This is a genomic window from Natrinema salinisoli (genome assembly GCF_020405205.1).
GTDB classification, from domain to species: domain Archaea; phylum Halobacteriota; class Halobacteria; order Halobacteriales; family Natrialbaceae; genus Natrinema; species Natrinema salinisoli.
Genome location: NZ_CP084469.1, coordinates 3,603,546 through 3,715,284, shown reverse-complemented (window position 1 = coordinate 3,715,284; position 111,739 = coordinate 3,603,546). Strand labels below are relative to the sequence as shown.

112 protein-coding genes and 2 pseudogenes (2 of these 114 only partly in view) are annotated in these 111,739 nt (G+C 65.9%); 59 read left to right on the top strand and 55 right to left on the bottom strand.

Annotated elements, in window-relative coordinates; all coding sequences use genetic code 11:
* Positions 1–483, top strand: partial view of a methyltransferase domain-containing protein gene (locus LDB05_RS18405; RefSeq protein ID WP_226005428.1) — the 3' portion only. 303 nt of this gene lie to the left of the window's left edge; the window shows 483 of its 786 coding nt (coding positions 304–786); its start codon lies off the left edge, out of view; its stop codon occupies positions 481–483.
* 374 nt (positions 484–857) lie between these two features.
* On the opposite strand, the gene LDB05_RS18400 is transcribed toward LDB05_RS18405, so the two are convergent.
* Both LDB05_RS18400 and LDB05_RS18395 read right to left on the bottom strand, forming a co-directional pair.
* Positions 858–1,166 (bottom strand): transcription factor S, encoded by a 309-nt coding sequence (locus tag LDB05_RS18400; RefSeq protein WP_226005427.1) that lies wholly within the window; start codon positions 1,164–1,166, stop codon positions 858–860.
* 87 nt (positions 1,167–1,253) lie between these two features.
* The gene (locus LDB05_RS18395) at positions 1,254–1,508 is read right to left on the bottom strand and encodes a DUF5789 family protein (RefSeq protein ID WP_226005426.1); all 255 of its coding nucleotides are present in this window, start codon (positions 1,506–1,508) and stop codon (positions 1,254–1,256) included.
* Positions 1,509–1,623: 115 nt separating this feature from the next.
* Here LDB05_RS18395 and LDB05_RS18390 point away from each other — a divergent pair, with 115 nt between their 5' ends.
* The 3 genes from LDB05_RS18390 to LDB05_RS18380 all read left to right on the top strand — a co-directional run bounded on the left by LDB05_RS18390 (position 1,624) and on the right by LDB05_RS18380 (position 4,762).
* Positions 1,624–2,913 carry an MFS transporter gene (locus LDB05_RS18390; protein ID WP_226005425.1) on the top strand — a complete coding sequence of 430 codons (1,290 nt, stop codon included), beginning with the start codon at positions 1,624–1,626 and terminating at the stop codon, positions 2,911–2,913.
* A gap of 104 nt (positions 2,914–3,017) precedes the next feature.
* Positions 3,018–4,184, top strand: coding sequence for an epoxide hydrolase family protein (locus tag LDB05_RS18385; protein WP_226005424.1), 1,167 nt, complete (start codon positions 3,018–3,020; stop codon positions 4,182–4,184).
* 74 nt (positions 4,185–4,258) lie between these two features.
* The gene (locus LDB05_RS18380; protein WP_226005423.1) at positions 4,259–4,762 is read left to right on the top strand and encodes a DUF5797 family protein; all 504 of its coding nucleotides are present in this window, start codon (positions 4,259–4,261) and stop codon (positions 4,760–4,762) included.
* Positions 4,763–4,909: 147 nt separating this feature from the next.
* Here the strand turns inward: LDB05_RS18380 and LDB05_RS18375 are convergent, their stop codons facing one another.
* From LDB05_RS18375 to LDB05_RS18365, 3 genes are all read right to left on the bottom strand, one after another.
* Positions 4,910–5,965: a DUF5787 family protein gene (locus tag LDB05_RS18375; protein WP_226005422.1), complete on the bottom strand. Its 1,056-nt coding sequence runs from the start codon at positions 5,963–5,965 to the stop codon at positions 4,910–4,912.
* Between the two features lie 129 nt (positions 5,966–6,094).
* Complete coding sequence (locus LDB05_RS18370) at positions 6,095–6,784, bottom strand: DUF4013 domain-containing protein (RefSeq protein ID WP_226005421.1); 690 nt, start codon at positions 6,782–6,784, stop codon at positions 6,095–6,097.
* A 284-nt stretch (positions 6,785–7,068) separates the two neighbouring features.
* The gene (locus tag LDB05_RS18365; RefSeq protein ID WP_226005420.1) at positions 7,069–7,509 is read right to left on the bottom strand and encodes a bis(5'-nucleosyl)-tetraphosphatase; all 441 of its coding nucleotides are present in this window, start codon (positions 7,507–7,509) and stop codon (positions 7,069–7,071) included.
* 187 nt (positions 7,510–7,696) lie between these two features.
* On the opposite strand from LDB05_RS18365, the gene LDB05_RS18360 reads away from it, so the two are divergent.
* The 3 genes from LDB05_RS18360 (at position 7,697) to LDB05_RS18350 (ending at position 11,163) form a co-directional block, all read left to right on the top strand.
* A complete protein-coding gene (locus LDB05_RS18360; RefSeq protein ID WP_226005419.1) occupies positions 7,697–8,032 on the top strand; it encodes an uS10/mL48 family ribosomal protein in 336 nt (111 codons plus the stop codon).
* A 224-nt stretch (positions 8,033–8,256) separates the two neighbouring features.
* Entirely contained in the window at positions 8,257–9,537 is a 1,281-nt protein-coding gene (locus tag LDB05_RS18355; protein WP_226005418.1) for an amidohydrolase, read from the top strand.
* Between the two features lie 180 nt (positions 9,538–9,717).
* The gene (locus tag LDB05_RS18350; protein ID WP_226005417.1) at positions 9,718–11,163 is read left to right on the top strand and encodes a M48 family metallopeptidase; all 1,446 of its coding nucleotides are present in this window, start codon (positions 9,718–9,720) and stop codon (positions 11,161–11,163) included.
* A gap of 12 nt (positions 11,164–11,175) precedes the next feature.
* On the opposite strand, the gene LDB05_RS18345 is transcribed toward LDB05_RS18350, so the two are convergent.
* The 3 genes from LDB05_RS18345 to LDB05_RS18335 all read right to left on the bottom strand — a co-directional run bounded on the left by LDB05_RS18345 (position 11,176) and on the right by LDB05_RS18335 (position 15,551).
* Positions 11,176–11,985 carry a DUF4397 domain-containing protein gene (locus LDB05_RS18345; RefSeq protein WP_226005416.1) on the bottom strand — a complete coding sequence of 270 codons (810 nt, stop codon included), beginning with the start codon at positions 11,983–11,985 and terminating at the stop codon, positions 11,176–11,178.
* Positions 11,986–12,301: 316 nt separating this feature from the next.
* Positions 12,302–13,708, bottom strand: a complete 1,407-nt coding sequence (locus LDB05_RS18340) for a geranylgeranyl reductase family protein (RefSeq protein WP_226005415.1) — start codon at positions 13,706–13,708, stop codon at positions 12,302–12,304.
* Positions 13,709–13,799: 91 nt separating this feature from the next.
* Positions 13,800–15,551 carry an alpha/beta hydrolase family protein gene (locus tag LDB05_RS18335; RefSeq protein ID WP_226005414.1) on the bottom strand — a complete coding sequence of 584 codons (1,752 nt, stop codon included), beginning with the start codon at positions 15,549–15,551 and terminating at the stop codon, positions 13,800–13,802.
* Between the two features lie 192 nt (positions 15,552–15,743).
* On the opposite strand from LDB05_RS18335, the gene LDB05_RS18330 reads away from it, so the two are divergent.
* Positions 15,744–16,076 (top strand): 2Fe-2S iron-sulfur cluster-binding protein, encoded by a 333-nt coding sequence (locus LDB05_RS18330; protein WP_226005413.1) that lies wholly within the window; start codon positions 15,744–15,746, stop codon positions 16,074–16,076.
* Positions 16,077–16,082: 6 nt separating this feature from the next.
* Here LDB05_RS18330 and LDB05_RS18325 read toward each other — a convergent pair whose 3' ends face one another.
* Positions 16,083–17,267, bottom strand: a complete 1,185-nt coding sequence (locus LDB05_RS18325; RefSeq protein ID WP_226005412.1) for an MBL fold metallo-hydrolase — start codon at positions 17,265–17,267, stop codon at positions 16,083–16,085.
* Positions 17,268–17,355: 88 nt separating this feature from the next.
* Between LDB05_RS18325 and LDB05_RS18320 the strand changes: the two genes are divergently transcribed.
* The gene (locus tag LDB05_RS18320) at positions 17,356–17,988 is read left to right on the top strand and encodes a rubrerythrin family protein (protein WP_226005411.1); all 633 of its coding nucleotides are present in this window, start codon (positions 17,356–17,358) and stop codon (positions 17,986–17,988) included.
* 142 nt (positions 17,989–18,130) lie between these two features.
* Here the strand turns inward: LDB05_RS18320 and ftsZ are convergent, their stop codons facing one another.
* Both ftsZ and LDB05_RS18310 read right to left on the bottom strand, forming a co-directional pair.
* On the bottom strand, positions 18,131–19,303 hold the full coding sequence (gene ftsZ / locus LDB05_RS18315; RefSeq protein ID WP_226005410.1) for a cell division protein FtsZ: 1,173 nt from the start codon (positions 19,301–19,303) through the stop codon (positions 18,131–18,133).
* Positions 19,304–19,461: 158 nt separating this feature from the next.
* Entirely contained in the window at positions 19,462–20,826 is a 1,365-nt protein-coding gene (locus LDB05_RS18310) for a D-aminoacyl-tRNA deacylase (RefSeq protein WP_226005409.1), read from the bottom strand.
* A 165-nt stretch (positions 20,827–20,991) separates the two neighbouring features.
* Between LDB05_RS18310 and LDB05_RS18305 the strand changes: the two genes are divergently transcribed.
* Positions 20,992–23,058, top strand: a complete 2,067-nt coding sequence (locus LDB05_RS18305; protein WP_226005408.1) for a bacterio-opsin activator domain-containing protein — start codon at positions 20,992–20,994, stop codon at positions 23,056–23,058.
* Between the two features lie 67 nt (positions 23,059–23,125).
* Positions 23,126–24,472, top strand: a complete 1,347-nt coding sequence (locus tag LDB05_RS18300; protein ID WP_226005407.1) for a DUF7344 domain-containing protein — start codon at positions 23,126–23,128, stop codon at positions 24,470–24,472.
* A gap of 34 nt (positions 24,473–24,506) precedes the next feature.
* Here the strand turns inward: LDB05_RS18300 and LDB05_RS18295 are convergent, their stop codons facing one another.
* Positions 24,507–25,451, bottom strand: a complete 945-nt coding sequence (locus LDB05_RS18295; protein ID WP_226005406.1) for a calcium/sodium antiporter — start codon at positions 25,449–25,451, stop codon at positions 24,507–24,509.
* A gap of 208 nt (positions 25,452–25,659) precedes the next feature.
* Between LDB05_RS18295 and LDB05_RS18290 the strand changes: the two genes are divergently transcribed.
* The 4 genes from LDB05_RS18290 (at position 25,660) to LDB05_RS18275 (ending at position 29,780) form a co-directional block, all read left to right on the top strand.
* Positions 25,660–26,463: a shikimate dehydrogenase gene (locus tag LDB05_RS18290; RefSeq protein WP_226007935.1), complete on the top strand. Its 804-nt coding sequence runs from the start codon at positions 25,660–25,662 to the stop codon at positions 26,461–26,463.
* Between the two features lie 79 nt (positions 26,464–26,542).
* Positions 26,543–27,292 (top strand): helix-hairpin-helix domain-containing protein, encoded by a 750-nt coding sequence (locus LDB05_RS18285; RefSeq protein WP_226005405.1) that lies wholly within the window; start codon positions 26,543–26,545, stop codon positions 27,290–27,292.
* 144 nt (positions 27,293–27,436) lie between these two features.
* A complete protein-coding gene (locus tag LDB05_RS18280; RefSeq protein WP_226005404.1) occupies positions 27,437–29,089 on the top strand; it encodes an anthranilate synthase component I family protein in 1,653 nt (550 codons plus the stop codon).
* Positions 29,082–29,780 carry an anthranilate synthase component II gene (locus LDB05_RS18275; RefSeq protein WP_226005403.1) on the top strand — a complete coding sequence of 233 codons (699 nt, stop codon included), beginning with the start codon at positions 29,082–29,084 and terminating at the stop codon, positions 29,778–29,780. The genes LDB05_RS18280 and LDB05_RS18275 overlap by 8 nt, the downstream gene beginning before the upstream one ends.
* A 45-nt stretch (positions 29,781–29,825) precedes the next feature.
* Here the strand turns inward: LDB05_RS18275 and LDB05_RS18270 are convergent, their stop codons facing one another.
* Complete coding sequence (locus LDB05_RS18270) at positions 29,826–30,044, bottom strand: HalOD1 output domain-containing protein (RefSeq protein WP_226005402.1); 219 nt, start codon at positions 30,042–30,044, stop codon at positions 29,826–29,828.
* A gap of 627 nt (positions 30,045–30,671) precedes the next feature.
* Positions 30,672–30,803: a hypothetical protein gene (locus LDB05_RS23730; protein WP_484549602.1), complete on the bottom strand. Its 132-nt coding sequence runs from the start codon at positions 30,801–30,803 to the stop codon at positions 30,672–30,674.
* A 101-nt stretch (positions 30,804–30,904) separates the two neighbouring features.
* On the opposite strand from LDB05_RS23730, the gene LDB05_RS18265 reads away from it, so the two are divergent.
* Complete coding sequence (locus LDB05_RS18265; RefSeq protein ID WP_226005401.1) at positions 30,905–31,777, top strand: aminotransferase class IV; 873 nt, start codon at positions 30,905–30,907, stop codon at positions 31,775–31,777.
* An 87-nt stretch (positions 31,778–31,864) separates the two neighbouring features.
* On the opposite strand, the gene LDB05_RS18260 is transcribed toward LDB05_RS18265, so the two are convergent.
* The 3 genes from LDB05_RS18260 to LDB05_RS18250 form a co-directional block, all read right to left on the bottom strand.
* On the bottom strand, positions 31,865–32,869 hold the full coding sequence (locus tag LDB05_RS18260; RefSeq protein WP_226005400.1) for a sensor histidine kinase: 1,005 nt from the start codon (positions 32,867–32,869) through the stop codon (positions 31,865–31,867).
* 9 nt (positions 32,870–32,878) lie between these two features.
* Positions 32,879–34,360, bottom strand: coding sequence for an ATPase domain-containing protein (locus LDB05_RS18255; RefSeq protein WP_226005399.1), 1,482 nt, complete (start codon positions 34,358–34,360; stop codon positions 32,879–32,881).
* Positions 34,361–34,608: 248 nt separating this feature from the next.
* A complete protein-coding gene (locus LDB05_RS18250; RefSeq protein ID WP_226005398.1) occupies positions 34,609–35,718 on the bottom strand; it encodes a saccharopine dehydrogenase family protein in 1,110 nt (369 codons plus the stop codon).
* 94 nt (positions 35,719–35,812) lie between these two features.
* Between LDB05_RS18250 and LDB05_RS18245 the strand changes: the two genes are divergently transcribed.
* Positions 35,813–36,280, top strand: a complete 468-nt coding sequence (locus tag LDB05_RS18245) for a Rieske (2Fe-2S) protein (RefSeq protein WP_226005397.1) — start codon at positions 35,813–35,815, stop codon at positions 36,278–36,280.
* On the opposite strand, the gene LDB05_RS18240 is transcribed toward LDB05_RS18245, so the two are convergent.
* Both LDB05_RS18240 and LDB05_RS18235 read right to left on the bottom strand, forming a co-directional pair.
* A complete protein-coding gene (locus tag LDB05_RS18240) occupies positions 36,277–36,645 on the bottom strand; it encodes a DUF7344 domain-containing protein (RefSeq protein ID WP_226005396.1) in 369 nt (122 codons plus the stop codon). The genes LDB05_RS18245 and LDB05_RS18240 overlap by 4 nt on opposite strands.
* A 195-nt stretch (positions 36,646–36,840) precedes the next feature.
* Positions 36,841–37,131, bottom strand: coding sequence for a transcriptional regulator (locus LDB05_RS18235; RefSeq protein ID WP_226005395.1), 291 nt, complete (start codon positions 37,129–37,131; stop codon positions 36,841–36,843).
* A 136-nt stretch (positions 37,132–37,267) separates the two neighbouring features.
* Here LDB05_RS18235 and LDB05_RS18230 point away from each other — a divergent pair, with 136 nt between their 5' ends.
* Positions 37,268–38,242 (top strand): nucleotidyltransferase family protein, encoded by a 975-nt coding sequence (locus tag LDB05_RS18230; RefSeq protein WP_226005394.1) that lies wholly within the window; start codon positions 37,268–37,270, stop codon positions 38,240–38,242.
* 145 nt (positions 38,243–38,387) lie between these two features.
* On the top strand, positions 38,388–39,128 hold the full coding sequence (locus tag LDB05_RS18225; protein ID WP_226005393.1) for a hypothetical protein: 741 nt from the start codon (positions 38,388–38,390) through the stop codon (positions 39,126–39,128).
* A 117-nt stretch (positions 39,129–39,245) separates the two neighbouring features.
* On the opposite strand, the pseudogene LDB05_RS18220 reads toward LDB05_RS18225, so the two are convergent.
* The 3 genes and pseudogenes from LDB05_RS18220 to LDB05_RS18210 all read right to left on the bottom strand — a co-directional run.
* Positions 39,246–39,362 (bottom strand): annotated as a pseudogene (locus LDB05_RS18220) (diphthine--ammonia ligase); the annotation flags it as partial.
* A 107-nt stretch (positions 39,363–39,469) separates the two neighbouring features.
* Positions 39,470–40,195 (bottom strand): diphthine--ammonia ligase, encoded by a 726-nt coding sequence (locus LDB05_RS18215; protein WP_226005392.1) that lies wholly within the window; start codon positions 40,193–40,195, stop codon positions 39,470–39,472.
* A gap of 49 nt (positions 40,196–40,244) precedes the next feature.
* On the bottom strand, positions 40,245–41,549 hold the full coding sequence (locus tag LDB05_RS18210) for a DUF373 family protein (protein ID WP_226005391.1): 1,305 nt from the start codon (positions 41,547–41,549) through the stop codon (positions 40,245–40,247).
* Positions 41,550–41,731: 182 nt separating this feature from the next.
* Between LDB05_RS18210 and LDB05_RS18205 the strand changes: the two genes are divergently transcribed.
* Positions 41,732–45,094: a hypothetical protein gene (locus LDB05_RS18205; RefSeq protein ID WP_226005390.1), complete on the top strand. Its 3,363-nt coding sequence runs from the start codon at positions 41,732–41,734 to the stop codon at positions 45,092–45,094.
* 171 nt (positions 45,095–45,265) lie between these two features.
* On the opposite strand, the gene sppA is transcribed toward LDB05_RS18205, so the two are convergent.
* The 5 genes from sppA to LDB05_RS18180 all read right to left on the bottom strand — a co-directional run bounded on the left by sppA (position 45,266) and on the right by LDB05_RS18180 (position 52,622).
* On the bottom strand, positions 45,266–46,261 hold the full coding sequence (gene sppA / locus LDB05_RS18200; protein WP_226005389.1) for a signal peptide peptidase SppA: 996 nt from the start codon (positions 46,259–46,261) through the stop codon (positions 45,266–45,268).
* Between the two features lie 119 nt (positions 46,262–46,380).
* Positions 46,381–47,736, bottom strand: a complete 1,356-nt coding sequence (locus LDB05_RS18195) for a carboxylate--amine ligase (RefSeq protein ID WP_226005388.1) — start codon at positions 47,734–47,736, stop codon at positions 46,381–46,383.
* Positions 47,737–48,358: 622 nt separating this feature from the next.
* The gene (locus tag LDB05_RS18190; RefSeq protein WP_226005387.1) at positions 48,359–49,240 is read right to left on the bottom strand and encodes a coiled-coil protein; all 882 of its coding nucleotides are present in this window, start codon (positions 49,238–49,240) and stop codon (positions 48,359–48,361) included.
* A gap of 311 nt (positions 49,241–49,551) precedes the next feature.
* On the bottom strand, positions 49,552–51,486 hold the full coding sequence (locus LDB05_RS18185; RefSeq protein WP_226005386.1) for a glycoside hydrolase family 2 protein: 1,935 nt from the start codon (positions 51,484–51,486) through the stop codon (positions 49,552–49,554).
* Between the two features lie 53 nt (positions 51,487–51,539).
* Complete coding sequence (locus LDB05_RS18180; protein WP_226005385.1) at positions 51,540–52,622, bottom strand: tubulin/FtsZ family protein; 1,083 nt, start codon at positions 52,620–52,622, stop codon at positions 51,540–51,542.
* Between the two features lie 168 nt (positions 52,623–52,790).
* Between LDB05_RS18180 and LDB05_RS18175 the strand changes: the two genes are divergently transcribed.
* The 3 genes from LDB05_RS18175 to LDB05_RS18165 all read left to right on the top strand — a co-directional run bounded on the left by LDB05_RS18175 (position 52,791) and on the right by LDB05_RS18165 (position 55,628).
* On the top strand, positions 52,791–53,216 hold the full coding sequence (locus tag LDB05_RS18175; protein ID WP_226005384.1) for a DUF5791 family protein: 426 nt from the start codon (positions 52,791–52,793) through the stop codon (positions 53,214–53,216).
* 173 nt (positions 53,217–53,389) lie between these two features.
* Positions 53,390–54,280 carry an SDR family oxidoreductase gene (locus LDB05_RS18170; protein ID WP_226005383.1) on the top strand — a complete coding sequence of 297 codons (891 nt, stop codon included), beginning with the start codon at positions 53,390–53,392 and terminating at the stop codon, positions 54,278–54,280.
* 157 nt (positions 54,281–54,437) lie between these two features.
* A complete protein-coding gene (locus LDB05_RS18165) occupies positions 54,438–55,628 on the top strand; it encodes a DHH family phosphoesterase (RefSeq protein ID WP_226005382.1) in 1,191 nt (396 codons plus the stop codon).
* 110 nt (positions 55,629–55,738) lie between these two features.
* On the opposite strand, the gene LDB05_RS18160 is transcribed toward LDB05_RS18165, so the two are convergent.
* The gene (locus tag LDB05_RS18160) at positions 55,739–55,909 is read right to left on the bottom strand and encodes an HVO_0758 family zinc finger protein (RefSeq protein WP_226005381.1); all 171 of its coding nucleotides are present in this window, start codon (positions 55,907–55,909) and stop codon (positions 55,739–55,741) included.
* A gap of 138 nt (positions 55,910–56,047) precedes the next feature.
* Between LDB05_RS18160 and LDB05_RS18155 the strand changes: the two genes are divergently transcribed.
* The 4 genes from LDB05_RS18155 to LDB05_RS18140 all read left to right on the top strand — a co-directional run bounded on the left by LDB05_RS18155 (position 56,048) and on the right by LDB05_RS18140 (position 59,645).
* A complete protein-coding gene (locus tag LDB05_RS18155; protein ID WP_226005380.1) occupies positions 56,048–57,268 on the top strand; it encodes an MFS transporter in 1,221 nt (406 codons plus the stop codon).
* A gap of 114 nt (positions 57,269–57,382) precedes the next feature.
* Positions 57,383–58,531: a glycosyltransferase family protein gene (locus LDB05_RS18150; protein ID WP_226005379.1), complete on the top strand. Its 1,149-nt coding sequence runs from the start codon at positions 57,383–57,385 to the stop codon at positions 58,529–58,531.
* A 26-nt stretch (positions 58,532–58,557) separates the two neighbouring features.
* Positions 58,558–59,055, top strand: a complete 498-nt coding sequence (locus LDB05_RS18145; protein ID WP_226005378.1) for a DUF7109 family protein — start codon at positions 58,558–58,560, stop codon at positions 59,053–59,055.
* Positions 59,052–59,645 carry an NUDIX hydrolase gene (locus LDB05_RS18140; protein ID WP_226005377.1) on the top strand — a complete coding sequence of 198 codons (594 nt, stop codon included), beginning with the start codon at positions 59,052–59,054 and terminating at the stop codon, positions 59,643–59,645. Before LDB05_RS18145 ends, LDB05_RS18140 begins: the two co-directional genes overlap by 4 nt.
* Before the next feature lie 304 nt (positions 59,646–59,949).
* On the opposite strand, the gene LDB05_RS18135 is transcribed toward LDB05_RS18140, so the two are convergent.
* Positions 59,950–60,420, bottom strand: a complete 471-nt coding sequence (locus LDB05_RS18135) for an MGMT family protein (protein WP_226005376.1) — start codon at positions 60,418–60,420, stop codon at positions 59,950–59,952.
* A gap of 123 nt (positions 60,421–60,543) precedes the next feature.
* Between LDB05_RS18135 and LDB05_RS18130 the strand changes: the two genes are divergently transcribed.
* From LDB05_RS18130 to LDB05_RS18095, 8 genes are all read left to right on the top strand, one after another.
* Positions 60,544–60,804 (top strand): PIN domain-containing protein, encoded by a 261-nt coding sequence (locus LDB05_RS18130; protein WP_484549601.1) that lies wholly within the window; start codon positions 60,544–60,546, stop codon positions 60,802–60,804.
* Positions 60,805–60,930: 126 nt separating this feature from the next.
* Positions 60,931–61,335, top strand: a complete 405-nt coding sequence (locus tag LDB05_RS18125) for a hypothetical protein (protein WP_226005374.1) — start codon at positions 60,931–60,933, stop codon at positions 61,333–61,335.
* A 122-nt stretch (positions 61,336–61,457) separates the two neighbouring features.
* The gene (trpC, locus tag LDB05_RS18120) at positions 61,458–62,267 is read left to right on the top strand and encodes an indole-3-glycerol phosphate synthase (RefSeq protein WP_226005373.1); all 810 of its coding nucleotides are present in this window, start codon (positions 61,458–61,460) and stop codon (positions 62,265–62,267) included.
* Complete coding sequence (gene trpB / locus LDB05_RS18115; RefSeq protein ID WP_226005372.1) at positions 62,264–63,529, top strand: tryptophan synthase subunit beta; 1,266 nt, start codon at positions 62,264–62,266, stop codon at positions 63,527–63,529. Before trpC ends, trpB begins: the two co-directional genes overlap by 4 nt.
* Positions 63,526–64,446: a tryptophan synthase subunit alpha gene (gene trpA / locus LDB05_RS18110; RefSeq protein WP_226005371.1), complete on the top strand. Its 921-nt coding sequence runs from the start codon at positions 63,526–63,528 to the stop codon at positions 64,444–64,446. The genes trpB and trpA overlap by 4 nt, the downstream gene beginning before the upstream one ends.
* A gap of 24 nt (positions 64,447–64,470) precedes the next feature.
* Positions 64,471–65,265, top strand: a complete 795-nt coding sequence (locus LDB05_RS18105; protein WP_226005370.1) for a 2-amino-3,7-dideoxy-D-threo-hept-6-ulosonate synthase — start codon at positions 64,471–64,473, stop codon at positions 65,263–65,265.
* Positions 65,266–65,381: 116 nt separating this feature from the next.
* Positions 65,382–65,954: a SprT family zinc-dependent metalloprotease gene (locus LDB05_RS18100; RefSeq protein WP_226005369.1), complete on the top strand. Its 573-nt coding sequence runs from the start codon at positions 65,382–65,384 to the stop codon at positions 65,952–65,954.
* 61 nt (positions 65,955–66,015) lie between these two features.
* A complete protein-coding gene (locus tag LDB05_RS18095; protein WP_226005368.1) occupies positions 66,016–66,552 on the top strand; it encodes a hypothetical protein in 537 nt (178 codons plus the stop codon).
* 13 nt (positions 66,553–66,565) lie between these two features.
* Here the strand turns inward: LDB05_RS18095 and LDB05_RS18090 are convergent, their stop codons facing one another.
* Positions 66,566–67,240, bottom strand: coding sequence for an HAD family hydrolase (locus tag LDB05_RS18090; RefSeq protein WP_226005367.1), 675 nt, complete (start codon positions 67,238–67,240; stop codon positions 66,566–66,568).
* A 318-nt stretch (positions 67,241–67,558) separates the two neighbouring features.
* On the opposite strand from LDB05_RS18090, the gene LDB05_RS18085 reads away from it, so the two are divergent.
* The gene (locus LDB05_RS18085; protein WP_226005366.1) at positions 67,559–68,416 is read left to right on the top strand and encodes an HFX_2341 family transcriptional regulator domain-containing protein; all 858 of its coding nucleotides are present in this window, start codon (positions 67,559–67,561) and stop codon (positions 68,414–68,416) included.
* A gap of 35 nt (positions 68,417–68,451) precedes the next feature.
* On the opposite strand, the gene LDB05_RS18080 is transcribed toward LDB05_RS18085, so the two are convergent.
* Entirely contained in the window at positions 68,452–69,036 is a 585-nt protein-coding gene (locus LDB05_RS18080) for a hypothetical protein (protein WP_226005365.1), read from the bottom strand.
* A gap of 296 nt (positions 69,037–69,332) precedes the next feature.
* On the opposite strand from LDB05_RS18080, the gene LDB05_RS18075 reads away from it, so the two are divergent.
* Positions 69,333–70,532: a 3-dehydroquinate synthase II gene (locus LDB05_RS18075; RefSeq protein ID WP_226005364.1), complete on the top strand. Its 1,200-nt coding sequence runs from the start codon at positions 69,333–69,335 to the stop codon at positions 70,530–70,532.
* Between the two features lie 217 nt (positions 70,533–70,749).
* Positions 70,750–72,006, top strand: a complete 1,257-nt coding sequence (locus LDB05_RS18070) for an NADH dehydrogenase subunit (RefSeq protein ID WP_226005363.1) — start codon at positions 70,750–70,752, stop codon at positions 72,004–72,006.
* 36 nt (positions 72,007–72,042) lie between these two features.
* Here LDB05_RS18070 and LDB05_RS18065 read toward each other — a convergent pair whose 3' ends face one another.
* The 4 genes from LDB05_RS18065 to LDB05_RS18050 form a co-directional block, all read right to left on the bottom strand.
* Positions 72,043–72,204, bottom strand: a complete 162-nt coding sequence (locus LDB05_RS18065) for a DUF7331 family protein (RefSeq protein ID WP_226005362.1) — start codon at positions 72,202–72,204, stop codon at positions 72,043–72,045.
* Between the two features lie 178 nt (positions 72,205–72,382).
* The gene (locus LDB05_RS18060) at positions 72,383–72,820 is read right to left on the bottom strand and encodes a zinc ribbon domain-containing protein (RefSeq protein ID WP_226005361.1); all 438 of its coding nucleotides are present in this window, start codon (positions 72,818–72,820) and stop codon (positions 72,383–72,385) included.
* Positions 72,821–72,918: 98 nt separating this feature from the next.
* A complete protein-coding gene (locus tag LDB05_RS18055; protein WP_226005360.1) occupies positions 72,919–73,362 on the bottom strand; it encodes a hypothetical protein in 444 nt (147 codons plus the stop codon).
* Positions 73,359–73,949, bottom strand: a complete 591-nt coding sequence (locus LDB05_RS18050) for a DUF7344 domain-containing protein (RefSeq protein WP_226005359.1) — start codon at positions 73,947–73,949, stop codon at positions 73,359–73,361. Before LDB05_RS18050 ends, LDB05_RS18055 begins: the two co-directional genes overlap by 4 nt.
* Before the next feature lie 296 nt (positions 73,950–74,245).
* On the opposite strand from LDB05_RS18050, the gene LDB05_RS18045 reads away from it, so the two are divergent.
* The 3 genes from LDB05_RS18045 (at position 74,246) to LDB05_RS18035 (ending at position 77,609) form a co-directional block, all read left to right on the top strand.
* Positions 74,246–75,409 carry a signal peptidase I gene (locus tag LDB05_RS18045; protein ID WP_226005358.1) on the top strand — a complete coding sequence of 388 codons (1,164 nt, stop codon included), beginning with the start codon at positions 74,246–74,248 and terminating at the stop codon, positions 75,407–75,409.
* A 43-nt stretch (positions 75,410–75,452) separates the two neighbouring features.
* The gene (locus LDB05_RS18040; RefSeq protein ID WP_226005357.1) at positions 75,453–76,607 is read left to right on the top strand and encodes a DUF5305 domain-containing protein; all 1,155 of its coding nucleotides are present in this window, start codon (positions 75,453–75,455) and stop codon (positions 76,605–76,607) included.
* Positions 76,608–77,060: 453 nt separating this feature from the next.
* The gene (locus LDB05_RS18035; protein WP_226005356.1) at positions 77,061–77,609 is read left to right on the top strand and encodes a DUF1102 domain-containing protein; all 549 of its coding nucleotides are present in this window, start codon (positions 77,061–77,063) and stop codon (positions 77,607–77,609) included.
* Positions 77,610–77,650: 41 nt separating this feature from the next.
* On the opposite strand, the gene LDB05_RS18030 is transcribed toward LDB05_RS18035, so the two are convergent.
* Together LDB05_RS18030 and LDB05_RS18025 are read right to left on the bottom strand one after the other, a co-directional pair.
* Positions 77,651–78,325 (bottom strand): type I 3-dehydroquinate dehydratase, encoded by a 675-nt coding sequence (locus tag LDB05_RS18030; RefSeq protein WP_226005355.1) that lies wholly within the window; start codon positions 78,323–78,325, stop codon positions 77,651–77,653.
* A gap of 57 nt (positions 78,326–78,382) precedes the next feature.
* The gene (locus LDB05_RS18025) at positions 78,383–79,363 is read right to left on the bottom strand and encodes a transcription initiation factor IIB (protein ID WP_226005354.1); all 981 of its coding nucleotides are present in this window, start codon (positions 79,361–79,363) and stop codon (positions 78,383–78,385) included.
* Between the two features lie 242 nt (positions 79,364–79,605).
* Between LDB05_RS18025 and yjjX the strand changes: the two genes are divergently transcribed.
* The 3 genes from yjjX (at position 79,606) to LDB05_RS18010 (ending at position 81,384) form a co-directional block, all read left to right on the top strand.
* Complete coding sequence (gene yjjX, locus LDB05_RS18020) at positions 79,606–80,130, top strand: inosine/xanthosine triphosphatase (protein WP_226005353.1); 525 nt, start codon at positions 79,606–79,608, stop codon at positions 80,128–80,130.
* A gap of 253 nt (positions 80,131–80,383) precedes the next feature.
* A complete protein-coding gene (locus tag LDB05_RS18015; RefSeq protein ID WP_226007934.1) occupies positions 80,384–80,605 on the top strand; it encodes a DUF7123 family protein in 222 nt (73 codons plus the stop codon).
* A gap of 116 nt (positions 80,606–80,721) precedes the next feature.
* Positions 80,722–81,384, top strand: a complete 663-nt coding sequence (locus LDB05_RS18010; RefSeq protein WP_226005352.1) for an HAD family hydrolase — start codon at positions 80,722–80,724, stop codon at positions 81,382–81,384.
* 25 nt (positions 81,385–81,409) lie between these two features.
* On the opposite strand, the gene LDB05_RS18005 is transcribed toward LDB05_RS18010, so the two are convergent.
* The 3 genes from LDB05_RS18005 to LDB05_RS17995 all read right to left on the bottom strand — a co-directional run bounded on the left by LDB05_RS18005 (position 81,410) and on the right by LDB05_RS17995 (position 84,049).
* Entirely contained in the window at positions 81,410–82,027 is a 618-nt protein-coding gene (locus LDB05_RS18005; protein WP_226005351.1) for a winged helix-turn-helix transcriptional regulator, read from the bottom strand.
* Positions 82,028–82,200: 173 nt separating this feature from the next.
* The gene (locus tag LDB05_RS18000) at positions 82,201–83,379 is read right to left on the bottom strand and encodes an SPFH domain-containing protein (protein WP_226005350.1); all 1,179 of its coding nucleotides are present in this window, start codon (positions 83,377–83,379) and stop codon (positions 82,201–82,203) included.
* A 70-nt stretch (positions 83,380–83,449) separates the two neighbouring features.
* Positions 83,450–84,049: an NfeD family protein gene (locus tag LDB05_RS17995; RefSeq protein ID WP_226005349.1), complete on the bottom strand. Its 600-nt coding sequence runs from the start codon at positions 84,047–84,049 to the stop codon at positions 83,450–83,452.
* 246 nt (positions 84,050–84,295) lie between these two features.
* Here LDB05_RS17995 and LDB05_RS17990 point away from each other — a divergent pair, with 246 nt between their 5' ends.
* From LDB05_RS17990 to LDB05_RS17970, 5 genes are read left to right on the top strand one after another with little or no spacing between them, the layout of a single operon-like run.
* Complete coding sequence (locus LDB05_RS17990) at positions 84,296–85,387, top strand: M48 family metallopeptidase (protein WP_226005348.1); 1,092 nt, start codon at positions 84,296–84,298, stop codon at positions 85,385–85,387.
* Positions 85,384–87,024, top strand: a complete 1,641-nt coding sequence (locus LDB05_RS17985; protein ID WP_226005347.1) for a DUF4129 domain-containing protein — start codon at positions 85,384–85,386, stop codon at positions 87,022–87,024. Before LDB05_RS17990 ends, LDB05_RS17985 begins: the two co-directional genes overlap by 4 nt.
* Positions 87,021–87,698 carry a DUF7269 family protein gene (locus LDB05_RS17980; protein ID WP_226005346.1) on the top strand — a complete coding sequence of 226 codons (678 nt, stop codon included), beginning with the start codon at positions 87,021–87,023 and terminating at the stop codon, positions 87,696–87,698. The genes LDB05_RS17985 and LDB05_RS17980 overlap by 4 nt, the downstream gene beginning before the upstream one ends.
* Positions 87,695–89,017: a DUF58 domain-containing protein gene (locus tag LDB05_RS17975; protein ID WP_226005345.1), complete on the top strand. Its 1,323-nt coding sequence runs from the start codon at positions 87,695–87,697 to the stop codon at positions 89,015–89,017. Before LDB05_RS17980 ends, LDB05_RS17975 begins: the two co-directional genes overlap by 4 nt.
* A complete protein-coding gene (locus LDB05_RS17970; protein ID WP_226005344.1) occupies positions 89,014–90,393 on the top strand; it encodes a hypothetical protein in 1,380 nt (459 codons plus the stop codon). Before LDB05_RS17975 ends, LDB05_RS17970 begins: the two co-directional genes overlap by 4 nt.
* Here LDB05_RS17970 and LDB05_RS17965 read toward each other — a convergent pair.
* Complete coding sequence (locus tag LDB05_RS17965) at positions 90,379–91,347, bottom strand: AAA family ATPase (protein ID WP_226005343.1); 969 nt, start codon at positions 91,345–91,347, stop codon at positions 90,379–90,381. The two genes, LDB05_RS17970 and LDB05_RS17965, sit on opposite strands and share 15 nt — an antisense overlap.
* Positions 91,348–91,492: 145 nt before the next feature.
* On the bottom strand, positions 91,493–91,840 hold the full coding sequence (locus tag LDB05_RS17960; protein WP_226005342.1) for a DUF7471 family protein: 348 nt from the start codon (positions 91,838–91,840) through the stop codon (positions 91,493–91,495).
* A gap of 213 nt (positions 91,841–92,053) precedes the next feature.
* Between LDB05_RS17960 and LDB05_RS17955 the strand changes: the two genes are divergently transcribed.
* From LDB05_RS17955 to LDB05_RS17945, 3 genes are read left to right on the top strand one after another with little or no spacing between them, the layout of a single operon-like run.
* The gene (locus LDB05_RS17955; RefSeq protein WP_226005341.1) at positions 92,054–92,485 is read left to right on the top strand and encodes an SPW repeat domain-containing protein; all 432 of its coding nucleotides are present in this window, start codon (positions 92,054–92,056) and stop codon (positions 92,483–92,485) included.
* 6 nt (positions 92,486–92,491) lie between these two features.
* Positions 92,492–92,797: a heavy metal-binding domain-containing protein gene (locus LDB05_RS17950; protein ID WP_343232919.1), complete on the top strand. Its 306-nt coding sequence runs from the start codon at positions 92,492–92,494 to the stop codon at positions 92,795–92,797.
* 52 nt (positions 92,798–92,849) lie between these two features.
* Positions 92,850–93,374: a winged helix-turn-helix transcriptional regulator gene (locus tag LDB05_RS17945; RefSeq protein WP_226005340.1), complete on the top strand. Its 525-nt coding sequence runs from the start codon at positions 92,850–92,852 to the stop codon at positions 93,372–93,374.
* A gap of 29 nt (positions 93,375–93,403) precedes the next feature.
* On the opposite strand, the gene LDB05_RS17940 is transcribed toward LDB05_RS17945, so the two are convergent.
* Positions 93,404–94,423, bottom strand: a complete 1,020-nt coding sequence (locus tag LDB05_RS17940; RefSeq protein ID WP_226005339.1) for an AI-2E family transporter — start codon at positions 94,421–94,423, stop codon at positions 93,404–93,406.
* 116 nt (positions 94,424–94,539) lie between these two features.
* Here LDB05_RS17940 and LDB05_RS17935 point away from each other — a divergent pair, with 116 nt between their 5' ends.
* Positions 94,540–95,277 (top strand): DUF547 domain-containing protein, encoded by a 738-nt coding sequence (locus LDB05_RS17935; protein ID WP_226005338.1) that lies wholly within the window; start codon positions 94,540–94,542, stop codon positions 95,275–95,277.
* 50 nt (positions 95,278–95,327) lie between these two features.
* On the opposite strand, the gene LDB05_RS17930 is transcribed toward LDB05_RS17935, so the two are convergent.
* Positions 95,328–96,017, bottom strand: coding sequence for an amphi-Trp domain-containing protein (locus tag LDB05_RS17930; RefSeq protein WP_226005337.1), 690 nt, complete (start codon positions 96,015–96,017; stop codon positions 95,328–95,330).
* A 115-nt stretch (positions 96,018–96,132) separates the two neighbouring features.
* Between LDB05_RS17930 and LDB05_RS17925 the strand changes: the two genes are divergently transcribed.
* Positions 96,133–96,939 (top strand): HNH endonuclease, encoded by an 807-nt coding sequence (locus LDB05_RS17925; protein ID WP_226005336.1) that lies wholly within the window; start codon positions 96,133–96,135, stop codon positions 96,937–96,939.
* 76 nt (positions 96,940–97,015) lie between these two features.
* Here the strand turns inward: LDB05_RS17925 and LDB05_RS17920 are convergent, their stop codons facing one another.
* A complete protein-coding gene (locus tag LDB05_RS17920) occupies positions 97,016–97,774 on the bottom strand; it encodes an Lrp/AsnC family transcriptional regulator (protein WP_226005335.1) in 759 nt (252 codons plus the stop codon).
* 188 nt (positions 97,775–97,962) lie between these two features.
* On the opposite strand from LDB05_RS17920, the pseudogene LDB05_RS17915 reads away from it, so the two are divergent.
* Positions 97,963–98,814 (top strand): annotated as a pseudogene (locus tag LDB05_RS17915) (universal stress protein); the annotation flags it as partial.
* Positions 98,815–98,870: 56 nt separating this feature from the next.
* Here LDB05_RS17915 and LDB05_RS17910 read toward each other — a convergent pair.
* The 9 genes from LDB05_RS17910 to LDB05_RS17870 form a co-directional block, all read right to left on the bottom strand.
* The gene (locus tag LDB05_RS17910) at positions 98,871–99,458 is read right to left on the bottom strand and encodes a DUF8173 domain-containing protein (RefSeq protein ID WP_484549596.1); all 588 of its coding nucleotides are present in this window, start codon (positions 99,456–99,458) and stop codon (positions 98,871–98,873) included.
* Positions 99,459–99,535: 77 nt separating this feature from the next.
* Positions 99,536–100,264 (bottom strand): guanosine phosphorylase, encoded by a 729-nt coding sequence (locus LDB05_RS17905; protein ID WP_226005333.1) that lies wholly within the window; start codon positions 100,262–100,264, stop codon positions 99,536–99,538.
* A 117-nt stretch (positions 100,265–100,381) separates the two neighbouring features.
* The gene (locus LDB05_RS17900; RefSeq protein ID WP_226005332.1) at positions 100,382–100,684 is read right to left on the bottom strand and encodes a HalOD1 output domain-containing protein; all 303 of its coding nucleotides are present in this window, start codon (positions 100,682–100,684) and stop codon (positions 100,382–100,384) included.
* Between the two features lie 139 nt (positions 100,685–100,823).
* Positions 100,824–101,711 carry an ATP-dependent ribose-1-phosphate kinase gene (locus tag LDB05_RS17895; RefSeq protein WP_226005331.1) on the bottom strand — a complete coding sequence of 296 codons (888 nt, stop codon included), beginning with the start codon at positions 101,709–101,711 and terminating at the stop codon, positions 100,824–100,826.
* A 118-nt stretch (positions 101,712–101,829) separates the two neighbouring features.
* Positions 101,830–102,651: a DUF63 family protein gene (locus tag LDB05_RS17890; protein WP_226005330.1), complete on the bottom strand. Its 822-nt coding sequence runs from the start codon at positions 102,649–102,651 to the stop codon at positions 101,830–101,832.
* A 110-nt stretch (positions 102,652–102,761) separates the two neighbouring features.
* Complete coding sequence (locus LDB05_RS17885; RefSeq protein ID WP_226005329.1) at positions 102,762–103,775, bottom strand: ribose 1,5-bisphosphate isomerase; 1,014 nt, start codon at positions 103,773–103,775, stop codon at positions 102,762–102,764.
* A 249-nt stretch (positions 103,776–104,024) separates the two neighbouring features.
* A complete protein-coding gene (locus LDB05_RS17880) occupies positions 104,025–105,320 on the bottom strand; it encodes an RICIN domain-containing protein (protein WP_226005328.1) in 1,296 nt (431 codons plus the stop codon).
* A gap of 359 nt (positions 105,321–105,679) precedes the next feature.
* Positions 105,680–106,564, bottom strand: coding sequence for a hypothetical protein (locus LDB05_RS17875; RefSeq protein WP_226005327.1), 885 nt, complete (start codon positions 106,562–106,564; stop codon positions 105,680–105,682).
* A 180-nt stretch (positions 106,565–106,744) separates the two neighbouring features.
* On the bottom strand, positions 106,745–107,593 hold the full coding sequence (locus LDB05_RS17870) for an RNA ligase family protein (protein WP_226005326.1): 849 nt from the start codon (positions 107,591–107,593) through the stop codon (positions 106,745–106,747).
* A gap of 134 nt (positions 107,594–107,727) precedes the next feature.
* On the opposite strand from LDB05_RS17870, the gene LDB05_RS17865 reads away from it, so the two are divergent.
* The 4 genes from LDB05_RS17865 (at position 107,728) to LDB05_RS17850 (ending at position 110,692) form a co-directional block, all read left to right on the top strand.
* The gene (locus LDB05_RS17865) at positions 107,728–107,979 is read left to right on the top strand and encodes an AbrB/MazE/SpoVT family DNA-binding domain-containing protein (protein ID WP_226005325.1); all 252 of its coding nucleotides are present in this window, start codon (positions 107,728–107,730) and stop codon (positions 107,977–107,979) included.
* Positions 107,980–108,414, top strand: a complete 435-nt coding sequence (locus LDB05_RS17860; RefSeq protein ID WP_226005324.1) for a PIN domain-containing protein — start codon at positions 107,980–107,982, stop codon at positions 108,412–108,414.
* A gap of 110 nt (positions 108,415–108,524) precedes the next feature.
* Entirely contained in the window at positions 108,525–109,160 is a 636-nt protein-coding gene (deoC, locus tag LDB05_RS17855) for a deoxyribose-phosphate aldolase (protein WP_226005323.1), read from the top strand.
* 107 nt (positions 109,161–109,267) lie between these two features.
* Positions 109,268–110,692 (top strand): universal stress protein, encoded by a 1,425-nt coding sequence (locus tag LDB05_RS17850; RefSeq protein ID WP_226005322.1) that lies wholly within the window; start codon positions 109,268–109,270, stop codon positions 110,690–110,692.
* Positions 110,693–111,098: 406 nt separating this feature from the next.
* Here LDB05_RS17850 and LDB05_RS17845 read toward each other — a convergent pair whose 3' ends face one another.
* Positions 111,099–111,739, bottom strand: partial view of an NAD-binding protein gene (locus LDB05_RS17845; protein ID WP_226005321.1) — the 3' portion only. 547 nt of this gene lie beyond the right edge of the window; 641 of the gene's 1,188 nt are visible here — the last part of the coding sequence; its start codon lies beyond the right edge, outside the window; it ends in the stop codon at positions 111,099–111,101.

Genomic DNA, 111,739 nt, shown 5'->3' with positions numbered 1-111,739 from the left:
GCCCGCGGCGACCGTGTACTCGACGCCGGAACCGGAACCGGCGTGCTCGCGGCCCTGATGGCTCGCGCCGGTGCCGACGTGGTGACCTACGAGCAGGACGCTGACTTCGCCGACGTCGCCCGCGAGAACATGGCACTCGGCGGCGTTTCGGAGTCGGTCGACGTTCGAACCGGTAACGTACTCGAGCAGCTCGACGACCTCGAGCCGTCGTCGTTCGACGTCCTCACGCTCGATACGGCCGACGCGCCCGCGATGGTCGAGCACGCACTGGACCTGCTCGTCGACGGCGGGTTCGTCGCGGTCTACAGCCCGTTCATCGAGTCGACTCGGGAGGTCTCGGAAACGGCCCGCGAGATCGGCCTCTCGAACGTGACGACTCGAGAGACGATTCAACGCGAGATGCAGTTCGACGAGCGCGGCTCGCGACCGTCGACCGCTCCCGTCGGCCACACCGGGTATCTGACCATCGCGCGCAACGAGTAGCGCGGGTTCCGTTTGCTCGAGTGCATCGACGCTCAACGAGACGATCTTTCAATCAGTTCTAGCTTGGCCAGTACCTCGAGAGAGCAGTGGCCGGGAGCGGGCTCCGAGCAGCTGCGAGGAGTCCGTGACTCGGGGGAGGGCAGGCGGTTACACAGTTATGACCGCGAGCGAACCCGTAGGGTGAGCGAGCGGGCCGACGACTGACCCGGAACGAGAGCGCGGCGCTTCGCGCCGCGGAGAAGCGAGCGGCGAAGCCGCGAGCCGAGTGGAGGGGAAGGAGGAGTGCTTTTGATCGAAATTTTGCCGAGGGACGTCGCGCTGTGCGGCAGCTACGCTGCCGTCAGCGCGATAGACCGCAGAGCAAAATTTCGGTTCTAGTTGTCGTCCTCGCGCCACTTGTGCTCGCACTCGGTACAGATGAAGAAGCGCGTCTCGGATTCGTCGGCCGAGCGGATCTGTTGCATGTACCAGTGGGCGCGGTCGTTGCCGCACTCGGGACAGATGGCGTCGGTCTCGGGAAGGGAGGTCTCGCCGGAGGACTCGATGATCTCGCCGGCCTCCTGATCGTCGGTGACGGTGTACTGGGCCGCGTCGCCTTTCGGCTCCGTGTAGCCGCAGCTGCCACACTCCCAGAGGCCGTCCTCGGCTTTCATCATCGAACCGCATTCGTCGCAGAATTCCATCGTTGTCCGGGCTACGGAGGTCGAGCGACTTAAGAGACCTGTTTAGGCTCGCCGAGCGGCCGCGGGATCGAATCCCTCTCGAGGGGACTATCCCTCGCCCTCCGACTGATACGGCTCGCCGACGGCTTCCCGCGGGAGGACGTTGTGGAGTTCCGCCCGGAGGTCGTCGATCGATTCGAAGCGATCGCGCCCGCTCTGTTCGACGAGCCGCCCCAGGTTTCGCTCGCCGTCGGCGAGGAGGAGCGTGACGTCCTCGAGTTCGGTGGCAGCGTCGTCCTGCGAGATCGGGTACTCGAGTTCTTCGAAGGCGGCGTCGATTCGGCTGAGTTTGATCTCGGACATGGATGGGTGGACGCAACGGATTGGCTTGTAGCTCTGCGACGGTCAGACGTACTGTCACGACGTCCGACATTTCGGTTCGAAACTATAATCGGCCGGGATAACACAAATAGGGTCGATGCGGGAAGTCCTCGACCGGGTCGTCGCGCCGTTCGCCGTCGATCGACGGGTACTCGCGCTGGCGGGAGCCCGGATGGCGGACGGAATCGGGAACTCGTTTCTGATCATCGTCATCCCGCTGTACGTGACCAGCGGCGTCGTGAGCGGAACGGCGTTCGGGCTGGGGGAATCGATGATCATCGGGCTCATTCTCTCCCTGTTCGGCTTCCTCAACAGCAGCGTGCAGCCGTTTACCGGCCGGCTGTCGGACCGGATGGGAAAGCGAAAGCCGTTCATTCTGATCGGGCTCGCCGGCCTCGCGGCGACGAACGTCGCCTACGTGTTCGCGGAGACGTACGTTTCCTTGCTCGTCATTCGCGGGCTCCAGGGCGTCAGCGTCGCCTTCATCATTCCGGCGTCGATCGCGCTCGTGAACGAACTCGCGACGACGGGCGATCGGGGCGGGAACATGGGTGTCTACAACACGTTCCGACTGATCGGGTTCGGGGCCGGTCCGGTGGTCGCCGGCGCGGTCGTGAGTCGCGGTCCGTATCCGCTCCCGAGCGGTATAACGGTCAGCGGTTTCGATGCGGCCTTCTCGATCGCGACGATCACGGCGGCGATCAGCTACGGGATGGTGACGGTGCTCGTCTCCGATCCCGAGTCGACGGTGGCGAACGCCGGCGCCGATCTCTCGATCCCGATCCGCGATCGAGCGGGACCGAACGCCCTCGATCCCGTCTTCACGCTCGGGCTCGCGTCGCTGTTCATGGCGACCGCGATCGCGCTGTTCGCGACGATCCAGCCGCAGGTCAACGCCCGCCTCGAGCAGGGGGCGACCTGGTTCGGGCTGCAGTTCGCGGCGTTCATCATCGCGCAGGTGGCGCTGCAGACGCCGATCGGGCGTGCGTGCGACCGGTACGGCCGTCGGCCGTTCATCGTCACCGGGATGGCGTTGCTGATCCCGACGACGCTCGTGCAGGGGTTCGTGCTGTCGTCAGAGCTGATGTTTCTCGCACGGTTGTGTCAGGGCATCGCGGCGGCGATGGTGTTCGCCCCGTCGCTCGCGCTCGCCGGTGATCTTGCAGGCGCGGGCGAGTCCGGATCGAAGCTGTCGGTGCTCACGATGGCCTTCGGCTACGGGATCGCCCTCGGGCCGCTCTCCTCGGGCCTGCTGGTGAGCTACGGCTTCAGGGTCCCGTTCGTTTTCGGGACGACCCTCGCAGCCCTCGGGACGATCCTCGTCTACACGCAGATCGAGGAGACGCTCGAGACGACGTCACCGGTGCCGGTCGTGGGAGACGATTGAGAGCGTGCGGGGCTTACTACTTTGTGATCCGGCCGAGTTGACGGACGCATGCAGTTCAGGTTCGACGGAGTCCGGGACGGTTATGCTGAAGACGGAGGCCGGTCATGACGACGGACCACGGCGACGGCTCGATTCGTCCGTTCGAGGTCGCGATCGATCGGGACGACGTGTCCGATCTTCGAACGCGGCTGGAGCGGACGCGCTGGCCGGATCAACTCCCCGACGCGGGCTGGGAGTACGGGGCCGAGTTGACCCATCTACGAGAGATCTGCGAGTACTGGCGCGAGGAGTTCGACTGGGGGGCGTTCGAGGATCGACTCAACGAATTCGAGCAGTACGTGACGGGGATCGACGGCCAGCGGCTCCACTTCTATCACGTGCGCTCGCCCGAGCCGGACGCGACGCCGCTCGTCCTGAGCCACGGCTGGCCGGGCTCTGTCGCGGAGTTTCTCGACGTTCTCGGCCCGCTCGCGGATCCGGCGGCCCACGGCGGCGATCCGGCGGACGCGTTCCACGTCGTCGCCCCGTCGCTCCCGGGATTCGGCTTCTCCGGCCCGACCAGCGAGCAAGGGTACGACGTGCCGCGCGTGGCCGACACCGTTGCCCAACTGATGGACCGACTCGGCTACGATCGGTACGTTGCACAGGGCGGCGACTGGGGCGCGCTGGTCACCGCCTTGTTGGGTGCAAACTACCCCGATCGCGTCGACGCGATCCACACGAACATGCTCTTCCTGAACCCCTCCTCGCTCGAGGCCGAGGACCCGACGGACCTCCTCGACGAACAGGGGTGGGCCGACTACGAGGCGACCGCCGAGTTCCGCGACGGGGAAACCGCGTACCACGAGATTCAGGCGACGAAACCGCAGAGCCTGGCGTACGGACTCACCGACTCGCCGGCCGGGCTCGCGGGGTGGATCCTCGAGAAGTTCCGGACCTGGAGCGACTGCGACGGCGATCTCGATGCCCACTTCGATCGCGACCGGTTGCTCGACAACCTCAGCGTCTACTGGCTCACGGGGACGATCAACGCCTCGATGCGGCTCTACTACGAAACCGACGTGGGAGCGGCGACGCCGGACGCCGTCGACGTGCCCACCGGCCACGCCCGCTATCCGGCGGAGGTTTACAAGACGCCTCGCGCCTGGGCGGAGGAGATCTACGATATCCGTCACTGGAACGAAATGCCGGCGGGCGGCCACTTCGCGGCGATGGAAGTGCCGGACCTGTTCGTCGACGACTTGCGGACGTTCGTCGGTGAATTCGGCTGAGGGGGCGGCCCGCCAGCGGCCGGTTCCGCACCGGGACGCAACGCAAAAGTACCGGATCCGCATACGGTTCGACGATGACGCTCTCGGAGGAGGCCCAGGACCGGTTGGCGGACGTGGTGGAGCTACAGCCGACGAAGAATTCCGAGCTCCAGGACCGATGGGAGATGGACAGCGGCAGCGAGGTCCACCAGTACCTCGAGAACGAACTCGGCGACTACTACTTCCGGGACGACAACAGCCTGATCCGGGCGACCGCGGAGGCGGCCGACCTGGTCGACGTCGAGCCGGGGCTCGTCAGCGATCCCGACGACGACGGCGCGCCCTCGAAGATTCGGGTCCCCGAATTACAGGCGCAGATCGTCGCGGTGCTGGCCGGTCCCGACGACAAATCCGAGAGCGTCGTCTCGGTGCTGCACAAGCTCCGAGACGAGTACGACGCCGATCCCGAGGCCGAGGACGTCCGCTCGGGCCTCCAGAGCCTGCGCCGCAAGGGCGTCGTCGAGGTCGAGTACCGCACCGTCCCGACGTTCCGACTGACCGTCGAGCGCGACGACCTCGAGGTCGCCGTCTCCGACTGACTACCGAAGTTTTTCCGCGCCGGGTTCACCTGCGGCGAACCACTCGCGGAAAACGCCGATGAAAACGGCCGACGGCTCGGCCTTCGGCCCCGCCGTCGGTGAACCGCTCGCTTCGCTCGCGGATGCTTGTCGCGAGCTACTGACGCGCTATACCCCCGGTCGCCGTCGCCGCCGGCGCTCCTCGAGAATCCGCTGCACCCGTTTTCCGGGACCACCCTCGATCGGCCAGCCGCGGGTGCGCCAGGCCGGCGGCTCGGGTTCGAACTCGCCACAGGAGCCGGCACACTCGGCCGCCGTCTGGCAGCGTCCCTTCGCGGCGCAGTAGGGCACCGCCTGACTCGCGTCGCGGGCGCGCAACTCGAAGCCCCGACAGTCGGGGCGCATCGTCTCGACGAACGAGCGCCAGCCGCGTTCGTAGGCGCGCTCGGCGATCGCGAGTCGCCTGTCGGCTTTCCAGTCGGGATCGACGTATTCGAATTGCGCGGCGGAACTGTCCCTGGCTCCGCCGTCGGGCCGCTCGAGGATCCGCGTCCCCGGCTCGTCGACCGCGAGCGTGCGGGGGTGCCACGCGACGTCGGCGGTCAGGGCCGCGGGCTCGAGCGCGAGGATCCCCGCCTCTACCGGCAGGTCCTCGAAGAGGGCGGGTGCGACGCGGTCGCCGGTTTTCCGGGTCGCGACCCAGACCTCGTCGGCCAAGCCCATCGCGACGTCGTACTCGAGTTGCGAGGCGAGCGCGCGGGCCGCGCTGGCGTCGAGGTCCGGTTTGTTCTCGATCGCGACGATCCGCTCGAGCCAGTCGGGATAGGGCCATTTCCGACGGATTTCGATGCGATTGCCGTTCTTTCGGGTCTCGAGGATTCCCCGGTCGTCGGCGCGGTGGATCGCCTCGCGGACGTACCGCCATGGGTAGCCCGGATGCGGCAGGGCGTCGCGGTAGTAGCTCCACTCTGCGGGGGCGTTGCGGACGACGTGAAGGAGGTCGCCGTCGAGCCGTTCGAGGCCGAAGTTCGCGCGTCGGCGGAGGGCTTCGGGGTCGCACTCGAGGACGATGGTGTCCCAGCGGCGGCGCTTCGTGCCGAGCTGGCGGGCGACGACGATCGCGGTGTCGTCGCTCGTGGGATCGCCGGCCGGGGGCCACTCGAGTTCGGCCCACCGGCAAGTCCGGAGCTCGAACTCGAATTCGGTCTCGAGGTCCCGCGTCACTGTCCTCCGTAGGGACACGGACGATATGTGTGTGACGGTGTGGGCGTCCGTTTCCGACGGTCGCCACTGAGCGTATCGGGATCGGGTATCGGTAACAGCAAAAAATGAGTTCGGCTGTTTCAGTCGGGTTCAGACGGACGCGGACGCCGTGGCCGACTGCGACGTAGCGGTCGCACTGACTTTGGCGAACGCGTTGCCGAACATGCGGAAGATCGCGACGTTCGCGTAGAACCCGACGAACGGCACGAGTACCACGCCGATAACGGTGGCCGCCAGAATCGAATTGACGATCGTGAGGGCGAGGGCAACTCCCATCGGGAAGAGCGTCGCCAGCAGATAGTCGACGCTCAGCAGGACGGGCTTGATCGCGCCGATGTCGAACGCCGCGCCGATCGTGCCCTCGCGGGCGTAGTTAGTCAGTGCCGCGGGAACGATATAGTAGATCAGCAGCACGAGGGGAATGCTCGCGAATATCGTCACGAACCCGAGACCAGCGAGGAGACCGCCACCGTCCCCGCCGATTCCGATACCGACGCCGATCAACCCGAACACGACGACGGAATAGACGATCGTCGGAACGATCGCGTACGCCAGTCCGATCACCGTCCCGATCACTCCCTTCACGAAGAGGTCTCCCCACTCGTCGAACTCCGGTGGTTCGTCGTCTCCCGCAACCGTCTTCTCGAGCACTCGTACCCAGTATCCCATCAGGAGGAATACGGGGAACAGCAGAACGGAGAGGAATCCGAGCACGCCACCGATGAGTATTCGTCCGACCCAGTCGCCTCGAACCGGATACGACAGTCCGTCTTCTAACATATTAGTTCCACCACACGCCGAGAACTCAGTCGAGGATATAAGTTCTTGTGTCTGACAAATCATATTTTTGTTAATATAACGTTCGATACTGTTCTGATTACGGCTACCAACTGCGTATTTTACAGCAGTGTGAGGAACGGTCACGAGTCCTGATCCGAAGTCGGTTCACGGACGGGACCTGCCACGAGAGTCGTCACTGGAGGAACAACCGATGAACAGCAGCTAGCGACGGTCGTCAGAGAGAACGCGCCGCCGCTGATCGCTTCGGGAGGTATGTGAGGGGACTATTCCTCGTCTTCTTCCTCCTCGCGTTCGTCTAAGAACTCGTGGGCGTCCTCGAGGATCTCTCGGGGGCCGTCCTGCGTGACGGTGTTGATCGCCTGCTCGTAATCGCGCCACTGGAGGTCGCGATGCTCGTTGGACAGTTCCGCGCTGGCCTCGAACGACTTCGCGATGAAGAGGTGAACGGTCTTGTGGATCGTCTTGCCGTTCGCCTCGAAGACGTAGTCGTAGTCCTTGCGGAAGCCGTCGAGTAGTCTGAACTGTTCGATACCTGCCTCTTCCGTTACTTCGCGGATCGCCGTCTGTTGTAGCTCTTCATCTCCTTCGACACCGCCCTTGGGAAACTCCCAATCGCCTGGGCGGCTCTTGAGTAGAAGATACTCGCGCCGGCCCCGCGTATCGCGGAAGAGGATCGCGCCTGCGCTCGTAGCTTCGACTGCCATTAAGTGGACTAATAGATGCGACGTTAAGAGAATATCGGACTGTTCGTCCAACGTACACTGATTCCGACTCCGGTTTTCGCGCTGTCGTCGGCCAATCGGCTGCAGTCGTTTACTGACAGTGAGAGGTATCGGCGTATCTCAGCAGGCTTTTACGCGCACACCGTGGACGTATTCGACACCACCAGCCATGACCTTCGTCACCCGTCTCACGCTCCAGAGCGGCGATCGCGCCGCGCTCGATGGTATCGTCGAGGACATCAAAGCCAACGCCGAACGAAAGGGGGCAGCGCTGAAAGGGCCCCACTCTCACCCGCCGGAGAAGCTCTCCGTCCCCCAGCGCTGTCGACTCCACGCCGACGACGACCGACAGTTCTCCTCGTGGGAGTACACCGTCTTCACCCGCGAACTCGAGATTCACGGCCACGACAGCCTCGCGCGCAACATCGCCTCGCAGAGTTTCCCCGACTCGGTCCACATCGAGGCCGAAGTCGAACAGATCCACGGCGCGGGTCGCGGGAACTGAGGCCGGCTCAAGGACGCAGTTCCGATTGCGGATCTCTGTCGCGATCTCTCTTCGTCGTCTCCGAGGGCAAGCCCGTGACCACGATCGACAGTAGTATCGACGAGTTCGTCGACGCGATCGCCGGCGAGGAATAGCCACACGACGACACCGACGACCCGGGTCGGCGGTCCGTTTCACCTGAAATCAGCAGCAGGGCTTTTTACCGTTCCCGCTGAGGACAAAATATGACTGCAGACGACCTCGTTTCGTTGCGCCGAGATCTCCATCGAAAACCGGAACCGGCCTGGCGCGAATTCTACACGACCGCACGGATCGTCGACGAACTCGAGTCCCGACTCGGCGACGACCTCGCAGCCCTCCACGTCGGTCCGGACGCCATCGCGGGCGACCACCGAATGGCAGTTCCCGACGACACGGACCTCACTCACTGGTACGAACGAGCACGGAACGCGGGCGTCGACGAGGACGTGCTCGAGCGACTCGAGGGCGGCTACACGGGCGCGGTCGCCGTCCTCGAGCGCGGCGAGGGACCCACGGTCGGCCTCCGAGTCGACATCGACGCCCTGCCACGAAAGGAATCCGACGATGCCTCCCACCAGCCCGTCGCCGAGGGCTTTCGGTCCGAACACGACGGTGCGATGCACGCCTGCGGCCACGACGCCCACGCGACGATCGGGATCGGCGTGCTCGAGCGAATCGCCGAGAGCGACTTCTCGGGCACGCTGAAGGTGTTCTTCCAGCCCGCCGAGGAGGTCGTCGGCGGCGGGAAGTCGATGGCCGAGAGCGAACACATCCGGGACGTCGACGCCCTGCTCGCGGTCCACATCGGTCTCGACCACCCGACCGGCGAGATCGTTGCGGGGATCGACGGCTTTCTGGCGGTGTCGCACCTCGAGGCGGAGTTCACGGGCGAATCGGCCCACGCGGGCGGACACCCCGAACAGGGGCGAAATGCAGTTCAGGCGATGGCGACGGCCGTCCAGAACCTCTACGGAATCCCCCGCCACAACGACGGTGCGACGCGAGTCAATGCGGGCGTCGTCGAGGGCGGCAGCGCGGCGAACGTGATCCCCGACGAAGCCAGAATCGTGGCTGAGGTTCGAGGCGAGACGACCGAGCTGATGGAGTACATGAAGCGACGGACCCGTCAGGTCCTCCGGAGCGCCGCCGAGATGCACGACTGCGAGGTATCGATCGAAACCGGAGCCGAGGCACCCAGTGCGACCAGCGACGGGGAACTCGTCTCGATCGTGGCCGACGTGGCGGGCGACACCGCGGGCGTCGAACGCGTCCTCGAGCGCGACGAACTCGGCGGTAGCGAGGACGCGACGTTCCTGATGAAGGAAGTACAGGAACACGGTGGGACGGCCTGCTACGTCGGTGTCGGCACCGACCACCCGGGCGGCCACCACACCGCGACGTTCGACGTCGACGAGGCGAGCATCGGTCACGGGATCGACGTGCTGGCGGGTTCGATCGAGCGACTGGGACGGACCGCGGATTGACCGGGCGGGTTCCGGGAATCCAAACTGTGTTACTAATCGAACCGAAACCAGTGTCACGATGTCCGGTCGATTGTCGGGAGTGGATCGTCGACTCGACGTGTGCTGGCGGAGACAAGGGTCACGTCTCGAGGTGGTCCGGCCGTGAGAATAACCCGCATTCGGGCCGCACTCTGGAGTCGCATGGCACTCTCGGTGGTACTCCTCGCGCTCGCGATGGGGCTCCTCGTCGCGGTCGAAGTCGTGTTGATCGGCCTCGCCTCCGGGATGGCGGCGATCGCTCCGTACGGCCTTTTCGCGATCGCACTCGAGAGTTCCCCGCTCGCCCTGATCCCCACCGCGGCAATCTATAGTGGGCTGGTGTTCACGGCGTGGTCTGCCGTTCGCGTGATGCGAACGGAACCGAACCCCTCGGAGACGACCGAGGAAGTCGTCGCGGTAACCTATCTGCTGGTACTCGTATCGTCGCTCGTCGCAACTGGCTACCTTCTCGTTTCCGTCCTCGAGTTCCCGGTCAAAGCGGCGATACTCGTCTGCGGGATTCTCGTCGCCACCGCAGTCGTCGGCTGGCTCCTCTACGCGGCGCTCGACTGGTCGAACCGGGACGAAGCGGACCGGTCAGAAGATTGGGGCGTCGATACCGATGATGCCATAGACACCGCGGCAAGCGACGATTCCGTCGGGATCACGACCGAAATGCGCCGGGTGCTCGAGTCGGTCGGAAATCTGACGGCCAGGCCGGTGTACGGCTATCTCGGCGTCGCACTCGCAGCGATTATCGTCCTCGGATCGCTCTACACGGCCGCGACAGTCCTTCCGATCGAGTACCATCTGCCAGGTCTAGCGGCGGTCGGCAGCGTCTGCATCGTCGGGTTACACGTCGGGAGCACAGTTCGATCCGAGTTCACCGGTGAGCCCGCAGTACTCCGCCACCTCGAGCAAACCGAGCGCGTGGAGTCGCGGGCCGCGACGGACGAGCGAGAACTGACGACGCTGCGAGCGACGGTCGGTCGCCTCGCGGCACAAGCCGACGTTCCCTCGCCCGCGATTCGGCTCGCCTCGAGCGCCACCCCGCGGGCCGTCACCGCCGGCTATCGGCCCGCGACGTCGACGATCGTCGTCTCCCGCGGGCTGATCGAGACGCTCGACGATCCGGAACTCGAGGCGGTGCTGGCACATGAAGTCGCACACATCGCGAACCGGGACGCGGCCGTGATGACGTTCCTCGCCGTCCCCGCGGCCAGCGCGAGTGCAACGGTCGATCGTCACGTCGCGAACCCGGTTCTCGCCGTTCCCGCGGCCGTCGCGTACGCGGTGAGTCGCTGGTGCGTCGCGCTCGTCTCGAGCTATCGGGAGTACGTCGCCGACGACGGTGCCGTCGCGATCACGGGCGACCCCGCCGCCCTCGCGAGCGCCCTCGAGACGCTCGATCGCGACCTCGAGCGGCGGCCCGCGACCGATCTGCGCGACCACCGCTCCGCGGCGGCGTTTTCGATCGTCCCGCCGCCGTGGGAGGAGCACCGCTTCTTCGATCGGACTCGGCGGATCGTCGCTCGGAAGCTGTTCGGGACGCATCCCGATACGGAAAAACGAATCGAGCGGCTCGGGGCTGCCGTCGAGCGATCGTGATCGACCGCCCGATCAGGCGTCCGTCACGACCTCGAGGTCGAAAGCCTCGTCGGCCGGAGCCGAAGAGGGCTCGAGGTAGCCGACGGCAAAGGCCGTGTAGACGCTTCCGCCCTCGGGTGCGACGTCGAACGTGCCGACGACGTCGCCGTCGTTGTTCTCAGTTGCGGGCCGGACCTCGAGGGTGTACTCGCCGCCCGGGACCTCGGTCGTCGCCGCGTCGCCGAACTCGGCGCCCTCGAACAGCACCGTCTCGCCGTCGCCGACCGTCACGTCGACCGCTGGGGCGTCCGGCGACGCGTGGACCAGCCGCACTCGCGCGTTGTCGCCGGGATCGCTGACGTCGTCCTCGAAGACCGACGGCGCGAAGGGCTGGTTCTCGTCGGCCAGTTCGCCTAGCGCGGCGATGGTGAACTCGCCCGCCGCGATCTCGAGTTCGTCGTCGTAGACGACGGTATCGGCGTCGCCCGCCGCCGTGATCATCACCTCGTACGTGTCGGGCGCGAGCTCGAGGTAGTCGCTGACCGCGCGGTAGGGCACGTCCTCGAGGACGGGATCGCCGCCGACGTAGACGTCGACGTTCGGCGCGTCCGGGGAGAGGTGAGCGACGCGGACGTTCGCCATCGACTCGTCCGTCTCGTCCTCGGTTTCGTCGTCGTCCATCCCACCGTCGTCCATCTCTCCATCACCCATTCCGTCGCCCGACTGGTTGTTCGTCTCGTTGCCGTCGCCGCCGTTACCGCCACCCGTACAGCCGGCGAGTGCGATACCGCCCGCGGTCCCGATCACTGCGAGTGCGCGTCGTCGTGTGTGGTCTTGTGCCATCATATCCCGTTATTTGACGGACAGGAAAATCGAAATTCCCTAACGACGTAGGGGTGTAATCACGAGAATTGGTATGTTAGATTAGACTAGATCGATTCTGTAATCGTCTGGTAATCGGTTTCTCGAGGGGATTGACCGAACGCTAACCGGCCGGGAGCGGGCTCCGAGCATCGCGAGGAGTCCGCGACTCGGGGGAGGGCAGGCCCTTATCAGATCACCGACCGCGAGCGAACGGAGTGAGCGAGCGGCCTTTTTTGGTCGAGATTTTCTGCGCGAGAGGTGAACGCAGTGAACCCGAGCGGAAAAAAGGTCGGTTCTAGTACTTGGGATCCGCCCCGGTCGTCTCGTAGACCTTCTCCATCAGTTCGTCGCGGCGGTCCTGCCAGCCCGCGAGGCCCTCGGGACTCGTCGGGTAGTTTTCGTAGTGGGCGAGCAATTCGTCAGCCCGGCGCTTGGTCTTGTAGAGATTCCAGATGGTGCCCCAGTGGCCGCGGCTCTTGACCAGCGCCTCGAGTTTGAGCTTGAGTCCGATGTCCGTACTGCCGGAGTACAGCGCCTCGGCGAGCTTGTCGCCGGGCATCGCGGCGAGCAAGCCCATCAGGTCGTCGACGTCGACGGCCGTCGAGAGGATGTTGTAGACGTCCAGCGCGGCGTAACGCGCGCCGAAGTGGTCCATCACCTTCTCGTTGTACTCCCAGAGGGTCGCCTCGCCGTAGTCGCCGGTCTCGAGGGCCTCGATGGCGCGCTCGGCGGCGTACTTGCCGCCGTAGGCGGCGCCGGCGATGCCGCCGCCGGTCGTGGGGTTGACGTGGCCCGCGGCGTCGCCGATGGCCATGTAGCCCGGATGGACGGCGGAGTCGTAGGGTCGCCGGGTCGGCAGCGCAGCGCCGAGTTTGTCCTCGACCTCCGCGCCCTCGAACTCGGGGCGGTTCTCGAGGTCGCGCTTGAGGTCGTCGACGAGCTGCATCGGCTCTTCGGTCATCTGGAAGCCCAGCCCGGCGTTGATCTCGGTGTCGGTCCGCGGGAAGTACCAGAGGTAGCCCGCGGCTCGCTCGGTGGGTTTGAAGACGAGCGCGTCGTCCCATTCGACCGGCTCCTCGACGTGGACGATCTCGCGGTAGGCCGAACAGAAGTGGCTGTAGTCGACGTTCGTGTCGAAGGTCGACGCCGAGAAGTCGACGTTGTCCTGCAGGACGGAGAGCGAGCCCGCGGCGTCGATGACGATGTCGGCCTCGTAGGTCAGCGCGTCGCCCTTCCGGATGGCCTCGACGCCCGTGACGCGGCCATCGTCGGCCTGGACGACGTTTTTGACGACCGTATCGTAGTGGAACTCGACGCCGACGTCCTCGGCGCCGTCGATGATTCGGCGGCCGTACTCCCAGCGGTCGATGACGGCGAGCTCGCCCGGGACCGGAATCTCGAGGACGGTATCTTCTTGTGGAATCTCGAATCGACCGTGATCGACGCCGGTGTTGGTAAAGGCCGGCTCGAGTTTGGACTTCGGAATCGCCTCGGGGAAGGCGTCGGCACCTTTCAGCGCGTCACCACAGGCGATGTGGCCCGCCTCGTCCTCGTCTTTCCGCTCGAGGACGACGACGTCGTACCCCTCTCGGGCGATGGTCGCTGCGGCGTAGCACCCTGACGTTCCGGCGCCGACGACGACTGCGTCCGGCGACTGCGTCGTCGCGGCCGCGGTGGTAGCCGACTGCTCCTGCGTACTCATACCAACACTGTGGACACCGCGGTAAGAAAACGTTTTATGGTCGTTCGTTGCCCGGACGAAGCCGAAACCGCGCGTCAGAACGGGGCTTCGGCTAGAACGGGTAGTGAGTCGCCTGCGAGGCGACGATCAGCCACGTAATCAGGAGGGCGTTGACGAACGCACCCGTCCAGATCCGTCCGGTGCGGTGGAAGAAGTACGTCGAGACCACCGCGATGACCGGCAGCAGGCCGAGGAACTGCAGCGCGATGATCGTCTGCAACGCCGTGATCGGGATCGCGAGCGCGCCGGTGGCGAACAGGACGCCGTACTGAACGACGAGCAAGAGTGCGAACCCGCCGGTCAGGACGACCGCGTTCGTCGCCATCGCCCGTGGGAGGGACTCGGTCGTCTCCGGCGTTCGAAGCCGACCGTGCAACAGGACCTCGAGCGCGAGGAAGAAGGCGAGGAAGGCCGGCAGGTAGGTTACGAAGATCCGGGCGTGGACGGCGGACATGAGTTTCAGTCCGAGGACCCAGACGCGGAAGTCGGTCATGAACAGCGTGTCGACGACCCACAGCAGGAGGTAGAGGCCGCCGACGGTGGCGACCGCGACCGCGAGTGACTTCGCGATCGTCGCGGCGCCGTCGCCGACGTCGAGCCCGTACCGTTCGTCGAGCGGCGATCGGCCGGTGTTGCGGTGCCACAGCCCGACGAGGCCCACGATGACGAGGACGTTCGCGAGCGCCCAGAGGACGATGCCGTTCGTCTCGCCCTGTGGTGTGACCCCCGTCACCGGCATCCGCTGGCTGCCAAGGAGCATCGTCGGGTAATAGAGGACGACCGGAATCAGGGCCGCAAGCAGGGCCGAGACGTACCAGCCCCGATCGTGCTCGGTGACTGCGTCGGGCACCGACCGCGTCGCGTCGGCGAGCGGTTCCGGACGGCTCAGGACGGAGCCGGCGGGCAACAGGAAGAGGAACCCGCCGAACAGCGCGAGTGCCGTGCCGATCTTCTTCCAGTACCAGATGTGATCGTCCGGTCCCTCGTCGCCGCCATCGAGGGTCATCTGCGTCCAGCCGACGGCATCGGAGACCGCAGCTGTCGAGTGGGTCGCGCCGGGATGTGTCGTCGTCGGCGTGTACAGCGCTCTCGCGGTCCCCTCGCTGGCGCTTCCGTAGACGGTTCCCTCTTCGATGTCCTCGTCGGTGCCGACGACCGACCGCAGTTTCTCGCTTTCCGGCGTTGCCGTCGCAGTCGGGGACTCCCACATCAGCCAGTGGAATTCGTCGTAGTCGGCGAAGACGACCCCGAGGTTGCGCGGGAACGTCTCGTTGCCCTCGGGCGCACCGGCCGACCCCGTCGACGAGCCCACGAGAACGATCGATTCGTAGCTGTTCGGGTGTTCAGCAGCGGCCGAGACTGCCGACCAGCCGCCCATCGAGTGCCCCTCGAGTCCGACGTTGTCCTCGTCGACGAGTTCGTGGTTCGCGAGGTACTCGAGCGCCGGCGGGCCGCCCCAGCCGTTTGCAAACGCCGGTGGATCGGAGTAGCCGTGGCCGGGTTGGTCGATTGCGAGGACGACGTGGCCCCGGCGGGCGTACTCGATCGCGAAACTCGACTGGGTTTCCTTGGAGTTGATGTAGCCGTGAATCGCGAGGACGCCGGGTGCGGGGTCGTCGGCGCTGACCCCCTCCGGAACGTAGAGATAGCCGTCGATGGTTCCCCCGTCGTCGGTTTCTATTTCGACCTGTCGAACGTCGATCTCTCCCCCCGCCGTCTGCCCCCAGTGGGCGAGCGCGCTCCCGCTGAAGACGAGCAGCAACGAGAGCGCGAACAGCCCCACCTGTTTGCGTCGCAGTGACATCGCTACGATAATCGTCAGTATTGGCGAAAAATAAAAACTCCGATGATTAATAACAATAGTCTGTGGCACAATCGGTCACGATAATCGAAGCGGAAAGTAACGACTCATCGCGGCCAGTACGCCGGTTTCCGTCGGAACAGTCACGACAGGTAGGAATAAAGAGTTTTAGTGAGGTCGTCCGTATCTGCCCGTATGACAGAGTACACCATCGAGTTCGTCGGGACGGGTGAGACGATCACCTGTACCGACAAAGAGACGATCCTGAGCCGGTGTCTCGAGGAGGGCATCGCCCAGGAGTACTCCTGCCGAGTCGGGATGTGCCTGGCGTGTTCGGCCGAGATCGTCGCGGGTGAGGTCACCCAGCCCGCCGCTCGCGGACTGACGGACGAAGAGGCCGAAAACTACGCGCTGACCTGCATGGCGCGACCCCAGTCGGACCTGAAACTCGACCGCGGGAAGTACCCGCCGAGCATCGAAGGCGACCTGACCGGAGGCGAAACCGACGGCGCGGTCGCGGACGACTGACCGCAGTCAGTCGGCGACCGCGCAGTTGTTCGGCCCGAGCTCGAGTTCGAACGCCGTCTCCTGATCGACGTCCTCGAGGCCGAGGTTCGCCGCCACGATGCGCTCGTGGTTTTCCGGTCGCGGCGGGAGGTCGCTCGTCGCGTGCTCGACGAACGCGGCCTCGTCCATCGAGAGCGCTGCGAGTCGGTCGCGGAGGTTCGCGAGCGTCGTCGCGTACGTTCCATCCGCCCGCGGTTCCGCGGCGTCGCTGTAGTGTCCCGGCGCGATAGTTGTCTCCTTTGGCTGTGCGAGGATGCGGTTCTGAATGCTCCCGTACAATCGCCGCGCAGCGTCGGCTGCGCCCTCGTCGCCGCGTTCCAGATCCGGCCGGCCGACGCCCTCGAGAAACAGCGTATCGCCGGTAAATAGGGTATCGGCGTCGTCGCCCTCGAGCCGAAGCGAGACCGATTCGGTCGTGTGGCCCGGCGTCGCCAGCGCTGTCAGCGTCGCGTCGCCGACGCGGAGTTCGTCGCCGTCCTCGAGCGTCGCGGTGTCGAACGCGAGCCCGCGATCCGTCGCGCCGGCCGGGACGACCGCTTCCGAACCGGTTCGCTCCGCGAGTGTCCGGACGCCGCTGACGTGATCGGCGTGGACGTGCGTGTCGATGGCGTACGTCAGGGCTGCGCCCCGGTCGTCTGCATCTTCGGCGTACCGGTCGGCGAACGCTCGAAGGGGATCGATCACCGCCGCCTCGCCGCCGCTGTAGACCGCGTAGGCGAGACACCCGCTGGACGGCCGGTCGTACTGGACGACGGTCGCGGGCGCGTCGACCGCGAGTTCCCGGGCGGTGTACAGCTCGGCCCACGCGTCCATCCCGCCGGCGAGGTTGGATGCGTCGATCCCCGCCTCCCGGAGGAGACCGACGGCGTGTGCGCTCGCTTCCCCGCGGCCGCAGACCGCGAGGATCGGTTCCTCGAGGTCGGCCACGAGGTCGGTAACGCGACCGGTAGCCTGCGCCTGGATGAACTTCGCGTGTGGGACCTGTACGGCGTCGACCCCGTCACCGGTGAGGTGCCAGCGGTCGAACTCGTCGCGGTTACGAACGTCGAGTACGGTCAGCTCGTCGCCCGAGCGCAGTCGCTCGGCCAGTTCCTCGGGGCCGATCGAGGGGGCCTCGTCGGTCGGCTCGTCGGCGTCGGTCCGGTCGGTCATACCGATCGATTCGCGCTCGAGTCGGGTAAAGTCGCTGCCGGGTGATCCCGTCACCAACGTTCAACACGGATCGCGTTGTCGTGCCGGTATGGACGCCGCCGACTTCCAGCAGTCGATCGAGGAATCGATGGCCACCGAACTCGAGCGCCTCGGGTCGTCGAAGCTCCTCGTCGCGCTCACTGACGCGGATCTGTCGGAGGAGACGGTCCTTCGGACCGCCGCGGCGAGCGAACTGGCCGCGACGGAGACGCTGGAGAGGTGGGCCGACGACGAGGACCACGACGGCGCTCGCGAGCTCTTCGGCGAGTATCGCGACCGGGAACGCGAACACTACGACCGGATCACGGCCATGTTCGAGGACGAGGAGATCGACTCCGAGGAGCCCGATGCGATGCACGCGGAGCTTCGATCGCTCGAGTCAACAGCGGAACGCCTCGGCGGGATCGTCGGGCGAGCGCTGGTCAGCGACCGAACGCACCTGCAACTGATAAACTTCTTCGTCAACGAGGGCGACGAACGCCGCGCTGACGTCTTCCGAGAGCTCCGGAGCGAAACCGCCGCCCAGGTCGATCGTGCGGTCGAGGTGCTCGAGGAAGTCTGTGCGGAGAACGACGACTGGGATCGTGCGCGGGCAGTCGCCGAAGACGTGATCGACATCGCGTACGAGGCGTACGCGGGTTCGCTGGACGATCTCGGCATCGATCCGAAGCCGATCTGTTGAGGCGGAGACGACCCCACCTTGTCAATCCGAACCCGACGCTACGTAGATGTCCTGTTGGCTCTCGGGACGCTGTCGCCGATAGCAGAGGAAACGGATGAAAACGGGAACCGGGACTCGAATCGCCGACGCGGGGGCGAGTCGACTATTCGACGAAGTCGATATCCTCGCCGTCCGCGGGCGCTTCGGGCTGGACGGGCTCCTCGCCGTTGGGTCGGCCGTAGATCTGGGGCGACTGGACGCCCGTGACGACGATCATCGTTCGCATGCTGCCCTCGAGGCTCTCGTCGATCGAGGTCCCCCAGATGATACGGGCGTCGGGGTCGATCCGGTCGTAGATCTCCTCGACGACGCCTTCGGCCTCCTCGATGGCCATGTCGTTGCCGCCGGTGACGTTGACGAGCGCGGAGCTCGCGCCGGAGATGTCGACGTCGAGCAGCGGCGAGCGGAGTGCCGTCTTGACGGAATCCTCGGCCTTCGCTTCGGAGTCGGCTTCACCGAGGCCAATCATCGCGACGCCGCCCCGCTCCATGACGGTTCGGACGTCAGCGAAGTCCAGGTTGACGAGGCCGGGCTTCGTGATGAGTTCCGTGATCCCTTTCACCGAGCGCATCAGCACCTCGTCGCTCACTTTGAACGCCTGTCGAACGGGCAGTTTGCCCACGGAGTCGAGCAGGCGGTCGTTGGGGACGACGATCACGGTATCCGAAACGTCGCGCAGGCGCTCGAGGCCGGCTTCCGCGTTGGTCCGGCGGACCTCGCCCTCCGCGGTGAAGGGCGTCGTGACGATCGAGATCGTCAGCGCGCCGGCCTCGCGGGCGGCCTTGGCGACGACCGGGGCGGATCCGGTTCCGGTGCCGCCGCCGAGGCCGGCCGTGACGAAGACCATGTCGGAGCCGTCGATGGCGTCGTAGATGTCCTGCTGGCTCTCGAGGGCGGCTTCCTCGCCGACCTGGGGGAGCGAGCCGGCGCCGCGGCCGCCGGTCTTCTCTTCGCCCATGAGGATCTTGGTGTCGGCCTCGATCTCCACGAGGTGCTGGACGTCGGTGTTGGCGGCGACGAGCTTCGCGCCGTGGATACCCTCCTCGTGCATGCGGTCGATCGTGTTACCGCCGGCACCGCCGCAGCCGACGACCGTAATGTCGGTCTGGAGGTCCTGAAGGACGTCTTCAAGCTCGTCGTCGGTCATGGTCCCGGTCTGTCGACCGTTCGACGGATCGCCGTCGGGGGAGCCCCCGTCCTGTGGCGAGCCGTCGTCGGGGACCGCGCCCTCCCCCTCTTCGGCCTCGTCGATTGCGTCGTCGATTATAGAGTCCATTCTTGGCCATGTCTAAAAGATGGAGCATAATTACCTTTCCCCTACACGTCAGTCGCCTGTCTGACATAGTAATATATTATTATGTGTTGGAAATAGTATACGTCGAATCCGGCGGAATACGAAGAGTAGACACATATTACTGTCGGCCGCCGGTCCGGTCAGATCGGAAATCGGTGGGTCCGTTCGGTCCGAACCCTCTCGGGACTGATCGTTTGTCCGTCGACGGTCACCGGGTCACCGTCGGCGAGCGCGCCGAACTTCGGTCCCTCGGGAACGCCAACCTGGTGTGCGAGTGCGGGGTCGAACGCGGTCTCTTCGGCGACGACGGCGTCGTCCTCGATTCGTACCGTCTCGTACTTCGTCTCGAGGAGGCCAGCCAGTTCTTCCACGATCCGCATCCGGGGGCCGCTCGAGTCGTCCCCCTCGGATTCGGTCGCACTCTCGCCGTCGTCGGGAATCGCGGCCCGCGATCCGACCCGACTCCCGCCGTTGTCGGTGGTGAAGGCGACGGTGTGGTCCTCGACGATCGCTCGAACGCGATCGGGGTCGATCCCCTGTGCCGTCCCGAGGAGGTCCGCGGGGAGGTCGACGACGGCAACCGACTCCGCGAGGCGGTCGCCGAACCGAATCCCCTCGTCGACGGCCCCCAGTTCGGATTCCACCGCGTCGACGACCGCGAGCGGGCGGTCGTCGACCTCCCGTAACCAGGTCTCGCTGACGACGCGGCAATCGACGTCCGCGAGGGTCTCCTCGAGAACCGGCCACTCGCCGTCGAGCAGTGCGATATCGGCCTCGCTGGCCTCGAACGCGCGCTCGATGACGTCGCGGTGGGCCGTCGGGTGGTCCATCGCCTCGAGCGCCCAGTCGGGCGCGACGTGGCCGACCGCCCACGACGTGTTGCGGACGATCCGCTCGAATCGCGGAGCGTAGTGGTTGCCGCCGAAGCCGACGAGCTGTCTCGAGCGGTGTGGATCGACGTCTCGAAGCTCGAGGATGGCGCGAGCGACCGCTTCCGCACCGGCGGGATCGTCCCACTGCTCGTCGCCGCTCCCGAGTTCCGCGAACAGGGAGGGACAGCCGACGTCGGTGGGGCCGTGGTGGGTCCCTTCCATTCCTACCTCGTACGCTTCGGGTGCGTACTCGTCGAAGGCCGCGAGGAGGCGGGCCAACGCGTTCGGTGCGGCGTCGGCCAGCGCGTCGGGTTCGCCCCCGAACTCTGCCGGACCGAAGTTGCCCGTGAAGTGGCCCGTCAGCAGGGCACCGGTGTCCCCGGAGTGTCGCGAGGCGAAGACGAGCAGATCGGGGTCGCAATCGAACGCATCGGCCGGGCGCTCGAGTTCGATGTGGAGGTCGTCGAACGAGCGGAGTTCGGCGCCGTCGGTCCGATAGTAGCTGCCGCCGCCGTCGGCCGCGGGCCGAGCGTCGTCGGTCCGTCGCTCCCAGTCGGCGTACTCACGGACGTGATCACAGATGTGCTCGGAGGCGCGGTCGGCGTGACTCTCGACGATCGCGAGCGTCGTCATACCACGCGCTCGGAGTTTGCGGCCGTTAACGTCGCCGGTTTCCACCAGCTGCCGCGATCCATCATTGCCGGTCGGATCTCGAGCGGAAAAAGACGCGGCAACGGCCGACCGCTGGTTTTTGAGCCGTGGAGTGGTAGCACACATCAGTACACCGAGGTGACCACGATGAGCGACGATCCGTCCGATAAAGCCGGGTCGTCGGCCGAGACGGATCGCGGTGCGACGGACGACGAGACGGTCGACTGCGGGTTCGATGTCCGCGAACTGAGCTCGCTGGTCAGCGATCACGCAGCCACGCTGTTCGATTCCGACGGCACCGTCGTCACGTGGAACGACGGGATCCGACGTCTCACGGGGTTCAGTAGGGACGAAATCGTGGGATCGCATTACCGAGAGTTCTTCCCGGCAGACGCCCGCGAGGCCGGCGTCCCGGATCGGTTTCTCGAGCGAGCGCGGTCGAAGGGACGGAGCCAGCACGACGGCTGGCGCGTCGGGAGCGATGAGCGCCGATTCTGGGTCCGCGACGTCATTGTACCGATCCGCGAAGATGGGACTGTTCAGGTCGACAACCCAATCGAAGACGACGAGCTGCGAGGCTACGCGTGGTTCGTTCACGACCGGACCGAGTCACGCGAGCGCGAACGGGAGTTACGCGAGGAGAAAGCGTTCGTCGATAGTATCCTCGCAGCGCAGCCGGACATCCTCTACGCGTTCGACACCGATCTGAACCTAATCGAGTGGAACGACCGGTTCGAGCGCGTGTTCGGTTACGACCCGGACGAACTCACTGGTATGCACCCGCTTCGGTTCATCGCATCCCCGGACCGGGAGCACATTGCTGCGGCGATCGATCGAATCCTCGAGGAGGACGAGCGCGTGACAGCCGAGGGACGGATACTCACCAGCGACGGCTCCCGGATCCCGTACGAGTTCAACAGCGCCACTATTACCGGCGACGACGGCACCGTCCACGGATTTACCGGCATCGGCCGCGACATCCGCGAGCGGACGGCTCGGGAGCGGGAACTCGAGCGTCTCGAGCGGGTCAACGCGATCATCCGGGCGATCGACGAAACGTTGGTCGCCGCGGAAACCCGCGACGAGATCGAGACGACGGTCGTCGAGGAGTTTGCGGCCGTCGACGGGTATCAGTTCGCGATCATCGGGCGCGGGGATCCGGTCGCGACGATTGACAACGATCCGTGGGAGCCCGCAACTCAGGCGGGGATCGACGCGACGGCGTCCGAGGAGGTGTTCTCGTTGTTCATCGATTCGCCGGACGATGCGTCCGGTGAGTCGCCGTTCGAAACGCGAACCGTTCAGCGATACCGGACGCTCCGCGAGAGCGCCGTCGACGAGTGGCAATCCGACGCCTGCGACCGCGGCTACGGGTCCGTCGCGGTCGTTCCGATCGTCGCGACCGATCGGCTGTTGGGCGCGCTCGTGATCGCCGCCGACGAGCCATCAGCGTTCGTCGACGGGGAGCGAGAGGCACTCCAAGAGTTCGGGGGGACTATCGGCCACGCGATCAACGCGATGGCGGTCCGCCGACTCCTCTACAGGGACACCGTCATCGAACTCGAGTTCGAGTCCACGGACCGCGGGGACGTCTGTATCGAGCTCTCCCAGGAAGCCGGCTGTGACCTCTCGATCGATCACGTGTTGCCGCTGACCGACGAGGTGTTCATTTTCTATCTCACCGTCTCCGGGATCGACTCCGACGTGATTCGAGACCTCGTGGGAGAGATCCCCGATATCACGGAACTGCGCCTCATCGACGCCGGTGGCGAGGAGAGCTACTGGGAGGCCGTCGTTCGCGACTCGACGATCACAGAGCTGCTCGGAGAGTACGGCGCACGGCTGCAGTCACAGGTCGTTCGCGACGGCGTCGCCGAGCTGACCGTCCAGGTGAGCCCGGATACGAACCTTCGCGAACTCGTCGGCGCGATCACATCCGCCTACCCCGACACCAGGCTCGTTTCGAAACGGACCGCCGATCGCCCCGTCGAAACGCGGAGCGATTTCCGGCGCAGCGTCGAGTCCGCGCTGACCGAGAAACAGCAACTGGCGCTCGAGGCGGCGTACCACGGTGGGTACTTCGAGTGGCCGACGCGGAACAGCGACGCCGGCGAGGTCGCCGATCGACTCGGGATTGCTCGGCAAACGTTCCACCAGCACCTCCGCGTCGCACAGGCGAAGGTGCTCTCCGCGTATTTCGGGACGATCGATTGACGACCACTCGGCGATACCAGAGCATGCTGGTATGCTCCTTTCACCTCCCCATCGTCACTCGCTAGTAATGAGTTCTCCTCCGAACGCCGAGATGACGACAGCTGCGCTGGACAGTCTCGCGAACCCGTGCCGGCGGTATCTGCTCGCCGCACTCCTCGAGCGCGAGGACACCTCCACCGTCGATCCTTCGCCGGAGTCGGAGCCGATGTCGATCACCGCGCTCGCCACCGAGGTCGCGACCTGGGAACACGATTGCCCGATCGTCACGAACGATCAGTTCGAACAGAGCCACGTCGGCCTGGTACACGCCCACGTCCCCCGGCTCGTCGATAGCGGCGTCGTGATCCGGAACGACGACGGAGCAGTCACGACAGTTGCGCTCGCCGACCACCCGATCCTCGAGATCGAGTGGGTGCGAACCCTCCTCGACGACCCCGCTGGCGACGCGTTTGCCGCCGACGAGGCGACCCTGAACCGGACGCTCGAGGTGCTTCGGAATCCGCGCGCGCGAACTGTCGTTACCGTACTCGCGACCCGGCGAGGAGCCGTTCCCGTGTCCGATCTCGCCGCCACAGTCGTCGCGCGAGAGGGCGGAGACGAAACCCGGCTGGTCGACGTCACCGAGGCGGCGTGTGCGTCCGTCGCCGCGACGCTCGTTCACCACCACCTCCCCGCACTGTCCGATGCGGGGCTTCTCACGTACGACGAGACGACGAGACGGGCAGGGATCGCACCCGACGCCCCGCAGTGGGAAAGCGACTGGGTAGTCGAGGGGCCGCTCGCGGATATGGCCGCTCTCGTCCGGGAGCTGCGGACGCCCGCCGCTGTCTCGTCCGATAACAGGGTGGCACCGAACGGATCGGCAACGAACCAACCGACCGCGGGGAGCGGGCCCGATGAAACGGACGCCCGAGGAAACACGTGCAGGACGATCGACGGCGTGGAGAACGTCTTCGCCCGGGGCCACGAAATCGCCGATCACGCCGAGGACGAACTGTTCGTGACGATTCCGGACGGCGATCGGATCGGCGCAACGTGTCTCGAGCGCTGGCACGCGGCGGCCGAGCGGGGTATCGACGTGTACGTCGGCTCCCGATCGCCGCGAGTTCGCGATACGATACGATCGGCGGTTCCGAAGGCGACCGTCTGCGAGCCCCAGTTCGACTGGCTCAATTTCTCGACCACGGAGGCACACCACGGACACGTCGTCTTCGCCGATCGCGAGACGGCCCTGCTCGTGGCAGCCGAAGGGACGAGATCCGACGGGGAGGGCCGCATGGTTGCGATCACCGGCGACGGACGGGAGAACCCGCTGGTCTCGCTCGTTCGCGAGCAGCTCGGTCCGCGCATCGAGCGGCTCGCGGCCGTTCGGGACGAGCGCGACGGGCAAAGCAAAACGCCGCTACCGATGTGAACTACCGACCGTCCTCCCTACCAACGGGGCCGAATCACGGAACGAGTAAATAAATGAATCCGACGTAGCCGACGACGAGGATCGCGCCGTCGAGTCGCGTGAGCCGCCGACCGTACGCCATCATCCCGACCAGAACGAGGGTGAATCCGATCATGATCGGAAGTTCGAACCTGAGCGTCGCCGGTTCGATTTCGATCGGAGTGATCAGGGCTACGATACCCAGTACGGCGAGAACGTTGTAGATGTTCGACCCGACGACGTTGCCGATAGCGAACTCGGTTTGCCCCCGGATGGCACCGACGACCGAGGCCGCCAGTTCCGGCAGCGACGTCCCGAGTGCGAGCACCGTCAGCCCGATAACGAGGTCCGGAACGCCGAGCGCCGACAGCAACCCGGTCCCGCCGGCGACCAGCCACCGCGACCCGACCACGAGCGCGATCAGCCCGCCGACGACGAGTCCGACGTCGCGCAGTGAGATGCCCGTTCCCGCGTCCGGGTCGTCGGCCATCGGCGCGGGATCGACGTTGGCGTAGTGGAGGAGAAACACCGTGAATCCAGCGAGGACGAGCAGGAAAATCACCCCCTCGAGCCGACCGATTCGGCCGTTCGCGCCCATCACGACGAGCAGAATCGCCGCGAGCACCATCGTGGGGACGTGCCGGCGCATGACCCGGTCCCCGATCGAGAGCGGTTTGATCAGCGCGGCGGCCCCGAGGACCAGCCCGATGTTCGCGATGTTCGAACCGACGACCGTTCCAAGGCCGACGTCGCTCGAGACGTTCAGCGCGCCGATCACCGAGACGAACAGTTCCGGCGCGGTCGTCGCGAACGCGATCACGGTCACCCCGACCGTCGTCGCCCGGAGACCGATCCCCAGCGCGAGCCGCCGCGCGCCCGCAACCAGTAACTCGGCACCGCCGTACAGCGCGACGATTCCGGCCACCAGCAAGAGGAGAAACAACGGCGTCCCTGAGAGCATGGAAGCGGCTACTCAGGTGGCCCCCAAAAGTGACGCGAAACGAGCGATGCGTTCAGTGGCGGCCGCTTCCGTGTCGCGGTGAAGACGGCGAGGTGCGACCGGAGGGCGCCTCGAGGGACGAACGCATGTCGATCGGACGGTCGAACACCCCACCGAAGCCAGACCCATTATATCCCCGCCGCGACGAGTGACAGGGAGACCAATGGCTATGGACGTATACGGCCTCCTCGGCAACCCGGTCGGCCACTCGCTGTCGCCGCCGATGCACGAGGCCGCCTACGACGAACTCGGACTCGAGGCGCGCTACGTGACCTTCGAGCCCGAACGGGAGGAGATCGACGACGCGATTCGCGGGGCCGACGCGCTCGGCATCGCGGGACTGAACGTGACGATCCCGTTCAAGCAGGACGCCCTCGAGATCGTCGCGCCCGAGGACCTGGCGACCCGGATCGGCGCGGTCAACACGATCGACTTCTCGGGATCGGGACCGCCGACGGGATACAACACCGACGCCGTGGGCGCGTTGCGCGCGTTTCGCGATCACGACGTCGAGATCGACGGCGCTCGAGCGGTCGTCGTCGGAGCCGGCGGTGCCGGTCGAGCGGTCGCGTTCGGCCTCGCGGACGCCGGCGCGACGGTCGCGATCGCCAACCGAACCGAGCCGAAGGCACACGACCTGGCCGACGAAGTCCCCCGCGCGACCGGTCACAGGCTCGCGGACATCGAACAGCTGGTGGCCGGTGCCGACGTGCTCGTCAACGCCACGAGCGTGGGGATGGAAGAGGACGCGACGCCGGTGCCCGCCGACGCGCTCCACGGTGATCTCGCGGTGCTCGACGCGGTCTATCGGCCCCTCGAGACGCGACTGTTGCGCGACGCCGCCGACGCGGGAGCGACGACGGTCGACGGCGCGTGGATGCTGTTGTATCAGGGCGTCGAGGCGTTCGAGATCTGGACGGACCGGGACGCACCGGTCGACGCGATGAACGAGGCGCTCCGCTCGCGGCTGTGAGCGGCCGCGAGGGGCAGAACTCCGGGCGCGCTGTCAGTATCAGGCGAATTTAAGTAATGGAACCCACTACCACGAGATAATGGCAATCTTGCAAAAGCTGAAGTCCCTGTTCGGGTTCGGCGAGTCGAACTCGGATCGCGGGGGCACTCGAGAGGTGGGGGTCACGGTCGAACGGGAAGGGTCGACGGACGACGGACCCGACGCCGCCGCGGAGTCCGATCGCGAGGAGACGACGACCGAAGGCGGGATCGCCGAACCGCCGCAATCGGCGACGGCCGGCTCGAGCTCGACAGAGTCGGCGGAGACGGAATCGGAGGATGAGGCCTCCGAACCGGCGGATGCGACCGAATCGGAGACCGAGGACGCGGCGACGTCGGCGGAGTCCGAACCATCAGCACCGGTCGAGGAGGCCGAACCCGACGACGACTCGGCCGCTGCGTCCGAGACGGACGACGCGTCCGCGGACGTCGAGAACGAGGCGGAATCCGAACCGGAACCGGAGTCGGACTCGACACCGGCCGACGACGAAGCGGCTGCTGTCGACGCGGAATCCGCGGATACCGACACCGACGCGGAATCCGCGGTCGACGAGGAAGTCGAGGCCGAATCCGAGGAATCCGATGCTGACGAGGCGGAGGCCGACGAAGACAGTCAGGAATCCGTCGACGTGATCAAAGGGATCGGCCCGGCCTACGCCGACCGACTCACAGCTGCGGACGTCGAGACCGTCGGCGACCTCGCGGCCGCCGACGCCGCCGAGCTGTCCGAGGAGACCGATATCTCCGAGAAGCGGCTGCAGGGCTGGATCGATCGCGCCGAAGTACGCTAACCCGTCGCCCGACTATCGGCCCCCGCTCTCGAGTTCGAGACACCGCCCCCGAGGGACTCTTTTCCGGACGCGTTCGGTCCAGTACCCGATCGTCGATGCCCCGAAATCGCAAGAGGATTACTCATCCGATCCCTCTCGAGGAGTATGAGCGATCCGCGTGTCGTCACGACGCTGGACTCGTTTCGCGACGCCGTCCGCGACAGCGGCGCGTCGGACGCGACGACTTCCCAGCCGACGACGCGTACCGGACTCCGGGTCCCCGTCGAAGTCCGCGTCACCGTTTCGGATCCGTTTCTCGCCTATCGGCGGGCGCGCGACGGACGCGAGGGCTCGGTCTTCCTCGAGACGACCGGCGGCCAGCCCGGCTGGGGATACTTCGGCGTCGATCCGGTCGACGGACTCACCGTCGGCTCCGATGCCGCCCTCCGCGACGCGACCGAGGACCGATCGCCGAGCCTCGCCGCACTCGAGGGGCTGCTCGCCGGCGATCGGCTCGCCCGGGGCGAGTGCGACGTCCCCTACCCCTGCGGAGCCGTCGGCTGGCTCGCCTACGATATCGCCCGCGAACTCGAGGACGTGCCCGACTCGGCGGTCGACGACCGGGAGCTGCCCCGCCTCGAGGTCGCGGTCTACGACCGGCTCGTCGCCTGGGAGGAACCAGCGGATGGAGACGTAACGCTGCGGATTACGGCCTGCCCGCGGATCGGCGGTCCCGACGCCGAGTTCGATCCCGAGAACGGCGCAGACCCGACAGACGCTGACCTCGAGACGGCCTACGATCGCGGCCGGGAGCGCGCGCTCGAACTCGCCCGCGCCGCGCTCTCCGGAAATCCAGAGATCGGCGAGCCGCCCGTCTCGCGCTCGGAAGCGACCTTCGAGAGCGACTGCGGTCGCGAGGCCTTCGCCGACCGGGTGCGCCGAGTCAAGGACTACATCCGCGACGGCGACACCTTTCAGGCGAACATCTCCCAGCGGCTGGTCGCGCCCGCCGCCGTCCACCCCGTCGCGGCCTACGACGCCCTGCGGCGGGTCAACCCCGCGCCGTACTCCTGTCTCCTCGAGTTCCGCTCGGCCGATCTGGTGAGCGCGAGTCCCGAGTTACTGCTCGAGCGCGAGGGGCCGGGCACCTCGACGTCTTCGAGCGGACCGTGTCCGCGAGAGCGCGACGGCGACTTCGTCCGAACGGAGCCGATCGCCGGTACGCGCCCCCGCGGCGAGACGCCCGAGGCGGACGCCGCGCTCGAGGAGGATCTGCTGACGGACGCGAAGGAACGGGCCGAGCACGCGATGCTGGTCGACCTCGAGCGCAACGACCTCGGGAAGGTCTGCGAGTACGGCTCCGTCGACGTCGAGGAGTACCGCCGAATCGACCGCTACTCCGAGGTCATGCATCTGGTCTCGAACGTCACCGGGCGGCTTCGGCCGGAGAAAACGCTGTCCGACGCGATCGCCGCGACGTTCCCCGGCGGGACGATCACCGGCGCGCCGAAGCCGCGGACGATGGCGATCATCGACGAACTCGAGGCGACCCGACGCGGCCCCTACACGGGAAGCGTCGGGATCTTCGGCTTCGACGGGCGCGCGACGTTGAACATCGTCATTCGGACGCTGGTCCGCCACGCCGAGGAGTACCACCTCCGCGTCGGTGCGGGGATCGTCCACGACTCCGATCTGACCCGCGAGTACGACGAGACCCTCGACAAGGCCCGCGCGCTCATTACGGCGGTCGACGACGCGCTGGGCGAGCGGGCCGAGCTGGGGCTCGAGGCGGAACACGGAGGTGAAGAGTGTGAGTGACGAGCATCGCACCCGCGAGCGAGCGAACGCGAGTGACCGCAGCAAACGGTTGCTCGTCGTCGACAATTACGATTCGTTCGTCTACAATCTCGTCCAGTACGTAGGCGAGGTCGCGGACGAGGTGATCGTCCGACGAAACGACGAGCTCGACCTCGAGGGCGTTCGCGACCTCGAGCCGACGGGGATCGTCGTCTCGCCGGGACCGGGGACGCCACGGGAAGCCGGGATCTCGATCCCGCTGTTCGCGGAAACCGAGTATCCGATTCTGGGCGTCTGTCTCGGCCATCAGGCGCTGTGTGCGGCCAACGGTGCGCCGGTCGTCCGCGCGCCGGACGTCGTCCACGGAAAGCCCTCGACGGTCAGCCACGACGGCGTGGGGTTGTTCGACGGCCTCCCCGACGCGTTTCAGGTCGGCCGCTACCACTCGCTCGCCGTCGAGCGGGCGGATCTGCCCGCCGCGCTCGAGGAGACCGCTCGAACGGCGGACGAACGCGGCGTCCTGATGGCTGTCCGCCACCGCGAGAAGCCACACATCGGCGTGCAGTTCCACCCCGAAAGCATCCTCACGCGGGCGGTACCGGACGGGGAGACCGGGGCAGCCGAGGACGGGACCGGCGACGACATTTCGCTCGAGCTGGGCAAGCGGATGATCGGGAATTTCTGTCGGTTCGCCGCTCGAGTCGACGCGTAATCGGGCCGCCCGAATCGTCGCTCGGGCGGGCCGATCGGCGGTCCGTCACCGCTCCCGATCGCTCACCGCGACCTCGTCAGGTCCGGGACCGAGCACGATGCGATAGCCCTCGTACTCGAAGCGGACGGTGACGGTCGGGTTCGACTCGAGGACCGCGGTGAGGGCCTCGGGGTCCACCGCCTCGGACAGGGGTGGCAGGCCCGTCACGCGACGGTCCTCACGGGCCGCGATACGTCTCAGTGCCGTAGCGAGTGCTGGGTACATTGTTATCCTCGACGTGTTCGACGAGCGTGCATTCGAACGTCGTCTCGCAGTCCGGACACGCGGCCGGGTCAGTCGTCGTCTCGATACGAACGTCCGTCCCACAGGTGCAGTGGATGGTGATGCTCGAGACCATGGGTCGTTCTGTCTGGCCCCGGCGCGGCGGTACGCAACCCAGCGAACGAGTCGGCGACAGGAGCGACTGGTCGGCGGAACGTCGGCACTTCTTTATTTCGTCACCGTCAACGGTGGATTGCTCCCGCTACGCGGGGGCTGTGTGTGAGCCGGAGTGTTAGCTTGGTGGCTGGACTCCGGCTCTTGCGCACTTTCGTGCGCATCCGTGCGGTACGCAATCTATCCTGAAAAACGTTAGGATGCTGAATTGTTGGTCGGAGAGGTGTCGCTCTGGGAGGCGAGACTCAGGCGATAATTCGGAACGCCCAACGGTCTATCAGACAGTCTCGGAACGCAGGGGTCCGTTGAGAAGTTTTATTCCACCCAACCACATAAGTGCGTACACCAATGACGCTTCAAGAAGCTGTTCGCGACGTCAGTGAACAGTACGATATCCCGGACAACGAGCGGCTCCGGGAGCTGGCGCGGTCGAACGCCCACCTTCGAGACTAATCGTTACTCCGTTTCAATTCCGGAACTGCCGTTTTCCGAACGCAGGAACTCCACGAACACGTCTTCGGACAGCGCTGGCTCCTGAACGAGGTTTACGTCTCCCCCTCGAATAGCCAGTTCCTCGGCGAATTCGATGCAATGTGCTTCGTGTCGTTCAGCGTATTCCTCCCACGAGACAGCAAGTTCATACTCCTCCGAGTGCCACGACGAGATAACTCCAAACCGAGCGCACCGCCATGACCGACGACCACATCTACCACGTTGACGGCGAGCTCGTCCCCGCCAGCGAGGCGACCGTTAGCGTCGACGACCGGGGCTTTCGCTACGGTGACGCGGCGTTCGAAACGATGCGCGCCTACGGCGGCACGATCTTCGCCTGGGACGAGCACGTCGAGCGCCTCGAGCGAACCTGCGAGACCCTCTCGCTCGAGCACGGCCTCGACGCGAGCGACCTCCGCGAGCGCATCGACGAGACGCTGGCGGCGAATGACCTCGCGGACGCCTACGTCCGGCTCTCGATCACCCGCGGCGTCCAGCCCGGGAAACTCACACCACAGCCCGAGGTCGATCCGACGGTCGTGATCTACGTGAAACCGCTCCCGCGGGGCGGGCTCAAGGGCGATCCCGTCTGGGACGGGCCGGCGACGGTCGGGACGGTCGAGACGCGACGGATCCCCAACGAATCGCTTCCTGCGGCGGCGAAGACGCACAACTACCTGAACGGAATCCTCGCGCGCGCGGAACTCGGCGACGAGGCTGACGAAGCGCTCATGTGCGATCTCGAGGGCGAGATCACGGAAGGCGCGACGAGCAACCTGTTTTTCGTCCGCGACGGGACCCTTCACACGCCGACCACTGACGGCCCGGTCCTGCCAGGGATTACTCGGGAAATCGTGCTCGAACTCGCACGCGAGGACGGCGTATCGGTCCGCGAGGGACGCTACGAGCCGGCCGACGTGCTCGGGGCCGACGAGGCGTTCCTCACGAACCGAACGTGGGAGCTCCGTCCGATCGCGACGCTCGACGGCCGCGATATTGGCGGCGGCTTGATCACGGAGCAGCTGTCCCGCTCGTACGACGAGCACGTCGAAGACACGTGTTACCGGTAGAAATCGGTCGTGGCGGGGTGAATTTGGATCGACGGGACGCACGCGGCTACCGCTCGCGACCCGTTTCGAGAACGCGTTCTCGATACCTCACCGGACGCAGTCGACGCCCGTAATTTCGAATCGAGCGCCGCCGCTATCGCTGTCAGTAATTCGAACGTCCCAGCCGTGTCCGTCGACGACCGCTTGCACGACTGCGAGGCCGAGTCCCGTTCCCGCACTGTTTACCGAATGTCCCTCTTCGAACACGCGGTCGTGCTCCTCGGTGGATATTCCCGGCCCGTCGTCTTCAACGTAAAACCCGTTCGGGAGGTCGCCGACCGAGACGGAGACGTCGGTTCCCGCGTGTTCGACCGCGTTGCGAAACAGGTTCCCCAGCAACTGCTTCAGCCGAACCTCGTCGGCGACGACGTGCGTCGTCGTTCCGATCTCCAACTGAGCGCCGTCCGCAGACATAACGTCCCAACAGGTATCACAGATGGCCGCAAGATCGATAAGTTCGGGGTCCGTTCGAATATCGCCGCCGTCGATGATCAGCAACGTATCTTCGAGCAACTGGCTCATTTGATCGACGGACTCCTCGCACGCGTCGAACGACTCGGGATCGCCTCGTTCCCGCGCGCGATCGAGGTAGCCATCGAGTACGTTCAACGGATTGCGGAGTTCGTGGCGCAGCGTGCTCGCGAACTGCTCGAGTCGCGCGTTTCGGTTCCGGAGCTCGGTGGTGAGCCCCTCGCTCTGACTCCGTCGCGCCAGGAGGTTAGAGATAGTTCGGAACAGCGCCTGTTTCTCGACCGGTGCGTTCACGACGGCGTTGACGAGGAGCGGAAGGTCACTCGTAACGGGGTCCGGAAGAGAAACCGTGATCGGCGTCCGTTCGCGGCGGACGAGAACGACCGGGCGAAACACCGGGAACTGCTCGTTCTTTTGGGCCTCTAACCGATCCCGGTACCGAGGAAAGAGGGCTTCATCCACGAGGTAGAGATCGCACTCCCGGAGTTCCTCGTCCGTGATCGGCGTGTGGTGCTCGGTCACCAGAGAGGCGACGGCCTCCTGATTTCCGTCGTCGGCGAACAACAGCTGTATATCGGCCATTATTCTGTCTCACTCGACCTGGGACGACCGTCCGCTCTCGCTCTGTTCCGGGAGTCCCGTCAGAACGCCGTGGTAGCCTGCCATCGACTCGCCCACCGTCAGTCCGTCCGCAGTAATCGTAAACTGGCGGGGGACGGTCTCGAAGTCTCCGACGCGCTTTTTGAGCACGCCGATGATCCGCTGGAGCTCGCCCTCGAGTTCGATGTACTGCTGGTAGACGAGATTGTCGGCAAGGTAGCTGACGTTGGCACTCGTCGGTTGCGGGAGACCGGTCACCTCGTGTCGTTGATCGATGAGCAACACCGAGACGTTCATGTTCGTCAGATATTCCGTCAGCGCGTGCAGTCGGCGTCGCAGATCGACGTCCTCAACGCCGCCCTTGATTGCGGTTTTGTAGCCCTGGATCCCATCGATGACGACGAGGTCGCTGTTCTGGTCTTCGACCTGCGTCTTGACCAGTTGCGCGAACTCCTCCGGTGATCGCGCTGACGGCACGATCGGTTCGACCGTCAGCGAGCCGTTCTCGCGCAGCCGTGTCACCGGAATGCCGAACCCTTCCGACCGATACGTGAAGGTCTCGAGCGATTCTTCGAAGAGGTAGGTGAGCGCCCCGCCGCCGTTCGCCGCAGCCGTCTGGAGGAACTCCGTGGCGATCGTCGTCTTGCCGACGCCGGAGGGCCCGCTGATGATGGTGACGGTCCCCTGCTCGAGGCCGCCGCCGAGCAGGGAATCGATCCCGTCGATACCGGACGCGAGCTGGATCGGTTCGAACGATCGAGAGTGGCGATCCGGTCGAAGGGCCGGATAGACGTCGAGGCCGGCCGAGCGAATTTCCAGGCCGTGGGTTCCGTCTCGTTGGCCGACCCCGCGGTGTTTCGAGACGGTGATTCGACGACCTTCCGACTCGTATTCGAGGGAGATCACGCCGTCGCTGAGTGACTTCAGCTGTTCGTCGAACTGCGCGTCCGGCGTCTTCGTGGCGAGGACGGTCGTGCCGCGGGATTTGAGGAAGCGAGCGAACGAGATGATGCGCTTTCGGAACTGGTACTCGTCCGATTCGAGGTACTGAAACTGCGTGATCGGATCGATGAGTGCGCGGTCGGGGTCGACCTCGTCGATGGTGTCGCGGATGTCGCCAATCAGGCTGTCGTCCTCGATGTCTTTCGGATCGACGACGTCGTATGTCTGCGACTGAGTGAAGAACTCCGATTCGGGGCCGATATCGAGGAAATTCGCGTCAGCGAGATCGATGTCGAACTGCGCCGCGTTGGTGAGCAATCCCTCACGGGATTCTTCACCGTGGATGAAGAGGACCGTTTCGTCGGTGTCGATCCCCGTCCTGAGGAACTCCATCCCAAGCGTGGTTTTTCCGGTCCCGGGGGACCCGAGAACGAGATACAGCCGCCCGTCGACGAAGCCGCCGTTGAGAAGCGAATTGAGACCCGAAATACCGCTCGAGAGCTGATCCAACGGGTCTCCTCCGATTTCCATGAATTATCTAGCAATCGAGGGAATTTGTTATTAAAAATACCGGCCATATGTCGGGTTCCAAGCGATCGAACCAGTGACCGCAACGCCCCCGATTACTGTCGCCCGACCGTCAGGTGGTAGTGCTATAGAGCAATCTCGAATCGATGCGAGGTGGCAGAATCTCTCGACCCACAGCATCCGTGCTCGAGAAAGACGCCGTGAAAATCATTCGTAATGAATGTTACTCGGCGGTGTCCGATTGTAGCGGCTCAGTCGGCGGACTCGACGGCCGACCGCGCCGGATCGCTCGCATCGGCTGGCGCCTCCAGCAGTTCTCGCTCGGTCCCCGTCAACTCGAGCGCGAACTCGCTCCCGAAGACCGAGGCCGGCGTCTGAAACCCCGTTGAAATTCGGTCCCCGCCCTTGAGCACCCGCTCGGCGGCCAGCACCGCCGACTCGGCGGTGAGCGCGTACGGGTTCGGCGTCCGGAGTCGGGCGCGGGCGCGCTGGTCGCCGCCCTCTTTACGGACTTCACCCCAGACGACGGCGCTGCCAGTCGCCAGTTCTCGTTCGTCCGGGCCGTCGAGTCGGGCGTCGATCAGGCGCTTCAACAGGCGCTCGGCGGGTCGGCTGTCGAGGAGCCACTCGAGGGAATCGACCGCCGACAGTGCTTTGCTCGCCCACGACGGCGCGGCGGCGTAGACCTCGATCGACTCGATGCCGGTGGAGTGGGCCGCCGTGACGACGTCGCCCCACGGTACCGTGACGGCGTGTTCGGGGCCGTCGCCGAAGTCGACCTCGCGGGATCGGAACGCCGTCGGCACCTGAAGGAGTCGGCCGTTGCGCCGAACGACGCCGCCGACACCGAGCTGTTCGACGAGCGTCCGAGCGGTGCCCCGCGAAAAATCGAGGCTCCCCTTGATTCCGAGGGCCAGCCGGTCCGCGTCGGGAACCTGATCGGCGAGAAACGCGGCCAGACAGTCCGACGGAACGACGTCGAAGCCGACGCCGGGAAGCAGCGTGATCCCCGCGTCGCGAGCGGCGGCGTCGTGCTGGCGAAGGCACTCGAACACCGAAAACTCGCCCGTGATATCGAGATAGTCCGTGTTCGTCTCGAGGCAGGCCTCGACGAGCGGCTCGGCCGTCTCGACGAACGGCCCCGCACAGTTCAGGACGGCGTCGAACCGTGCCAGCTTGGAGCCGAGGTCGGCAGCGTCGAGGTCGAACGTCCGCCCTTCGACGCGGAGTGCGTCGGCTTGCTCGGCGACCGCGCGGCCGTTGCGGCCGGCGACGACGGGCGAGCCGCCTCGCGCGACGGCCTCGCGTGCGATCAGCCGCCCCGTGTAGCCGTAGGAACCGTAGACGAGAAGGGAGTCCATAGGCGGCGTTGGAGGGAGAGGGGGTTAAAACTCCGTCAGACATTCGCGCCCGCTGTCGAAACGTTCAGGACGACCGGCTGGTAACGGAGGGGCAATGGACGCAGGACGGATCACGGCGCTCGCGGACGTGCCCGAGGACTCGACGGTACTGTTTCGCGTCGCCGACGACTCCGGCGAGGAACGGGAGGCGATTCTCGTCGCCGACGGCGCGGCAGCGACGGACGGCGGCGAACCATCCGGGTCGGAACCGGAGACGAGCGACGACGGCGTCGCTTGCTGGTTGAACTACTGTCAGCACCTCACCCACATCAAACTGGACAAGGGCTCGGGCGCGCCGATGCGAGACGGCGAACTCATCTGTGCGAACCACGGTGCGTACTTCGAGGCCGACACCGGCTACTGTAGCTACGGCCCCTGCGAGGGCGCCTACCTCACCGACGTCGAGATCACCGTCTCCGAGGGCGACGCCTACCTGACCGACGACGAGTACGAGTTCGTCGGGATGGGGCCGATCGAAAGCGACGATCTCGATCGGGCGTCGACCTCGAACGTGGAGTTCTAGACCGCGTCCGGCGCGACCAGATCCCGCTCCTGATCGTACTCGAGCAAGCCGGCGTCGACCAGCCGCGGGAGGTGATCGTGATACAGTGAGAGATACACCTCTCTGACTCGTTCCGCCGAGATCTCGGTCACGTTATGTCCCGTTTCGCGAACCGCGACTTCCTCGGCCGCGTCCGGGAGCGTCAGCGCCTCCCCGTAGGTGCGCATGACCGCCAGCAGTAGCCGGCGGCGCTGATCGGCGAGGAGGGCGAACGCGTCGTCGAGTGATTCGGCCGACGCGTCGGGCTCGTCCGTCTCGTCGAGCCAGTCGAGTGCCGTCTGCACGAACTCGACGCAGTCGTGCTCCGGGTGAGAGTCGGAAGTCATGTGTGGTCCCTATTCCTCGAGTCGAACGGTTGCGACTGAGAACGGAGTTGTCAGTCGCCGTCGATCGAAGCCGAGTCCGCGTTCGCTCGAGGGTTCGTATCGGGTTCTCGCCGGCAGCCTAAATATTAGTGTCGAATCTGTGCCGGAATTATCAGTCGTCGCTGACACTCCGCCCTCGATGACGATCAGACACCGTTACTCGATCGTGAACGTGGGTTCGTCGATCGACTCGCTCTTGCAGTCGGGACACCGCGAGGGGAGGTTCAAGAGGTCGTCGTAGTCGTCGAATCCACACTCTCGACACGCTGGCGGCGCGACGAGCAGTCGTTCGTCCGATCCGTCGACCGACTGGGAGACGTGTTCGACGTGGCCGACCACCGCGTGGGGCGTGAGATCGAACTGGGTGGCCAGTTCGCTGGGCGTCGCCGGCTCGGCACGAAGCGCGTCGGCGAGTTTCTGCCGCGTCGTTTCGTCGGCCTCTCGCATACGGTACGCCACGAGGGGGCGCGGTTTTACCGTTTTGCTCTTTCAGCGACCGGCTCGTCGCCTCGGAGAATCCGTCGACAGTTTCGATTTCAGTGAAAGGGCAAGTAACTTACCCCCCGCAGGTGAACACCGGGCTATGAAGGCCGTCGTCCTCGCAGGCGGGTACGCGACGCGAATGTGGCCGATTACCAAACACCGGCCCAAGATGTTCCTCCCAATCGGTGAATCGACCGTCATCGATCGCATCTTCACGGAACTCGAGGCTGACGACCGAATCGAGGAGGTCTACGTCAGCACGAACGAGCGGTTCGCCCCCGACTTCGAGGCCCACCTCGCCGACAGCGAGTTCGACAAGCCCCGGCTCTCCGTCGAGGAGACGACCGAGGAAGACGACAAGTTCGGCGTCGTCGGCGCGCTCGCACAGTTGATCGACCGCGAGAACGTCGACGAGGACCTGCTGGTCATCGCCGGCGACAACCTGATCAGTTTCGACGTGTCCGACTTCCTCGACTACTTCCAGGACCGCGATGCGCCCACCCTCGCCGCCTACGACGTCGGCTCCCGCGAGAAGGCCAAGTCCTACGGGCTCGTCGAACTCGAGGGCGACCGCGTCGTCGACTTTCAGGAAAAACCCGACGACCCCAAGAGCACGCTCGTCTCGATCGCCTGCTACGCGTTCCCCGAGGAGTCGCTCGACTTGCTGCCGACCTACCTCGAGGACGGCAACAACCCCGACGAACCGGGCTGGTTCGTCCAGTGGCTGCAGAACCGCGAGGACACGTACGCCTACACGTTCGAGGACGCGTGGTTCGACATCGGAACCCCCGAAAGTTACCTCGATGCGGTCGCCTGGCACCTCGACGGGGAATCGCTGGTCGCCGACTCGGCCACGCTCGAGGACGCCACGATCGGGGACAACGTCCACGTGATGGACGGCGCGACGCTCGAGGGCACCGACCTCGACCATACGGTCATCTTCTCGGACGCGACGGTCCGGAACGGCGATATCCGTCGCTCGATTATCGACCGAGGAACCCACATCGAGGACCTGGACCTCGCGGGGGCGCTCATCGGAGCCCACACGACGATCACGAACGGAACGGACGAGTAGCCGCGAGTTGCGGTTCGGGTTTGCCGTCGATATCACTACACACTCTTGTACGGGCCTGTAGCGGCACGTAAACAGTACATCGCAGCGATCCCGAAGCAGTCGATACAGCTATCAGTCTCCCACATGATACGTGGGGACAACGCACATGAGCAGCGAGCAGACGGTCCGGGCGGTCCTCGACCCCTACGCCGACGGCGTGCCGGTTCGGGAGCTCGCAGCGGCGTTCCACGAGCACCGACGCTGGACCGGTGACGATCCGTTGTTGCTGATCGCCGAGGCCGCTGCCTCGACCACCGGACAGAGCTTCGTCGGCGGCATCGAACCGACCGTCAGCCGGTTTCGCGACGCGTTCATCGAGACCGACCGCGTCGATTCGTTCGCGGATCTCGCTGCGCTCGAGCTCGCGGACGACGAACTGGTGGCCGTTTTCGGTGCCAAGCGAAAGCGACACGTCCTCCTCGAGATCGCCCGCGTCCTCGCCGACCGACCCGAAGACGACGATCTGGACGCGCTGATCGCGTGGGCGAGCGCCGCCGACCATTACCGGTACGACGAGGACCCGATCGGCTCGATCGCCGGCGTCGGTCCCTCGAGTTACCAGTACCTCCGCCAGCTCGCCGGCGTCGAGACGATCAGGCCGCTCCCGCAGGTCGTGGCCCTGATCGACGCCGTCGCCGACGACCTCGAGGACTCACCGCTCGACACGGCGACCGATCTGCGGACGATCGCGTCCGGCGAGTGGCTGTCGTTCCTGTCATCGTACTCGCCGCTCCAGATCGATCGCATCGCGTGGTGGACGTTCACGGACGAGGCCGATCGCGAAGCGGTGAGAGCAATACACGAGAGGGAGCCTGGGAGCGACGCGCCCCCAGGCTCTGACGGGTAGCTTCCCCTTTCTCGAGCAAAAAATCTGTCTGGCGAGAGCTTCGGTTTCGCTGACCTTCGCTCACGCTGTTCGCGAAGAAACCAAAAACCCCGCTCGTTCACTCGCGGTACACGCCCTTTACTCACTCAACTTCGTATCTGTAATCCGCAACCGCCCTCGCGTCCCGTCCCATTCCGTGTCGTACTCGAGATCGATCCGACGATCCATGTGCGGCCCGTCCACCACGAACGTCTCAAGAACCACCTTTTTTCCTCTCGGGTCAGCCTCCGGCTGACCGCTCGAGCAAAAAATCTGGACCAAAAAACTCCGCTCGCTCACTCCGTTCGCTCGCGGGACAATAACTACTCCAACTGCGCATCCGTAATCCGCAACCGCCCCCGCGTCCCGTCCCATTCCGTATCGTACTCGAGATCGATCCGACGATCCATGTGCGGCCCGTCCACCACGAACGTTTCGAACTCGCCGCCCTCACCCAGAATGTGGACGCCGTACTCGTCGTTGAGCGCCTCGAGTTCCGCGATCGCCTCCCGATCGAGCGTTCGGCCGAGCCACGACTCGTCCAGTCCGTGCGCTGCGACCTGAATGATGGTGATTTCGAACCCCGCCTCGAGCATCGCGTCGGCCAGATCGCGGGGGTTCTCCTGCCAGAGCGGGGCGAACAGGTCGCACTCGAGGCGGTCGCACATCCCCCGAATCCGGCTCGTCTGGTACTCGCTCTCGACGGCCCCCGCCGTGACGCCGGCGATACCGCCCGGGAGGTCGCGAGCGAGCTCCTCGAGCGCCGCCTCGAGGGGCTCGAGTTCGTCGTCGCCCTGCGCGCTCGAGTCGGTCGCCGCGTCGGCCGCGAAGTCGTCGGGTTCGACGTCGACCAGTTCGATCCCGATGCTCTCGGCCGCCAGCGCGGCCAGCTCCGTCGCGGGCACGTGGTACATGTACGAGTCGCCGGTCGGGTGGACGGTGACGAGGCGTTCGACCGGGAGCCCCCGCTCGAGGGCCCGGAAGAGTGCCCACGACGAGTCTTTGCCGCCCGAAAAGAGGCTCACCCACGCGCCGTCTGCGTCGCTCATGGTCGGTCGTTGCCGGGGAGGGCTAAATGGGTACCGAGTCCGAGCGGGTTCAGGGGGTGTGCTCCTCGGACGAGTCGAGGTTCGTGCCCGCGTCGGCACCGCCGTCCGTGAGCTCGGGGTCGGTCCGGTCCGCTGCTGGCTCGGAGTCGGGCGTCCCGGTCGCGTCGGCGGTGGCCTCGGGTTCGCGGTCGGCACCGGTGTCGGACGGTGCCCCGCCGTCGGCACGGTCGAGGTCGTCGCGCTGGCCGCTGAGCGAGGACGCGATCCGGGCACCGACCAGACTCACCACGATCGCGGTGATGACGAACAGCGCGAGTCGCTGGCCGGCACCCATCGCGAACCGCTCGTTCGAGAGGACCCAGAGTGTATGGGCCGGGACGATGAACGGCTCGATCGCGTCCTGTTGCTCGAGGAAGTACGCGGAGAAGCCGCGAACGACCAGACTGACGGCGACGACGATGAACGGCAGGTTGAGGAACGAGGTTCGGATCGGCTCGTCGCTGATCGCCTCGTCGAGCAGTCGACCGGCGCTGGCGGTCAGCGCGGCCATCGCGAGCCAGGGGATGCTGTCGAAGGCGAACCGGGTCGCGGGGATCACCACGCCGGGCGTCTCCCCGACGTTCGAGACGCCGAGCGCGCCCACGAACAGTCCGACGAACGTCAGTCCGGCGGCGACGACGTAGGTGACGACCGATACCTGCCCGGAGTACAGCGATTCCTGGGTCTGGTGGGCCAGTCTGGCCAGGATCTCGTCGACGTTGAAGCCCTTATAGAGCAGGAACAGGCCGATGACGGTGGTGATCGCGGCTGCGCCCGTCGCGGGCCCGACGGTGGTTGCGAGGAGCGGGAAAACGAGCAGGGTCAGCCCGATCGGGACCAGCACCGTCTGCCGGAGCTCCTCGTCCGCGAGGAACTGTTTGAGCAGGTAGTACGTCGATTCGATATCGCGGGCCTGCCGGACGACGACGCGATCGACGGAGTCGACGCGGACGCGGCTCTCGACGATCGGGATCAGCCGTTCGTCCTCCGCGCTGTCCGTTACCACGATCGCCGACTCCGGTTCGTAGTCGGCGATGAGATCGTCGAGCTGTTCGGCGACCGCCCGATCGGCCGACACCATCGACTCGTGGTCCCCCGAGACCACCGCGACGACGACCTCTTCGCTCTCGTCGCGCAGGTTCTGGGCGACCCGTAGCGACTCGAGCAGGGTATTGACGCCCGAGTCCTCCGGATCCGCGAGGCCGACGTCGGTCACGAGCGCGCGGACTGCCTCCCAGCCGACGACGGGCGAGCGGAGGCCGGTCTTGCGGCCCACGTCGTCGGTCCGGTCGAGGCAGACGACCAGCGTTGTCACGATAGGCGTTGGAATCCCTGCGACGATAAATCCACTCACTCGGAAGCGGTGGACCCTCCCCCGTCGTTCGGAACACCGCCCCACCGAGGTGGCCGAACTACGAGAACTAGTGTAAATTACGAATCAAATAGATTTATTTATTCCGGATATAGTTATTATAGTGATCCGAAATGGAGAAATAAATGCGCAGAACGTTCATGCAGGCGGTCGGCGCGGGGGGACTCGGTACCCTCGGGGCGGTCGGGAGTGCAGCGGCGACGACGACGATCGCGATCGAGGGGGGTGGACACGACATCTGGAGCGATACCGACGCGTTCCACTACTACTACGAGGAAGTCGACGGCGACTTCGACGTCACGGTCAAGATCGACGACCTCGAGAACACCGACGGATGGGCCAAGGCCGGCCTGATGGTCCGGCAGACGCTCGCGGACGACGAGGAGCACGCGATGATCCGAAAGACGCCCGGAAACGAGACCTCGGTTCAGTGGCGCTCGGACGGGGGCGACGAGGCCGAAAGTACGACGTCGGGCAGCGGCGAACACCTTCGCGAAGTCTCGGGCGGAACGATGGCGGCCGAGTGGCAACGCATCGTCCGCACGGGGGAGACGATCCGGTCGTACGGCTCCAAAGACGGTGAAAACTGGACGCTCATCGCGGAATTATCGCCATCGGCGGGAACGATCGACTTCGCCGGCAGCGCCTACGTCGGGCTCGCGGTCACGAGCCACGACGAGGGAACCCTCGCGACGGCGACGTTCTCGAACCTGTCGGGGCTGTCACCGTCCAGCAACGCCGACGTCGGCGACGTCGAGGTTCCCGGCAGCGTCACTACCAGCGACGGCGGTTCCGGCGGCAGGGACCCCGCTCCGGTCGTCTCGACGGGATCGGCCTCGAACGTCACCGCGTCGTCGGCCAGCCTCGGCGGTGCCGTCGACGAACTGGCCGCTGACGACTCGGCGACCGCATACTTCGAGTACCGCCCGCGCGGCGCGCGGTCGTGGACCGCGACCCCGTCACAGACGCTCTCCTCGACGGGATCGTTCAGCTACCAGGTCGGCGACCTCTCGAGTGACACGACCTACGAGTTCCGCGCGGTCCTCGAGGCGGACGACGGCGACGGAGACAGGGGATCGATCAATACGGTCGAGACCGCGGTCGACGAGACGGACGGATTCGTCGTCGAGGGTGCCGGTGCCGACATCTGGAACCAGTCGGACGAGGGCCACTACTACTTCACCGACGTCAGCGGCGACTTCGACGTCACCGTCGAGGTCGACGGACTCGAGGACACCGACGCGTACGCCAAGGCCGGGTTGATGCTCCGCGAATCGCTCGATCCCGAGGCGAAGAACGTCATGATCCGACGGACCCCCGGCCACGACACGTCCGTGCAGTGGCGTCCCGAGAGCGGCAGCGAGTCGACGAGCCTGACCTCCGAGGCGGGCGACGGAGAGAGCGAGATATCCGACGGAACGATCGACGCGAACTATCAGCGACTCGTCCGGAGCGGCGACACGCTCGAGGCGTACGCGTCGACGGACGGCCGGGACTGGGCGCGCATGGCGGCGCTTTCGAGCGACGCGATCGACCTCGCGGAGAGCGGCTATCTCGGGCTCGCGGTCACGAGCCACAACGCGGGGACCCTCTGTGCCGCCGAGTTCTCGGAGCTCGATGGCGTCTCCCCGACCCACAATCGGGATATCGGCGACGTCGACGTCGCCGGGAGCGTCTCCGGGGACGACGGCGCGCCCGTCGACACGAACCCGGTGGTCGCGACGGGATCGCCCGCGGACGTATCTGCGACGACGGCGACCCTCACCGGACAGCTCGACTCGCTGGGACGGGCGTCCTCGGCGATAGTCGGGTTCGAGTACCGTGCGGCCAGCGCCGGGTCGTGGACCGCAACGGACGGTCAGACCGTGTCCGACCCCGGTTCGTTCGACGCCGAGATCACCGACCTCTCGAACGAGACCGACTACGAGTTCCGCGCGGTCGTAGAGGCCAGCGACGGCGACACCGATACCGGCGCGGTCGCCACGTTTACGACCAACGGGCCGGACACGGCTCCCGTCGTCACGACCGGCGAGGCGACGGAGATCGACGCCACGTCGGCCACCCTGAACGGCCACCTCGAGCGGATCGGAACCGAGGCCTCCTCGGCGGAGATCGCGTTCGAGGTTCGTCCCGTCACCGACGACGACGAGGACGACGCCGAGTGGATGCGCTCGAACTCCGAGACGCTCGAGGAACCCGGCGAGTTCCGCGGAGACGTCGTCGGGCTCTCGGGCGAGACCGACTACGAGTATCGCGCGGTCGCCGAGGCGGACGACGGCGACACCGCCACCGGCGATATCGCGACGTTCACGACCGAGGAAGCGCTCAACGAGGGCGGGTCACACTACGACTACACCGACGGCTTCACCACGCCGGCACCGTGGCTCGAGGACGGGGACGTCGACGTCTACCGGGTGCAGGAAGCGACCCGGAGCGCGGTCGAAGGGCCGTTCCAGGCGAGCGGCCCGCGCGTGGTCGTCTTCGAGACGAGCGGCGTCATCGACCTCGGCGGCGACAGGTTGCAAGTCACCGAGGACAACTGCTGGATCGCCGGACAGACGGCCCCGTCACCGGGGATTACGTTCATAAACGGCATGCTCCAAGTCGACGCCAACAACTGCGTCGTCCAGCACGTCCGTTCGCGCATCGGCCCCGGCGCCGACGGGAACATTCAGGGCAACGACTCGTTCAACACCCAGGACGACACGACGAACAACGTCGTCGATCACGTGACGGCGTCGTGGGGGACCGACGAATGCATGTCCATCGGCTACGACACGGACAGAACCACCTACACGAACAACCTGATCTACGAGGGGCTGTACAATCCCTACGGCGACGAGTCCGACCACAACTACGGCACGCTCGTCGGTGACGGTGCTTCGAACGTTACCATGGCGGGCAACGTCTGGGCGAAGGTCCGCGGCCGCGTTCCGCGACTCAAAAGCGACACGGAGTCCGTCGCCGTCAACAACCTCGCGTACTTCTACGACTACGCAGCAGCCACCGACGGATCGGCCGTCACGAGCTTCGTCGGTAACGTCTACACCGGCCTCCTCGACACCGGAGACGCGCCGCTCGAGGGCGGATCCGCCTATCACGAGGACAACGTCACCGCCGATCCATCGCTGGACGACGACCAGTCGTTCGCCGAGACCGACTCGCTGCGTTCCCCGCCCCTGTGGCCCGACGGGCTCGAGACGATGCCCTCGAGCGAGGTCGAGAGCCACAACCTCCGATACGCCGGCGCGCGGCCGGCCGACCGGACGGTCAACGACGAGCGAATCATCCGTGAGATCACGGAGCGTGCGGGCAACGACCGACTCGACTCGCCGTACGACTACTGGCTCGGTCATCCCGACGAGATCGGTGGCTACCCCACGCTTCCCGAGAACACGCACTCGCTGTCCGTTCCCGACTCGGGCCTGCGCGAGTGGCTCGAGGGCTGGGCGCTGGCCGTCGAGGAGCCAGGAGCGAGCCCGCCCTGAGCAGCAGGGACGAATCGAAGTCGGTCCACAGCAAAACGGTGCGGCTCGTCGACGGGCCGATCGGTAACGGCTCGAACGCGTTTCGATCGCAGCCGGCGACCGCGTCGACGGGCGCTCCCGACCGATAGCGAACTGTTCTATCGGACGTTCGTGCGCTCTCGAGTCCGGCCCTCAGGTCCGGAGTCGGAACCCGCGCTCGTCGGCGACACCGGCGATACCGGCGCCGAACGCGTACGCGATGCTCTTCGCTCCCGCACCGACGCGGGCCATCAGCGGCCGCTCGGGCTCGAACTCCTCGATCCTGACCTCGTCGGTGTCGAGCCGATCCGCGAGTTCGTCCTCGATCTCCCGACGGGTGCCGAGATGATCGACCAACTCCATCTCGTGGGCCTCCTCACCGAGGTAGATCCGCGCCTCGGTGTCCCGGACGAACTCCGGCTCGAGATCGCGCCCGTCGCTGACCCGCTCGACGAAGGTGTCGTAGTAATCGTCGATCAGTCCCTGGAGGTACTCGCGTTCCTCGTCCTCGAGTTCCTTCAGCGGGGTGCCGGCGTCCTTGAAGTCGCCGGCGGCGAACCGTTCGTAGGAGAGGCCGACCTTCTCGGCGAGGTCGCTCGCGTTGACCCGCGAGCCGATGACGCCGATCGAGCCGACGATCGAGCCCTCGCGGGCCCAGAGTTCGTCACAGCCGCTGGCGATCCAGTAGCCGCCGCTGGCGCAGACGTCGGTCGCGTAGGCGACGGTCGGCCCGTCGAACCGCTCGGCCGCGAGCCGGATGTCGTCGCTGGGGACGACCTCGCCGCCGGGCGTGTTCAGCTTCACCAGCAGCGCTCGGACGTTGTCGTCCTCGTCTGCACGATCTATCTGCTCGACGACGTCGTCGGCCGGGGTCGAACCCGGGCTCGTCGGGAGCGGACCCCCGCCGCCGTCTCGACTGATCGGCCCCTCGACGGCGACCTCGGCGACGTCGTAGGTCGGAAACAGCGAATCGGCGGCGTTGCTCGCGAACCGCAGGCCGACGAGGGCGACGACGAGCGCGAGCACGACGCCCAGCAGCTCCGACAGCGTGTCCGGAACGAGGAGAAACAGGACGACGCCGATGACCGCGAACGCGAGGCCGCCGCCGACGACGACCGCGAGTCGTTCGATACCCTCACTACTGACCACGGACAGCACCTCGAGTCATATCCGTACCTGGGCCCGGTTCCCGTTAAGGGTTGCCGGTCTGAGATAAGACGCGGGCCCGCCGATTCCGGACGTTCACGGCCCCGGTCGCGTCAGGGTCGCTACGAGTCGGATCGACCGCCGCCGTCGGTCTGGGCCGATCGCGTCGGCTCGCCGTCTGCGGCCGGACTCGTCTCGGCCGACTCCGCCCCGTCGTCGGCGATCTCGGTCTCGATGTCCGGCTCGAGCGTCGGTTCGGCCTCGGCGGCTCCCTCGCCCGACCCGCCGTCGAACCACTCCCGCAGGAGGTTCACGCCGTCCTGAACGAACGGTATCGGATCGTCCGCGACTGCATAATCGAATCGGGGGTGGCAAACGAGCGATGTAGCGACCTCGCGCGCGGCGGTTCCGAACGACGGCCGGTCCACGAGCGGGTACTCCTCGGTGACCACGCTGTGAAGGTAGCTGAGTTCCCCGCGGAGGAGATGACCCCCCATCCCGACTTCGTAGGTCGGCTCCGACGTGATCGGTTCGTCCGTCGCCAACTGCCAGTAATAGTTGGGAAAGTCGGCACCCGCACGGACCGAAAACGGGAGCGACGACCAGAACCGCGGGTTGATCTCCATTAGCTTGAACTCGCCGTCGGCCGGATCGCGGAGGAACTCGACCATCGCCAGCCCGTGCCACTCGAGTTCGTCCAGCAGGGCACGCCCGGCGGCCTCGAGCTCCGGAATGTGAACCGACTCCCGGTACGCGCTGGGCCCGCCGCAGTACTTCCAGCCCCGGCGTTGACAGTGCTGAAACGTCGCGACCGGCTCGCCGCGGTCGTAGAGCGCGAAGAAGCCGAACTCCCGCGAATCGGGGATCAGCTCCTGAACGATCGGGACGTGGCCGCGTTTCTCGGCGGCCGCCTGCGGGTCCGGTCGCGTGCCAGGCTGCTGGTATTCGGTCGAGCCGATCTCCGCATCGTCGAACCGGGAGCCGAGATAGGCGGGCGCGGCCACGGTGTAGCGTGGCTTGACGATGACCTCCCGGTCCCAGTCGTCCCACTGATCGAGGAGTTCGGTTTCGGGGACGCCGACACCGGCCGCGTCGGCGGCGTCGAAGAGTTCGACGCGGTCCTGAACGCGTCGAAGGGTCTCGAACGCCGGCCACGGCGTCGCGATCTCGTCGGCGAACGCGTCTCTGCGCTTCGCGAGAACGTAGACGTCTTCCTCACGGACCGGAACGATCGTCCGTACCGCCGGCTGTTTTGCGAGCGAGAGCAAGGCATCCCCGTACGCAGCGAGTTCCGTATCCGGATCCGGCAGATGAACGAACGCATCGCGATACGTCGAGGTGGCTGCCGGAGTCGACCGCGACTCGGAACCCACGATGGTTCGGACGCCACGCGGATGCAGTGAGCGGAGACAGGCAACGGTGCTCGGCGCGTCGATTCCCGGCACGAGCACGCTCGCGTCGTCCCTCTGACGTTGCATGAGTGATACCTCGGGGCCGCGTCGCATTGTTATGGATCAGCTACGCTTCGCCGCCGATCCCTCCTGCGATTACGCCCCGGTTTTGCGACGGTAGGATCCGAATAGCTACCGTTCGAGGGCCGTCTCTCTGTCCCCCGTCCATCCCGTATTCGTCCCTCTCGGAGGACGAACACGATATCGAAGGCGACCCCATCGACAGTCCAGACGTAAGTTCCCGTTACGACGATCGTTTCGCCCGCATCGACGACCCGTCTCGGGTGCGTCCGAGCGTGATCTGCTCGCCATCCCGACGCCGACACCACGTACTCGAGGACGGTGACGATGCCGGGCGGATTCGGTCGGAGCGAGTACCGCTCGCGGCGTCGATCCAGGTGCTGTCGTCGGCCGGACTCGATGCCAGTTCGTCCACTCGGGCCCGATCCGCGAAAACGTGACCGGTGAGAACAGCCGGGGGACTATTACGAGGGTGTAGCGGATGAACGGACGACTACCCACTGGGAGTCCCAGGTCCCGACCGGCAGTTCACGCTCTGCTCGAGCAGTCACATCGGGAGAGAAAGGACTACACGAACGCTCGAGAAACCCGAAAATTCGGGGAGAAAGTCGCGGTAGACGGAATCGACTTAGAGCAGTCCCGTCTTCTGAAGCTTCATCAGGTCCTCGGTCTCGAGGGTTTCGCCTTCCTTGAACTTCTGGTAGATCTCCTCGGCCTCTTCTTTGGCCTCCTCTTTCTTCTTGTCCCGCTCGGACTTGCGCTCCTCTTCTTCCTTCTTGTCCAGTTCGCGCAGGCGCTTCTGGACGCGGACGAAGTCCTCGTGGTGGCGGTCGGCCGCCTCCTGAGCCTCGACGAACTTCTCGTGCATCTCGTCGGCCTCGTCGCGGATGTCGTCGGCCTCTCGATAGGCCTCGATCATCTGGTTGTGATGTTCCTGGGCCTTGTCGGCGAGTTCCGTGACCTTCTGGTGGTGCTGGGAGGCGTCCGATCGCACTTCCTCGGCTTCCTCGACGAGCTCCTCTAAGTCCTCGTTCTGATCGAGCTTCTGCTTGCGCTCCTCGTACTCCTCACGCTTTCCCTCGATCTTCTCGATGAGCTCCTTTTCTTCCTCGCTCGAGAGGACCTCGGTCTGCTGTTTGAACTCGAGGTCTTCGATCTCCGACTCGAGCTCCTCGAGGTCCTTGCCCTCGTCGAGCTCCATGTCCGATTTGAGCTGCTCGACTTTGTCGAAGAGCTCGTTGGCTTCGGCGTTGAGCTCGTTGCGGCTCTCCTTGTGCTCCTGGACCTTCTCGTTGAGCTCGTCGCGTTTCTCGCGGTGCTCCTGGGCTTCGTCGACTTTCTCGCGAGTCTTCGCGTTGAGATCGTCGCGCTTGGAAGCGCGGTCGGAAGCCATCTGGTTCAGCTCGTTTCGCCGGTCTCGCAGTTGCCCGGCCATTTTGATGAGCTGTCCTTTCGATTTGTTTTCTAGGTCGTCCTCTGTCAGTTCGATGTTTTTCGATTCGTCTACCATGTTAGTTAATCCTCTGTGCCATACCCGCACCGGAGAACCGATCGGACGGCGGCCCGAATCCCTCGCCGACGGCTCGACGGGAGAGTCAGGGATAGCCGACTGACCGTTCGAAGCGACTGCTCACGATCTGCGAAACCTCGGTGAATAAGATTTCCTGTCATCGATCGTCGAGCGATACGCGCCCCGGTGGCGTTCTGGTGACTGATACTATTGGCGCCTATAATTTAAATGTACCGGTCACCACACCCCTGAAAACCGTTAGCAGGGGCCTCATCCTCCCATGTCGGGCTGTGACATGGTCCGGAAGGCACTTATAAATCGTATCGATTGCGAATCGTCCGATCGTCGACCGCCACCTCGAGGTCGACTCGCTCTGCGTCCCGGGGAATCCGCGCCGTTCCGGCGGGGACGGTTTCGAGCGGGTCGACGCTCACCCGTTCGGTGTCCGTCTCGTCGCCGGCCCGCCAGCCGACGATCGCCTCGAGCGTATCGCGGGTGTCGTTGCAGAGGGTGATGCCGACCGTTCCGGGGCTCGTCGGCCCGTCGAGAACGGCCTGAATAGGCTCGTAGGACTGTGCGATCGCCTCCGACGCCGGTTTCGAATCGCCGTCGATAGTGTAGACTCCCATCCCACCGCCCGGCGCGGTATCTCGGAGCGTCGACGCCGCGAAGATGCCGGATTCTCGCCGGCGAAGCGCCTCCGCGACCGTCTTGAGCGTGTCGGCCTGTGACGCCTGTGAGGATTCGGGTGTGATCCCGCCAGTGCCCGCCTGCCGTTCGAGCAGCGCCGGCTCGAGCCCGGGAATCGTCGCCGGATCGGCGTCGTCGTCGGTCAGCGAGCCGGCACCGAAGCCGCCGACGACGTCGCCGAGCGACGGATAGGTCTCGAGCAGCCAGTCGACGTCCCCGGCAGCGAGATACCGCCAGCCGGGAAAGAGATGGGCGGCGTCGGGGTCGGTTCCCGGCGGACCCGTCACCGGGACGACCGGCAGGTCGCCGGGGAAGGCGTCGGCGACGTCCGCGGCGGGATCGTGGTCGACCGACGTCCGCCACGCCCGATACCGAACGGCGAGTTTCGCGAGCAGACCGCTTCCGAGGGGCTCCGCGTACGGGTCCGTCGGCCGATCCTGTACGCCGTACATCGCGAGACTGGGATGGTGACCGTACGTCTCGGCGAGAGCGGTCGCCAGTTCCGTCCCCCGCTCGACCGGAAGCTCCGATCCGCTGGCGGGCAGGTCCTGCCAGACGAGGATCCCGGCCTCGTCGCAGGCCTCGTAGAACGATCGCGGTGGGACGTGTGCGCGCGCCCGAAGCAGCGTCGCGTTCGCGTCGACAGCCCGACGAACGTCCGCCTCGGGATCGCCGCCGGGCAACCGCGTGAATCCGCGGGCTCGGACACGCCGACCGTTGACCAGGAGACCGTCCTCCTCGCGCTCGACGTGGCGGAGTCCGACGGTTCGTTCGGCGCTATCGCCGCCGAGTTTCGCCCGCACCGTGTACCGATCCTGGGGACCGTACTCCCGAGGCCACCACAGCGAGGGCTCCCTGACCGAGAGCGTCCTCGATACCGTCACCCGTTCGCCCGCTTTGGCCGTGACTGGGACGCGTTCCATGGCGGCACCGCCGCGAAACCCCTCGGGCCGAAGCGACAGCGTCACCGCGTCGTCGATCGCCGCCCCCGCGTCGATCTCGAGCGTGACGTCGATCGCAGCACCCGCACCGTCCGCCGCCGCGTTCGCGGCCGAGGCCGTGGACGCATCCGCGCTCGCGTCCGATTCGGAATCCGTTCCCAGGCGAGGCTGGACGTCGAATCGCCGAATAAAGCTCCGCGGGCGCGACTCGACCTCGATACCCCACCGGATCCCCGGCGTTCCGAAGTGGTCCGGAACCGCGTCGGTCTCGTCGATTCCGGCGAACGACTCGGGCCGCTCGCAGACGAGTAGCAGTTCGTTCTCGGAGCAGGGGTCGAACTCGAACCGGCCCGGGACGACGGGTGAGTCGTGGGTCCCCAGCCGCGTGCCGTTCAGCCAGATCTCCGCGCGGCCGGAGACCCCGCGGAGTTCGAGCAGCGCGCGGTCGGTCTCGTCGTCCCGCGGATCCGCGACCGTCGTTCGATACGCGATCGTCCCCTCGTCACCGAATCCCGACGGTCGTTCGGGGCCCGAAACCGGGACCCACTCCTCGACGGTCGGCGGCCCGTCACCCCCGCGGTCCGTGACGATCCCCCCAGTCCACTCGTCAGTCATTACCACCGTCAGTGCGCCCGAAGTAAAAAGCCCTTCCGACGTTTCAGAACGGACTAGAACAGGTTCTCGAGCCGGTCGTCGGTAAGTTGGTCGGCGTGGTCGGTCGATTCCGACTCCGCCTCTTCCGTCGCTTCGCGAGCCCGTTCCATGAACGACTGCACTCGGTCGGATCGTTCGGCGCCGCCGAGCAGTACCAGCGCGCCGAGTCGGTCGCTATCGATCGGGAAGTCGCCGCCGCGGACCTGCATGCTCCCGGTCTCGTCCTCGAGCCAGTGGCGCGCCTTCTCGACGCCCTTGCGCGGGATCGCATCGGGCCGGCCCGCGACGACCAGCAGCGCCGAGTCGGCCGTCGTCGCCTCCGGCAGGCTCGTCCCGGTGAGCAGCGCCTGTCTCGAGACGGTCATGGCCGTGTTGATGTTCTCGCTGCTGTCATCGCTCGCGATCTCGGTCGCGTAGCCGAGCGCCGCGACGCCGCCCGCGCGGAGGGTGTTGATGACTTCGCTCGAGTCGACGACGCTTTCGCCGACGCCCTCGACGGCTTCGCCGGACGCGAAGAGAAGGCCGACCCGCTTTGCGATCTTCTCGTTGATCCTCTCGAAGGCTCCCTCGACGCTCTCGCCCTGTTCGTGCCAGGCGTCGTTGTCGATCAGCAGCGTCGAATCGGCCTCCCGGAGGAGCGTCTTCAGGGACCGACCGGCGTTGGCCTGATAGAGCGCCCCCTCGTTGCGGCCCGGCAACACGCCGAGCGCGTAGACGGGGATGTCGTAGATCTGCTGGAGGTGGTGAACGAGGACCGGCGCACCGCCGCTGCCCGTCCCGCCGCCGAGGCCGGCGACCACGAAGATCGCCTCGGCCTTCGACGTGACGCGGCCGTCGAGGCCGTCGAGGACCTGCTGGATATCCGACTGCATGACTTCCGTCCCGAGTTCGTTATCGGCGCCGACGCCGTGGCCGTTGACGCGGTCGGCACCGATCAGCTGCGTGTCGACGAACTCGAGCGACTCGAGGTCGGCCTCCGCGGAGTTAACGGCCAGCGCACCCTGCACGGCTCCGTACCCCATGTTCGCGTCGAACCGGGCGAGCCGTTCGGTGACGTTTCCGCCGGCCTGACCGACTCCGATCAGGGCTACTTTCATACCACTTACATGCGAGTGGGGCCTGTTGAACGTTCCGGTAATCTGATACGCCGCTCGGAGGGATCGGGGCCGCGTTCGGCCATCGGTACCGAGAGAAAGTGACATGCAACCGGAGGCCCGCCGGCGAAGGTCACAATACATTTCTGCCGCATTCCCCTCGTGTCCCGTATGTTCTACGAACAGCGGATGACCGTCCCCGGCTCCCCCGCCGATCTCCGGGCCGAGTACGAGGACGATCTCGCAGCGATCGTCGACGACCGCGGCGCCGCGGCCGTCGCAGCCGAAACCGACGTCGATCGGGAGACGCTCGAGTCGCTCACCGCGGGCGACTCCCCCGATCTCGCACTCGAGGACGCGGCCCGGATCCAGTCGCTCGCCGAGGGCGAGCCCGATCCGGAGACGATGGTCACGATGGCCCTCGAGCACCTGCTCCTCGGGATGTCGACGGCGGTGCTCGACGTCGACGCCGTCGAGACCGAGCTCGAGATCGATCTGGACGCGAAGGAAGTCCATCAGAAGATCGAGGGACGAGCGCCGATGTCGTTCGACGAGTTCGTCCACATCCAGTACGTGATCGCGGACGGGGCTCCCTGAGTCGGACCGGCGGTCAGCATCGCCGGATAACCGGCCATCGACCGCGGACCTCGAGAGCAGTCCGCAACCGGACCCTCCCGATCGACTATCGGTTCGGTCGACAATTCTCGGGAAGAGGACCGGAACGTAGCCTCGAGCGGTGAAATTATGTGTAACCGACCGCGAGTTTGGCCATGAACGTTGCAATTCTCGGCTGCGGGCACGTCGGTATCGAACTGGGCCGACAGCTCGCGGCTCGCGGTCACGAGCCGATCGGCGTCCGCCGGTCTGACGAGGGCATCGAGCGGATCGAGAGCGCCGGGTTCGACGGGGTTCGGGCGGACGTCACCGACCGCGAGGCGCTCGCGGCGGTTCCGGACGTCGACGCGATCGTCTTCGCCGCGAGCAGCGGCGGGCGAGGTGCCGCGGCCGCTCGAGAGGTCTACGTCGACGGATTGCGAACGGCGATCGAGGCGTTCGGTGACCGCGAGAACGCGCCCGATCGGCTGGTGTACACCTCCTCGACCGGCGTCCACGGCGACCACGACGGTGACTGGGTCGACGAGGAGACGTCGCTCGATCCTACTACCGAAAAGACCGAGGTGCTCGTCGAGGCCGAGCGGATCGCCCTCGAGCACCCCGAGCGATACGGCTTCGACGGGACCGTGGCGCGCTATGCCGGCCTGTACGGTCCGGATCGATACCGGCTCGAGCGCTACCTCGAGGGACCGGTGACGGAAGGCTATCTGAACATGGTCCACCGGGACGACGCCGCCGGCGCGGTTCGGTTCCTGCTCGAGGAGGATCTCGCTCGCGGCGAGGTCGTCCAGGTGGTCGACGACGAGCCGGTTTCGAAGTGGGAGTTCGCGGACTGGCTGGCAGACGAGTGCGACGTCGAGCGGCCGCCGAAGCGGACGAAGTCCGAGCGGCTCGCGGACGACGAGCTCTCCGAGGCGGGCCGTCGCCGGATCCTGACGAGCAAGCGCTGCTCGAACGAGAAACTGCGGGCGCTCGGCTACGAGTTCGTCTACCCCACTTTCCGTGAGGGGTATCGCGACGCGATCGACGCCTATCGCGGCCACTGACCCGATGTACACGCTACTCGCGAGGTAGTCGTTCGACTCGGTGTCCGTCGACTGTTACCGGCCACGATACCCGGACGAGTCAGCAGACTGGGGGTCCACCGGCCGTAGCGGGGGTAATCGGGGGAAATTTCTTGGTGATTCGATTTGATCTCATGGTATGAGCTATCGGCGCGCTCCGACGGGAGGTGCCTTCGTCGGGGCAACCCCGTTGGTAACCGAGTCAGTAAGCGACTCGGTCCGTTCTCTCGATCCGCTCGTTCTCTCGCTTCTCGTTCTCGTCGTCGTGGGGCTCGCTCTCGGTGGCTGGTGGCTGATTCGCTGGTTTCGTCGACCGCCGGGCGTCCGGCTCCAGCGCATGCTCGCCGGTCACGACGAAGTGACCGTCTTGATGCATCCGAACCCCGATCCCGACGCCATGTCGTGTGCGATGGGCGTCGCGGCGATCGCGGACTCCGTCGACACCGACACCACGTTGCAGTTCTCGGGCGAAATTCGCCATCAGGAGAACCGCGCGTTCCGAACGGTCCTCGATCTGGACCTCGAGTCCATCGACGCGAGCTCCCAGCTCGCCGCGGGTCCGGTGGTGCTGGTCGATCACAACACGCCGCGGGGATTCACCGGTGCCCAGACCGTCGAGCCGATCGCGGTCGTCGACCACCATCCCGGTAACGGGGCCGGGACGGAGTTCACCGACGTGCGAACGGACTACGGCGCGGCGTCGACGATCATCGTCGAGTACCTGAACGACATCGGTGCGACGATGGCCGGCGAGGACGGCTCGAGCGACTTCGAAATCTCGCCGGAGCTGGCGACCGGCCTCCTCTACGGCATCCAGTCCGATACGAACCACCTGACGAACGGGTGTTCGCGGGCCGAGTTCGACGCCTGTGCGACGCTGTTTTCCGGGATCGACGAGGACCTGCTCGATCGGATTGCCAATCCGCAGGTCAGCGACGACGTACTACAGGTCAAGGCGACGGCGATCACGCAAAAGCGGGTCGAGGGCCCCTTCGCCACCTGCGACGTCGGCGAGATCGGCAACGTCGACGCGATTCCGCAGGCCGCGGACGAACTGATGCAACTCGAGGGCGTCACGGCGGTCGTCGTCTACGGCGAACACGACGGGACGTTACATATGTCCGGGCGCTCGCGCGACGATCGGGTCCACATGGGCGAGACGCTGCGCCACGCGATCAGCGACATTCCGATGGCCAGCGCGGGCGGCCACGCGCGAATGGGCGGCGGACAGCTCTCGGTCGATCACATGAACGGAATCGGCCCCTCCGACGGGATCAGCCGCGAAGAATTCGAAGAACGGCTCTTTTCCGCGATGGCCGGCGAACGGTGATGCAGCGTCGCACCGAAGCGCCAGACTATGGCGTATGTTTGTTACGGACCCACACCTGCGCGTCTGTGCTGTGCTGACTCGCAGGCCCCCTACCGACGGCTGCCGGATGCCTAGCGGATCTCCTTCCACTCGGCCCCGCACTCCGGACAGATACGAACCGTCTTGATCTCGTCCGGGTCGTTTTCGGTCTTCAGCGGCTTCTCGCACTCGCCACAGACGAGTCGATCGTAGGTGTCCTTCTCGAGGTCGCCGGCACGGAGTGCCTTCCGGACTGATTTCATGTTCACCCTGTAGGGAGGAGGGGAAGAAAAAGACCGGTGCTTTATCCGGTCTCGGCCGCGGCCCTCGCCTCCGGGCGCCGACGTGACTCCCCCGCTGCGATTCGTAAGGGTTGACCCCCTCGACGAGACAGCCGCAGTGTGAACGAGACGGCGAGCGGACGACGACAGCACGCCGGTCGGACGGGCGTCTTCGGGACGCTGTGTGCGATGGTCTTCCTGGTGAACCTCGGCCGAGTGATCTACGCGCCGCTGCTCGAGCCGTTCCGGACGACGTTCGACGCGAGCGCCGCCGCAGTCGGACTGTTGGCGACGCTGGCCTGGCTCGGGGCCGCGGCGCTCCAGATACCGACGGGGTACCTCCTGACGCGAGTGCCCCGTCACTGGCTGATCCTCGCCTCGGGCGGGCTGTTGGCCGCCGGGTCGGCGTTCGCGGCCACCGCGGGGAGTCTCGAGGTGCTCTACGTCGGCGCGCTCTGTATGGGGATCGCGAGCAGCGCCTACTTCGTCGCGGCGAACCCGCTGGTCAGCGAACTCTACCCGTCTCGCGTCGGGCGCGCGATCGGGATCCACGGGACCTCGAGCCAGACCGCCGCGGTGGTCGCGCCGTTGCTGGTCGGCGCGTTCTTCGCGGTGACGTGGCCGATCGCGGCGTGGCGCGCGCTCTTTCTCGCGATCGCGGTGGTGGCAATCGGATCGACGGTCGCCCTCTTCGTCGCCGCGAGGCGCGCGACGCTACCGGAGGCCGGGAAACTGGATCGCGATCTCATCGGCGCGTTCCGGCGCCAGTGGCCGATCGTCGCGACGGCCGTGGCGATCGTCAGTACGGCGATGCTGGTCTGGAACGGCGTGTTCAACTTCTACGTGACATATCTCGTCGAGGTCAAGGAGTTCCCCGAGGGCTTTTCGCGATCGGTCCTGACGCTGCTCTTTCTGGCCGGCGTCCCCGCGTTCGCCGTCACCGGCTGGATCGCCGACCGGGTCCGGTTCCTGCCGCTCTTGCTGGGCATCGTCGGCGCGTTTCTCGTCTCCCTGCTCGCGCTGACCGTCGTCGAGGGGACGGTGGCGATCCTCGCCGTCACGGCGTGCATGGGCTACATCATTCACAGCATCTTCCCCGCCTCCGACACCTACGTCCTCGCGTCCGTTCCGGACGAGAACCGCGCGAGCGCCTACGCGCTGTTCAGCGGGCTAATGATGCCGATTCAGGCCACCGGGAGCGCGATCCTGGGGGCGATGGTCGACGCCGGCATCACCTTCGACGACTCCTTCCGGCTCCTCGCGGTCGGTATCGCGGTCGTCCTGCTCGTCATGCTCGCGCTCGCCGCCGCCGGTCGGCTTCCGACGGGCGCGAACGGATGAACGGGTCCATCCACCGGCCAGTCTTTCCTCCTGTGATCCCGCGCGAGCCTCCCCGACCGCGTCCCGTCTGCCGCATCCGTGGCCGTTTTACCGGTCCGCTCGAACACCCCACCGATGGAGTACGTCCAGGAGCGGATCGCCACGCTCCACGAGTTCGGCGAGGGCAACGGGGGAAGGGAAACCGATCTCGCCCGCGACGCGGTCGCCGCAGTCGCCGACGCGGCCGTCGTCGTCCCGATGACCGGCCGCGAGCTCGAGAGCCCCGCCGCCGAACGCGTCCTGGGCGAACTCGAGCGTCTTCAGCCGGCACCGGAGGCGGTCTTCGTGCCCGTTCGCGCCGAGCCGGAGCGAATCGGTCCGTTTCGGGACTGGCTCGGCTCGTTCGCGCTGCCGACTCGGGTCCTGTGGTGTAACGCACCCGGTATCGACGCGTTGCTCGCCGACGCGGGGCTGGGCGGCGAGTTCGGGAAAGGACGGGACGTCTGGCTCGCGCTCGGCCCCGCGGCCGACGCCGCCGACGCCGTCGTGGTCCACGACGCCGACGCCCGCAGCTACGAGGCCGAACACGTCCACCGCCTGCTCGCCCCGCTGACGATGGCGTTCGAGTTTTCGAAGGGGTACTACGCCCGCGTCGAACGCGACCGGCTCTACGGTCGGCTCTTCCGACTGTTCTACGAACCGCTCGTTCGCTCCCTCGCGGACGCCCACGACGCCCCGATCGTCGACTACCTCGACGCGTTCCGGTACGCGCTGGCCGGCGAGTTCGCCGCGACAGCCGACCTCGCCCGGCGGCTGCGGACGCCGCGCACGTGGGGACTCGAGGTCGGGACCCTCGGCGACGCCTACGAGGTCGCCGGCTTCGGCGGGACGGCGCAGGTCGACCTCGGCCGCCACGAACACGACCACCGGGCGGTCGCCGGCGACACCGGACTCGAGGGAATGAGCCGCGACGTCGCGGCCACGTTCTTGCGCGTTCTCGAGGAACACGGCGTCGACCCCGGGTACGAGACGCTGCCGGAGCGGTACCTGTCCGCCGGCGACGAGCTGATCGACCAGTACCGCGCCGACGCGGCGTTCAACGGGCTCGAGTACGACCCCGCCGGCGAGCGGGATCAGCTGGCCCGCTACGCCGAGTCGATCTCGCCGCCGGGTCCGGACGCCCGCCTGCCGCGGTGGACCGACGCCCCGTTCGAACCGGCCGACGTGCTCGCGGCGGCCCGGCCGTGGCGGGAGCGTCGCATCGGCTCGCGCTCGCAAGACTAATCCCCCTCTCGTCCGTTGGGGAGCGTATGGACGCGACCGCCGACGAACTGGCCGGCGTGGTCGACCTCTTCGGCGGGTTGACTCGCTCGGAACTCGAGCGGGCGCTCGCCGAGGCCGCCTACCGCGACGACGGTCAGTCCGTCGACGACGCGGCACTCGAAGGGGCGATCGACGAGGCGATCGAGACGTTCGCGCTCGTTCGGCACGATCCCGCCGACGAGGGCGCGGTTTCGACGACCGACGGCGAGCCGCTGCTGGTCGCCGGCCCGACGGCGTTTCCCGCGGTTCCGGAACACGCGGAGGACGTCCCCCACATCCTCGATATCGACCGCCGACGGGTCGACCGCGAGACGCTGGGGAAGACGGCCCGCGAGCGCGTGATCGAGACGGCCGACGAGGCCATCGCCGCGGACGACGAGGAGCGGATCCGGTCCCTGATCGACGTCAGCTACGACGTCGAGGCTTGGGCGCCGGTCGACTGCACCGACGAACGGACGCGACTGGAGGACGCACTCGAGGAATGACGGGCCCGAGACTGACGCTCGAGCCGATCGCGAACTACGAACCCACCGAGATCACCGATCAGGAGTACGACGCGGCGGTGCTCGCCCCGATCGTCGATCGCGACGGCGAGGACCACCTGCTGTTCACACGGCGTGCAGACCACCTCGGCGAACACCCCGGACAGATGAGCTTCCCCGGCGGCGGAGCCGAGCCCGAAGACGAGACGATCCTCGAAACCGCGCTCCGGGAGGCCAACGAGGAGATCGGGCTCGAGCGCAGCGAGGCCGAACTCGTCGGCCAGCTCGACGACATTCGGACGGTCACCGAGTACGCCGTGACTCCCTTCGTCGCACACGTTCCGGATCGGGAGTACGTTCGCGAGGAGAGCGAGGTCGCCGAGATCGTCGTCCTGCCGCTCTCGGGGCTGCTCGATCCGGACAATTACGAGTACGAACGCCGATCCCACCCCTACTACGGCGAGATCGTGATCCACTACTTCCACGTCAACGGCTACACCGTCTGGGGGGCGACCGGCCGGATTCTGGTGCAACTGCTCGAGCTGGCGACGGATTTCGAAGCGCCCGAGAAGGTCGAGCGGTCGGAGTTCTAGCCGATTTCGATCAGATCCGATCGAGGTCGCGTTCGAGCTCCTCGGTCGTGTATCCGACGTCGATAGCGTCGTCGGCAGCGAGTGAGAACAACTCGGTGTACGGTATGCCCTCGTGTTCAGCCGCTTTTCGCAACGTCGTCTCGTGATCCCGAAGGGCCTCGAGTCTCGTTTTCGACCGGTCCTTCGTTGTACTGCATGATGATTCGATCCCCAATAACGGTGTCTGCTCGCAGGCCGTCAAACCGAAACCGTCCCGGGAACGATCGGACAGAAAACGAAAAACAGGCGACGATGGCCGAACGCCTTACAGACCTTCGAGCGACCGTAGCTTCTGTTCGACGTCCGGTGGAGCCGCACTCGGGCCGTCGCGCACGCGGTGGTCGGGGATCAGAATGGGCGCGGGATTCTCGTCGAGCGCGGTTCGGACGAGGATGATGTCGTCCTCGTCGGTGTGATCGAGTCCCGAGGTCATCCGGGCGAGCGTCTCGACGGAGACCTGATCGCCGTAAGGAATGTCCTGTACGCCCTCGAGGACCGCCCGCTGGTCGGTCGGCATGGTCATCGCGACCGTGACGTCGTCGAAGGTGATCTCCTCGAGGCCGTCGAGGTACTCGAAGATCCGATCGAGGACGACGTGGTCGTCCTCGGCATTGTCGTCGGGAATCTCGGGGAACGAGACGCTCAGGACCCGTCCGCTTGCGGCCCCGAGCTGGACGTACCGATCGAGGTACTGCGATTCCCGCGCGTAGATTCCGGCGTCCGTAACGTCCTCCATAGGAGACTGTAAGAGAGCCGGGCTTGAATAGCCGCCGGTCCGCGTTCGTTCTCTCTCGTCCCTCGAACGATCACGGTTCTCTTACGACCGAGTCCACACCCTACTGATCTGTGAAACGGCGCTATATCCTCAAGACCACTCGTCGCGACAAGGATGGACGAGGCTCGGCGGTTCATCGCCAGCGAAGCAGGTCATGACGAGGACATCCTCCAGAAGGCGGACACGGCGCTGATTGGTCTCGCAGCTCAACTACTCGATAGCGGGCAAGCAGACCGCATTGCCCTTTTGACGACTAATAAACCGGCTGATCGAGCTACCGAAACGCTGCTTTCCGAACGTGGATTCGACGATCGTATCGAGTACCGATACGTTAGTGTGAACTAGCTTGAAACGATCACAACAGCGGAATTCACCTGAGATAGGTTTCTCAGAGGGGAGTGACCCACAGATGAGGTCACGTCTACGGTTTCATTCCCATATTTTACTAATATCGAATTCGAAATTACAGGTATGGATCGGCTTCGAATTTTCGAGGTGTCTGTAGCATTGCTTCTTCTGAGTACTGTAATGGTTATCCTTCCAACACCACCGGAACGGATCCCCAATGTCGAAGAGCCATCTCTGATTGGAATCGCGATCAGGGCCGGTATTTGGTTTCTGCCGCCGCTTCTCAGTGGGCTTGTTCTCTACCAAATTAAGGAAAACCAGTTCCAATTTAATTCTCTCCTGTGCGGGAGTGTCAGCGTGGCGATTTTGCTTCTTTTTCTCTTGAATCTCTCCACAGTGTACCAGTCTGAAAATGTCGTGACGTACGACGAGCGAGGTATGTTTCTCGGCGCGGTTCTCACCCTGCTCGCGGGTTGTTATCTTGCTCTCTTCATCCTCGTCAGAAGCGCCATGATCAAGTTCGGCTGACAATCCGTTATCCCGACAGAGACAGTCCCCGTCATCCCCTCGATATCAACAGCTTCGCCATCGATAGTACGTACCCCGATGACGCAAGCCTTATGTACATATGAGTACGTCGATGTACAATAATGAACTCCGATACGGAGCTCGCTCCCGCGGTGCAGTCGATACTCGAGGCGGCACGGGAGCGCTCGGGCGGTGAGGGCGTCGTCGCGGTCGACGCCCGCTCGCTGCCGGACGCGCTGGCCGACGCCGAGGCCGACGGGCGAGTCCCAGTGATCGCGGAGGTGAAACCGACCAGTCCGACGGCCGAGGGCACTCGAGACGACGATCCGGTCGAACTGGCGCAGGCGATGGTCGACGGCGGCGCGGCGGCGATTTCCGTTCTCACCGAGCCGACCCACTTCGGCGGGTCGGCCGAGGCGCTGACCCGCATCCGCGAAGCCGTCGACGTCCCCGTCCTGCGCAAGGACTTCGTCCTCGACGAAGCGGGGATGGACGTCGTCGAGGCCGATCTGCTTCTGCTGATCGCCAGGTTCGTAGACGATCTCGAGGCGCTCGTCGCCGCCGCCCGGGAGCGCGGCTTTCAACCCCTCGTTGAGGTCCACGATCGGGACGAACTCGAGACCGCGCTCGAAGCGGGCGCAGAGATCATCGGAGTGAACAACCGGGATCTGGCGCGACTCGAGGTCGACCTCGAAACCTTCGAGTCGGTGGCTCCCGAGGCTCCGGACGACGTGACCCTGATCGCCGAGAGCGGAGTGTCGTCGCCGGCCGACGTCCGGCGGATGCGCACGGCGGGTGCAGACGCCCTCCTGGTCGGCAGCGCGATCATGGACCACGGCGCGGACGACAGCGACGTCACCGAGAACACGCGGCGACTCACGCGAGCGGAATCGGGAGACGACACGAACGACGACGACAACACCCAGACATGAGCACGGAACGCGAACGCGACGACGAGTACGAATCGGGCGGGGGCACGTTCGGCGACTACGGCGGCCAGTACGTCCCCGAGGCGCTGATGCCGGCGCTGCAGGAACTCGAGGACGCCTACGAGCGCTACGTCCTCGAGAACGAAGACGGATTCATGGACGAGTTCCGCGAGCGAATGCGGGACTTCGGCGGCCGGCCGACGCCGCTGCAGCGCGCGGATCGGCTGAGCGAGCGCTACGACCGGGAGATCTACCTCAAGCGCGAGGACCTCCTCCACGGCGGGGCCCACAAGCTCAACAACGCGCTCGGACAGGTTCTCCTGGCGAAGTACATGGGCAAAGAGCGGATCATCGCCGAGACCGGTGCCGGGCAACACGGCACCGCGACGGCGATGGCCGCGGCCCACCTCGACATGCCCTGCGAGATCTACATGGGCCGAACGGACGTCAACCGCCAGCGGCCCAACGTCTACCGAATGCGGATGAACGGGGCCGAGGTGAACCCGGTCGAGGCCGGCAGCGCGACGCTGAAGGAGGCGATCAACGAGACGATGCGCGACTGGGCGACCACCGTCGAGCGGACCCACTACGTGATCGGGTCGGTCGTCGGCCCGCACCCGTTCCCGCAGATGGTCCGGGACTTTCAGGCGGTGATCGGCGAGGAGATTCGCGACCAGATTCAGGCAAAGGCGGGACGACTGCCCGACAGCGTCGTCGCCTGCGCCGGCGGCGGCTCGAACACGATGGGCACGTTCCACGCGTTCGTCCCCGACGAGGGCGTGGATCTCTACGCCGTCGAGGCCGGCGGCTCGAGCCTCGAGATCGACGAGGAGGAAGGGATGGCCCCCAACTCCGCGACGCTCTCGACGGGGACCGACGGCGTCCTCCACGGTGCGATGACGAAGCTCCTCCAGGCGGGCGACGGCCAGATCGTCGAATCCCACAGCGTCAGCGCGGGACTCGACTACGCCGGCGTCGGCCCCGAGCTGTCGCATCTCGTCGATATCGGGCGAGTCACGCCCGCGAACGTCGACGACGACGACGCGCTCAACGGGTTCCACCGGCTCTCGCGACTCGAGGGGATCATCCCGGCCCTCGAGTCGAGTCACGCGCTGGGATATCTCGAGGAAGAATACGAGACTCTCGGCGACCTCGTCGTCGTCAACGTCTCCGGGCGCGGCGACAAGGACCTCGAGACGGTGCTCGAGGAGACCGAGAAACGCGATCTCGAGGCTGCACCCGAAATCGAGGTGTTCGACGGGTGAGCGATACGTCGACGGAATACGACAGCGACATCGAAGCGGCCATCCGCGCGAACCACCCCGCGCTCATCACGTACATCACCGCGGGCGATCCCTCGCTCGAGGACACCGAGGCGTACGTCGAGGCACTCGACCGCGGCGGCTCGGATCTGATCGAACTCGGGCTCCCGTTCTCGGAGCCGATCGCGGAGGGACAGACGATTCAGGCCGCGATCAACCGCGCGCTCGCGGCCGGGACGACCCCCGAGGGGTTCTTCGAACTGGTCGAGGACCTGGAGATCGAGGCGCCGCTGCTGGTGATGACGTACTACAACATGATCCTGCAGTATGGGGGCAGCGAGGCGCCACGCGCCTCGGAAGAGGCGAGCGGGCAGCGCCCGCGAGCCAAGCCGGACGTCAGGCCGTTCGTGGAGCGGGCCGCCGAAGCCGGGCTCTCAGGGATCATCGTCCCCGACCTGCCAGCCGAGGAGGCCGATCCGCTGCGGGACGCCTGCGACGACAACGGGCTCGACCTGATCTTCATCATCGCGCCGACGACCGAGGGCGAGCGACTGGACGCCATCATGTCCCGGGTCTCGGGCTTCGCCTACGTCCAGGCCCGCCTCGGAACGACCGGCGCGCGCGCGAACGTGTCGGGTGCGACCCACGATAGCCTCGCGCGGTTGTCGAAGTACGACGTCCCCAAAGCCGTCGGGTTCGGCGTCAGCGAGGGCGATCACGCGGCCGAGATCATCGAGGCGGGTGCCGACGGCGTCATCGTCGGCAGCGCGCTCATCGACATTATCGCGTCGAGCGACGACCCGAGCGACGCGGTCGACGCGCTCGAGGCCAAAGCGGCGGAGCTCAAACGGGGCGCACGCCGCGGCGCGGAGACCCTCACGGACGATCCGGAAGATACACCGGAACCAGAACAGCCATAACTGCAAGCTTGCTACACTCCCGCAATGACCACAGGAATTGACGCACGACTCGAGCGAATCGGTACAGACGGATCGTACGTGATCGTCCCGATGGACCACGGCATCACGATGGGTGCCGTCACGGGACTGAAAGACATCGAAGCGACGATCGACGGCGTAACGACCGGCGGGGCGGACGCGGTACTCACGCAGAAGGGGATCGCACCTCGCGTCCACGACAACAAGAACGGAAAGGGCTACATCGTTCACCTCAACGGCTCGACGACGATCGGGCCCGACGAGGAGGACAAACGGATGACCGGTACCGTCGAGGAGGCGATCCGCGTCGGTGCCGACGCCGTCTCCTTTCATATCAACGTCGGCTCGGATCACGAACCGGACCAGATCAGTCAGCTCTCGGAGGTCACCGAGCGGGCCCAGCGGTTCGGTATTCCGGTGCTCGCGATGGCCTACGCTCGCGGCCCCGGCGTCGACTCGGCGGACCCCGAAGCGCTGGGCCACGCGGTTCGACTCGCCGAAGAACTCGGCGCCGATATCGTCAAGACGGGCTATAGCGGCGACGCGGAGAGTTTCCAGCACGTCGTCGAGTCGACCCGGCTCCCGGTCGTCATCGCCGGCGGCTCGAAGGGGACCGACCGCGAGACGATCGAGATGGTGCGCGGCGTGATGGACGCCGGCGGCGCCGGCATCTCTATGGGCCGCTCGATCTTCCAGCACGAAGATCCCGAGGCCATCGCCCGAGCGGTCGCCGGCGTCGTCCACGACGACCTCTCGACCGAGGAAGCGCTGGCCGAAGCGGGACTGGCGCTCGAAGCCTAACTCTTCGCTCTTCTCCGACAGTCACACAGCGCCGACCGCGGGCCCTCCGCAGCTGCGCTGTGCTCCTCGCTTCGGCTACCGGAAGAATTTCGGCGGTCGTCTCCCTTTGCGAGTCCGTGACCGACGGCGAAGAGCTCACGCTCGCGGACGAGATCACCGCCCGGGCGCGGATTCACGCCCGCGAGGTCGTCGACGAAGACGGGTTGACCGTCGATCTCGAGGCCCTCGAGTGGGACGTCTCGGAGCGAGCGCGCCGTCGGGCGGGCTGCTGCCGATGGGACGCCGACCGCGAGGTTGCGACGATCGTCCTCGCTCGACGGGCGTACGAACGGTACGACTGGCCGACCTTCGCGGGCGTCGTCCGTCACGAACTCGTCCACGCCTGGGAGTTCCAGCGCTTTGGCGAGTCCGGACACGGCGACCGCTTTCGCGAGCGGGCGGCGGCGCTCGAGGCCCCGCGCTACTGCGAGTCGTTCGCGGAGCCGCGGTACGTGCTCCGGTGTCGCTCGGCGGACTGTGACTGGCGAGCGACGCGACACCGGGCGTCGAAGCCGGTGAAGGCTCCCGACCGGTATCGCTGCGGGGCCTGCGGTGGTTCCTACGAGGTCGAACACGCGGACAGCGGTCGAACGTGGACGACCGCGAGCGGGTACGGCGGCGCGAAGGCCGCGCTCGGCGACGACTGGTAACGAGGACGGTGGCCGAGTCAACCGCGGAAGGCTTATTCGCCTCACGATACCTGTTTCGAGTATGAGAATCGTCGATCTGATGCTGGGGAAGTCCGGCCCCGGCGAACACGGTATCGAGGGGCAGTCCTACACGCTTCCCAAGGAGACCCACGACTTCGTCTATCCGATCGCGGTTCGTCGCGAGGAGGTCGACGCCTTCGGGGACTTGCTCGAGGCGGCGGGCGACGGGCCGTCCGGCGAGACGGACCCCGAGGAGCTCCAGGCGGTCATCGACGAGGTGGGCGGCGAGGACGCGGATATCGATACCGACGCACTGGTCGAGCGGCTGCAGCGGCCCCAGAACGCGGCCGCGTCGGTGATCGAAACCTGGAGCGCGGGGCTCGAGCGGGACATCGGCGTCGTCTACGCCCGTCGCGGGACCCGTCAGGTTCTGGTCGAGTTCGTCAAACGCTGTAAGGAGCGCGACGAGGACCAGTCGGATTCGTTCGTGCTCCCAGAGAATTTCCAGGACGCGGCGGCCCTGCTCAAGCGACTCGAGGAGGGGACGGACACCCAGTATCGTGCCGTCGTGCACACGGACCTGCTGCCGGAGGAGTAAGAGGCGCCGTCGGCTAGACGATCGTTTCGAAGGCCTCGAGCGAGGCGAGTTCGTACGTCGGCTCGTGGTCGCGCGGGCCGTCGTCGCGGCCGGTATCGAGCCAGGCCGAATCGAGTCCCATCGCGTTGGCACCCGCGATATCGGCGTGGAGCGAGTCCCCGACGTGGATCGCCGCGTCCGGCGCGACATCGAGTTCTCCGAGCGCGCGTTCGAACGGCGCCGCGTTCGGTTTCGGGAGGATCCCCGCGCTCGGCTCGGTAAATACCCGAACGTCGAAGGCGTCCGCGATCCCCAGCGCCCGGAGTTTCTGCGTCTGTGTCTTCCGTCCCCCGTTCGTGATGAGCCCGACCGAGCCTCGAGTGCGGGCGTGCTCGAGTGCGGTCTTCGCCCCGGGCCGGAACCGGACGGCGGTCGGATCCTGCCGCTCGAGGTACGCAGCCGCGAGCGTCGGCGCGACGTCGGGATCGACGTCAGCCCGTCGCGCAACTTCGGTGAAGAGGTGGTCGTAGAACTCGCGGTCCGTTTCGGCGGTCGGCAGGTCGGGGACGGCAGCGCGAAGGTCCGCGGGCGTACAGAACTGCTCGCAGCCGGCGCGCTCGAAGGTCGACTCGAGGAGGGTCGCGGGGTCCTGGGTGGATTCACAGAGGGTGTAATCGAGATCGAAACAGATCGCGTCGTAGGCGGCCATCTGTCACGTCGTACGAGCGGGGGCGTTCTCAACGTTTCGCCGACTAGGTGAAATGGTCGCAGTTGCAGTCGGTGCCGCCGCGAACACTCCGAAAGCCCCGACGCTCTCGTCGGCTGCTGCTCGCTTCGATCCTCGCCTCGCTGCGCTCGGCTGCGGTTCTTGCGTCGCTTCGCCGGACGAGAGCGTCGCCCCTTTCAGTCCCACCCGACGGTGGTTCCACCGGGCGGCCGAAACCCGCCGGTTGATCGAAGTAGGTTCGACTCGAGCCGACACCGACGATTCCGTAGCAGTTATTTTTACTGACACGCCTCACGGCGTATGGAGGTCGTCAAGCGAGTGCACGTCGTGCCGCTGGGCTACGAGTTCGATCGGATCCTCGAGCCGATCCGAACCCAGCGGGCGGATCTGGTTTATCTCCTCGAGAACGAACGGACGGGCAGAAACGGGAGAAATGACGGAGAAGACGGTGGAACCGGCGAGCGGAACGCGACGGCGAGGGCCGAGTATCACGATGAGTTGCGCGAGGAACTCGAGTCGATCGTCCCGGAGGTCCGGATCCGCGAGTGTGATCTGACGGACGTCTACGCCGTCCTCGGCGACGTGACGACGATCGCCGACGTGCACGCGGAGGATCAGGTGTACGTCAACGTCTCGGGGGCCGGGACGATTCCGGCGATCGGGGCGACGATCGCGTGCATGGACGTCTCGACGGACGCCCACGCCTACTACGTCGAGCCCTCGGAGTACGCCCACGATGGAACGACCGAACCCATTTCGTTCGGCCTCGACGAGATGGAGGAGGTGCCGACCTACCCGATCGAGTCGCCGACGCGCGACCAGGTCGCGATCATGGAGTTGCTCTCCGACCCCGGCGCGTGGGAGGGGTTCCACGAGGATCGAACGGCCCCGCCGAAGAAGAAGGACCTCATCGAGTACGCGCGGGACCGCGGGCTCTCCTTCATGGCCGATCGGCGCTCGCCCGACGACCGCTCCGGCGAGGACAAGGGCGCGTTTCGAGTACTGGATACGCACGTCCTCGAGCCCCTCGCGGAGGACGGCTACGTCACGATCGAGTCGGTCGGCCGCCGGCGCGTCGTCGAGCTGACCGAGCGGGGCGAAAACGCCTACCGTGCGTTCCGGCACAAGCTCATGGAGGACGCGGGAGAGCTGCGGTAGGGCGCGGCGTCAGCAGGGAGGCGGGCGAGGGTGGCTCAGTCGGCGTCGTGGACCAGTAGGTAAAGCCTCGTCCCCAGTCGAGCGTGCTCGAGGTCGGCCTCGAGACGCTCGATGTGAGCACGAAGCGCCGCCGCGTCGAGCCCCGGGAACTCGCGGCCGGTGCGAGAGTCGAGGTGGCTGCTCGCGCGAGCGAGCAGGAAGGGCGCGGCGTCAGCGAGGTGCGAGCCCGGGAGCTCGGGGCCAGCGGCGCGGCCGCGCTCGACCGCGGCCAGGACTTCCCGGGCCGCGATGAGCGTCCGTCGCAGCGAGCGGATCTCGGCGGCGTCCGCGGGCGGCGACAGGTACCGCGTCAGCAGTTCCTCGGCCGCGACGACGTCGTCGGGATCGACGTCGAAGGCTTCCGCGAGGTGTTCGCGCTCGAGATCGACGACGTCGGTGCGGCGAGCGGCGAGACGGAGGGACCCGAGCACGGCCGCCGTTCGGCCGTACTCGAGGGCCGCCAGCTCGCCCGCGTGGTCGAACGCGGCTCGCGCGACCTCGGCCGCAGGGTCCACCCCGAGCCGGCGGGCGGCGCAGTCGATCGACAGTTCGGCGTCCGTCTCGAGGTGGCGCTGACCCATATCCGAAGGATCGATCGAACAGATATTATCAATTTCTGAGAAAGTATTTCGACTATCATTACTATCGTGAGTGTCGCAACTAACGTGATAGTAGCGATAGTCACGACGAGCACGGCCTCGGGAAGCGAGGAGGCGACCCAGAGCCACCGACTATCGGTGTGCGATCGATCGCACAGCGATTCACGATCGATGGTGGGGTTCGATCGGTACCGGAGGGCGTCATCCCGGGCGAGGGACGATCCGTCGCCCCTGTTCGATTCGCCACGTTCAAGCCCGTTCCCTTCGAGGGTCGATGCATGACGCGAGCTGTCTGGGTAAAAGCCGACGATACCGTCGGTGACTGGGACGACCGCCGGGCGCGGATCACCGCCGCGCTCGAGGCGGGTGCAGACTGGGTACTGGTCGACGAGGGAGACGTGGAGCGCGTCCGCGAACTCGGCGATATCAACGTCGCGGCGTTTCGAACCGACGGGGACGTGACCCTCGTCGACGACATCGACGACGCCGAAGCCGAGAGCGACGACGGCGAACCGGCCGCACGGGCGGACGCGGTGGTCGTCGGGAAGAACGGCGAGGGCGACGCGACGATCGACCTGCCCGAGGACTTCTCCGGATCGGCAGACCTCTCGACGCTGCGCCGCGACGGCGACTTCCAGCGCGGCGCGTACGTCCGCATCCTCGGCAAGGAGTACGAGCGCTTCGCCGAAACCGCCGCCGAGGAGGCAGACCACACGATCGTCGTCGGCGAGGACTGGACGATCATCCCCCTCGAGAACCTGATCGCCCGCATCGGCGAGGAGACGGACCTCGTCGCGGGCGTCACCAGCGCCGAGGAGGCCAAAACGGCGTTCGAGACCCTCGAGATCGGGTCCGACGCCGTCCTGCTCGACTCGGACGACCCCGACGAGATCCGCGAGACCGTCGAGGTCCGCGACGAGGCCGAACGCGAGACTCTCGATCTCGAGTACGCCGAAGTGCTCGACATCGAACGAGCGGGCAGCGCGGATCGGGTCTGCGTCGACACCGGGAATCTGCTCGAGCACGACGAGGGGATGCTCGTCGGATCGATGAGCCGCGGGCTGGTCTTCGTCCACGGCGAGACCGCCGAATCGCCGTACGTCGCCTCCCGTCCCTTCCGCGTCAACGCCGGCGCGGTCCACGCCTACGTCCGGACGCCCGACGGCGGCACGAAGTACCTCTCCGAACTCCAGAGCGGCGACGAGGTCCAGGTCGTCGACCTCGACGGCAACACGCGGGAGGCCATCGTCGGCCGGGTCAAGATCGAACAGCGACCGATGTTCCGGCTCGCGCTCGAGACCGAGAGCGGCGACCGCGTCGAGACCCTGCTCCAGAACGCCGAGACGATCAAGGTCCCCACCGCGGAGGGTCGCAAAGCGGTGACGGACGTCGAAGCCGGCGACGAGATTCTGTTGTACGCCGAGGACACGGCGCGCCACTTCGGCGAGCCCGTCGAGGAGAGTATCATCGAGAAATAGGTGCTTTCGCCGTCGTTTCGCCTCGGAACCATAGTTAATTGGTAACATACCTCGCGTTCGTTGGGCCCCTTGATCGACGGACGCTCGCGACGTCTCAGTCGCGCAAATAGTTCGCCGCCGAGACACTGATCCGGCGATCAAAGTGCAGTTTCGCTAGTCATTCAGGTCAACGTTGGCTGCGATCTATGGTGACTGGTATCGTGGCTCTATCCCGAGTATGAGCGTCACTCGAGAGAAAGTCAGCGCGGTCGAGCCACCCGAGTTCGCGGTGACGTTGCGCAACGCCGGCCTGGCAGGGGCGGGCGGTGCCGGATTCCCGACGTACGCCAAGTGGGACCGACTCGAGGAGGTCGACTCGCTGCTGGTGAACCACCAGGAGAGCGAACCGAACTACTACATGGACAAGTGGCTGGGCCGGGAGCGAACCGACGAGCTCGCGGCGCTGTTCGAGGGGCTGCTCGACCGCGCGTTCGATCGGATCGTCATCAGCGTCAAGCGGGCCAACCGCGAGGAGTGGATGGGCCCGCTCGAGGCGGCGACCGACGCGACGATCTACGAGCCGAGCGATCTCCCGATCGACGGGGACGCGACCGGGATCGTCGCCGCCTACACCGCGGACAAGTACGAGTTCGGGATGGAGACCGTGCTCATGCGGATCGTCGCGGACGTCGTGATGAAGGGGGGCGAGCTCCCGATGGATCACGGCTGGATCGTCCAGAACACGGAGACGCTCTACAACGTTTACCGGGCGCTCGTCGACGGCGAGCCGACGACCGAGAAGTTCGTCCACGTCGACGGCCGCGTCCCGACCCACCGGTTGCTCCGAGTGCCGATCGGAACGCCCGCGACGGACCTCCTCGAGGCGGCGGGTCGAACTGACGGGCTCGCGGAGAACGAGGTCATCCTCGACGGCGGGCCCGGGTGGTGTTTCGAGATCGAGCAGCCGCCGGAGCGCTTCGGCGTCCGCAAACGGACAAACTGCTTGCTCGTGATGGAGGAGTCAGTCGTCGCGGAGAACCGAATCGGCAGCGGCGGGCGGGTCAACGTCCTCGCACCGGCGGCGTGGAAGCAGTCGAGTCACGAGACGGAACCGACGGAGACGCTCGAGCCCGACCGGGTCGAAGTACCGCTGATCACGAACCCCGACTTCGAGGGCGTGGTGGTGCCCAGCGAGCCGATCGTCCGGGCCGGCGACGAGGTCGAGTCGGGCGAAATGATCGCCCAACCGGCCGACGGAATCAGCGTCGCCCAGCACGCGTCGATCACCGGGACGGTCACGGGCGTCGGCGATCGGTCGATCACGATCGAACGCGACGAGAAAACACCGACGGGCACAGCCGAGACGGACGCCGCGGATCCGCCCGATCCATACCGCATCTACTGGACGTGGTGCGCGGAGTGTGGCCGGTACCTCCCGGAACCACAGCTGAGGGCGATCAGTCCGACCGAATTCGTCTGTAGCCGCTGTCGGTGACGCCGCTATCGGCGCTGGCACCCGTCGATAGCCCCGCTACCGTAAACACGGTCGAACGTCCGTCGACCGGATCCACGCGGCCGGATTCTCGCGGTCGCAGATGACCGTCCCGTCGCTCGCGGCGTAACTCACGTACTGGTCGAACGCTCCATCGTCCGGTACAACCGTCTCGTCGCGTCGTTCGGTGTTCGTTCGCATTATGGACTCCTCCCGGTCACAGCGGGTGGCCGGTGGCTGACTGCCGTATCGGACGAGCGGGGAAAAGGGCTCCGTGGAAGCACTACTAGTGTGGTTATATCCCTCCCGAGCGGGCCGTCGTCACCGACCGCTCCGAAACCGGACTCAGGTGCGATCGCCGATCGCAGCGGAGTTCGTCCTACGAATGAGCGGGCTCTTCGTCGGATGACTCGGGCTCGAGACGCGTCGTACACCAGTGACAGAACGCGAGGTCCTCGTCGATCTCCTTCCCGCATTCGGGACAGGTCGGTCCGTCCGCGGTGTCGGTCCCGCCGGGCGGGTATCCGAGCGCGCGAAACGTCGCGTCGATCGCGGCGAACAGCGCGATAAACGAGAGGAGGAACTGCGTCATCGAGTCGGTCTCTTCGGACATCACGTCCGCGTACGCGGTGATTTCGTCGACGTTCGTTATCGGGCCGGCAGCCGCTAGCTGTTCGATCGGGAGGAAGAGGGCGCTCGCCGAGAGGAAGAGGCCGGCGAACAGGGCGGCGCGGAGCCAGTCCCGGACGAGGACGTGGCCCGCACCGGGCATGATCACCGACAGGCCGGCGGCGAGAAGCGCACGGAGCCATGTCATTGTACGTGAGGATGGTAGGGGACCCCGTCCCTTAACATTCCGATTTCGATCACTCTCGAGCGAAGCGACGGCACTGGTTCGCGAAAACGGACCGCTGTCTATCCGTCGCACGCGACGGCGGCGTCGACGGTCGTCTCGATCGTCGTCAATCCCGCCTCGACCGTAATTTCGATCGGCAGGCCTCCCGCGGCCACGGCGTCGCCGCAGGGAACGTCGGTTACGATGACCGATGCGTTCGATCCCGGATCGGCCGACGCAACGGTCCGGTCGACGCTCACGTTCTGCCCCCAGTCGCCGACTCGAGATTCGTCGACGGACGCCTCCGTTACCGTCAACTCTTCGTCAACTCGGTTCGTCACCGTGATCCTCGAGTCGTTCTCACCGCTCGCCTCCGTGTAGAAAGCGACGGGCTGTGCCGACGGATCGTCGGTGACAGCCACCTCGATCGATCGTTCGACGGCGACCGAACTCGCACCGCCGCTCGCGGCGACGAGCGAGACGATCGCGAGAGCGATCATCGCGAGCCCGATTTTCCGGGTCATCGCGGCGGCTCACCCCGTCCGATTCGGTTTCGGTGAGCGTAGCTCGTATGCACGAGCGCGGTCACGCCGAACATCGCGACGAAGATCGCCGCGAGCGCCGTCCCGCCGAGTTCGGTGAACGGGAAAATCGCGTACCGGGCGAGGACGGTCAACACCACGCCGATCCCTGCCAGTCCGAGATAGACCTGACTCCAGGGAATGTCGTCGGCCGGAACGTACTCGAGATACATCTGGAGTTCCGCCGCTTCGTCGGTCAGTTCGACGACGCCTCGAGTCTGATCGTACTCGATCGCCCCGACGTCGGCGAGCTTCGGCAGGTGTGACTGCCGGAGCGCGGTGTAGACCCGCTTTCGTTTCTTCCAGGGAAGCTCGTCAGCCGGGACGTCGTACTCCCAGGACGAGACCGAATCGACGAGCGTCCGCAGCTCGACTCGTTCCTCGTCGGTCCGCTTGAGATAGTGGAGTACCCACCGCCGCCGTCGATTGCTCAGCATGGTGAATATTTCGTCGCGTGTCAGTTCGTCAGTCCGTGAGTCTCCTCTCGAAGAGAGGTCGTCGGTCACCCCTTCATCCCCCCGTCGGTTCACTCGCCGGTCGCATTGTTAAATAATTGTAAACTATAGCGATCGAACCAGTCATCAGAAGGTTACTTCCGCGTTCTCCGTTGCGAATTCGTTACTATTGGTACCATTCGTGATTATATAAACGAAATGAATGGAAAGGTGACAGAGAGAAAGAAGACGTTACCGAGCGGTCCTCCGACTGCAATCCTCGCCAGCAGTGACGGAAGCCCACCCATAGCAAAAGTGAACAGTCCCGTTCGGATGAACGACGCGCCGACGCAACTCGACGATACGTCGCCGCGTCAGCTGGAGCGTAGAATATGGCACGAATCAGAACAGATGGTGGGACGGGGCTTCGGCGAGCGGCGGCGATCGGTATCGTCGCCCTCGTTAGTCTACTGGCGGTCGGTCACGTGCTCGGCGTTCCGATCGGACTCGGCTACGTGGAGACCGGAAGCATGGAGCCGACGATCGACGCCGGTGACGGATTCGTCGCCGTTCCATCGGCCGTCGCCGGTCCCGTCGAAAAAGGAGACGTGATCGTCTACGACGCACAGGAGATCGAGGGCGGCGGTCTGACGACCCATCGGGTCGTCGAGGAAACGGACCACGGCTACGTGACCCGCGGGGACGCGAATCCGTTCACGGATCAGGACAGCGGCGAGCCACACGTCACCGACGGACAGATCGTCGCGACGGCGCTGCAGGTGAACGGCGAGGTCGTGACGATCCCTCACCTCGGGACGGTCGCGATGACTGTCCAGGGGGGACTCGAGTCGGCCCAGTGGTGGCTCGCGTCGACGCTCGGCATCCGAGCGTTGGCAGGCAGTCAGGGACTCTCGTATCTCCTGCTCGGATTCGGGCTGCTCGTGACCGGCCTCTCGGTGGTACTGGACGGGCGTGGAACGCCCGACCGCGAACGCTCTCGATCGCACACGCGCAAAGACGCGTTCGACGCCCGACGGCTCGTCGGCGGTATGGCCCTCCTGCTCTTCACGGTCACGCTCGTGACGATGGTCGCGATGTCGGGATCGGTGGAGATCGGACTCGTGAGCGCGGAGTTCGACTCGGAGCGGCCCGACGTCGTCCCCGTCGGTGAAACGAAGACCCACTCCGCGGAACTGCGAAACGGCGGCGTGTTGCCCGTCGTGTCGATCACGGAACCGGCGAGCGACGGGATCGATGTCGACGACGACCCGAGAGTGCTCACTCGCGGCGAGCGCGTCGACGCGACCGTCTCGCTGACCGCACCGCCCGAGACGGGATACTACCTGCGCTCGTACACGGACCGCCGGTACTTCGCGGTGCTCCCACCGCCGATGATCGCCCGGCTGCACGCCGTCCACCCCTGGGTGGCGATGACCACCGTGGCGACCGTCGCTACCGGACTGTTCGTACTGCCGTTCGCGCTCCTCGCGGGCACCGGGACGATCAGGACCCGCTCGCGACAGCGCTCGAGTTCGACAGGGAGATTTCTGAGGTGACAGCTATGCACACGAGAGTTTCGACATCAGGGAGGGATCGACAGTGAACAGCGATCGGCTGCTCGTACGGGCGCGAGCCGCACTCGACGAGTGGTTCGTCGTCGCCGTGGTCGCGTTGCTCGCGCTCGCGCTCGTCGGCGGCTGGGGAGCCTACGCGTCGGCCACCGGTCCCGCCGAACAGACGGACCGGGAACGGGTCGAGGAGTGGTCGGCGACCGGGAATTTCGACCACGGCGCGACGGTACAGACGGAGAACGAGGTCTATCCCGTCGGGACGCGGCTCTCGGACCGATCGGTCTACTTCACTCGAGTGACGCCCGAACTCGAGGGGACGTTCGCGTACCGATACGACGCCGACGCCGGCGACCTGACCGCCGACATCGAGCTCGAGCGGGTGATACGAGCCGCCGACGACGAACGGGAGTACTGGGAAGTGAACGACACGATCGCAGCGACGACGGCCGAGGGCCTCGAGCCCGGCGAGGAGGCCACGACCTCGTTCGCGGTCGACGTTCCCGCGACCGTAAACGAGAGCGAGCGTATCGAGGAGACCCTCGGCGGGTCGCCCGGCTCCGTGGAGACGGCCGTCGTCGCGAACGTAACGATGGAGGGAACCGTCGAGGGCGAACCCGTCGAGCGGACCGAGCGCTACGAACTCGCGATCGCGCCGGACGGCTCCACGTACGGCGTCGACGCGCCGACGGCAGATCGGCGCACGCAGGAGCGGACGGAAACCGTCCAGACGGCGAGTTCGGCCGGGTTCGGCGGTCCGCTCGGCTCCGTCCTCCTGCTACTCGCATCGGTCTGCGGGCTCGGCGCACTCGCGATCGCCCGAGTCAGGGGGACGCTCGCGCCCTCCGAGAGGGAACTCGAGCGCCTCCGTGGCCAATACGAGCGCGAGGAGTTCGACGACTGGATCTCGCGGGGCTCGCTTCCCGCCGACATCCGCGAGCGGTCGCAGATTACGGTGTCGACGCTCGAGGACCTGGTCGATATCGCGATCGACTGCGATCGGCGCGTGCTCGAGGACGAGTCGGTTGGTGGGTATTACGTGGTCGACGGGGAGTCGCTGTACGCGTACGAGCCGGACGTGGTCGAGGAGGGCTCGAGCGGTGACGGCTCCGGAATCCATCTCTTCGAGGAGGAACGAACCGACGGTGGGGACGCTGGTACTGACGAGTCGAACGGCGACTCGTAAGCGATCGACAGCGCGCCGTAGACCGTATCGCTCGTTCTGTTTTCAACTCGAGTCACCACCGATCGTTCGGTGGGTAGTGGCGGCTCTCGGACAGCGACAGGTCCGAGCGTAATGCCCTATCCTGAATTTCCGATTCGCTAGCCGTTCGGGACTGTCTTTCAAACGACTACAGACGATCCCTGTCGGTGAACCCGTCGCGAATTGGGTCGGATACCCTCGAGGTTGCTCGAGTGTGAGGAAATAGAGTCCCCGGCTTATCACTCGACTAGTATCGCTGCAGTCAGTGGTTGAATTCGGTTAGGCGGAGTACGGAGGGCCGATACCGAACTGCAGGGCTCGTGTGTCGAACCTCCTGTCAGTGTATACACAAGGTGTGGGACGGGCATGGGCTGGAATGCATGCGTTCGGAGACGACGTCACGCTGGTGGGTGAAGACGAACGGGAGGTTCGAGCGTGCAAGCAGTGGTGAAAACTATGGAACGACGTAAATTCATGCTCGGTGTGGGATCGCTCGCCGCCGGCTCGGCGGCTACAATCGGTACTGGCGCGTTCAACTTCGCTAACGTCGAACGGGGTGTCGGGGTCGACGTTGTCGATGACAGCGACGCGTTCTTGGCACTCAATAGCACGAGTCCGTACTCTGATGGATCAGACAAGCAGCTGAAGCTGACGTTCGATGATGATGCAGGTGTTGGTGGAGACGGTCTCAACGAAAACTCAGACTACTCCTTCACCGGGGTTTTCAGCATCAGAAACCAAGGATCGCAGCCAGTTGGTGTCTGGATAGAGGATAATGGTTCGGACGATGCTATGCAGTGGTATGCTACATCGACGAACAATACTTCGGACTTCAGCACTTCAGTGGAGGGATCCGGCAATGCCTACGCGATCGGCGTCGGTGAGAGAGTCTACATCAATGTAGTCATCCTCCTTCAAGACAACACGTATGATGACCTCCCTGACACGATCAGCGTGAAGGCAGACGCGTCTGCCGGCAACTGAATTCTGATTTCCGATTCCATTTTTAAACGACGTCGCCTATTCTACGAGAGCGTAGAAATCAATCCTGCTAGGGTCTCCAAATCGTATTGCCCGGGCGCAGTCGCCTCCTCGGGATCAACGGGTGCATAGCCGATCTTCGACCCATACACAGGAGCCACAGCCCGCGTGTGACTCCCCACTTCCCCCATCGCCATCGTCGCGACGGTATCGCCGTGCGAAGTCAGTTGCTCAGTCGCGGACAACAACGCGATCGTATCGGCCTTCGACTCCGCGGTCACCGCCAGCTTCGCGACGTCCGCGTACTTGCTCGCCTCGGTCAGCGTCCGCACCATTTCGTTTCGGGGCGGGGTGCCCTCGAAGTCGTGAGCCGACGCGACGATCGACACGTCGCGCTCGCGAGCCGTTTCGAGCAGGTCGTCGGCCGCGCCCTCCAGAATCGCCTCGAGTTCGACGTCGATCGCACCGACGGCGTCGAGCGCGCTCGCCTCGGCCAGCGCCTCGAGTCGGCCGTCATCGCCGGCCTCCCCGCCCTCCCACTCGGCGCGGTTCGTCGCGAGGATCGGTAACTCGCCGTCGTAGGCCTCGAGCGCGGCCAGCGGCTCGTCGGCCAGGTCCATGCGAAACTCGATCGCATCGGCGTGTTCGCGGGCCGCGGGTTCGTCGGCGAGATCGGCCGTCGACGCTGCGAGCACGAACGTCTCGAAGTCCAGTCCCATTGCTTCCCAGTGGGAGCGAGAACGACAAAAACGGTATCGTTTCAGCGACTGCCGCAGTTACGCCATCCCGATGGTTTCCTCGGCCTCGAGGAGTTCGTGGTAGCGGTTTCGAATCGTCACTTCGGAGATGTCGGCGACGTCCGAGACGGCGGCCTGCGTGGTCTTCTCGTTGGTCAGCAGCGCAGCGGCGTACACTGCCGCCGCGGCGAGGCCGACCGGCGACTTGCCCGAGTGCACGCCCTTCTCCTTGGCATTCTGGAGGAGGCTGCGCGCGCGGTGTTCGGCCTCGTCGGAGAGCTCGAGCCCCGAGGCGAAGCGGGGGACGTAGCTCTCGGGGTCGGCGGGCTGGACCTCGAGGCCGAGTTCGCGGACCACGTAGCGGTAGGTGCGCGCGATCTCGTTCTTCTCGACGCGGGAGACGTCCGCGATCTCGTCGAGGCTCCGTGGGACGCCGGCCTGACGGGCGGCGGCGTAGACGCAGGCGGTCGAGACGCCCTCGATGGAACGGCCCGGGAGGAGGTCCTCGTCGAGCGCGCGGCGGTAGATGACCGAGGCGGTCTCGCGGACGTTCGTCGGGAGGCCGAGGGCGGATGCCATCCGGTCGATCTCGCCGAGTGCCTGTTTCAGGTTGCGCTCCTTGGAGTCGCGGGTGCGGAAACGTTCGTTCCACTTGCGCAGGCGCTGCATCTTCTCGCGCTGGCGCGAGCCGAGGGAGTTCCCGTAGGCGTCCTTGTTTCGCCAGTCGATGTTGGTCGAGAGCCCCTTGTCGTGCATCGTGTTCGTCGTGGGCGCGCCCACGCGGGACTTCTCGTTCTTCTCGGCGGCGTCGAACGCGCGCCACTCCGGCCCGCGGTCGACGGAATCTTCCTCGACGACCAGTCCGCAGTCCTCACAGACGGTTTCGCCGTGTTCGTCGTCGACGACGAGATTGCCGGCACACTCGGGGCAGGCCAGCTCCTGCTCCTCGCTTTCGGTCTCCTGTTCGTTCGTTTCGGGTTCGCTACGTCGTACTCTCGTGTTCGATGGTGCGTTAGTCATACGATGGCGATTGCTGCCCGGCCGAACCGATCGCAAAAGCCCGGACGGTTCCGTTACCTCCCACGTTCAGAGACTCGATGGTTAAGGGTTTCGGAATCTCGGTCCCATATCCTCCGAAAACGGGTAATTCGGGGGAAAGAGCATGATAGATAGAAACATTGAAGCAGCGGAGAGCGTGCCGGCTGACAGCCAGCGCGCGTTCGAAGCGGAGGCTCCAACTGTGGCCCGTTCGAACTGCCGGCATGGAACTCGCAGTCGGGAGTACGAACCCCGTCAAGATCGACGCCGTCGAGCGGACCCTCGAGCGATACGAGCCGACCGTGATCGCCGTCGACGTCGACTCCGGCGTCGACGAACAACCGCGGTCGATCGCGGAAACCGTCACCGGTGCGGAGAACCGCGCCCGACGAGCGCTCGCGGCGACCGACGCCGACTACGGCGTGGGGTTAGAGGGTGGCGTCGCTCGCCTCGAGGGGACGCCGGGGCTCTCCCTGGTCATGTGGGGTGCCGTGACGGACGGCAATCGCATGGAGCGAGGCGGCGGGCCGACGCTTCGACTTCCGGAGTCCGTCGCGAGGGAGGTCGCGGACGGTGCGGAACTGGGGCCGGTGATGGACGACCTCCTCGGAACGGAGGACGTCGCCGAGAGGGAGGGCGCTGCGGGCGCACTCACCGCCGGGTTGACCGATCGAACGCAAGCGCTCGGTGACGCAGTTGCGTCTTCGTTCGGACCGTTCGTAACGGAGTATTACGACACCGATCACTGACTGTCACTCGTAACGAGCACTTATTCTGGCGCGTCGGGTTCGCTATCGGCCATCGGATACCGTCGGCCGGAAACGATCATGAACAGATGACAGTCCCGATCCAATATATTTTAACCGTCCATACCAACGAAAGCTTTCCGTTCGGTTATTCGCTGATTACTCCCGGCCGAAATCGCAAGACAGCGGCGACTTAACCGCGCGTACCAAACCCCCTAAGGGCGTTCCTGTCGTTCGAACGTGTATGAGCACTGCAATGGCCCCCGACCTCACGAGTAAACAACAGCGGATTCTGGAGTACCTCCGGAACAACGCGGCGACGAAGACGTACTTCAAATCCCGCCTCATCGGCAAGGAACTCGGGATGACGGCGAAAGAGGTCGGCTCGAACATTACAGCGCTCCAGGACGGTGACTACGACGTCGAGATCGAAAAATGGGGTTACTCGTCGAGCACCACCTGGAAAGTCGACATTTAACTCGCGGACGACAGCCGGGCTCGTCGGCCTCGCAGTTTACTTATCGTCACGAGCGAGCACCGCCGGCACGCAGTGACGCCGAACGTTCTTTTGTCACGGGCCCTGAGTATCGCTGAATGACGGTCGTACTGTTCGACATGGACGGCGTCATCCTCGAGGGGCCCCGGACCGACCCGCAGGTGTACGCCGACGCCGCCGACGCGGCGCTCGCCGAACTCGACGCCGATCCGACGCCGCCCCAGCGTCGCGATTTCAGAACTCACGACGAGGACCGGATCCGGACCCACTGCACGGAACTCGGGATCGATCCGGCGCAGTTCTGGGAGCGCAAGGAAGCATACGCCTCGAGTAGCACCCACGATCGCCTCCGGTCGGGCGAGCGCGACTCCTACGACGATATCGACGCGATTCACGATCTCGGCGAACAGACCGCGATCGGACTCGTCACCAACAATCGCCACGAAACGGCCGAATTCGTCGCCGACTACTTCGGGTTCGACTTCGACGTCGTCCGCGGTCGCGATCCGACGTTCGACGGGTACGACCGACGCAAACCGGCTCCCTACTACATCGAGGACGCCCTCGCCGAGCTCGGCGTCACCGACGGCCTGTACGTCGGCGATTCGGCAACAGACGTCACGGCAGGAGCGGCGGCCGGCCTCGAGACGGCGTTCCTCCGACGGCCGCACAATCGCGATCAGGAGCGACCGCCGAACGCGACGCACGAGCTCGAGTCTTTGACGGAGTTACTGTCAATCGTCGACTCCGCGGAGAAATAGGATTCTACCTGCCGGTAATACCGTTTTAACTCTGATACTCGAGGAACTGATCCGCGTCCCGCGCGAGCCGTTGCGCTCGGTCGCCGAAGGAATCCGCGTGACGGACGACCAGGACAAGCACCGTCTCCGGTCGTTCGACCGCGTAGCCGTCCGCTCGAGAGAGTAGCCCGGCTTCCTCGAGCTCGCCGGCGTACTTGCTCACCGTCGGCGGCGAGACGTCCAGCGCCTCGGCGAGGTCGCCGGCGGTGGGGTCCGAACGCAGGAGGAGTTCGATGAGCATGCCCCGGGGCGTCTCTCGACGAAGGTACCCCAGCGCCCGTTTCTCGAACTCGTCGAATCGGCCGGCGGTGACGAAGCGTTTGTAATCGCCGTCGCGATAGCGCTCGATCGCCTCGAGGTCCTCGAGGCGGCGGAGGTGATGTTGGGTTTCGCCGGTCCCGAGTTGGAGGTCGTCGCGGATCTTGGAGAAGTGCGCGCCCGGCGTCGTGGAGAGATAGCCCGCGATCGCATCGCGGGCGTCGCTTTCACCCGTGTCAGCCGCCGCTGAATCCGACCGACCGACCAGCGGGGAGGCGGCACCGAGGGCGGCGAATCGGCGCAGGGTCGCTCGTTTCTCGTCGTCGACCCCATCGGGTGGTGTCATAGCTACCTACCGTCCGAAAGGGACTGACCAGTAAAACAGGTTTCGCTCCGCGTCGTTATTCGATATTACTCGAAAGGAGACTTATAATTCAATCAAAAAAGAAATGTTATGTATTTCGGTTCATCCCGTCACGGATCGAACGGATCCGCGGGCGGATGGTGCCCGGCGGGGGGTCAGTCGCTCGTGGACGGTTCGTCCTCGTCGACCGACACCTCGGTGCCGCCGTCGGCCTGACTCTGGAAGTCCTGATCCATCTCCTCGATGACCTCGTCGGGGTCGGAGATCTCCGCCGGATCCTTGCCTTCCTTGATCGCCTGGGCCTCCTGCTCCATCGCTTCGACGTCCATGTCCGCCTCCTGATCGATCTCGCCGATGATCTCGGCGATGTCGTCCAGACCGATCAGCTCCCGCGTTTCGTCGTCGAACTCGCGGCTCTCGAGTTCGGAGCCGTTCTCTTTCACGTCGCTGCCCGAGAGGTGCTTGCCGTAGCGACCGACCAGCGAGGTGAGCTCCTGGGGCATGACGAACGTCGTCGATTCGCCCTGCCCGATGTCGCCGAGCGTCTCCATGCCTTTGTCGATGATGGCGCGCTCACCCATCGATTCGGCAGAGCGAGCACGGAGGACGGTCGAGATCGAGTCACCCTGCGCTTCGAGGATCTGGCTCTGCTTTTCACCCTGTGCGCGGATGATTTCGCTCTGTTTGTCACCTTCCGCCTTCTCGACGGCGCTGCGGCGTTCACCCTGCGCCTCGAGGATCATCGCGCGGCGCTTCCGCTCGGCGGAGGTCTGTTGCTCCATCGCGCGCTGGACGTCCTTCGAGGGGTTGACCTCGCGGACCTCCACGGACTCGACTCGAATGCCCCACTCGTCGGTGGGCTCGTCGAGTTCCTCGCGGATGCGGGCGTTGATCTCCTGGCGCTTGTTCAGCGTGTCGTCGAGTTCCATGTCACCCAGCACGGCTCGCAGGGTCGTCTGGGCGAGGTTCGAGACGGCCTTCTTGTAGTCGTCGACCTGCAGGAACGCCTTCTTGGCGTCCATCACCTTGATGTAGACGACGGCGTCGGCGGTCACGGGCGAGTTGTCGCGCGTGATCGCTTCCTGTCGGGGCACGTCCAGCGTCTGGGTACGCATGTCGAACGCGTACGTGTTCGAGACGAACGGCGGGACGAAGTTGATCCCCGGCTCGAGCAGTTTGCGGTACTCCCCGAAGACGGTCAGGGCACGTTTCTCGTAGGCGTCGACGATCTCGATCGCGCTGAGGAGCGCGGCGATGACGACGACGAGGACGAGCGCACCAACGAGCAGTGCTGCGCCGCCGAGGGCTTGCATCGGGAACAATTGTACTACCATATTTCGAGCTTACGGCGGCGGGGAGAAAAGCGTTCCCTTATTTCGTCAACATATCCGATCCCGGCACTCGCTACTTCGATTTCTCGGTTTCCGTCTCGGTGTCGGTACCGTCCATCGATTCACCGCCGTCGGCGGCCTCACGATCGGGTTCGTCGGACGCAGCCTTGTCGCGTGCGAGCGCGCGATCGATCTCGTCCTCGCCGATCGCGGAGACCGACTCGACCGTGAGAACGTTCCCGCCGCCGGGATCGATGACGATCACCTCTTCTCCCTCTTCGATCGTTCCGTCGGTCGTTCGTGCGCTGTAGTAGGGCGCGAACCCCCCCTCCTCGAGCTTGACTTCGCCGCTGCGGGTCGTCACGGTCTCGGTGACGTAGCCCGTCGCGCCGGACAGCGAGTCGGAGTCCGTCGTTCGGGCCGTTCCCTTCCCGCCGTAGAAGTCGAACTCCCGGTAGACGTAGGCGGCAGCGGCACCGATCGCGAGCGTCAGCACTGCCAAGATTAACACGTTCGCTGCCGGCGGGAAGAGCACGCCGATCAACCCCGCCCCGACCAGGGCGATCCCGATGACGATGAGGTGGGCACCGGGCGAAATCGCCTCGAGTACCATTAGTACGAGACCCACCACCAGGAGCAAGAGCGGCGCGTTTCCCACGAGGGATTCGACCATACTTAGAGCTAGAGTCCCGCGCGAATTAAATGTTGTCGAGTGTGCCGGTAGTGATCCGACGGTCGACCGCCCAGCCAACGAACTTCCGCACGAACTCGCTCGAGACCCGGCGCGAAAACCTGCTTGTCGGTTCGGTGCCGATCACCTCCGGTGGTGATCGAGTCGGGCAGGAGATAGTAACTACTGAACGAAACGATCTGGGAAAATTTTTGGTTCAGGAGTCTAGAATTCCAGCAAGTTCCCTCCATGAATCTCCGGTTGCGAATCTGTGCCGTTCTCGGCGTGTTCGTTGCGGTCAGCGCCGCCTTCGTCCTCGCAGTGCTGTGGGCGTACGGCGTCCTGTTGCCGGGATTCGTCGGCGGCACGATCGTCTTTCTCCGGTACGGGACCGTCGACGTCGACCTCCTCCGGCTGCCGGTGTCCTGGGCGACGGCACTGGTGGTAGTCGTCGGCTTCCTCGCCGCACAGACGTATTACGGCTATCAGCGCGTCCTCGACGGAACTCGCGGCGACACCGGTGACGCGGACCACGCGGTCGCCCGAACGGTCCGACGGCTCGCGATGACGGCCGACGTTCCGGAGCCGACCGTTCGCGTCGTCGCGGACGAAACCGAGAGCTGTTACACCGTCGGCCGGCTCACCGACGCGACGATCGTCGTCACGACGGGACTGATCGACTCCCTCGACGCCGACGAACTCGAGGCCGTACTCGCCCACGAGATCGCCCACGTCGCCAACCGGGACGTGACGCTGATGACGGTTACGACGCTGTTCCTCGAGATCGCCGATCGTGCGTATCACGCGGCCCGGCTCGCGCGCCGGGCACTGGCCGACCCGGACGAGCTATCGAGCAGTAGTCGAATCGCGCTGTACTGGTTTCTCCCGCTCGTCGCGCTCACGTACGTCTTCGTCGCGCCGATCCTGTGGGTGTTCCCGACGATCGCCGACTGGGCGACGCGGACGCTCTCGCAGTCGCGGGAGTTCGCCGCGGACGCCGCGGCTGCCCGGATCACCGGGAAACCGATGGCGCTCGCGAGCGCGCTGGTGACCCTCGCGGAGGCGGACGCGACGCCGGAGACCGATCTCCGAACGACCAGAACGCGCGCACTGTGTATCGTCCCGACCGATCTCGTCACGGGCGACGACACGACGTCGCTGCCCGCGATCCGGCGACCGATGGACGCCTCACGCCGGCGAGAGCGGGTCACGGCCTGGCTCGAGGCCGCCACGCCGTCGACCCCCGTCGACGCCGACGATTCGTCACCGACGCACCCGGCGGTCGACGACCGCGTCCGTCGCCTGTCCGAACTGGCGGCAGAACTGGAGGGAGGACCGTGACGGGGACGCGTCGCCTCCTGTTCGTCGTCGGCTGCCTGTGCTGTCTGCTCGCGGTCGCGAGCGCGCTTCCGGCGGCCGATCCGCGGATCGACGGCCCCGGAGACCGAAACGGCGAGCCAGTCGCCGGCGACTGGGACGCAATGGAAGCGACTCCCGAGTTCGACGCGAACACGTCGGCTGACAGGGATGACCGATCCGACGGAGACTCACAACCCGACGACATCGAGATCGAGGGGCCGGTCGAACCGGGACGCGAGGTGACGGTCGACATCGGGGGAGTCTATCACTTTACGAACGTCGCCATCGCGGTAAACGGCAGGAACCGTACGCGGGTCGATAAGCTCGGCAGAGCCAACGTGACCGTCCCGTACGACGAGGAGATGACGGTTTCCGTTCCCGACGAGAACCGATCGCGAACGTTCGACGTCCGCACGGACGCGACGATCGAACCCAAAACCGGTGCGGCTCCGGCCCGCGACCTCGAGATAACGGCGACCGTCGGATCGACGAACGTCCCCGATGCGACGGTGACGCTCGACGGGGAACCCGTCGCGGAGACCGACGACAACGGCACGGCGACCGTGACGATGCCCGAGACGGCCGGACCGGTGGACCTTCACGTCGAACGCGGTCCGGTGACCGGGGATCGGACCGTCAACGTCGCCGAGCCGACGGTCAGGTTCGTCACGCCCGTGTTGTTCCCGGGATCACCCGCAGCGGTGCAGGTATCCGCCGACGGGAGACCGGTTTCGGGCGCGACAGTCTCCGTCGAGAGCGGCGGGAGGAAGTCGACCGACAGCGACGGTCGGGCGACGATGTGGCTGCCGATCAGCGACGAGGCGACCGTGACCGCCGACGTCGGTGCGGAGACCGCGACGACGAGCGTCGGGAACCTCTACCTCCGGTTGACAGCGGTCGTCGTCCTGGTCCCGGGATTCGCCATCGGCGTGGTGCTGACCTACCTTCGGCTGGCCGCCGCCAGCGAGAACCGTCGCGAGAGTTCCTCAGCCGGAATAATCCTCGCGTTCGCGGATATCTTCGAGCAGTTCGCCGACGCGCTTCGCACCCTGACCGTGACCCTCAGCGAGTTCAGCCTGCCGTCGGTATCGGCTCCGTCGTTCTCCGTGCCGCGCCTCGAGTTCGGCGGGGTCGGCGGCTTCGAGTTCCCGTCGCTCGGTCCGGCGCTCTCGTCGTTCGGACGCGCGTTCGGCACGCTCCCGTCGCTCGGCTCGCTCGCGTGGTCGTCGAACGACCGGAGCGGGTCGTCACTCGGGGATCTGTTCGGGACGAGCGACGACGACGCGAGCGACGAGCCGACGGGAGCCGAAGACGACGGCCCCCGACTGGCTGCTCGGCCCCTCGAACCCCGCGGACCGCGCGCGGAGATCCGGGCGGCGTGGCACGCGTTCCTCGATCGACTCGAGGTAGACGACCGCGAGACAGCGACGCCGGGCGAGATAGCCCGCAACGCGCTCGCCGCCGGGTTCCCGGCCGATCGCGTGGATCGGCTCGTCGCGATCGTTCGCGACGTCGAGTACGGCGGGCGCGAGCCATCGACGGACAAAGTGACCGCCGCTCGAGCCGCGGTGCGAGAACTGCGAGACCACGATCCGGACGACGAGGAGGGATCGACGTGAGCCGACGCTCGGCTCCGGGTCCGTGGCAGCGAGCGGTCGCCAGAATCGGCGCGATCGACCCCGAACGATTCGCGACGGTCGTGGTCAGTGCGGGCGCCGTTCTGGCCATCGCCGCGGTGGTACTCGGCGGCTTCGTCTCGTCTGTGCGGCTCTTCGTCGCCCCGCTCTACCTGTTCGCAGTACTCCTCCCGGTGCTCGGCGTGGTGATCGCGGCGGGCGTGTGCTGGCGAGTGTGGACCGCCGACCGATCGCGGGCTCCCCCGCTGCTCGAGGGAACACCGCCCGAGGAGGCTACCACACCGACGGAGCACGCTGCCGGCCGAGAGGCGGACCGAACGCTCACCGCCGCTGCACACGGCTGGTACCGCTGTCGGCCAAACGAGTCGATCGCGGACGTTCGTCGCCGGCTCACCGACGGTGTGGTTCGCGTGATCACTACGAAACGCGGGCTCGCGGCCGATGCAGCTCGCGACGCCGTTCGGTCGGGAACGTGGACCGACGACCCGGTCGCCGCCGCGTTCCTCGCAGACGACGTTCGCCAGCCGCTCGGCGAACGGCTGCGCGCGACCGTCGATCCCGGCGCAGCGCACGTCCGTCGCGTCCGTCGCACGCTCGCGGCGATCGAGGCGATCGACGACGGGACGGCAGACGTCGACGCCGAGGTGGACGGATGACCGGCCCGACCGCCGACCGTCTCGACGGCGGCGAGTGGGCCGTCGCGGCGACGCTCTCGCTCGCGGGGCTGGGCATCGCCGTCGGCAGCCAGCTGCTCGTCGCCGCCGCCACGCTCCCGCTGTGGTACGTCGCCGCGGCAGTCCTGGGAACCGAACCGGAAGCGATGATCCGCGTTCAGCGCCGGGTCTCGGTTTCGGACGACTCGAGCGACGGGACCGCAACGGAAGGCCCGGTATCAGGGACCCCCGGCGAGACCGTCACGGTACGAACGAGCGTCCAGAACGCCGGCTCGGACGCGATCCTCGACCTGCGCATCGTCGACGGCGTTCCCGACGCGATACCGGTGATCGCCGGCTCCCCGCGTGCGTGTGTCACCCTCGAGCCGCTCGAGGAAACGACCCTGGAGTACGAGGTCGAACTCCGGCGCGGCGAGCACGCGTTCGACGACGCCACGGTTCGAGCGCGCGATCTCACGGGAACGGTGGCCGAGACGTGGGCGGCGAGCGTCGCCGGCGACGGCGCGATCGACTCGTCGCGGATCGTCGAGACGGTTCCGCTCGGTGACGGGACGAACGACTACGCCGGCGACGTCCCGACGGACGAGGGCGGCACCGGCATCGAGTTCCACTCCGTCCGCGAGTACGAGCCCGGCGATCCGGTGAGCGCGATCGACTGGCGGCGATACGCCAACACGCGGGAGCTGGCGACCGTCGAGTACCGCGCCGAGCGATCGACGCGGATCGTCTGCGTCGTCGACGCTCGCTCGAGCCAGTTCCGTGCGGCGACGACTGCGAACGTGCCTGCCGTCGCCCGTTCGGCACAGGCCGCCGAGCGAACGTTCGAAACGCTCGTGGCCGCGGGCCACCCGACCGGAGCCATCGCCGTTCACGACAACGATCTCACGACCGTCGCCCCGGGCACGGATCCGGCGACGCGACGGGAGCTGTCCCGCCTGATGGACGAGATACGGGAGCCGTCGAACTCGATTCACCTCTCCTATTCTCGAACGGAAACCGACGTGACGGACCTCGCCGGCAGACTGCCCGGCGAAGCACAGGTGTACCTGTTTTCCTCGTTCATCGACGACGAACCGACCGAGCTCGTCGAGGGACTCCGCGCACGTGGGTACGCCGTCCGCGTCGTCTCGCCCGACGTCACCGCCGGCGCCGACGACGTCGCGACGCGGCTCGCGGCACTCGAGCGGGGAACGCGGCTCACTCGAGCCCGTACGGCCGGGGCCCGCGTCCTCGACTGGGACCGCGACGAATCGCTGGGCGTCCGCCTGCGCAATGTAACGGGGGAGGTGGGACGCCGATGAGCGCTCTCGACGACCGGGTCCCGGCGACGACGGGATGGGGGATCGCGCTCGCGGCGCTCGTCGGGACAGTCGCGCTGGCGGTTCACGATCCGATCGTCGTTCTCGGCGCTTTCGTCGGGATCGGGGTCGCGATGGCTGGGGGCCTCTTCGCGGGGACCCACCGTCGTATCGCGGCCGGAGCAACGCTCTTGCCGATCGTCGTTCTCGGCGGAATCGGCGTCGTCGGCCTCGCGGGTGGACCGGTCCGGGCTCTCACGGGCGTCACGGGGATACTCGTCGCAACTGCCGCCTGTAGCGTTGTCGTCGGCCAGCCGACGCCGTCCGCGCTCCGTCGAACGGGCGAAACGGCGCTCTGTTCGGCGGTCCTCGCCGGCGGCGTCGCGTTACTCGCGTTCGGTATCGACGGGCAGGGTGGCCCAGCGCCGATGCTCGACGCGATCCTGTGGTTCCCCGGCAAGGGCGTCTCGGGACTGCTCGTCGGACTCGTCGTCGCGATCGCCGCAGTCGCGTGTGCTCTCCTCTTCGTTCCACTGGCGGCCGTTACCGTCCCCTCGAGAGGGGAATCGGCGAGAAACGCGCTGAACGCACTCCTGCTGCCTGCGGGGATCGCGATCGCGATCGTGATCGCGATTGCCGTGTTGACGGTGCTTTCCCCGTTGATAGCGTTGTTCGGACCGCTCCTCGAACCGATCGCCGGCAGTGCCCTCGTTCGCGGCCTCCTGACGATCGCCACCGGATCGGCCGTCGCGGTGGCCGTTCTCGGGCTCGTCGTTCGCGCATCGTGGCTCGAGACGAACGGCCGAGAGAATCCCACCGTCCCGATCGTCGTCGGCTCGGTCCTCGGGGTCGTCCTCCCGTTCGCGGGGGTGACCGGCGTCGGCAGCCCCGACCCGACCGTCGTGCCGGCGCTGTTCGCCGCGACGGCGGTCGTGCTCGGCGTCGGCTGGCTGGCAGCGTGGCTCTACGAGGGTGCGGTCGTGAGAGGAACGGCCCCCCGTCCCGAACTCGTGCTCGCCGCCGGGCTCGCCGGGGGCAGCATCGTCGCCGGTGCGAGCGTCGAGACCGTCGCTCTCGAGCTCGAGACGATCCGAGCGGGGGCGGCCACGTTCGTCGCGCTCGCGGCCGCGCTGTTCACGTACGACGTCGGTCGCTACGGCCGGACGCTCGCGGTCGAGGTCGGCGCCGACGCGTCCCGCCGACCACAGGTCGTGCGACTCGGCTGGAGCGGGACGGTAGCGATCGTCGGCATCCCGATCGCGGTCGTCGGTCTCGCGGGGGCGGCGGTCCTCGCGCCCACGCTGTCGGTTCCGGCGACGGCGGGCGTGATCGTCGCCGTGACGGCGACCGTCGGCGGAACGTGGTTACTGTTCCGCTGAGGGCCGTTCCATCGCCGGCACCTCACAGTCCTCGAGCACGGCGTCGACGATTGCACGCCGAGAAACGCCGTCGACGCTCGCTTCCGGCGTCAACACGAGGCGGTGGGCGAGCGTCGGGGCGGCGATCCGCTTGATATCCTCCGGAACGACGTACTCGCGTCCCTCGAGGACGGCGTGGGCGCGACTCGCCTCGAACAGCCGCTGGACGCCCCGCGGCGAGACGCCGACGTCGACGCGACCGTCGGTCCGGGTCGTCCGACAGACGTCCGCGATGTAGTCCCGGACCGGCTCCTCGACTGCGATTCCCTCGGGGACGCGCTGGAGTTCGAGCACGCGTTCGCGGTCGACGATTCGCCCGACGGTCGGGTCGGGGCGGTCGCGGTCGGCCCGGCGATCGATCAGTTCGCGCGTGCCGTCGGCGTCGGGATAGCCGAGCGAAGTCTTCACCATGAACCGGTCGCGCTGGGCTTCGGGGAGTTCGAACGTACCCTCCTGCTCGACGGGGTTTTGCGTCGCGATGACGACGAACGGGTCCGGGAGTTCGTGGGTGTCGCCGTCGACCGTCACCTGCCCTTCCGCCATCGCCTCGAGCAGCGCGGATTGGGTCTTCGGCGGCGCGCGATTGATCTCGTCGGCGAGAACTACGTTCGCGAACACCGGACCTTCGGTGAAATGGAACTCGCCCGTTTCCTCCTCGAAGACGTACGAACCAGTGATGTCGGCCGGCATCAGATCCGGCGTGAACTGAATCCGGGAGAACTCCAGTCCGAGCGCGGTGGCGAACGACTGTGCGGTGAGCGTCTTTCCCGTTCCGGGGACGTCCTCGAGCAACACGTGTCCGCGGGCGAGCACGCCGGCGAGTACCTCCTCGAGGACGGTTCGATCGGCGACGACTGCAGAGAGGATCTCGTCGACGACGGTCTCCGCTGTCGCTGCGGCGTCGGGGACTGACATATCGATACCCGTTCCTACGGGAACTTAGATATGCTGAATTTAAGCGATATACGTGTCGAACGGTAGCGGCGGTAGCGGCGAGTAGGACGATACTGACGGTTGCCGAGACGACCTGACAGGTGCGTATCGCGACCGGAGGGCGGAACTAGTCGTCGGATTCGGCTCTGAACGCGTCGTTCGCCGGACCGCTCCGGTACACCGCGTAGAGCACCAGCACCGCGATCAGGAAGTCGAAGCCGTGTTCGACGAGGTGATGGACCGTCATCGGGACGAGTCCGAGGACCGTCCCGAAGCCGGTCACCGACCGGACGACGAGCAGGCCGAGGACGACCGTGATCAGCAGATACCGGAACGTCCGTCGTCGGGAGTACGCCACCAGTCCGGCGACGAACAGCACCGTCGTTCCCAGCACTGCGAGGGCGATTACGAGGACGAGAACGGGTGCGAGCTGCGGATCCAGCCACTCGCTCGCGACCGACATTGCGACCACCATACGATCGATACCCCTATTCGAGCCGACAGCCACCTATTCGCTTCGGTGTCTCCGGCCGGAATCGCCCTCACCGACCGTTTTCCGGCCGCGGCCGACGCTCGACTGCCCCGATGAGACCCGACTCGAGGGCTCGAAACCCGGAGAAAACGGCTACCAGACAGTTGCAGGCACGTTCGTTTTGCTCGAACGAGAGCTACCGACGGACGAAGAACCATGAGTGACACAGCAACCAACCCGGAGCGCGATACCCGAGCCGACTACAATTCCCTGAACACGGACGCGATGCAATGGGTGAGCGCCCTCGCCGCACTGATCGGTCTCTACCTCGTCGCCTCGCCGTTCCTGTTCGAGTCGACGGACGCCGCGACCTGGAACGACACGCTCGTCGGGACGGCGATCTTCCTGACCGCCGGCTACAACTTCTACCGGCTGTCGAAAGACCGGCTGGCGAGCGTCGGCGTCGCATCGCTGACCGTCCTGCTGGGGCTGTGGGCGCTCGTTTCGCCCTCCATCATCGAGATGGGGAGCAACGAGCTCGCGACCGGCACCGCGATCTCCGGCCTGCTCGTCGCCGTCCTCGCGGCGTACAACGCCTACGCGAATAGCAAGGCCGACACGCCCGAACGAACGCGTGCTCGCGCCTGAGCCGCGATCGAAGTCGAAGCGATCGCCGTTTCCGACGCAGGTGACGTCTCGAACGGATTCGAGGACGGAGCGATACCGGAGTACTGCGGCGTGATCTCGGGAGAGGCATGTATCGGGTCGACCGTCGGCAGCGGCATCGCTACCGGGGTCCGAGACGCCGGTGGACAGAGCGGGTCAGACGAGAAGAACATCGAAACTGGCCGAACGGAAGCGATCGCGGCGCTCGAGTCCGACGGGATGATCTCGTCGGCTGCGACCGCGGATCGTAGACGGCAGTTCCCGGGGGTTGGGAACGGGCGAAACTCGTTATAGTCACCGACGTGCTAGCACCCGGTACGCCCGAGTACGGACTCAGCGGGAACCAATGACCGACACTCGACAACAGATCCGGACGCACGTCGGCGCGAACGCCGGCATCCACTTCAACGAACTCGTCAGGGAGTCGGACTTTGCACCGGGGCAAGTCCAGTATCACGTCCGGCGGCTCCGCGAGGATGGACGGCTCGTCCGCGAGGAATTCTACGGTCGAACGCACTACTATCCTCCGACGTACGACGAGTGGGAACGGGCCGCGCTGGCACTGTTCCGCCGAGAGACCGCCCGCGAGATCGTCGTCTACCTGATCGAACGCGAGCCGGCCGCACCCGGTGAGGTTGCCGACGCCCTCGAGATAGCCCGCAGCACGCTCGAGTACCACCTCGACCGGCTGGTCGACCACGACCTCGTCGAAAAGCGCTACGACGACCGAAATCGCGTGCGCCTCGAACTCGCCGAGCCCGAGGCGACGGGGCGACTACTGACGACGGTGACGCCGACGGTCCCCGATCGGCTCGTCGATCGGTTCACGCGACTCGTCGACGAGTTGCTGGCGGGCACGCGCGAGCCGTAGTCGGCCCGCTCGCGGAGAGTGTCGACTGATTACTTCATCCCGGGTTCGTTCTCGAGCCGATCGTAGTGGTCGTTCATCACGTCGAGCGTCGCCATCAGCGCGCCGAGGACGACGGGGCCGTAGAACAGACCCATGACGCCGAAGGCGTAGACGCCCCCGAGGACGCCGAGGATGATGACGGCGGGGTTGAGTTCGGCGTACCGATCGACGAGGACGGGGCGGAGATAGTCGTCGGAGAGACCGACGACGACGACGCTGTAGGCGAACAGCCCCGCCGCGAGCAGCGGTTCGCCGGTCAGGAAGAGGAAGATAACGGCCGGTCCCCAGATCAGGAACGAACCGATCAGCGGGACTAACGAGAGGATGACCATGATGAACGTCCAGAACGCGGCGTTCGGAACGCCCGTCGCGAGCAGCCCCAGTCCGGCGATGGTGCCCTGAATGAGCGCGATCAGGACGTGACCCGCGAGGACGGCCCACATCACCTCGTCGAGTCGCCGGTAGAAATCGTCCTGGACGTCGTCCGGGAGCGGCGTCAGCTCCCGCATCCAGGCCAGCAGATCGTCGCCGTCCTTGAGCAGGTAGTAGAGGAGAAAGATCGCGAGGCCGAGCCCGATCAGGATGTGCGTCACCGCGCTGAACCACTCGGTCGACCGCTCGAGAAACACCGACCCGACGTTCTGTGCGGCATCGAGGATCGCGGACGGCAGATCGACGCGCTGGCCGGTCCGTTCCTCCATCAACCGCTCGAGTTCGGCCAGCTCGATGGAGTCGGTGTTGATGCGCTCGAGGAGTTGCCGAGCGTCGCTGGCGACCGCCGCGATAATGACGACCAGCGGGACGACGAACCCGGCGACTGCGAGCAACACGAGCGCGAGTGCGGCGATCGCCGGCGGCACTCGGTTCTCGAGTTGCTCCTGTGCGGGATAGAGGACGTACGCGATGAGGATCGCACCGAGGACGTACTGGGAGAACGGCAAGACGAGTAACAAGGAGAGGTACGCGAAGAGGGCGACGAGGACGAGGAGAAATCCCTTGCTGAGATTCACACGATTATTTCCAGTCTCGACGGCATAAAACCACGGCCTGAACCTGTCCTCAGTCCGGACTGTCGTGCGAACCCGTGACACGGCTTCAAGGGCCTGCTTCGCAAATTTTGACCCGAATGTCGACTCAGCTCGATCCCCTTTCGGTCTCGGCCGATCTCCTGTATACCGTCAAGACCGAGGGTGACGCCGATCCGCTTCGAGAGCGTCTGGCGGCGCTCGACCGATCGCAACTAGAGCGGGCTCTCGCCAGCCGAGAGGACAAACTCTCCTTCTGGCTCAACTGTTACAACGCCTACGCGCAACTCCTGTTGGAAGAGGAGGATCCCGACCTGATCGATGGCGGACTCCTCGAGCGCTGGAAGTTCTTCGCACGCGATCGAATCCCCGTCGGCGGGGTCTGGCTGAGTCTCAACGATATCGAACACGGATTGCTCCGCAGTTCGAAGCAGCCGTGGGGCTTCGGCTACGTCCCCCGGTTGTTCCCGTCGTCGTTCGAACGGCACTTCCGCCTCGCGGAGTGTGACCCGCGGGTTCACTTCGCGCTCGGTCACGACACCGAACACAGTCCGCCGATCGCGGTCTATTCGCCGCGAGACGTCGACGAGGACCTGGACATCGCCATCGAGTGGTTCCTCGAGGAGAACGTCACGTACGACTCGGACGAAAACACCGCGACCGTCCCGCGACTCTTCCGGCAGTATCGGGGCGATTTCGGCGGAACGTACGGCATCATCGGATTCCTCCGGGAGTACAACGCCGTCCCGACCGACACCACGCCGTCGCTGGAGTACGAACGGGTCGATCGATCCGCGGAGCTCGACGTCGATCTGAACGCCGACGACGTCCGGCCGTAGCTCGCGATCGCAGTCGGACGCGGCCGCCGAGTCGCCGGTACTGGCTGTCGTCAGTCGAGTCGCCGAATCGTCGCCGTCGGTGCGCTCCGCATCACGCTCCGGGCCGCTCGTTCGGCGTTCGACCGCGAGGCGTAGCCTTCGCCGCTGTCGGCGACGATGTTCCCGTTCCAGTGGACGAGTCGCCAGCGCCACTGTCCGCCCTTGTCCTCGTAGACCTCGAACCGGCTGGTTCGACCGGACTCGCTCGATCCCTCCGCACTCGCGTCGCCCTCGACGTCCGCAGTCACCGCCGCCCCGTCCGCATCGGCGTCCTCGCCCGCACCGCCGCGGTCCGCCACCCCCTCGAGCGGCATCACTGCCGTCGCGGCGTCGACGTCCGTCGCGTCAGTTGACTCGCGATCCTCGCCGTCGTCGCCGGCAGAGTCGCGGTCCGCGACGCGAACGCTCGAGCCGTCGGCGTCGTCCCACTCGAGTTCCAGTTCCAGTTCGCCGACCGACGATTCGCCGTCGGACTCGAGTTCGGCCTCGAAGGCGGCGGTGACTCGCTCCGGGACGGCGATCCTGACGGTTCGATCCTCCCCGTTCAGGCGAACGGGCCGTCCGTCCTCGAACGCGGTGGCGAACTCGCGGAAGACGGGAGCGAGGTCCGCGCGGTCGTATCCGCGCTCGAGTTCGAATTCAGTTTCTTCCGCTTCGTCCGACGCTTCCGGTCGATCCGTATCGTCCGGCGAATCGTTCATACGGTAACGTACCGCAGGCTGTGGGTTAATATTTCGCACTACCGGGGGCGACGGCGACGCCCGTCGACCGGACACTGTCGGAGCGTTTTTGTCGACGCGCTGTCTTCGCTCGCCCGTGACTTCACGCGACTGGCGTGCCGACCGGGAGGCCGTGTTCGACCGCGACGCGTTCACGTGTCGACACTGCGGGACCGACGCCGACGGCGACGACGAATCGACCGCGCTCCGACTCTACCCCGTGGGGGACGTTCCCCTCGAGGGGGAGGTCCACGAGAGCGCGCTCGTCACCGTTTGTGCGGACTGTTTCGCGACGCTCGAAGAACCCGAGAGGACGGAGTCGATGGCCGCCGACGACCTGTTTCAACTCGTCCGCGAGACCACCCGACTGCAGGGGACGACGATCTCGGCGGTCGCCGAGTTCACGTCGCTCGCGACCTCGCTCCCGTCGACCCTCCAGTCCGCTCTCGACGACGGGACCGACGCGGACGTCGACGACACGCTCGCCGAGTACCGCCGGGACAGACGCGACATCCTGCTCGCAGTGGCCGTCGTCGACGCCCGCCTCGAGCGGCTGTCGACCCTCGACGACGACGCGTACGATCCCGAGGTTCGAACGGCGCTCGCAGCGTTCTCCGACGCAGCGGCCGACCTGCAGTCGACCCTGCGCGAGGTCGTCGCGCTGAGCGAAACCGTCGCGACCGGTCTCGAGCGCTGTCACGGCTGTTTCGACCCACTCGAGGGGGAGCGGTGTCCGACCTGCGGCCTCGAGGCCCGCGAGACGGCCGACTGGCAGGACGAGGACAGTACCCTCGCGTTCGACCGGCTGTTCGCGACGGTCAACGAACGGCTCCAGGGAGCCTCCGAGACGACCGAGACGTTGACCGATCGGACGACGGCGCTGGCGGAGCGGCTCACGGCGTGACGGTCTCCGCGCCGTGAACGGCGCGGCTTTCCGGATAGGGACAGCAGTCGGGAGCCGGCGCTCGCTCGCGACTCCGTCAGGTGTCAGCGGTCTCGCTCGAGCGAAAACTTTTGATCGTCTCCTCGGTCACGCCGTTCCGAGAGAAGACCGTGACGATGTCGTCCGGTCGAATTTCCGTGTCTCCGTGGGGGGTCAACACGGTGTCGTCCCGTTCGATCGCGATCACGAGCGTGTCGTCGGTGAACGTTTCGCGGCGGGCGGCCTCCTGCAGGCTCGTACCGGCGACCGGGGCGTCTCGATCGACCGTCACCTCGGCGACCTCGGCGTCGCCCGAGAGACTGATGAAGTCCGTCAGCATGGCCTCGCGCGTCTGGTTCCCTGGTCCGAAGGGCGAGTACGGTTGCGTCGTTTCGTTCTGGACGAGGACTTCGTCTTCGATCTCGAGCCCGAGATCCGAGAGCGAGCGGGCGATCCGGCGGAGATCCTCGGTATCGGCCCCGACCGCGAGCACGTGCAGGTTTCGGCGACCGGTCAACAGCTCTCGAACGTTGATCACGCCGGGGATTATCTGGGCTTGTGTGGCGATCGATTCGCGCTCGGAGACGGGGGCGTTACACATGAAGAGATTCGGAAGATAGCTCTCGGCCTGTTCGAAGTCGATGGCCGCGTGATAGCCGGTTATGACGCCCTGCTCCTCGAGTTGCGCGATGCGGTTTCGGATCGTTCCCGGGGAGACGTTGACGTCCTCCGCGATCGTCGGAGCCGACGTGTTCCGGGCCTCGGCCATCAGCGCGTGTATAATTCGACGATCGATCTCGTCGAGTCGATAGTCCATACGAGCCTCGTTATCGGTCGGACACTATATGCTATACCGATCCACACCGGCAGTCGCCGGCCGGCGGTCGCGGTCCCGAAACCATCGATTACGGCCCGAGACGCGGTGTCGATCCCGGCGAGTTCTTTTTGCACTCCGTCGCGAAACGGGTGACACGAATGAGCGAGACGGCGGGCGACCCGGAGCGTTCGGACGGCTACCGCGTGCTCGTGCCCCTGGCTGACCCCCGCACCGAACGACACCTAATCGAGCTCGCAAGCACGCTCGCCGCCGAACGGGACGGCATCGTCCACGCGGTCCACATCGTGCAGGTCCCCGACCAGACGCCGCTGGAGCGCGCCGGCGAACACCTCGATCGGATCGACGCCGAGTCCGCGAAACTGCTCGAGCGGGCCCGCGAACACGCCGCAGCCTACGATGCACCGATCGAAACGACGACGATAATCTCCCACCGCTCGTTCGAAGAGGTGTTCGACGCCGCCCGCGAACACGACGCCGATCAGGTGGTGATGGGCTGGGGCGGGGACCGACCGTGGGCGGCGGGTCGCGCCGAGCAACCGCTCGACGAACTCGCCCACGACCTCCCGTGTGATTTCCTCGTGCTGAAAGACCGGGGCTACGACCCCAGCCGGATCCTCCTGCCGACCGCCGGCGGCCCCGACTCCGACCTCAGCGCCGAAGTCGCGAGGGCGCTGCGCTCGGCGACGGGCGCTTCGATCGACCTGCTCCACGTCGTCGACGACGAGAGCGAACGCGACGCCGGCGAAGCGTTCCTCACGGAGTGGGCCGCCGACCACGACATCGGGGACGCCGTGCTGACCGTCGACACCTCCGGCGACGTCGAAGCCGCGATCGCCCGCGAAGCCGCCGACGAGACGCTCGTGATCATCGGCGCGACGGAACGCGGGCTGCTCTCCCGGCTCGTCCGCGGTTCGCTCGTCTACGACGTCGTCGACGACCTCGAGTGCTCCGTGCTGCTCGCCGAACGACCGACGGAGCGATCGCTCCGCGAACGGTTGTTCGGGCGCTCCGAGGAGTAGACGTGGCGGGTCGCTCGAGCCGGTACAGTTCAGTCGCGGCACCGACAGTCGTTCGCTCAGTTTTCCCGCGAAACGTAGAGCCGCCGACCGACGACGCCGATCCCGAAATAGCCGACGACGGTGATGATGAACTCGCCGAGAGCTGGAATCGCACTGATAACCGCGAGCACCAGTGCGCCCAGCCCGGCGGCTTTCCCGCCGACGCGGTCCCCGCGGCTGACGAGCGTCCCGACCCAGACGATCGCGACCGCGTGGCCGATCAGGCCGACGATCCCGACGGCGATCAACCCGGGAATCGTGACGACAAGTCCGATTATCGTGATCGCGAGGAGCAAGAACACAATCGGAACACCGATTCCGACGAGAAGGCCCCAAACGAATGCCCCGCCGGGATCGTCCCGGATTTCCGTTACGGTCTGGGTCGCGTAGGACGGACCAACGGCGACGAGCGCCCCGCCGAGCAGTCCGTTTATCAGGAAGGCGACGACGATTTGAAGACCGATGTAGGCGCCCGGTCTGAATTCGCCGCCACCACTCGAGGGCTGGGCCGAAACGATACCTGAGAGCGCGAGAATAGCCGTGGTCACCAGCGCAAACACGGCGACGGTACCACTCGTGCGATCAGACAGATAACCGACATTCATTAATTGACCGAACGCACAAACCTAATAAATCAGTTTCGGGTGCGTATTCGGCGACGACTGCAACGAATGATCGCCGGTTAGAGAGTGGTCGCGGCCTCGAGCGAGAGATCGATCGCACGGCCGACGTTGTTCTTCGCCTTTTCGGGCAGTTCGTCGTCTTCGGTGTCGGTACCCTTCTGCGTGCCTTCGACGAGGTTGCCGTCGACGGTACAGATCGCGCCGGCTCGGAGTCCCTTGCGGCGGGCCAGCGAGAAGACCGCGGCGGCTTCCATCTCGACTGACAGCATACCGGCGGCTTCCCAGTCGTCGACGTACGCGTCGGTCTCGGCGTAGTAGGCGTCGTCGGAGGCGATGGGGCCGACGTGGACGTCCTCGTCGTTGGCTTCGGCGGAGTCGACCAGCGCAGACAACACGTCGTAGTCCGGCACCGCGGGGTATTCGGCGGCCTCGTAGCGCTTGCTCGTCCCCTCGTTTTTCGCCGCGCCGGTCGCGACGATCATGTCGCCGATTTCGATCTCCGACTGGAGCGCCCCAGTCGTCCCGACGCGGATGAACGTCTCGACGCCGACGTTGGCCAGTTCTTCGATGGCGATCGCGGCGGAGGGGCAGCCGATCCCCGTCGAACAGATCGTCAGCTCCCGTCCCTCGTAGGTCGCGTTGACGACCTTGTACTCGCGGTTTTGCGCGATCGTCTCCGACTCGTCGCAGTGGTCGGCGATGCGATCGACCCGTCCGGGATCGCCCGGAATGAGCGCGATGTCTGTCAGGTCCCCGTCGTCGACCAGTAAGTGTGGCTGGGTCGCCATACCGTCGCCTTCCGCGGGCGGTGAGAAAAAAGGTTCGAGGAAGGGCCGAGGAACCACCGACGCGTTCGGCGATCCTCGACGCCACCCCACCCCGCACCGATCGGCTATGCTCGACCGTCAGGTGTCCGAAGACACCTCGACGCGCTCGGGTCGGATCGTGACCACCGCGTCGTCGGTCTCGAACTCGACGCGCCCCTCCGATCGGGCATCACCGCGGTTCGTCTCGGCGAAGAGGGCATCGAGCGCGTCCGGATCGATGTAATCGTAGAGCTGCGTGCTGGCCGCAGTGACGTCGTCTCCGTGGTAGCGGGCCAGTGCCATCGCAGCGGCGATGCTCGGCGGTTCGTCCACTCGTCGCTCGTACTGGATGCGGCGTCTGAGACCGCAGCCGTGAGCGTCGTTTACCCTTCCTTCCGTCATGTCTCTCAGTCACGGTATCGTGACCGTTCATTCCAGTTGGCAACGTCGCCGCCCATATACCTACCGTCAGACGACACCGGGTGAGAAGCACCCGACGCCAGCGTATTCCATCGGCCGCATCGATCGGTCGGCGCCGCGGTTACGACTGCCGGCTGAGAACGTCTTCGAGGCGATCAGCCGTCGGCGCGCTCCGCGCACCGTCGCGGCCGGCGGTCACTGCGCCGCACACGTTCCCGTGCGCGAGTGCGCGGTCGATATCGCGCTCCTCGAGCCACGCCGCGAGAAATCCCGCCGCGAAGGCGTCCCCCGCACCGGCGGTATCGACGGGATCGACGTCGAAGCCCCCGTGAACGGCGGTGCCGTCGGGCGTGTACGCTTCCGCGCCGTCGGCACCGCAAGTGACGATCACGATCCGATCGCGGGCCGCCCCGTCGATCCCGTCGACGCCGAACAGCGCCCTCGCCTCCCGATCGGTCACGAAGAGGATGTCCGCGAGCGCGATCGCCTCGCCGTACTCCCGATCCCCGAGCCGGCGTCCGGGATCGAAGCTGACGGGGACGTCGGCCTCGCTCGCGATCCGCGCGATCGCGGCCGCCGTGTCGGGTCGCTGGCCCGTGAGGTGAACGTGATCGACCGCCCGAATCCGGGCCGGCTCGAGGTCGTCCGGCGTCACCGCCTCGTTGACGCCGTCGTTTCCCAGCACCGCGACCTCTCCCGTTTCGTCGACGAGGAGGTATTTGACCGCCGTTTCGGCCCCCTCGATCTCTCGCAGGCCGTCGAGGGAGACGCCCGCGGCCTCGAGTTCTCGCCGCGCGAGGAGGCCGTGATCGTCGTCGCCGACGCTGCCGATCAGTTCGGCCTCGATCTCGAGGCCGGCGAGCGCCGCGGCGACGTTGGCAGCGCTCCCGCCGCCCGACTGGTGCTGCGAGCGGATCGACGCCTCGCCGTCGGGTTCGGGGAACCTGTCGACCCGAAGAGTCACGTCCCAGTTGACGTGGCCGGCGGTGAGTACCGTAACCGAATCCATTCGATGCTAGGAAGCGAACGATCCCGCGAGGCAAAAGTCTAGGTGACTGCACGGTGGGTTTCGCCGAGCGGTTTGCCACACTTCCAACTCGTCGATACCGCCGAGTGGAATCCCGGTCTCAGGCGACGGTGAACAGCAGAGTGTTGTGAACGGCCGGTCCGAGCCCGACCGCGGCGACGAACGCGAGGAGTAGTCGGGCCTGCTGTGGTTGCTCCTCCACGTACTCTCGGAACAGTCCGAGGATGACCATCGCGAGTCCGACCTTGACGAGGACGAACAGCCAGCCGGCGCCGATGTATTCCGCAGTCGGTAACGATCCGCCGGCCTCGAGGAGTAACAAGGAGAGCGGAACGTTCTCGGTGGCCGAGAGGATATCGTATCCGATCGCGGTCGTGACCCCGTCCAGCGTGTGGCCGAAGACGACGAGCACGCCCGTCGCGCCCGTCGTCGCCGCGACGTCGGTAAACCAGAGGCCCAGTGCGAGCCAGGCGATCGCGGTCACGATACCGGCGACGACGACGGCGATGACCGGCCAGAACGGCGCGAGCGTTCCGATTTCGAGGCTGAGGAAGAGCGCGAACATCGCGAAGACGGTGAAAAACGCCGTGCCGGTGATACCGACGAACCGGGAGATCGTTTCCTGGAGGCCGCCGACGTGGAGGAACACGCCGATAATCCAGACGAGTCCCGTGACCACCGCCGTGACCGCATACACCATCGGCGCGGTAAACAGCGGCTCGATGCTCGACGGAAACGTGCCCATCTTGTAGAGGACGTGAAGGGTCGCACCGAACATCATCCACGGGGCGAAGGCGATCACCGTTCGATCGGTCACCGGCGGCTCGAGCGCCCACAGGAGAGCGATGATACCGCCGAGAATAACGAGAACCGGCACCACCAGATACCACGGTGGAACGACGAACCCCTCGGGTAACACCATAGGGGGTATAGTTTACACCAGTGACTAACACTTTCCGATTATCGACGGATCGTACTGCTGAAAATTATCGTGGGGAGCGACAGTGATCGCGACGCGCGGCCCGCGTGAGATCACGCCTCCCAGGGTTCGCCGGTCGTCTCGCCGAATAATTCGCGCATGAGCGTCACGATGCTTTCCGGCGGGAACTGGCCGCGTTCGGTGACGATCGCATCGACGTACCGCGCCGGCGTCACGTCGAATGCAGGGTTCTCGACGGTCAGCGGCCCGTCCGTCTCGGAGCTGCGTTCGCCATCGTCCCCACCAGTCGGTTCGGAATCGACGATCGACGCTCGCTCCTCGTCGGTCAGCACTTCGCTCTCGTCACGCAGTTCGATCTCGACGGTGTGGCCCGTCATCGTATCGGGATGAAGTTTGATCGTCTGGGCCGCGACCATCAGCGGCACGCCGCGCTCGCGGGCGTTGACCGCCAGCCCGCTCGTCCCGATCTTGTTGATCACGCTGCCGTCCGCCGCGATGCTGTCGGCCCCGACGAGCACGTGATCCGTCCCGTCGAGGTAGCGGCGGGCCGCGTTGTCCACGATTAGCGTCACCGGGACGTCCCACTCGCGCAACTGCCGCGCCGTGATGTGGCCCTGTTTCCTGGGTCGTGTTTCCTTGACGATCGCCTCGAGGGCTTTCCCGTCCTCGAGTGCGGCCTCGATACACGAGAGGGCGTCCGTCGAGTGACAGTGGGTCATGACGACGTCGCCGTCCTGGAGCCGGTTCGCGCCGATTTCGCCGAGGGTCTCCTGGGCCCGCGCGAGATCGCGCTGGAACGCTTCGGCGCGGGCGATGGTCGACGCCCGGAGGTCGGCGACGGTGTCGCCGTCCATGCCGCGAAGCACGTACCGGAGCGCGTTGGGGAGGCTCACCGCGGTCGGCCGGGTCTCGTAGAGCGTTCTGGCGGCGGCCCGTAGCTCCCGTCGGAACGCCGCCGGAGTCTCGGCGGTGGATCGGTCGGCCTGGGTCGCCAGCGCCGCCGCGGCTGCGTCTGCAATCGTCGCCGCACCGCGAGTCCGCATCTCGGCGATGTCCTCGGCGGTGGATTCGATGGCCGGAACAACGCCGGGTTCGCCCTCGTCCATGTGGATCGGTTACATGGCAACGCTGAAAAGGATGCTGTCGGCCGTACCCGGAAACGAAATCCGGCGGCCCGACCAGTGAATCATCACGGTGATTGCCAATCAGGAGGTCACCTCGAGATCTCCAGCGACTGCGGTGTCTGACACGGTAGCCACAGGTTCGGGTGAGACCGTCCCGTGACGAAACAGGCTTCTTCGACGGCCCAACGGACGTATTCCGGGTGGGTTTGGTGGTCAGTCGAGTACCCCGCCTCACCAGTTGGCGACGACGCGGTGCATACAGCCGCCGCGTTTGAAGTACTCGCAGTGTGAGCCGACGTCGTCGGAGACGTCGTGGTCGGAATAGTTGTCGGGTGTCCACCCCTCGGCACCGGAGTAGCCGAGTGCGTCGTCCCACTCGCCGACCTCGTAGATGACGTCGAGGATGCTATCGTTGTAGCTGTGATAGTTGTGGACCTCGCCGACGGCGTTCTCGACGCCGTTCGTCCAGGTATCGCCGATAGAGTCGTGGTCGACGGCACCGCCCACCAGGTCCAACGAGTGGATCCACTCTCCGCGATCGGCCAGCCGGTTCAGTGCAGATAGTGTCATCATCGCGCCCAGCGAGTGGCCCATGACCCGGACGGTGGTCGAAGGGTTACGTTGGCGGAACCGCGCCAGCCAGTCGCCGAAGATGCGGCCGGCGCGTTCGGCCTCGTCCGTGGCGTCCCACCAGTCCAGGTCGAGCGAGTCGTATTCGTTGCCGATGACCGGGCCATCGTAGCCCGCTTCGCGAAGCGCGACTTCCGCGTTGTAAGCCTGATCCTCGGCGCTTCCGCCGATCTCCTCGAGCCAGCCGTGCGTGAAGACGAGCAGCGTCCCGTCGTTGTGGGCGAACTCGGGGAACCACTTCTGGTTGTCGCCGCCGTGCCAGCCCCACTGGTGGACGTTCGCGCCGTCGTCCGTGGACCCATCGAAGACGTCGGCGACCTTGTCGCTGTGAGCGGCCCGCAACCGGTGTTCACCGTTGTCGCCGACCGAGTCCACGTGCCACTTCTGGTTGTCGTTGCCGACCCACTCCCACTGGTGGATATTGGCTCCGTTATCGGCGGACCCGCCTGTGACGTCGAGGACCTTTCCGCTGTGTTCGGCGACGAATCTGTACTGGCCGTCGGCGACGCGCTCGAGTCGCCAGACCTGATTGTCCCCGTCGGCCCAGGCCCACTGGTGGACGTTCGCGCCGTCGTCCGGAGACGCGTTCGAGACGTCGAGGACGTTTCCGCTGTGGGCGTTCACGAACCGGTATTTCATGCCCGACCGGATACCGTTGAGCCGCCCGTAGTTCAGGTGCGGATACCCGCTCGGGGCGTCGAGGTAGTCGCCACAGCTGAGTGCTGCCGCGTTGCCGGAGAACGCCCCGATACCGGTCGCCACCGCCGTAGCAGTACCGGTGGCTTTCAGAAGTGTCCGGCGTGCGAGGTCGCGGCCCCCACCGTCTACAGTCGTGTTGTCCGTCTCTGAATCAGCGCTCGATTCCCCTGTCGATGATTGCGTGTTGTTGTCTATCATTCGGACCCCTCGACCCCTAAAGTACACTCATAATGATTAAAGTTTTGGTCGTTCATGAAAATTCATATGGGTATGTGAACACCCCGTCGGGCCGCTAACCGGGTTCGGAACCTCGTCGCCGAACGACTTCGGATCCGGGTTCGAGTCTCACAGAGAAGTCACACCGACACAGCCCGCGCGTGGAGAGCAGTGTGCTGTCGAACGTCGACGGCCCCTCATTGGAGGGGGATCTCGATCCGGTCCGGATGGGGAAGCCAACTCACAAGAAATCGGGTCGGAATCGATTCGGGTCGTCCGGACGAATCGCGCTGAACCAGCACTCCCCGGTGGTTCACGGGGAGTGGTCGATACCCGTCGCGTTACGACCAGGGGATGTACTTCTCGCGTTCCGACTCGTACCCGTTGTCGACCACGGAGACGGCGTTCGAGACGGCCTCGTCCTCGCTCCCGCCGATTCCGATTCCGGTCAGCCACGACAGGCTGTCGACGTCGCCACCGTAGAGTCCGACGCCGACGTCGATACGACCCTGATTGGACTCGTTGCTGTCGATCCACCCGTCGTTATCGGTGTAAATGTCGTCCCAGGCCGTCTTGCCGTCGACGGTGCCGATTCGTTGCCCGTCGAACTCTTTCCGCCAGTCCTGTCGCTGGGCGAAGGCAACGTACTGTCCGTCGTGGGCGGCGACGATGACGTCGTACCCGTCCCGATCGGTCAGCCACGCCTCGTTGTCTGCCCCCCCGTCGGAACCGATCGTGGGGGTGGCGATCGTAAAGAACGTGAAATCGCCGCTCGCGTCGATCGTGGCCTCGCTCTCGAGAAGGATCGCGGGCCTGTCCTTGGCTACGAGGGCCAGCTGGTACAGATCGACGGTCCCGTCCGCGACGGGCACCATCGCGGACATGTACGCTTCAGTGACGTACGACGTCGTCACGTTCACCTCGCTGGACGACGCGTCTCTCCGGGCGTTCCGCGTTACGGATCCGTCGTAAACGACCGTATCCAGACCGTCGACGACGATATTCGATCGGTCGCCGCTGTAGACGTCCTCGAGGCGTGCACCCTGTTGGTCCGACGTATCGTACTGCTCGGCCGAGACGCCGACCGTCCAGTCGTCACCGGACGTAGAGAGAGGGATGTCGACGTCGTCGGCGGCGACGGTTCCCGTCCCTCCGAGCGCTCCGAGTCCCGTGACTGCTGTCGCTGCACCCGTTATAAATTTCCGACGTGATTTCTCTTCAATCATTGCAAATAGGAGTATGCAACGGAGGGGATTAAATCATACTATGTTGGTATTATAATTTTATTTATTATAGATTATAATCATCTACCAGTCCAATGCTGGAATTCGATATTGCAGGGCTCGCAGCGGGACGAGATCTCGAACAGAGTGACGACGATTCCGGTGATCGCCTCGACGGGCGGGTCACCGGCCGTGCCGATTTTCGAGAAACCGTCGGACTAGCCTCCCGACCGCCGACCGAAACGGTTCCAGATCGACGGTCCCGTCTCCGCGATAGAGTTGCGCGTGCTCTTCGCGAACGATATCCTCGAGGACTCGCTCGTAAAGCGTCTCGAACGTGACGGGATGCCCTCGATCCTCGAGTTCAGTCGCGACCTTCTGGATCCGCCGGTCGGTCGCGTATTCGGCGGCCAGCGCCGGTGCTGCTGCGTCGACCGGAACCGACTCGTCGACGTCCCGAACGGTCGGGTGGAGTAGCTTTGCCCGTTGCCCGCGTTTGTTCCGGATTATAACACCCTCGGCCGGGCCGTCGTACCACTTCGACTGCGGGACGGTGTACGATTCCGGATCGAAATCCCGGGTGTGACGCTCCCGCTCGAAGGCGTTCACCGGTCGGAGCCCGATCCGATCGAAGATCCGTTCGACTGTATCGGGCGGGTAGAATCGGTCCGTCTCGGCGGACCAGATATCGAACCCGAGGAACGACGGCAGCCGATCCCAGTCGTAGTCGATCGCGTGCCGGTGGGTCGCCTCGCCGAAGAAGACGATGGTCTCGACGTCGTCGACGGCGCGTCGGAGCGCGTCCCGATCGAGGCGCTCCCGAACGTGACGGACGGCGTGCTGGTACGGGTCGGGAATCGCAGCCGGATCCGTATACCACCGATCCCGATCGCCGAACCGGATAAGCCCCGACTCCAGCAGTTGAAACCGAAGCTGCGCGCCGTCGATCTTCTCGAGGAGCCAGAGGTGCCCGTCATCGAAGCACTCGTCTGGCGCGTTCGCGGCGTGCGGGATGGACGGGTATTCCTTCACGTGTGATCTGAGACACACGTTCTAGTGGCTTCAACTCTCTGCTCGGGCGCTCGAGTTACGGCGGAGTTAGGGGCTCCGACAGAGTAGTGTAGTGACACACTAGGCTTTTCACGGCAACTCCCGTTTCGTAGAACATGAGCAGCGATCGAACTGACGCCGAAAGCAAGGTGTCGGGAAATCAGGCGAACATCCCGGCTCGGATTCGCCACGAGCTCGGGATCGACGACGGCGATCAGCTCCGGTGGCAGCTCGAAGACGACGGGAGCGTCCGCGTTCGGGTCGTCCAGCAGGAAACGGGAACGCTCTCCGGGTTCGATGGATACGATGGGCAGGAAACAACCGACGTCGCTGCCGAACACGACGCCTGGGGCGTCGATGTCGAGTAGATGCCACGTGTACTACTCGATACGACCGTTCTCTTTGCAGCGGCCTATCGACGAGATAGCGCTCACGACGATGCGCTTCCGATACTCCGAGGAATCGACGATGGGTCCCTTCCGGAAGCGGTCATCCTCGATTACGTACTCGCGGAAACGCTCAACGGCCTGGTCACCCATGCCGGCCACGACGCAGCCGTCGACCTCCTCAATCGCCTCGAGAGAAACGCTCGCTTCCACATCGACTCGCTCACCGCGGACGCGCTCGCGACGGGGAAAGCACTGTTCAGACAGCACGAACCGCTCTCCTTCGTCGATGCGTGTCTGATCGCGTACATGCAAACGGAGGGACTGGGCTATCTGTACGCGTTCGACGACGACTTCGATGCAGCCGCGGACGTCTATCGCCTCGACACGGCGACGAACCCGTACGATCCGAACTGATACCGAACGGTGTCTCGGATGCGGCTACGCTAAAGTAACCACTGACTCTCGAGAGCCAGTCGCCAAATCAGTAAGCGACCTTTTTGGCCGTCCGGCGACTCGAGAGGGGTATGGACCGTAGCGAACTCGCCCCCCTGATCGATCACACCGTCCTCGGCCCCGAGACGACGCCCGCCGACGTCCGCAGCGTCCTCGATGCGGCCGCGGAACACGGAATGAACGCCTGTATCCCGCCCTACGCGGTCGAAATGGCTGCCGAGCACGCTCCCGACGTAACGCTCGCGACGGTGATCGCCTTCCCGCACGGGCAGCAGGCCCCCGAGGTGAAGCGAAAGGAGGGTGTCGCGGCCTGGAAGGACAGCGCGGACGAACTCGACGTCGTCATCAACGTCGGTCGGTTGAAAGCCGGTGAGGACGACGCAGTCAGGGCCGAACTGGCGGAACTGGTCGCCGCCGTGCCGATCCCCGTGAAGGTGATCATCGAAACCGCACTCCTGACCGACGCCGAGAAGCGGCGGGCCTGCGAGGCCGCCGAAGCGGCCGACGCCGCGATGGTCAAGACGTCGACCGGATTTTCTGACGGCGGCGCCACCCTCGAGGACGTCGAACTCATGAGCGAGTACCTCCCGGTCAAGGCCAGCGGCGGGGTCGGCAGCTACGACGAGGCGATCGCGATGCTCGAGGCCGGTGCCGAACGGATCGGCGCCTCGAGCGGGGTCGACATTCTCGAGGGCGCACCCGAATAACGGAGCCTGGCTACCGCCGGTGAACTGAACGAACCACAGCGACGAGCCGCCAGCAGGTCCCATCGAAGCCGAACAGTTTTGGTCGAGCCGTCACCAACGGAGGGCATATGCTCGAGCGGGTCCGAGCGCGACTCTACGCGCTCGCGAGACGGCTCCGACGGCTGGAGCGGCGCGAACTCGATTCGTTCGGTCGGTGGCTCGAGCACACGGGGAACCTCGTCCACCTCTCGGTGCTGGTGTTCGTCCCGCTGCTGATCGCCGCGGTGACGTGGGTGGCGAACGTGGCCGGGCCGATCTCGTTCCTGCTGTTCCCGCCGCTCGCGTCCGGGACGTACACGCTCTTTGCGGATCCGGAGGGGAAGTACGCGACGCCGACGAAATTCGTCGGCGGGATGACCGTCGGGGCGCTCTGTGGCTGGCTCGCGCTCGAGCTCACGACCACGGCCGGGCTGGACGGCGGCGGCGTCAGCGCATCGGGTGCCGCCCTCGGCATTTTCTTTACCGGCGCCTGCACCTGGGCGCTCGACCTCGAGGAGCCGACGGCGTTCTCGACCGCGCTGCTCGTGCTCGTCACCGGGAACGCGCAGTTCGCGTACGTCCTCGGGATCGTCGTCTCGAGTTCGTTCGTCGCGGCCGCCTTCGTCCTCTGGCGGGATCGCTTCTACGAACAGCGCGCTCGCTTCCTCTATCAGACGACCAGCGGCGACGATCACGTGCTCGTGCCGATGGGCGACGGCGAGGAGTCGGTCGCGCGGTTCGCCGCCTCGATCGCCGGCGCGCACGACGCCGGGAAGGTGGTGCTCTTCGACGTCGTCGACGAGGACGCCGTCGGACGGGAAGACGGAGCCGACGAGGATAGTGGAGACGAAGCGACGACGCCGGCCGAACGCGCAGCCACCGACGTCGGTCGCCGTCTCGAGTCCCTCGCCTCGGATCTCGAGGCGGCGTACGACGTGCCCTGCGAGGTCGTCGTCGCGGCCGACGGTGGGGCCTCCGCCGGACTGGTCCTCCGGACCGCGCGGCAGGAAAACTGCGATCTCATCGTCACGCCGTACGGCGAGCGGGAGAGCGGCGGTCTCTCGTCGTTCATCACGGGGCTGTTCGACAGCGAGATCGACGTCATCGCCTTTCGATCGAACGGAACTTCGCGACGCCGATGGCGGGACAGCCTCGTGGCGGTTCGAGGTGCCGGCGACACCGCGCGCGCGATGCTCGATTTCGCGATTCGGGTTGCAGAGTCCGACCGGACGATCAGCGTCTGTACGTGTATCGACAGCGAGTCCCGCCGCCGGGCCGCCGAGAGTACGCTGGCGGACCTCGTTGACGCCTTTTCGGGCCGGTTCGAGACGCACGTGGTCACCGCGGCGGTCGAGGACTACCTCTCGCGGGTCGCACCGCGATACGACGTGGTCTTCGTCGGCTCGAGCACCGACCGGTCGGCCGCCTCGCGGTTCGTCTCCCCGCCGACGTTCCAGAAGCTGAGCGATCTCGAGGCGGACGTGGCGATCGTCCACCGCGGTCGCCGCCGGTAGCGGGACTCGGTGGTGAGAATGAATGCGGAAGTAACCCGTCAATCCGACCTGTACGTCTTCGAACCGGACGGAGAGGGGAGTCGGAGCGGGCGACGGTACCGAGTGTGCTGCTAGCGTGACAACAGGGAACGGCCACGCCCTCCCCAACCGATTTCTGCTCACGGGCGCGCAGCGCCCGTTCGCACGGTTCGCGGAACCTGCGGTTCCGCGCTAACGTTCGCACCTCGCGGCGCTCACTCATCCCTCGCGCAGTGTCGTTGGCCGCCCTCGTTACACTCGGACGGCCAACAGCGCGCGCCGCCATATGCCGGCTGCGTAATTCGGACTGGTACGGAGCTCTCTCAACGGATCGTGAGCGACGCAATTCCGTCCGAACGAAACCCGCTGGACGCCCTCGCGCGAGGACTCAGTCCCGCTCGAGGATCCGATCGATCAGATCGCTCTCGTCGTTGCCGAGCGCGGACCGTACGAGCAGGTGGCCCCCGAGCATGGAGGGGCTGATCACCGTGTCCGCCCCGGCTCGCTCGAGTTTCTTGACGTTTTCACGGTCGGTCGCGCCGGCGACGATGCGTGTGGACGGTGCGAGCTGGCGAGCGGTGAGGATCGCGAGTGCGTCTTCGGCGTCGTTGTTCGTCGCGACGAGGATCGCGGTCGCGCGGTCGATCTTCGCGCGGTCGAGCGGCCCCTCGTCGCTGGGATCGCCGGTGACGACCAGGATGTCCCGTTCCCCGAGCATCGTCGCGGCCTCGCGGTCGTCGGTGACGACGACGAACTCCCGGTTGCTGTCCGCGAGTTCGTCGACGATCGGTTCCGTCAGTTCGCCGTAACCGAGCACGAGGATGTGCTGGTCCAAGAGTTGGAGCTGTGATTCGTTCATCTTTCCGAGTGTTTTCGAGATTCGGTCCTGAATCGCTGGACCCACGAGCGCTCCGATGGCGATACCGAAGCTGGCGACGCCGAGGACGAGCACCGACATGGTAAACAGCATCGCCTCGGTCGAGCCGGTGTTCGGCGTCACGTCGCCGTAACCGACCGTGCTCGAGGTGA

Bases quoted from the DNA above. Each gene is read 5' to 3' on its own strand.
- LDB05_RS18400 (WP_226005427.1), bottom strand. From the start codon at position 1,166: ATGGAATTCTGCGACGAATGCGGTTCGATGATGAAAGCCGAGGACGGC.
- LDB05_RS18395 (WP_226005426.1), bottom strand. From the start codon at position 1,508: ATGTCCGAGATCAAACTCAGCCGAATCGACGCCGCCTTCGAAGAACTC.
- LDB05_RS18390 (WP_226005425.1), top strand. From the start codon at position 1,624: ATGCGGGAAGTCCTCGACCGGGTCGTCGCGCCGTTCGCCGTCGATCGA.
- LDB05_RS18385 (WP_226005424.1), top strand. From the start codon at position 3,018: ATGACGACGGACCACGGCGACGGCTCGATTCGTCCGTTCGAGGTCGCG.
- LDB05_RS18380 (WP_226005423.1), top strand. From the start codon at position 4,259: ATGACGCTCTCGGAGGAGGCCCAGGACCGGTTGGCGGACGTGGTGGAG.
- LDB05_RS18370 (WP_226005421.1), bottom strand. From the start codon at position 6,784: ATGTTAGAAGACGGACTGTCGTATCCGGTTCGAGGCGACTGGGTCGGA.
- LDB05_RS18365 (WP_226005420.1), bottom strand. From the start codon at position 7,509: ATGGCAGTCGAAGCTACGAGCGCAGGCGCGATCCTCTTCCGCGATACG.
- LDB05_RS18360 (WP_226005419.1), top strand. From the start codon at position 7,697: ATGACCTTCGTCACCCGTCTCACGCTCCAGAGCGGCGATCGCGCCGCG.
- LDB05_RS18355 (WP_226005418.1), top strand. From the start codon at position 8,257: ATGACTGCAGACGACCTCGTTTCGTTGCGCCGAGATCTCCATCGAAAA.
- LDB05_RS18350 (WP_226005417.1), top strand. From the start codon at position 9,718: ATGGCACTCTCGGTGGTACTCCTCGCGCTCGCGATGGGGCTCCTCGTC.
- LDB05_RS18345 (WP_226005416.1), bottom strand. From the start codon at position 11,985: ATGGCACAAGACCACACACGACGACGCGCACTCGCAGTGATCGGGACC.
- LDB05_RS18340 (WP_226005415.1), bottom strand. From the start codon at position 13,708: ATGAGTACGCAGGAGCAGTCGGCTACCACCGCGGCCGCGACGACGCAG.
- LDB05_RS18335 (WP_226005414.1), bottom strand. From the start codon at position 15,551: ATGTCACTGCGACGCAAACAGGTGGGGCTGTTCGCGCTCTCGTTGCTG.
- LDB05_RS18330 (WP_226005413.1), top strand. From the start codon at position 15,744: ATGACAGAGTACACCATCGAGTTCGTCGGGACGGGTGAGACGATCACC.
- LDB05_RS18325 (WP_226005412.1), bottom strand. From the start codon at position 17,267: ATGACCGACCGGACCGACGCCGACGAGCCGACCGACGAGGCCCCCTCG.
- LDB05_RS18320 (WP_226005411.1), top strand. From the start codon at position 17,356: ATGGACGCCGCCGACTTCCAGCAGTCGATCGAGGAATCGATGGCCACC.
- ftsZ (WP_226005410.1), bottom strand. From the start codon at position 19,303: ATGGACTCTATAATCGACGACGCAATCGACGAGGCCGAAGAGGGGGAG.
- LDB05_RS18310 (WP_226005409.1), bottom strand. From the start codon at position 20,826: ATGACGACGCTCGCGATCGTCGAGAGTCACGCCGACCGCGCCTCCGAG.
- LDB05_RS18305 (WP_226005408.1), top strand. From the start codon at position 20,992: ATGAGCGACGATCCGTCCGATAAAGCCGGGTCGTCGGCCGAGACGGAT.
- LDB05_RS18300 (WP_226005407.1), top strand. From the start codon at position 23,126: ATGAGTTCTCCTCCGAACGCCGAGATGACGACAGCTGCGCTGGACAGT.
- LDB05_RS18295 (WP_226005406.1), bottom strand. From the start codon at position 25,451: ATGCTCTCAGGGACGCCGTTGTTTCTCCTCTTGCTGGTGGCCGGAATC.
- LDB05_RS18290 (WP_226007935.1), top strand. From the start codon at position 25,660: ATGGACGTATACGGCCTCCTCGGCAACCCGGTCGGCCACTCGCTGTCG.
- LDB05_RS18285 (WP_226005405.1), top strand. From the start codon at position 26,543: ATGGCAATCTTGCAAAAGCTGAAGTCCCTGTTCGGGTTCGGCGAGTCG.
- LDB05_RS18280 (WP_226005404.1), top strand. From the start codon at position 27,437: ATGAGCGATCCGCGTGTCGTCACGACGCTGGACTCGTTTCGCGACGCC.
- LDB05_RS18270 (WP_226005402.1), bottom strand. From the start codon at position 30,044: ATGTACCCAGCACTCGCTACGGCACTGAGACGTATCGCGGCCCGTGAG.
- LDB05_RS18265 (WP_226005401.1), top strand. From the start codon at position 30,905: ATGACCGACGACCACATCTACCACGTTGACGGCGAGCTCGTCCCCGCC.
- LDB05_RS18260 (WP_226005400.1), bottom strand. From the start codon at position 32,869: ATGGCCGATATACAGCTGTTGTTCGCCGACGACGGAAATCAGGAGGCC.
- LDB05_RS18255 (WP_226005399.1), bottom strand. From the start codon at position 34,360: ATGGAAATCGGAGGAGACCCGTTGGATCAGCTCTCGAGCGGTATTTCG.
- LDB05_RS18250 (WP_226005398.1), bottom strand. From the start codon at position 35,718: ATGGACTCCCTTCTCGTCTACGGTTCCTACGGCTACACGGGGCGGCTG.
- LDB05_RS18245 (WP_226005397.1), top strand. From the start codon at position 35,813: ATGGACGCAGGACGGATCACGGCGCTCGCGGACGTGCCCGAGGACTCG.
- LDB05_RS18240 (WP_226005396.1), bottom strand. From the start codon at position 36,645: ATGACTTCCGACTCTCACCCGGAGCACGACTGCGTCGAGTTCGTGCAG.
- LDB05_RS18235 (WP_226005395.1), bottom strand. From the start codon at position 37,131: ATGCGAGAGGCCGACGAAACGACGCGGCAGAAACTCGCCGACGCGCTT.
- LDB05_RS18230 (WP_226005394.1), top strand. From the start codon at position 37,268: ATGAAGGCCGTCGTCCTCGCAGGCGGGTACGCGACGCGAATGTGGCCG.
- LDB05_RS18225 (WP_226005393.1), top strand. From the start codon at position 38,388: ATGAGCAGCGAGCAGACGGTCCGGGCGGTCCTCGACCCCTACGCCGAC.
- LDB05_RS18215 (WP_226005392.1), bottom strand. From the start codon at position 40,195: ATGAGCGACGCAGACGGCGCGTGGGTGAGCCTCTTTTCGGGCGGCAAA.
- LDB05_RS18205 (WP_226005390.1), top strand. From the start codon at position 41,732: ATGCGCAGAACGTTCATGCAGGCGGTCGGCGCGGGGGGACTCGGTACC.
- LDB05_RS18195 (WP_226005388.1), bottom strand. From the start codon at position 47,736: ATGCAACGTCAGAGGGACGACGCGAGCGTGCTCGTGCCGGGAATCGAC.
- LDB05_RS18190 (WP_226005387.1), bottom strand. From the start codon at position 49,240: ATGGTAGACGAATCGAAAAACATCGAACTGACAGAGGACGACCTAGAA.
- LDB05_RS18185 (WP_226005386.1), bottom strand. From the start codon at position 51,486: ATGACTGACGAGTGGACTGGGGGGATCGTCACGGACCGCGGGGGTGAC.
- LDB05_RS18180 (WP_226005385.1), bottom strand. From the start codon at position 52,622: ATGAAAGTAGCCCTGATCGGAGTCGGTCAGGCCGGCGGAAACGTCACC.
- LDB05_RS18175 (WP_226005384.1), top strand. From the start codon at position 52,791: ATGTTCTACGAACAGCGGATGACCGTCCCCGGCTCCCCCGCCGATCTC.
- LDB05_RS18170 (WP_226005383.1), top strand. From the start codon at position 53,390: ATGAACGTTGCAATTCTCGGCTGCGGGCACGTCGGTATCGAACTGGGC.
- LDB05_RS18165 (WP_226005382.1), top strand. From the start codon at position 54,438: ATGAGCTATCGGCGCGCTCCGACGGGAGGTGCCTTCGTCGGGGCAACC.
- LDB05_RS18160 (WP_226005381.1), bottom strand. From the start codon at position 55,909: ATGAAATCAGTCCGGAAGGCACTCCGTGCCGGCGACCTCGAGAAGGAC.
- LDB05_RS18150 (WP_226005379.1), top strand. From the start codon at position 57,383: ATGGAGTACGTCCAGGAGCGGATCGCCACGCTCCACGAGTTCGGCGAG.
- LDB05_RS18145 (WP_226005378.1), top strand. From the start codon at position 58,558: ATGGACGCGACCGCCGACGAACTGGCCGGCGTGGTCGACCTCTTCGGC.
- LDB05_RS18140 (WP_226005377.1), top strand. From the start codon at position 59,052: ATGACGGGCCCGAGACTGACGCTCGAGCCGATCGCGAACTACGAACCC.
- LDB05_RS18135 (WP_226005376.1), bottom strand. From the start codon at position 60,420: ATGGAGGACGTTACGGACGCCGGAATCTACGCGCGGGAATCGCAGTAC.
- LDB05_RS18125 (WP_226005374.1), top strand. From the start codon at position 60,931: ATGGATCGGCTTCGAATTTTCGAGGTGTCTGTAGCATTGCTTCTTCTG.
- trpC (WP_226005373.1), top strand. From the start codon at position 61,458: ATGAACTCCGATACGGAGCTCGCTCCCGCGGTGCAGTCGATACTCGAG.
- trpB (WP_226005372.1), top strand. From the start codon at position 62,264: ATGAGCACGGAACGCGAACGCGACGACGAGTACGAATCGGGCGGGGGC.
- LDB05_RS18105 (WP_226005370.1), top strand. From the start codon at position 64,471: ATGACCACAGGAATTGACGCACGACTCGAGCGAATCGGTACAGACGGA.
- LDB05_RS18095 (WP_226005368.1), top strand. From the start codon at position 66,016: ATGAGAATCGTCGATCTGATGCTGGGGAAGTCCGGCCCCGGCGAACAC.
- LDB05_RS18090 (WP_226005367.1), bottom strand. From the start codon at position 67,240: ATGGCCGCCTACGACGCGATCTGTTTCGATCTCGATTACACCCTCTGT.
- LDB05_RS18085 (WP_226005366.1), top strand. From the start codon at position 67,559: ATGGAGGTCGTCAAGCGAGTGCACGTCGTGCCGCTGGGCTACGAGTTC.
- LDB05_RS18080 (WP_226005365.1), bottom strand. From the start codon at position 69,036: ATGGGTCAGCGCCACCTCGAGACGGACGCCGAACTGTCGATCGACTGC.
- LDB05_RS18075 (WP_226005364.1), top strand. From the start codon at position 69,333: ATGACGCGAGCTGTCTGGGTAAAAGCCGACGATACCGTCGGTGACTGG.
- LDB05_RS18070 (WP_226005363.1), top strand. From the start codon at position 70,750: ATGAGCGTCACTCGAGAGAAAGTCAGCGCGGTCGAGCCACCCGAGTTC.
- LDB05_RS18065 (WP_226005362.1), bottom strand. From the start codon at position 72,204: ATGCGAACGAACACCGAACGACGCGACGAGACGGTTGTACCGGACGAT.
- LDB05_RS18060 (WP_226005361.1), bottom strand. From the start codon at position 72,820: ATGACATGGCTCCGTGCGCTTCTCGCCGCCGGCCTGTCGGTGATCATG.
- LDB05_RS18055 (WP_226005360.1), bottom strand. From the start codon at position 73,362: ATGACCCGGAAAATCGGGCTCGCGATGATCGCTCTCGCGATCGTCTCG.
- LDB05_RS18045 (WP_226005358.1), top strand. From the start codon at position 74,246: ATGGCACGAATCAGAACAGATGGTGGGACGGGGCTTCGGCGAGCGGCG.
- LDB05_RS18030 (WP_226005355.1), bottom strand. From the start codon at position 78,325: ATGGGACTGGACTTCGAGACGTTCGTGCTCGCAGCGTCGACGGCCGAT.
- LDB05_RS18025 (WP_226005354.1), bottom strand. From the start codon at position 79,363: ATGACTAACGCACCATCGAACACGAGAGTACGACGTAGCGAACCCGAA.
- yjjX (WP_226005353.1), top strand. From the start codon at position 79,606: ATGGAACTCGCAGTCGGGAGTACGAACCCCGTCAAGATCGACGCCGTC.
- LDB05_RS18015 (WP_226007934.1), top strand. From the start codon at position 80,384: ATGGCCCCCGACCTCACGAGTAAACAACAGCGGATTCTGGAGTACCTC.
- LDB05_RS18010 (WP_226005352.1), top strand. From the start codon at position 80,722: ATGACGGTCGTACTGTTCGACATGGACGGCGTCATCCTCGAGGGGCCC.
- LDB05_RS18005 (WP_226005351.1), bottom strand. From the start codon at position 82,027: ATGACACCACCCGATGGGGTCGACGACGAGAAACGAGCGACCCTGCGC.
- LDB05_RS18000 (WP_226005350.1), bottom strand. From the start codon at position 83,379: ATGGTAGTACAATTGTTCCCGATGCAAGCCCTCGGCGGCGCAGCACTG.
- LDB05_RS17995 (WP_226005349.1), bottom strand. From the start codon at position 84,049: ATGGTCGAATCCCTCGTGGGAAACGCGCCGCTCTTGCTCCTGGTGGTG.
- LDB05_RS17990 (WP_226005348.1), top strand. From the start codon at position 84,296: ATGAATCTCCGGTTGCGAATCTGTGCCGTTCTCGGCGTGTTCGTTGCG.
- LDB05_RS17975 (WP_226005345.1), top strand. From the start codon at position 87,695: ATGACCGGCCCGACCGCCGACCGTCTCGACGGCGGCGAGTGGGCCGTC.
- LDB05_RS17970 (WP_226005344.1), top strand. From the start codon at position 89,014: ATGAGCGCTCTCGACGACCGGGTCCCGGCGACGACGGGATGGGGGATC.
- LDB05_RS17965 (WP_226005343.1), bottom strand. From the start codon at position 91,347: ATGTCAGTCCCCGACGCCGCAGCGACAGCGGAGACCGTCGTCGACGAG.
- LDB05_RS17960 (WP_226005342.1), bottom strand. From the start codon at position 91,840: ATGGTGGTCGCAATGTCGGTCGCGAGCGAGTGGCTGGATCCGCAGCTC.
- LDB05_RS17955 (WP_226005341.1), top strand. From the start codon at position 92,054: ATGAGTGACACAGCAACCAACCCGGAGCGCGATACCCGAGCCGACTAC.
- LDB05_RS17945 (WP_226005340.1), top strand. From the start codon at position 92,850: ATGACCGACACTCGACAACAGATCCGGACGCACGTCGGCGCGAACGCC.
- LDB05_RS17935 (WP_226005338.1), top strand. From the start codon at position 94,540: ATGTCGACTCAGCTCGATCCCCTTTCGGTCTCGGCCGATCTCCTGTAT.
- LDB05_RS17930 (WP_226005337.1), bottom strand. From the start codon at position 96,017: ATGAACGATTCGCCGGACGATACGGATCGACCGGAAGCGTCGGACGAA.
- LDB05_RS17920 (WP_226005335.1), bottom strand. From the start codon at position 97,774: ATGGACTATCGACTCGACGAGATCGATCGTCGAATTATACACGCGCTG.
- LDB05_RS17910 (WP_484549596.1), bottom strand. From the start codon at position 99,458: ATGAATGTCGGTTATCTGTCTGATCGCACGAGTGGTACCGTCGCCGTG.
- LDB05_RS17905 (WP_226005333.1), bottom strand. From the start codon at position 100,264: ATGGCGACCCAGCCACACTTACTGGTCGACGACGGGGACCTGACAGAC.
- LDB05_RS17900 (WP_226005332.1), bottom strand. From the start codon at position 100,684: ATGACGGAAGGAAGGGTAAACGACGCTCACGGCTGCGGTCTCAGACGC.
- LDB05_RS17895 (WP_226005331.1), bottom strand. From the start codon at position 101,711: ATGGATTCGGTTACGGTACTCACCGCCGGCCACGTCAACTGGGACGTG.
- LDB05_RS17890 (WP_226005330.1), bottom strand. From the start codon at position 102,651: ATGGTGTTACCCGAGGGGTTCGTCGTTCCACCGTGGTATCTGGTGGTG.
- LDB05_RS17885 (WP_226005329.1), bottom strand. From the start codon at position 103,775: ATGGACGAGGGCGAACCCGGCGTTGTTCCGGCCATCGAATCCACCGCC.
- LDB05_RS17880 (WP_226005328.1), bottom strand. From the start codon at position 105,320: ATGATAGACAACAACACGCAATCATCGACAGGGGAATCGAGCGCTGAT.
- LDB05_RS17875 (WP_226005327.1), bottom strand. From the start codon at position 106,564: ATGATTGAAGAGAAATCACGTCGGAAATTTATAACGGGTGCAGCGACA.
- LDB05_RS17865 (WP_226005325.1), top strand. From the start codon at position 107,728: ATGAGCAGCGATCGAACTGACGCCGAAAGCAAGGTGTCGGGAAATCAG.
- LDB05_RS17860 (WP_226005324.1), top strand. From the start codon at position 107,980: ATGCCACGTGTACTACTCGATACGACCGTTCTCTTTGCAGCGGCCTAT.
- deoC (WP_226005323.1), top strand. From the start codon at position 108,525: ATGGACCGTAGCGAACTCGCCCCCCTGATCGATCACACCGTCCTCGGC.
- LDB05_RS17850 (WP_226005322.1), top strand. From the start codon at position 109,268: ATGCTCGAGCGGGTCCGAGCGCGACTCTACGCGCTCGCGAGACGGCTC.